Genomic DNA, 115,343 nt, shown 5'->3' on the forward strand with positions numbered 1-115,343 from the left:
CGGTTATATTCAAATTACTTTTGTTTTGTTGACATAATATATTAACTTTTTTTACGTCTAATTCTTCTTCATCAATAACACTTACATTTATAGACTTACTAATTAAGTTAGAAAATTTATCTTTATAATATGCTGTTAATTTATACTCACCCTTATCTTTAAATGTATAGTGTAAATTTGTCTCGCTGCTATATTCATATCTATATATGTTAATATCTGATTTGCTTATATATAAGGCATGTTGAACATCCTGTTTAGATTTATCATCATAATCTAAAAATATTTCACAGACTTCATTAATTCTATAATTTCGTTTAGATACTTTTAAAATACATTCTTCTTGCTTTAATCTAAAAAATGCCATATTTCCATCTGTATAATTTATCCATCGCTTAAGAACTTTATCTAAAACATCATAAAGTTCACTTTCTTTGACTATGTCAAAGCATAATAATGCACTTAATTCTTTACAATGAGTTAAATGATATTCATAATTATACTTAGCTGGATTTCCTAAGATGGTATGGTTAGTTAGATCATACATACTTAAAAATCCGATATCATACATTCCTATACAATGTTTCAAGGTATCAAGTCCATCTAATAGTAAGTTTTTCACTTTTAAATTCTCTGTTGCTTTATATAGGTCATATAAACCTATTAATGCAAATATATATCCATTTAATATATGTGTACTTGGAGTGGTTGGATATTCTTCATAAAAAACATATTTATCAAATATTTTATCTCGTATACCTCCATATTTTACATCTATATTAAAAATCTTACTTCCTAATAAAGCAGATTCTATATATCTTTTCTCATTTGTTAAATAATAGGCTCTTACCATAGATGATATTATAAATCCTTGAGCTAGTGCTGAGTACCATGGAGATGTTAATTCTTTAGTTTCCTTTACACCATACTGGTAATTAAACTCTACTGGCCATCCACCATTTGTGTCTTGTTTTTTTATAAAGTATTCTACATATTTTAGAAATATATTTTTATGTTCTTCATCTTTATATACATAATACTTACTTATACATTCTAGAGTATATATAGCTTGAGTTATTGGATAGTGTTGATAGTTATTCCTTATATTGACTATAAGTATTCCATTTTCATCTAATTTTACATTGTTTCCTTTTAATAAATTGTATTTATGCAAATCTAAATAGGTTTTGTCATGACTATATTTTTTCATCAAATTTATGGTTCCATATTTTAATTTTCTAATATCAATTGACTTATCAATCTCATTCATATCTACATATGCACCTCTTGTATAGTTTAGTTCTATCTATGATTATCTTTTAATTAATTGTATTTCTTTTTTTATAGTAGCCTCTATCCCACACTTTAATTTTATATACTCTGATGCAACTTTTGACATTTTTAAAAATTCATCAGGATTATAGTACAAATATTCAATAGCATTAGCTATACCTATATAGTCTTCTTCTTTTACTAATAAACCACATTCATTATCTACTAAATATTCACTAATAGCACACACATCATTAGATATACAAACAAGTCCACTGCTCATAGCTTCACACATAGATACTCCATGTGTATCTAGTCTTGTTGGACATAAAAATATTCCATGTTGTCTGTGAAGATTTGCTATTTCACTTTGTGATATGAACTTTTCATATAAATTTACGTTTTTAAAATGTTTTATATCATTTGTTATTTCTTTAAATAGTAATCCTCTGCCATATATATTAAATTCTAATTCATAAAAAAATGATTTTTTAGATAGCTCTAGAATTGCCTTAACAGATAAGTCATTAGCATAGTTATTTGCTGTAAAAGGTCTTATAGATAATATTTTTAATCTTTCATCCTTTGATTTTGGTGTGTATTTAAATAGATTTTCATCAATTACGTTTGGTATAATATCACAATTTTCTATCTTGCAGTTAGCATCCACTTCACAACATTCAGTTTTTAGCCAATTAGATACTGCAATAAATTTATATCTCTTATCTTTATATATGCTTCTTAGAAAAAACATTTTTATTTTATCCATTATATCCCATACATCTTTATTTGTATTAATTTGTTCTTCTGTATAATTAAATATTCTACGATTCCATCTAGATACTTCAAAGCCATGTAGCCATACAATCCTAGGTATATCATAGCAAATTTTATCAAGTACTTTTATCATATCTTCATTTACAAAATGAATTAATATTTTTTTATATTTTTTAAATTTTAAAATAGTTTCTAGTCCTTTATAGTCTCCTTTTAAAACTTTTATACTTTCAAATTCATAATTTGAAAGTAATGTTCCCTTTTTGTCTAATGAGTATACATCCACATTTAGGCCAAATTCCTTATAAAGTTTGATTCTTCTATGAACAAATGCATTCCTGTATAAATCGTGTTCACTCGGATACATATTAGTCAACAATAAATAATTGTTATTTGATAAATGATTTAAAATATTATTTTCATAAATTTTATTATCCATAGACTCTATAACCAAGTTATTAATATAAATACTTCCTGTACCTGAAATTCTAATTGCTAATTTATAGCTTTCTACATCTTTTTCTGTGTATATTTTAAGTTCATCACCTATATTCATACTGTTATTGGAGAGTAGCTTTTCTTTAGAATAGGTGTTTATAAATAGCTTTACCTCTATTCCTTCATCTTTATATCCATCAAATTTTATAATATACATAGTATTTTTTTCTATATCAAATAAATCATTAGTACTGTATTTTGAAAAAAACCTTATAGCTTTATAATGAATATATTCACTTATATTATCACTTGTATTTTCAATCTTTATTCCATTTTCTGTATCAGTTATTTTAATACATGAATTGTTTGTAATCCACTTATTAGCTTCTAATTTTATATGCACAGTATCACCCACTAAATTTCAACGTTCTCTATATCCAAGCTTTGTAAATTAAAATAATCTTCTATAAAGTTATATCTATCAATTGAAAAATATCGACAACCATACTTAAATAAATCAATTTTATTTTTTTGTACATATTCAATAAAATCTACTATCCTAAATCTATTTAATATACTGCTTTTGAATATACATTTATCTAAATCTAAACTATTTACATATTCAAATTCACATTTACTATTTTCAACTGATATACTTCTTAAAATAACTTTTTTAGCTCTTAAATATGACTTCTTTCCTATAAATTCAGCTTCACAATATTTACTAGCATTAATTAAATCTTCTATATAGTATTTTCCATAAAAATTTTTAAGATTTATATATGATATATAATCGGTATCTATTACACTCTGTATATCCATATTCTCTTTCCATAAAACCGATTTAAACTTATTATTAAAATCTATTTTACTATCTAATATTAGTTTCTCCTTTAATATCAACACTAATTTCTTATTAACATAAGTTTGTTTATTGTATATATCTAATATATTTTTCACATCTAACTCACTATTTACAACTGCTATTAAAGTAATACTTTTATCAGTAACTCCTAAATTGATATTTGCTTTATCTAACATATACTCTAATCTAGATTGATACGTATGTTTGCTCATACAAAGTCTAATACCTTTTATAACTTTTCTTTTATAGTATATTTCATCATTTTTAAGTTTTTCTAGCTCATTTTTTAACACATTGAAATCATCACTACAAAGCACTAAATCTCCAAAAATTTTTTCAATACCTTTAGAGTATGAACTTACTACGGGTGTTCCACTAGCTATACTCTCAAACACTCGTCTAGAAAACATTGTATTTGAATCTTTAACACTATTTACATTTAATGTTATTTTGTATCCTTTGTTAGCTATATATAGTTCATAAGGCTTTAAATTACCTTTTATATATTCCTGGTACTTATCCGGGAATTTATATGGAGTACTTTTAAGACCTAGGTGCCTATCATATATGTCAAGGCCTATAGTTTCAATACTAGCATCTAGTATATTATCTGTATCTATTTTTCTTTCTTTAAATTTTTTACCGTAATAAGTTCCTGCAAAACAAGCTTTTTTTATTCTTTCTTCTTGAAATTTAATAGGGTTATGAATAGTTGGTTGACATGCAAAAGGCATCGTATAAACTCTATCATGTCTTAATGTTTGTTTATATCTATCTATTGTTCCTTCATCAGTTGTAAATATATAATCAAATAACTTACATGCATTTATAAAAGAATTAAAATGAACTGGATCTTCTTTATTCCAAAACATTGAAGGTATGTTATTTTCTCTACACCATGAAGTTATTTCCTCAAGAATTGATAATCCATATTTATCAGCCGCTATTTTTCGATGCCATAATCTATCTTTGCCTTCCCATGCAGATTCGACTATTAATATATGTGGTTTATTTGTAATTAATTCTTCTTTCCAGTTGTATGGAGTAAGTGGTATAGTTTTTACCATCTCTTTAAAACAGTTCATTGTAAAGTCATCAAATATACAAGCTACTTTTAGGTCTTTCATACATCTTACATTTGTTATATTTTTATAATTTTTTGGTTTATTAATTTCAGCCTTATATATTTTTATGTCAGATATACTAAATTCGCCTTCGCCTGTAACTCTTATAGCAAGTCTAATACTCTTTGCTTCTTTATTTGGATAAAGATATAGTTTTTCATTAATTTTCACGCTTTCTGTATTTAGCTTAATTTTATCTGAGTAACTTATTATAAATAATTCAACAGTGCAATTCTTTACTTCTCCTGTAAATTCAATTAAATATATATTATCTTTGTTTATATTTATATTATTTTGTCCTATATTAGAAAACCCTAGATTTTCTAATAGGTATATATATTCACTTTTTTTATTTTCTAAGTTGGATGTTAATTTATTGTTTACATGCTTTGAAATTTTACTATTTCCTACAAAAAACATAATATTTTCTTGAGTTAAATCAATACTTTTATACAAAGTAGTTTTGAAATACATATATTCTCAACTCCTACTATTTTAATAGTTTTAAACTTTTGTTTACTATTTTATAGTATGGATTGCTTTTATGTTTTGTGATATTTATTCGATTTAAATTTACAATTTTTACTATTTTTAGAAACTGTCTAGTTCTTCATATAAACAAATTTTCTTTTCTTGAATAAGTATATTTATATATATTGTAATAAAAATAATTAAAAATAAAATAATCATATATTACCTCCTTATTTATGTTATATATGATTATAAAAGAGTAACCTAAAAATAAACTTAAATAAAAACTTGCTTATCTTTAGCTATTATATAAGTAGAGTTGATTAATCGTAAAAAAAAAGTTATTGAATATAATTCAATAACTTTTTTTAACTCAAATAACTTATTAGCCTAATAAATAATTATTCTATTTATTATTTTCTAATTCTTTTACTTTATCTCTAATATACACTCCTACTTCTTCTCTAGGTATCCCCAATGCAATTGAAAACTCATCATTAATTAATGCTTCAGCTACTTTCATAAATTTATCATCTATTTGACCAAGTTTCTTACCTTTATTAGTTATACTAGCTTGCTTTTCGTAAATACCAGCTATTCCAGCTAATAATTCTTCGCAGTCATGTGTTTTTAAAATATCCTTATAATGTGCGTGTAATAGTCTTGAATTTTTTTCTTTACATTCCTGTTCTTTCATTTCAGGAATTCGTTTTATAGCATTTTGAGCTTCTTCATATGAAATAATAGGTCTCATAAATACACTAGTATCTACAGGCACAAATATCTTACTATTCTCATAGATAGGTTTTAGTGTATAATAAGTTCTATTTTTATCACTTCCAGGAATATTACTTAACCCTATATCCTCTACTTCACATACTCCATTGCTTCCGTAGATAATAAAATCTCCAATTTTATACATAACATTCATCTCCTGATTTTTTATTTAAATAAATACTAACTATTTTTACATATTGTAATTTATATATATGCTATTGCAATATATAAAAAAAGACCCTTTTAAAGGATCTTTTTCCGACTCAAATTATATAAATTATAATATAGTTATATTTTCTGCTTGAGGACCTCTAGCACCTTTAACTATATTAAAGCTTACTTTTTGACCTTCTTCTAATGTCTTAAATCCATCAGTTTGTATAGCTGAGAAATGAGCAAATACATCTTCTCCACCATCTACTGTTATAAAACCGAAACCTTTTTCACTGTTAAACCATTTTACTATTCCATTAGTCATTTGACTTTCTCCTATAAACCATATCAAGACATGCTTGATTTACTTTTGTATTCCTACAATATTTATTATAGCACATATAAAGTATAATAGCTATTATTATATTTTAAACTTCATTAGTTTACTTTATATATACAGTATTTAGTTATATTAATCTATCTTTTTCTTAGATGATTTAATTCTTTTAGCAAATCATTATATTCTTCTTCATATTTTTTCTTTTTAGATTCATTATTTTCAGTACATATAATAGATATTATATGAGTTAACTTATTTTCTAAAATTAAAAGTTTTTCTTTGTTTATTTGTTCTTGTTTACTTGGCTTTACTATATTTTTTGATTCTTCGTAAGAATATAGGTTTCCATTGAATTCATTTAGTTTTTTATTTTTAATTTCAATTATATAATCACAAACATTATTAGTAAAACTTCTATCATGAGATACAATTATCATTGTTTTTTCTGTATTTAACAGAGATTTTTCTAAAGCTTCCATTGATAATATATCCAAGTAATTTGTTGGTTCATCTAATACCAACAAGTTATTATCCTCTAAAATTATTTTGCATAATGCTACTTTTACTCGTTCTCCACCACTTAATACTTTTACCTTCTTATACACGTCATTACCTTTAAATCCAAATAAATTCAAATTTATTCTTATGAAAGTTTCATCAAAAGATGATACTTCTTTTATATTATCTAATATACTTTTTTCATTATTTAATGTATCTTGATTTTGAGAAAAGTATCCTACTTTTACTTTTTGATTTATTTTAATACATTCATTATTATTTTTTAAAATTTCTTTTAATAAAGTGCTTTTTCCACATCCATTTTCTCCAACTAAAGCAACTTTTTTATTTCTTTTTATTTTAAATGACACATTATCTAGTAATAAATTATCTTCTATTTTAAGTGTTAAGTATTTTGCTTCTATCAAGTTTTTACTTACTATTTCCATACCTTCTTTTATATATATTTTTATTTGATTTATATCCTTTGGTTTTTCTTTTACTTCTAGTTTATCTATTCTACTTTGTATTGCTTTTATATTACCATCTAACTTTTTCTTAGCTCCTTGCCCACCCATTTTATGAAGTCTTGCTTCAGAATTTCCCATTCTTTTTGGACATCTTTTTATGCTATCTTTGTGTTGTATTTTTTGAATCTTAGTTTTTTCTAATCTTTGTTTTTCAGTTTTATATTGTTCATATTCAAACTGTTGTCTTTTTCTTTCTTCACCTTTTAAACTTAAATATGTTGTGTAATTTCCTTTATATATTTTTATTCTTCCTGCGTCTAGCTCTACTATAATATTACATAGAGAGTCTAAAAGTTTTCTATCATGAGATACTAGAAGTAATGCTCCATCATGCTCTTTTAGCATTTTTTCTAAAATTTTTATACTTTCTTGATCTAAATTTGATGTTGGTTCATCTGCTATTATTAGTTTCCTTTTTTCTTTTAATGCATTTGCAATTTTTAATTTTACTTTCTCTCCTCCCGATAGATACTCTTCATATACGTCACATACATTCAATAAACTCTTTATTTTACTATCCCCACATATATCCTTACTTTCTTCCATTTGGCTTATATATGAATAGCTATTTGTTAATTCTATATTTCCTTCATCTATCTCTATTTCTCCTGTTAAAACTTTTATTAAAGTAGTTTTTCCTGCTCCATTAACTCCTACTAATCCTATTTTATCTTGCTCTTGTATTTCAAATTTATCTATATCTAGTACTAATCTATCTATATAATATTTTTTCACTTTATTCATGGTTGCTAACAACAAAAAAATCCCTCCTTTTAATACTTAAAAATAAGGAGAGATATATTATAGGTACACAAAATAAAAGTAATGTATAATTTACTCTCCTTAATCTAAGCACTATAAATAATCCTATAAATATAGGTTTTAAAAATTTATAATACTGTAAATTTAAAAAGTAAATTATATGTTCATTTGCTTTTATTCCGTTCCCTTTCTTTTAGATTTTTTCACTGTAAGTTTAGCACAGCCATTATTTATTATCAACTAAAATTTAATTTTTATAAGCCTTACTTAATATTTATATGATTTCTTTGCTTATATGTTTATATAATAGTTCGTAAACTAAGTCTGCATCTCTATTTTCTAGAGCTTCATATATTTTTTTATGTTCATTTAAATTTTCAATTAAAAAATCAGACTTTATATATTTATCTATGTACATAAATCTTTGTGCTTCTATTTCATCTATAATTGAATTTAATAATGTATAAAGAATTTTATTTTTAGATAATTTAACTATATTCATATGAAATTTAACACCTTTATCTAGTGTATATTCATCTTTGTCTACACAATATTTTTCTATAGCTTTAATTTCTTCATCTGTTGCATTTTTCACTGCTAATCTAGCCAATTCAGGCTCTATTACAAGTCTAGTTTCCATTAATTCTTTTATTTCATTGTTTGCTTTTAATGTATTAAAAAACTCCATTTTCTTTATATTTGTATTTGCATCTACAGTTAAAAATGTTCCTCTTCCTGCTTTTGCTTCTAATATTCCAGATAGTTCTAAGGATTTTAATGCTTCTCTAAGTATATTTCTACTTACATTGAAGCTTTCTGCAAGCTCTATCTCTCCAGGTATTTTATCCCCTGCTTTCCATTTTCCATCTTTTATTAAATTTATAATTTCAGATGTTATATTCTCAAATAATTTATTCTTACTTATAGGCTTTATCATTTTATTCCCCCCAATTTAACTTATGCCTTATAATAATTATAGCTTATGATTTATGATTTTTTGTAAATATTATTAAAATTAAAGCACATGTATAAATGTACTACATTTTACATGTGCTTTATATAGTTTATATATTAACTTTATAAGGTTTTACTCCATTATTTACATATTCTAGTAATTCTTCTTTAGTTAACTTATCTATCCCTAAGCTTTCAACGCTTCTTCCTTCTATAAATTCTCCGTCTAACATTAATTTGCACAGGTTTATTATTGCGTCCATTCTATCCGTCTTAACGCCTACTTTCTTGCCAAGTGACGCTATTGGTTGAAGTGAATTAGGTATATCTTCTAATAAGTATCTAGTTCTAAGTGATTTTTGCCCTTTAACTCCTTTGTATGCTTCTACTGAGTTTATTATTTCATATAAATTATTTCCTTTTCCATCATACATTTGTATGTATAGTTCTTTTAAAGTAGGTAGTTCTAACTCTAGCTCTTTTGCTATTGCTAATCTTTCTTCATCCATTTTATCTATATATTCAGCTATTGAAGGAGTTACTCCATCTAAGTAGTATAAGAAACTTTCTGGTCCTTCTATTTTTGATGTATTTAATATTGTTGGTCCTGGATGAACCATAGCATTTATATTTTCTAAACTACTTTGTAACACATTTTTAGCTGGTTTAAATTCTTTAAATGCTGTATTTAATATTTCTAGCACTTTATCATTTTCAGTAGCTGGTAATGCTGCTACAGTTACCATATTTTTAACTCCATAAATTTCGGCAAATCCTGGTTTAGTTGTTCTACATGCATATAATAATGTACACGTTTCTGCTATAGTTATATTTTTAGTACAACCTTCTTCTTCTAAAACCTTTTTAAATTCTAGTGCTGCAAAACTCGCACTTGGATGAAGTACTACCACTTGATTATCTTCTAAGTATGGTGCACATTTTCTAGCTATACTTTCATGATATAAAGAAGGAAGCACTATGACTACTATATCTCGACCTTTAATTACTTCCTCTATATTAGTACTAGCTAATTCAACTGCACCAAATCCATTAACTGCACCACTTACCTCTACTCCACCTAACTCATTTATAGCATCTACCGTTTTTTGCATTACATCAAATAATTTTACAGATTTTCCTAAAACTCCAAGATGTCCTGCCATTGATTGCCCACCATTTCCTCCACCTACTATTGCCCATTTATAACTCATATTAAATTATCCCCCTTATAATTTTTATATGTTTAAATGTAGTACATTTGATTTATTATTAATATCTACACATTGATATAAATTCTGCTTTACTAATTCCTTCTAATCCTAAGTTTTTAATCGTTCTTCCCTCTGGAATTTCATCTATTATATGTTTGGCTAATGTAACTATTGAGTCTATACATGGTGTTTTTATCCCAGCTATTTGAGCTAGAGTTTGAAATGCAACTAATGAACATGGTATATCTTCTAATAAATATCTTGTTTTTAGTGTCTTTTGCCCTTTAATTCCTTTGTATCCTTCACAATTGGTTAAAACTTCATAAGCTTTATCCCCTTTTGTTTTGTACATTTGTTTATATTCATCTACTAAAGAATTTATATTTACGTTATAAGCTTTACCTATTAACATTCTTTCTTTATCAAGTTCATCAATTATCTTAGCTTGACTTGGAGTAATATCTAGGTAATATTCAAAATCTATTCCAGATTCTATTCTTCCTGTATTTAATAAAGTTGGAGCTGGATGAACTACAGCATTTAAATTATCTAAGCTGACTCTTATAATATCTTCACCAAAGTCAAATTGCGGTAAAATATTTTTAAATACTTTTTTAGCTTCTTCATTTTTACTAGATGGATATGTTGATGCACTAAATTTACTTTTTTGGCCTGATATAACTACTTTTCCAACTTCACTTGCTCTACAAGCAAATAATAGTGTAGCTGTACAAGCTAACGTTATATCTGCACTACATCCACAGTCATCCAACTCTTTTTTAAACTCTAACACTCCTAAACTAGCATTAGGATTTAAAACGACATATTGACCATCTCTTAAGTAGGGAGCCATATTTTTAGCTATGTCCTTGTGGTATATTGAAGGTAGCACAATAAGTATTATCTCAGAGTTTTCCATTACTTTCTCTATATTCGTACTAGCTAATTGAATTTTCCCAAATCCAGTAACATCACAGTTACCTTCTATAATTACTCCACCCTTTTCATTTAGTATATCTACAGTACTTTGTACTACATCAAATATTTTCACATCAAATCCATGTAGTGATAAGTATCCAGCAAAAGCTTGCCCTCCATTTCCTGCTCCAATTATTGAAATTAATTTTGACATTAAAGTACCCCCTCATTTTTAAATTAATTCCTCATTTTCTTGATTTTCTTTCTTAGTTAACTTACTCACTAATATCAATGCTATTAGTGATAACACTATTCCTATAGCTGCATAATTTATTTGTGTTTTTAGTATTAATCCTATTGCACAACCTAATGCTCCTGCTATCATACTTGCAACTATTCCTGATTTTGTTATAAAATTAGAATTTCTAAAAGCATATCCAATATATATAGGACATAAAAGTGTTGCTGCTGAGAATGCATAAGTTGATACTAGCCATCCTAGTGTATCTGTAAATACTAGACACATTAAAACTGCTACAACCATTGTAATAAAAGATAGTCCTCTTGATAGTTTAAGTGTTTTCTCAGAACCCATATTAGGTTTTATTATAGGAACTATATCTCTTGTTATGTTAACAACAACTGACTGAACTCCACTGCTTACTGTAGACATCATAGTTGCAAATATTAATGCTGCAAATAATGCTAATAAAGGTACTGGCAATTGTGTCATAAACCATCCTGTTGCTGAATTTCCTTCTATTGATGGATTTATTGAATTTATACTAATTCCCATATAAACTGCCCATATATAACTTATAAATGTAAGTACTGCTGAAATACTCAAGCTTTTATTTACTTTCTTTTCATCATCAATGGCACATACTCTTTGAAAATATAATTGATTTGTTACTCCACCTGGCAATACAGCAAATATCCATAAGAATACTGTAACTTTTCCAACATTATCTATTGATCCTGAAAAACTTGTCATACTTGGATCTACATTGTTCATTATTTGTGAAAATCCACCTCCAAGTTTTGTTACAAATATTACACATACAATACTCATAAGTACCATAAAACATGAGAATATAAAGTCTGTCCATGCAACTGTTTTAAGACCTGATGGCATTACAAATAGTAAACTCATTATGCAAAAACCTATACATAGCAAGTTGTAATCTATACCTGTAATTCCTGTGTATATACTACCAAATGCAGTTATTTGTGATGTAACCCAACCAAAAGGAACTACTATTGTCATAAGTGCTGCTACAACTGTTACTATTTTGCTATTATTAGAAAAGTGTCTTAGTATTTCTGGAACTGTTGTGAAATTATTTTTTCTAAGCCATTTAGCTGGATACATTATAATAAGAAAAGGCAATGATGCTAATAATCCATAAATAAGTACTGCAATCCCATTTCCATATGCATTCCCTAGATGTCCAACTAAAACACCGCCACCCATTGCACTTGCAAATTGAGTACCTATTACAACATATAAAGGTAAACTACGACTGGCAACAGCCCAATCTTCTTCTGAAGTCTTATTTCTATTGCTTATTATATAAGTCGGTATTAAAGTAGCTGCTATAACTACGATGTTTGCAATCATAATTGCTAATGTAGTGTTCATAAGCTCCCCCCTAGAATTTTAATTAATTGAAAATATATGTATCACCTTCTTTTTATATTTTTTAATTGTAGTACATTTAAACCTGTTGTTGATTTATTTTATTACCTCAATATTTCATTTATTAATTATTTTTTTTATAATATTGTATTCACATCGCATATTTCATTGTTTATATTCATTTTTATTAAAAATAAGATAGTTAAATACTTTTTAAAATAAAAAAAGCGTAGATTTTATCTACGCTTAAATTTCTTATTTATTATTTCTTATATGTGCAGCTACTTTAACATCTTCTTTTTTAATGTGTGTAATTATCCAATTTGCAACTTTAGTATTTATTTCTCCTACTAATGCTATACTTGGACCAGTAGCTAGTAATTTTTTTTGTATATCATCTACTGTAGCTATAAAGTGTTGATGATATTTTTTATGATTTGCATAATCCGGGTATTTAGATTTCATTTGTAGTATTTCTTCATGTGCAAAGTGAGTTTTTGTATATGAAGATAAAAACTTTACTGTCTTTTCTATTTCTGCTCTTCCTTTTCCTTTACTACAAGCCTCTAGTAAATCATTTATTGCTTTTATAAGTTCTTTATGTTCACTATCAATTTGAGTATTCCCCGTTAATAAATCATTTGTCCAATTATATGCCATATTTGACCTCCTTGATGTATTTTAATTGTTTTGTTAAAAATTTACAAAATTTTGTATATTCTATATATACGACTAACCATTATTTAACTAAAGTTAAAAATTAAAATCCTCGCCATATTTTATGACGAGGATTTATAGTCTAACTTTTACTTAACTCTACTTAACATAGTTACTGATTCAGCTCTTGTTATTTGACCTTTAGCTCTTATAGTGTTATCATCATATCCTTTTATATAACCTGCCTCTATAGCTCCTTCTATAGACTCTTTAGCCCAATTATCTACATCATGTCCATCTGTAAAGTTTCCTAATTTATCTATATCAGAGTCTTTGTTATTACCTATATTAGTTAATATCATAGCTACTTCTTGTCTAGTTATATTATCATTTGGGGCAAAGGTATCTGCTGATCTTCCTTTTATATACCCAGCTTTTACTCCTATACATATATCATCGTAGAACCAATCTTTTTCATTTACATCATTAAAGTTTTCCGTTCCCTTATCATTAAATCCATACACTTTATTTACAACTTTAACAAATTCCGCTCTTGTTATAGGGTTTTCTGGTCTAAAAGTATTATCTTCATATCCAATTACATGTCCTTTTTGTACAAAATCTTTTATTTCTTTTTCTGCCCAATGACCGTTTATATCTGTAAGCTCATTGTTTCCTTGATCTGGATTATCTATATCTCCATCAAAGTTTTGATCTAAATTTATTGAATTTGGATTTTTATCTATTCCAACATTGTTTAATCCATTTGTCCCGTTATTATTTGTATCTTTATTAGAAAAAGCTGTAACATAGTTTTCAAATGCTTCTAAATCACCCATAACTACTTCATAGCTCGTTTGTTTGAAAGTATCAAATCCATCCCCACCTTGAGCTAAGAAAATATTCGCTACTGTATTTAATTTCATATCATCAGTTACAGGAGTTTTATTTTCATCATTTAGAGTTATACTATCTACTTTTACATTCCACTTACCATCTACTTTTTCAGGATGCCATTTATATGTAAAACCGTCTATTTGCAACATTATAGGTCTTTCATATTTTCCTGCTTGCATAGCTTCTACCCAGTCATGTATATTTTGTTTTTCTAATATTTCTTTTAATTGTGCTCCTGTTAAAGTTAATGTTGTTAAATCATTTCCAAAAGGTTGTATAGTATATATATCTTTGTAAGTTACATCTCCTTGATCAAGGTCAGCCCTTACTCCGCCTGTGTTCATTAATGATATTTGTACATCTTTTCCTTTTTCTTTTACTGCCCAAAGTTGAGCTTTAGCTATCATTCTTCCAAGCTCTGATTCTCCATTATTATTTAAGTTTCTATTTATTTCTTCTTCTGCATATCCAACTTTTCGTTCTAGTAAAGGTTTTACATCTTCTTCATATTTTCCAACCATACTCGCTACTTTAGGATCAGCTGTTATTGTTTCAGGACTTACAGTTAATATATCTCTCTTATATCCTACTACATCTCCAGTTTCTTTACTTATAGTCAAATCAGTATCTGTTAAGCTAGTACCTTTTGAATTTGCTTGTGTTACTAATATATCGTCTTTACCTTCTCTTTTAACCACTGCATTTGCATATTGGTGACTATGTGCACCTATTATAACATCTACTTCCCCGTTGACTTTATTAGCTATGTCATAGGCATCATTATTTCCTGCTAAGTCTAGTAACTCTCCATTATCAGATTTAGCTGCAACATGTGATAAAACTACTATAGTCTTAACTCCTTTATTTACTAATTCATCAGTATATTTATCTATAGTTTGAGCTTCATCTAAAAACTCAACATTTTTTATTCCATCAGGTATAACCGCTTGTTTAGCTTCAGTAGTTACAATTCCTATTACTCCTACTTCAACTCCATCAAATTCTTTTATTTGGTATGGAGGTAGTATAGGCTCCCCTTTTTTGATTTCTTTATTTCCAAATTTCATATCTTCCTTAGCGACAACGTTCGCCGTAACCCAATCAAAACTTGAACCTTTCCATTGTAATCCTGACGAATGAGTTCCCCCTTGAACTAGTCTAGCTAATTCATCTGTTCCTTCATCATATTCATGGTTTCCCGTTGTAGCTATATCAACTCCCATTTCTTCCATTATTTCCAGAGTAGGTTGATCTTGTTTTAAAGCTGTTACTGCTGGACTTCCTCCTATCGCATCTCCTGCTGATAGTGTTAAAGTATTTGTATTTTCACTTCTTAATTTTTTGATATATGCAGATAAATTTGCTATTCCTCCACCATATTTGGAACTATCGAATTGTCCATGTAAATCATTAAAACTTAATAATTGAACCTCTACATTTTCATTATTTTCTAATGCACTAGCCTTAATTATTGGCAGATTTGATACTACTAACCCTATCGTTAATGTTATTATTGCTAAATGCTTGCCCCTTTTTTTATAACCCATTATCAATTTCCTCCCGATAAATATATTAATTTTAATTGGTATGTAATTAGATAGATGTATTTTTTACTATTTTTTACCATTTAACCCATCTTATTTAATTTTATTATCTTTTCCTCTTGTTTTCAAGCAATTTCGACTATTAATTAATTTTTCCTATTTTTTGAATAAAGAAACTTAATATGGTAGTTATTAATATTACAAGTACACCATAAGCCATAGCTAATCCTATCTGATATTCAAAAACTCCATTAACCATAGCAATTGAGACTGGTTTATTATTTATATTGTATAAATAAGCTGAACTTGTATATTCTCCTACACTTTTTACAAATCCAAGTAATACACCTGCTATTATACCTGGTTTTATAATTGGTATAGTTACACTTTTTAAGGTATGCCAAAAACTAGCTCCCAAACTCTTAGAGGCTTCTTCATAAGTAGGGTTTAAATTATACATTGATAAATTCGTACTTCTAAATATAAATGGTAATACCCCTATAAAATATGCAATTGGCAATATCATATATTTTCCAACTAGCGATTGATTAAAAGAAAAAATATTAGGCTGATTAAATGCATTTATCAAATTTACAGCTATAGCACTTGCTGGTATCGCAAGAGGTAACATAGCTAGTATTTCTATTATTAATTTTAATCTACTTTTAGTTTTTACAATTATATACGAACAAATTATTGAAACCAAAACTCCAATAATTGCAGCTATTATAGACATATTTATACTGTTTAAAAACGGTTTAAAAGTTCTAGATTTTGTAAAAATACTTATATAGTTATCTATTGAAAACTCTTTTGGGAAAATTTCTATTAACCAACTTCCAGGTGTCACAAAAGATAGTATAAATATAGTTATAACTGGTAATAAAATAAAAATAATTATTATAAAACTGATTATTGTAAACATATTTTTTAATAATTTATTTTGAATTTCAACTTCTTTTATAGGTGTTCCTTTTACAACTTCTTGTATTGAAGATTTCTTTTCATAATATCTACATATTAATAAAAATGTTATTGCTATAAAAGTTAAGATTACCACTTGTACAGAAGCTATATCCATTCTATTATTCGATTTTGCAAATAACATTTGAGTTGTAATAACTTTATATCTATCTCCAATTAAACTAGGCGCTGAAAATGAACCTATTGACGTTATAAATGTAATTAAACTTGAAGCTATTAATGCTGGCTTTATAAACGGGATTATTATAGTTTTAAATATATAAAACTTACTAGCACCTAAATTTTTAGCAGCTTCTATGGAAGAATAATCTATATGTTTTATTGCAACAGATATATTCATAAAGAAATACACATATTGAGTATATGCATGTACAAACAATATTCCCCAAAACCCTGTAAATCTAAAAGGAATTTCACTTAAGTTAAAAACACTTTCTATAGATTTTGTTATAATCCCACTTTCTCCATATAGTTGAATAAAAGCTAAAACTATTATTATCCCAGGCACCATAATTGGTGTTAGTAATAATTTACTAATAATATTTTTAAGTGGAAATTTAAAGTAAGTTACTATAAATGCCAGAAATGTACCTACTATGCCACAAGCAATTACAGATGCTACACCTAATAAAATTGTATTTTTTAAAGCTACAACATTTGCTTGTATAGAGAAAAATTCTTTGTAAGAATTTAGAGTGAATCCATTATCTGATTTAATGCTTAAAATTAAAGTTCTAAAAGCTGGGAAAAGAATGTATCCAATTAATATCCAAAGTACACCCAATAAAATTAGAATTTTAAATATGTTAGTTTTATTATCTTTTAGTTTTTTAATCATACTTCTACTCCTGTAAAATTTTTATTGCATCTTTTGGTACTTCAATAAATACTTCTTCATTTATGTTAAATTCTTCGGTATTAAAAGAGTTCATTTTGCTAATTTTTAAACTTACATTATCTACTTTTACAACATATTCGTTAATATTTCCATTAAATTGTATGTTTTGGATAACACCTTTTAATTCATTTTGTAATCCTTGTTTTGCTTTTGATATATTTATATGTTCTGGTCTTATTAATAAAAATTTACCCTTAACTTCTTTATTTGTAATTAATTTTATATTTTTGCTAATGTAAACTGTTGAACATTCTAATTCTTCTATGTATTTTTCTATACTAAAAATATTGCTAACACCTATGAAGTTAGCAATAAATCTATTTTTAGGATTAGAGTAAACTTCTTTAGGTGTTCCTATCTGCATACATTTTCCTTTATTAAATATTGCAATTCTTTGCGACATAGTTAATGCTTCATTTTGATCATGAGTTACAAATATAGTTGTTATTCTTAGTTTTCTCTGCAGTTCTTTAATTTCATTTCTCATTTCATCTCTTAATTTAGCATCTAAATTACATAATGGTTCATCTAATAAAAGAACCTTAGGTTCTATTACTAACGCCCTTGCTAAAGCTACTCTTTGTTGTTCTCCACCAGATAATTCAGTTATTTTTCTTTTTTCATAACCCTCTAACCTTACTAATTTTAATGTATCTAAAACTTTATTTTGAATATCTTTTTTACTTAACTTTTTTATTTTAAGACCGTATGCAATATTTTCATATACATTCATGTGTGGAAATAGAGCATAATTTTGAAATACTAGTCCTACTTCTCTTTTTTCGGATTGAATTTTTGTTATTTCTGTATCTCCTATAAAAATACTACCTACTTCAGGCTTCTCAAATCCTGCTATTATTCTAAGTAAAGTTGTTTTACCACATCCTGAAGGTCCTAAAAACGTAAAAAATTCTCCTTCTTTTATATCAAAACTTACATCATTTATCGCAACTGTATCTTCAAATACTTTTTTTATATTATTTATACTAAGTCCTTTCAACTTTTTAATTCTCCTTTATATTTTCATACTACAAAAAGAGGCATTTGTATGCCTCCTTTAATTATTTTATATCTTTATTTGAGTCTTTTATTTCAGAATCCCATTTTTGCATCCATTCACCTTGTTTTTCAGCAATTACAGACCAATCAACATCCATAACTTTATATTTTGCATCTTGCATCCATTTAGGAGACTTTTTAATAGCTGCTTCTAACGTTGGCATACGATCAAATTCATTAGCTATTTTAGCTTGTGTATCAACACTTCCTATATAGTCCATAAATGCATCGGCTGCTTTTGGATTTTTACAGTTTTTAATTTTAGCTACCCCATCAGTTATTACAGGGTTTCCACTTGTCGCATTCACTATTTCAAGTGGTAGTCCATTATTTTTATTGTCTATTATTGAACTTAATACTGCAAAACTAACAGATGCTTCTTTTCTTCCAATAGCTTGGAATTGCAAAGATCCACTTTCATAATATTTCTTTGTATTATTATCTAGCTTTTTCATATATTCCCAACCTTCAGCCATTTTTCCTTCTTTGTCATATTGATATAGTAAACTTGAATATGTTGCTTTTGCTGAAGATGATCCTGCATTTCTAAATACTAGTTGATCTTTAAATTTTGCATCTGCTAAATCGCTCCAATCTTTAGGTGCTTGATCTTTACTTAGCATTTCACTATTGTAAAACATCATTACTGGTGTTTGTATAGTTCCATACCATAAATCATCTTTACTTTTGAATAGTGGGTCTAAATCTTTTGCCCATGATGGTTGTGTTTTTTCAAATACATCTTTGCTAGCAAGTTCTAAATATGTAGCTGAAGACCCTCCATACATTATATCAGCTTGTGGATCATTTTTCTCTGCTTCAATTTTTTCTGCTAGTTGCCCTTTTAAATTTATAAATTCAACTTTAACACCTGTTTCTTTCTCAAAATCAGTTGCTACTGATTCTAGTAAGTCTTCTGGATGAGTTGAGTATATAACTAATTTTTCCTCTAAGTTTGAATTTTGCGAATTTTCTTTCGTGTCTGCTTTTGAGCTACACCCTGTTAATGCTAATACTAAGCTTGCTCCAATTATGAAGCTCATTATTCTTCTTTTCTTCATTTTTTCCCCCTGTTTCGCTTTAATAGAATTGTTTTTGATTTGTTAATTATTACATTTACCCCAACTAGATATTATCATGTGTTTATTTTAAATTCCAAAAGTTATTTTCTATAGTAGCAATTACAACTATAGATAAAATCTATAATTATAATTGTTAATATAGAAAATTTTTTTATTTAATATTAGATATTTTTTACCAATAAAATGTTAGTTATAAAGCTTTTTTTAATAGTTAATTTCATTTTAAATACATATATTATAAATAAATATTTACAATTAAATTCAAAAAAAATAAGACTCTATGAGTCCTATTCTTTCGAAAATTTTTCTTCATGTTGTAATAACCATTGTTTTCTATCTAATCCCCCACCATATCCAGTAAGCTTTTTATTAGCTCCTATAACTCTATGGCATGGTACAACTATATTTATAATATTTCTACCATTTGTATTTCCTACAGCTCTTACTGCTTTTTCATTACCTACTCTTGTTGCAATATACTTATATGATACGGTATCTCCATAAGGTATCTCAGTTAAAGCATTCCATACTTTCTCTTGAAACTCTGTTCCCTTTAGCTTAAATCTTATATCAAACTCTTTTCTATCTCCATTAAAATATTCTTCTAATTGCTTAATTGTTTCTTTTAAAATCTCAGGCTTATATGTATTTTCTTTTTTTTCATCTACATATAATATTGAAATTAGTACTTCTTCTGTTGTGCTTATTTCCAATATTCCAATAGGCGAATCATAGTAATAATAATATTTTTGTTCCATAACTACGCTCCTTTAATATAATTGAATTGTTTATATTTATTATACTAGTTATTTAGTTTTTATTATATTTCAATTTATATTATTAGTAAATTAGCTTAAGTATTAAAAAAACAGGCTCTAAATACCTGCTTTTTTATCTATTTTAAACTTCATTTGCTAATCTGTCTTGTTTTTTAACTTGGTCATAATGCTCAATATATACATATATTTGTAATATTAATTCTTGATCCTTTGGAATAATATCCCCTGGTTTTATCGATTGACTTGCAACCTTACCTCTTAAATCATATTTAGATGTTGGTACTGCTTGACCTAGTGAATAATTTATATTATGTTTTTGTGCAAATTCATATACTTCAACTTGGTCTTTACCTTCAAAATTAGGAGCTTTTTTACCACTTGTTTTTTCTGCTGTTGTTCCTGATTTTTTCTCTTCTTTTTTATCTTTCTTCTCTTCTTTTTTAGTTTCACTTTTTTTGTCTTTTGGTTCTTTTTTCTCAGTCTTTTTCTTTTCTTCAGTTTTTGCTACTACTTTTTCTGTTTTATCTTTTTTAGCATCGTCATTATTTAACTTTTTCATCAATAGTCCACCTGTTAAAGCTAAACTTATAACGCATACTACAATACTTATAATTGCTACTTTCTTCATGTGTTACGCCTTTCTTCATTTGATTTTTTCATATTTATAAGTCTAAATCTCTTTAGACTTCAGTTTAAAATAGTTATTTAATATGTAATACCTATTTATTGTTATCGTTAATGTGTTCGTAAACTTTAATTTTATTTTGTATTTGTATAAATATTGTAACTTATTTCACTTTTTATTCATATCTACTAGGTAATTGTTTTTTTAATTTTAAATTATATTATTTTAATTATAAAGCTCTATTAATATCTTTTATTTAATAATTGCTATACTTGGATTTATTCTTTGTATATCAACATTTAATAAATAATAAAAGTAGAGATTATCTAAGTATAGATAATCTCTACTTTTATTATTTATATACCTCTTATATTTAAAATACATCTCTTTCCAGGTGTTGTATAACACTTATTACATGATACACATTTTGGATTTTTTATCTCTCCATTATCCCATTTGTTTATTAAATCCGGCTCTGCTGTTAAAGGTCTCGCTAAACTAAAGTACTCTATATTTGTATTATTTAATATATCTTCCATAACTTCAAAGTGTCTATTTCCTCCAATTAGTATAATTGGTATATTAACTATATCAGCTAGTTTACTTGCATAATCTTTAAAATAAGATTCTCTTTCTTTAGATATAACAACCTTTGTTCTAGCAGGCCCTAAATTATTATTTACAACTTCTTTTATAGACTCATTTCCTCCAGTTACTTCTATTGCATCGATTCCTAAGTGTGCTAGTTTTTTTGCTACATACAAACTATCTTCTTGAGTTAAACCACCTTCCTGTATATAATCAGCAGAATTTAACTTTATAAGTATTGGAAATTCAGTACCTACTTCTGCTCTCATAGCTTGATATATCTCAAAAATAATTCTTCCTCTATTTTCTATACTTCCCCCATACTCATCTTCTCTTTTATTGTAATATGGTGATAAAAATTGACTAACTAAATATCCATGCCCTGCATGTATCTCAACTCCATCAAATCCAGCTTCTTTAACTCTACGAGCAGCATTTTTATAGGAGTTGACTAAATATTTTATTTCATCTTTGCTTATTTCATTTGCCCATGTATTTGTAATTTCATTTTTTATGGTTGATGGTCCCCATATAGTTCTTTCTCCAACGTTAAAATCAGTCATAAATCCACCATAAACTATTTGCATTATTATATTACTTCCAAGTTTATGAATTTTATCTGTAAACTCTTTATATTCAGGTATAAAAGAATCATCATATATACCCATCATTCCAGGATTTGGCTGTTCATCTTTAGTTATAAATGCATACCCTGTTATTATAGTTCCTACTCCTCCCTTTGCTAGTTCTTCATATATATTAGACAATTCTGGTGTCATATGTCCTTTTTCATCTGCTAAAGCTTCCCATAAAGCACCTCTTATAAATCTATTTTTCATATTAACATTCAATAGTTTAGTTTTATCAAATAAAGATTTCATACATGCCTCCTAATTATTTTTTGATTGGTAGCTTTAGTATAATTCCTTATAATTTCTTTTTGTAGTATGCACTTTTAAGTAAGTGTCTATTATAGATTTGCTTTTGTATACTTACCTAAAAGTTAGTATTATATTAATAAGCAAAATAGATTACAATAAATAAGATTATGATAAATGTAATGAGGTGATTTTTTTGATCATAAAAGATAATAAGAAATATGTATGCAAGTTAGATTGGGCATTTGATGTTATAAGAGGAAAATGGAAAGCTGTTATACTTTGTCATTTACTTGAAGGTACAAAAAGATTTTTAGAATTACAAAGAATAACTCCGGGAGTTAGCCATAAAGTTTTAAATGAAAAGTTAAAACAGTTAGAGGATGCTGGTTTAATACATAAAAAGGTTTACGATGAATTACCACCTAGAGTAGAATACTCACTTACAGAAAAAGGGCGAGAGTATGCAATAGTTTTAAAACAGATAGAAGCGCTTGGTGAAAAATACTTTTAAATAAAATTCAAAAGGTATCTCAAATTTTTAGTAGTTTTACAAAACTATATATTTGAGACACCTTTTTTAATTTATTTACTTAGTAGTAATAATTCATTTATTTCATCTTTTATAATTTTAGGTAAATCTTGATTTAAATTTCTTTGTAATAAATTTCTATGATTCAATCCATATTTTTTAAAGAACTCTTTTAATAAAGGAATTCTATTTTTAGGATCTTTCATAACACTATATGCTACAAACCAATCTTCTGGAGTTGTTAAATTTATCTTAACTCCATCTAAAATCATATTATCAACAATAGAATCCTCATCTAATAAAAATTCATACATATTTTCATTGCCTAGATTTATCTTAAATCCACACAAAAACTCTACCATCGTATCCTCTACAATATAGCCAAAAAATTCGTCAGTTTCAAATGGTTCTTTTGATGGCAATTCTACATATTCACCAACAGTGTCCATAAATGCTTTTATTTTATCTACATAATCTGGATCTGCTAAAATATCAATATCATTTGGTTTATCTACTAAATCATAATGATTTAGCATAACAGAACCGCCTACTCCCCATTTACAGTTTAAATCGTTTAAACCTTTAGCTATTATTTTTAATTCTTTCGTTTTCATGTCTTCCTCCAGAATTTTTTTGGTTAATTCTATATATCAATTTTAGTAACATTATTTTCGATATGATTTAAAAATTTACTAAAGTCCTCACCTGATATATTAAAAGTTTCTGTATTTATTGCAGGGTGAAAATTAAGGTTTTGCCCATCTAATAGTTCACTATCTATTAACATTTCTACCTTGCTATCTAAATCATTTATTATACTAAAAGGATTTACACTTCCAGGCGTAACCTTTAATACTTCATATAAGTTCTCTGCTGAATCAAATGAAAGCCTAGTACTACCAATTTGTGATCTTACTTTTTTTAAATCTACTGCTTTATCATGCTTTGCTACTAATAAGTAATTTACACTTTTATTAGAGTTTTTTAAAAATAAGTTCTTACAGTGGTACCCTGGCATATCTTTTGTAACTTCATAAAACTCATCTGCTGTAAATACTTCTTCATGTTCTAATACCTTATATTTTATGCTTAGTTCATCAAGTTTTAAGTATATTTCTTTTTTCATAGTTGCACCCCTATTGCGTTTATATAAATCTATTATGACATATATTTTAATTTATATAAAGCTATAAAATATCTAATGATTTTTTTACTTATTGATATTAATACGATCCCATTTTAATACATAATTTTCATTATGTAAACTTTTAATCTATATTATAAATCCGATTTTTTTAGTTAAATTCTTAACTAAATTTCTTTAAAATTGTATAAATTTATTATTTTGTTATTTCTTGCTATAAAAAATTTTTTTTATATTTTTTAAAAAAGGAATATTCATACTATTTAGAGAATCAATTGATATAGTATAAATATAGGGGGTAATGTAAATGGATTTTTTAATGAACATTGTATCAGCAGTAAACAATATACTATGGGACAAAAACATCTTGCTTGTTTTACTTGTAGGTACAGGAATTTGGTACACGTTTCAATTAGGATTCATTCAAATTAAAGGTTTTGGAGAAGGCTTTAGAAGAACGTTTGGGGGATTATTCCAAAAGAAGGAGGCTGCTACCAACGAAGGTATGTCACAATTTCAGTCATTAGCTACTGCGATTGCTGCACAAGTTGGTACTGGTAACTTAGCAGGTGCTGCTACAGCTATTGCTGTTGGTGGTCCTGGAGCAATATTTTGGATGTGGGTTAGTGCATTTTTCGGTATGGCAACAATTTATGCTGAAGCTGTAATGGCTCAAAAGTATAAGAAAATTGGCGAAGATAAAACTGTAACAGGTGGTCCTGTTTATTATATTGAAGCCGCTTTTAAAGGTAAGTTTGGTAAAATTTTAGCAAGTTCATTCGCAGTATTTATAATATTAGCTTTAGGATTTATGGGAAATGCTGTTCAGTCAAATTCAATTGCAGCCGCTTTTGATACAGCCTTTGGTATAAATCCACTTATAATAGGTATACTACTAGCTGTATTAGCTTTTGCAGTATTTTCAGGTGGTATAAGTAGAATTGCTAAAGTTACAGAAACAATAGTTCCAATAATGGCATTATTTTACATAATAGGTTCTTTAATAGTTATACTAGTTAATTTCAGAAATATCCCATTAGCATTCCAAGAAATATTTGTAGGAGCATTTGCCCCTCAATCAATAGCTGGTGGTGTTGTTGGTGCTACTATTCAACAAGCTATGACTAAAGGTGTTGCTCGTGGATTATTCTCTAACGAAGCAGGTATGGGTTCTACTCCACATGCTCATGCAGTTGCAAAAGTTAATCATCCTTCAGAACAAGGATTTGTTGCAATGATGGGAGTATTTATAGATACTTTTGTTATATTAAATTTAACTGCTTTAGTTATTATAACAACTCGTTCAGTAACTCCAGACGGTTCATTAATCGGTACGGCTCTTACTCAAGCAGGTTTCTCATCAGTATTCGGTAAATTTGGAGATATCTTTATAGCAATTTGTATGTTCTTCTTCGCATTCTCTACTATAATAGGTTGGTACTTCTTTGGTGAAGCCAATATAAAATATCTATTTGGAGCAAAAGCCGTTAAAGTGTATGGAGTACTTGTATGTCTTTGTGTTTTATTAGGTACTTTAGGTGAAGTTTCTCTTGTATGGACTATGTCTGATATGTTTAATGGACTTATGGTTGTACCAAACTTAATTGGTCTATTAGCCCTTACAACTGTAGTTAAAGCGGTTCATAAAGAATATATCGATATAAATGGTGGAATTAGTTCTAAGAAAAAGAAAAAAAGTAATATATAAATAAATATAAATTACAAATAAAAAAAGCACATTAAGTTATAAATATTTTTTCTAACTTAATGTGCTTTTTTATTTAAATCCAGTTTTATTATTTTTCTTTTTTAAACCAAATAATACCTATAAACGTCTTAATTATTTGGACTAATGTCATTATGCATAATATAGCACTTACATAGTAAAATGCTCTCATTTCTTCTGCTGAATATATTAGTGTAAATCCTGTAAATGAAAGTACACATATAACCATAACAATCGTCATAACAGTTACTAACTTATTTAAATTAGACTTTCTCTTTAGATATAGTATGAGTACTCCTATCATTAATACTATAAGAGATATTATAACTGTATATTTTATAGTTTCTATAGGATATGTATTTTCCCAAATATAGTTTTTATGAACTACATGTCTTAACATTCCCATTTTATTTTGTGTAAAATAGTTTACCATGTATGCTCCAATTAACATACAAACTTGTAAAATCGTAATTAGTATATAAAAAATCTTTTTTGCTATTTTCATTTATATCAACCTTAACTTATTTTTTTGCTGCCTTATCTGTTGGTAGTTTGTCTACTGTAGTATATTGAACATTTCCACCATTAGGATCTCCTACTTGTACTGGAAGTTTTTCATCCATTTGCCACTCATTCCAACCACCATCATAAACAGACATGTTGTTCCATCCTGCATCATATGCTATTAACCAAGGTACAGATGCTCTCCATCCTGTTCCACAGTAGAATGAAAGTTCATTATCTTTACTAATATCAGAACCTGTCCATAATTTTTGCATTTCATCTGCAGTTATAACAGTTCCATCTTCATGTAGATAGTCTTGCATATTGTAAGGGTCACTTCCTGCATGTCCCCAAACTGCACCTTTAGGTTCTCCTGCTCTATCTATATAAGTGTATCCACTTGTTTTTCCATCAAATTCTTCCTTACTTCTTATACTTACTAAACGGAAGTTAGGATCATTTTTTAATTTCTCTTGAACTGTATCTATAGACATTATGTAATCTGGGTTAGCTGGTACTTTTGTTCCAAAGTCTTTTGCTGGTGTTGCTTCTTCTATTGTAGTTTCTACTGGATAACCTGCTTTTTCCCATGCTTCATATCCACCATCTAAAACTTTTACATTGTCAACCCCTGCCCAAAGATAAGCTTGTGCTACTCTACTTACAGCTGAAATGTCTGATCCATATAAAATTACAGTTTTATCTTTTGTTATTCCTAAGTCTAACATATTTTTTTCAACTACTTTAGGATCTGATATATTCCAAATAGGTTCAGATTCAACACTTGAAGTATCTACATGTATTGCCCCTGGGATATGACCTTTTGTATAAGTTGGACTATCTTTGTATGTACCCCATGATACTTCTAGTATCTCGTAATTTTTAGACTCTGGTTGATTTCCGTCAATTACACTTTGTACCCACTCAGGTGTTACAAATACTTTTTTTGTATCTACTTGCTCTGCTTTTACATCTGTTTTTTCTTTTGTTGCTTCTTGAGAATCGTTTGAAGAATTGTTACATCCTACTGCTAATATTGCTACCATTGAAGCTAAAACTAATGTGCTGATTAACCTTTTTTTCATGCTTAATCCTCCGTTATTTTTCTTTTTGTTTACAAAAATTTTATCTTGTTAATTTTAACACAATTCTCACAATTCCCCAATATTTATAGAAATTTTCTATACTTAAGCTTTGTAGTATTTATATTTTCTATACATCAAATATTAATCCAATATCTCTGAGTTATACGTTTATCTTTAATTATTTCATTTTCTAGATTGCCGCCATTATTTATAATTGTTTTTGAAGATGCAATATTGTCTTTATCACAAGTAATTAATACTTTTTCAATTTCTAAGGTTTTGCACTCTTTTAGAGCTAGTTTTAGCATTTCTGTTGCATATCCTTGTTTTCTTTTAGATTTTCTAACACTGTATCCTATATGGCCACCAAAGTTTAATAGATAGTCGTTTAATCTATGTCTTATATCTATCATACCAATTAACTCATTATTATCTATTGCAAGATATGTAGTTGCAGGAACTAATCCTTCTCTTACAGTTTCTTCACTTTTATTGTCTAGTAAAGCATCATACCATTCTTTAAAAGTTTGTGCATCTCTTAGTCCCGCAGTTCCGTCCATACTATCATTATTTTCTATAAACTCTTTTTTATAATCCATAACAATGTCTTCATGTTCTAATCTTGGAAAAACTAATTTCAATTTACCCATTAATCTACACCCACTTTATATAATTCTTAATAATAATTCTAAATATATACGATAATTTTATTATAGTACTTTTTTATAATAATTGTCACAACTTTATATTTTTATTAATTCGATGTCTTTGGGATTTACTCGCGTAATATATTATATATATTTATACATATATTTTTTTATATTTTTTTATTTTATATTTATAGGCAATTCCATAGACATCATAGACATCAACCCATTCAATACGTTGATATAACTTATCTAAGCCGATGTCCTTGGTGATGTCCTTGGGAAGTTTCCATAGACATCACGGACATCACATTTTGTCATTTTTTGTTTATTTTTACTTTCTCAACTTTATTAGTTAGATTTATTACTTTTATGAACTCATTATTTTTATAGTTTTCAAAGACATTTCATACCATTTCATGGACATTTTTACCCATTCCAAGGACATTGAATAGCATTCCAAGGACATCAAAATCATTATTTCAGACTAATTTTTTAACCAAAAATAAGAAAAAAATATTTATTTTAGCATAAATACTTTTTTAAAAACTACTAATTATTTATTTTTTCTTATGCTTTTTAACAACATAGTCAGCAAGTATTTTCTTATAATATATAGTTATTTATATTATCAAAAACCTCAATTCAAAAACAATCCATTCTTCTTTAATTTCTACTTTTATATTTCCTCCCATAGATTCTACCAAAAGTTTACTAACCGTAAGTCCAAGTCCTGAACTTTTATTACTTCGTGAATCATCTTTCATATAAAATCTATTAAATAAATATTTTTCTTCATATTTATCTAAATCATGTATATCGTTTGAAAATGTAATAATTACTACTTCTTCTATTTTCTCTAAATTCACCTTAAAGCTACTTTTACTATATTTAATAGCATTTTGAATCAAGTTTACAAAAACTCTTTCTATTGCATTTTTGTCTAAGTTAGAATATATAGGATTGTTATCAAGTTTTATTTCAACATCAATATTAGCTTTTTCAAAATCATTGTAAAAAATAAGTAATTGCTCTCTTAGCTCTTTATTAATATCTATAGGTTCTAAGTTAATACTATACTCTTTATTTTCTAACCTAGACAAATCATAAAATATTTGAATTAAATTTTGTAATCCCTTAGCTCTTTTTTCTATTATTGAAATGTACTCTCGTTTTTCATTTTCTGTTATTGTTTTATCTTTTATAAGTTCTAGATATCCACGAATAGAAGTTAGTGGTGTTCTTAGATCATGTGATATATTTTCAATTTCTTTTCTAATTTCAGATTCTCTATTTACGTATTTAATTTTTTCAAACTGTGACAGTTCTAAGTTCTTATTTATCTCTATTAATAATTTTTCAAAGTTTTTGTCAGGATTGAGTAATTTAAGTTTTCTATTACATTCTAAGTCTTTATCTATCTCTATTAAATTGTTTGTTACTTCTTTAATATTTTTTGATATTAGAAAAAAGCGTACAGAAAAATAAATACTTGGTATCAAAAGTATAATTAAAATTAAATTTATCATCTGTACACCTCCTTTGTATTTATCTTATTTCTCTTTTTTTAAATAGTATTAACCCTATACTATAAAAGATTGTCACTCCAACTATTCCTATTATAAAACATTTAATAAAACCTTCTTGAGTGCTCCAACTCATAATAAGTCTATCGTTTATCTCATCATATTTGGAGTAATCAACAATATTTAAAGGCATCCAGCTAGCCATTGTCTTTAGTATATCAATTTTTTTACCTGCTAGTGCCATTAATCTAGGTATTACTATCATTATTATTACCCAATATAGATTTGCATTTCCCTCGCTTTTACATATAAAATATAGACTGTGTATTAATACCATACTAACTAAAAATAATGGAATACATGCTGTTATAGCACGAAGTAACTCATTAAAGTATATTATTCCACTATCTTCAAGCATTAAGTATCCACTTATAACATATGCACTACTTATTAATACCAAGTTTATCATACATATAATTAATTCCATCAAAAACTTACCAAAGTATATTTGACTTCTTGAAATTCCATAAGCTATAGAATTTTTCAAAGTATTATTTTTAAACTCTTGGCCACAAATTATAGATACTAACGGTAAACACATTATCATAATTGCTCCCATCCATGTGTAAAAACTTGAAAATGAATATTCAGTATTTGCCCATTGAAAATCAGAGTGAGCATTGCCAAACATACCTAATGCCACATTCAAGAAAATTGCAAATGCCATACAACTAAATAAAAATATATAATTTCCTCTAGTGTGTATATTACGATAAATTTCACTTTTTATATAATTAAGCATTTTGACACTCTCCCATCAAAGACATATAGTATTCTTCAAGTTTTACAACTTTTTCATCTAGTTTAAGTAATCCTATATTATTTGAAATTGCAAGTTCACTTATTTCTATAGCTTCTCTTTTGCTATCAAATATTTGTATTATTTCTCCTGGTAATACTTTATAATCTGTATATCCTAGTTGTTGTTCTAACAATGCAGCGAATTTATTAGCATTAGTTACTTTGATTTCTAAAAAGCTTCTACAATTTTCATTAAGTTGTTTTGCACTTATCTCTTTAACTAATTTACCTTTGCTTAAAAATCCATAACAAGTTGCAATATTTGCTAGTTCAACTAATATATGACTTGATATTATTATAGTTATATTTTTTTCTTTATTAAGTTTTAATAATAAATTTCTAATTTCAATAATTCCAGATGGATCTAACCCGTTAATAGGTTCATCTAAAATTAAAATTTCTGGTTCAGTCATTATTGCAAGTGCTAGTCCTAATCGTTGTTTCATCCCAAGAGATAATTGACTAAACTTTCTCTTTTTCACATCTAATAGATTAACAATCTTTAAAGCTTTAGAAACTTTATCTTTACCTGGAATTCCTCTTTGAATTCTATAATACTCCATATTTTTCTCTACTGTAAGGTTTGGATAAAATGATGGACTCTCAATTATAGCTCCTATATTTTTTCTTTCTCTACTTAAATCTTTAGGTGATGATTTTGAAAATAATTCAAAGTTTCCACTACTAGCTTCAGATTGACCTGTTAATATTCTAAGTAAAGTTGTTTTCCCAGCTCCATTATTTCCAACTAACCCATATATATCACCTTTATTTACAGTAATATTTACATCTAATAAAGCATCACTATTACCATACTTTTTAGATAAATTATAAGTCTTTACTACTTCCTTCATATATTTCGCCCCTCTTATATTTTAAATATTTATAAGTAATTAACTTTTCTTACAGTAATAATGATATAAAAATATTTTTAATAAATAATCAAGAAAGTTTAAAGAAAGTTTAAAGATTTTTATTAATTGTTATTTAGTTTAAATCCAATTCCCCAAACTGTTTTTATGTACTCTTCATCTTCTACTACTTCTTTTATTTTTTTTCGTATATTACTTATATGAACATTTACAGAATTATCTTCTCCATAATAACCATTTTTCCAAACCAACTCATATAAAGACTCTCTTGAGTATACTTTATCTGGATTTTTAATTAATATTTTCAATATGTCAAATTCATGTCCTGTTAAATGTATAATTTCATTGTTAACTGTTACTTGTCTTGATTCTTCTTCTAACATAAGTTGTTTAAATTTATAATTATTGCTTTCTTTATTTTTAATTCCATAGCTTCTGTATCTTCTTAATTGAGAATTTACTCTAGCTACAATTTCATCTAATTCAAAAGGTTTTGTAATATAATCATCTGCACCTATATTTAGTAACTTTACTTTATCTTCCAATGCAGTTTTTGCACTTATGACAATTATAGGAATCTCTTTTTCCATTCTAATTTTATTAATCAATTCTTCACCATTTATTCCCGGCAACATTAAATCTAGAAGTATTATATCAAATTCAGATATAGATAGCTGTAATAATGCTTCACTACCTGAAAATGCTTGAGTTATTTGATATTCATGTTTTTTTAATGTTTTTGCTATTAGGTTATTTATATCTGCTTCATCTTCAACTACCAAAATACGATTTTCCACAATGATCTCTCCTCTATCTTGTATCAATATACATTCTTTATTATATAATAAATCTATTTTTTTACAAATTTTGGTACTTAGTAGTCCTAAATCTATATTCATAACATTTGATATTATATTGTTTTAAAATTTATTTATAAACTTTAATATAATTCAATATTGGGTATGTATATTAAAGCGAGGTGATAGAATTGTTTGATATAAAAGGATTTACTAAAACTCCAATAGAAAAATTAACTAAACTTAAAGTTGGAGATAAAATAGAACTTTTAACTTACAAAAAAGATAGAAAGGTAATTATAATAAAGAAAGATTTAAATATATATGATGTTATTGAGGATGGCTTTAACTATAATAAATTTGAAGATATTAGTTTAAATCAATTAGAAAAATTATTAAAAAAGCTACAGCGTATCGAGTTTCCTAGAAGCAATAAATATTTTTTAAAAATAATACCGTCTATAAGTATTGAACAACTAAATATGTGAGGTAATGATATGAACTATAATATAACTATAGATAATAATAAATATATAGAAAGGTTTTTCAACAAGTTCAAAATGTATGAAAATGATATAAAAAGTAATATTTACAATACTTTGCCAGAACTTATAGATTTTAAACCATATAAAATCAAGCCTGCCTATCATTTAAAAAGACATGGGTTAACTATTTTTGAATATAAAATTGTAGTTAATAAAAACAACTTTAGAGCAGGATATACTATTAATGATAATGATATTACTTTATTTTATATTACTAATACTATTATAAAAAGAGAATTTGTTAAAGAGTTAGAAAATACTAGTTTAATAGATTAGTTATTTATTCTATTTTTTAATAAATGGCTATGCTTTAATACTATGTTGATTAATGATATTAAAATAGCGAGATTTTTATCTCGCTATTTTTTAAGTATCTTCTCCTATATGCCCTTTATATTTTATAAGGATTTCATATTATTCTAAATCAACTCTAAAGCTGGATAATGGCTTAACATCTACAAGATTTTCAGTTACTAAAACATCTATATATTTTGGTATTTCACCTATATTTATTAGTTCATTTATTTGAGTATATACTTTATTATCTCCATCTGCTCCTGTAGACATTTCTAATTCTCGACCCTGATCATCCTTAACTATTATAAAATTATTATGAGGATTTCCTAAAGCTGGTTGAAAAGGAAGTTCTATTTTAACCTCGATGTAAGTGTTAGATATATCTACACTTTTCAGTGTATATTCTCCATCTTTTTTGTTAACTTCCACATGTTTAGTTATATCATCTATAGCATTAATATTAAAATCAAAAGACCATTCTCCTTTAATATCCCCTAGAAAATTAGGATGTTTATATTTAGATATATCAAAGCTAATGTTAAAGTTAGCATCATCTATATCATTACTAGGATCTAGTTCTAGTAAAAAACTATATTTAGCAGTATATTCATCAATAAATTCAATAACCCCTGGTCCATATCCATAAGAGATTGGCTCAACTCCATTTATATATAATTTTAAATTGTTTAGATACATATTTTTTTCACCATCTCCATAAGGCGAATCATCTATAGCTTTTATATATTCACTTTCCTTTAAAGGTTTATCTGTTTTTAATACCATATCTAAATATATTTTCTTTTTATCATACATTGCATTATCTATAGTAATCTCTAATCCATTGCTTTTACTTGATACATTGATAGGAGTAGTTTCAAGTTTCTGATTTTTATTTTCTTTATTATATTCAATATTAGAATCCTCATTAACAGATTCCTTTATTTTATCTAGCATAGTTGTAATTCCTGATATGTTTTTTATAAAATTAATCGCTACTGAAGGATTAAGTACTCCAAATCCTATAACTATAATAACTATAGATGCAACTGTTGATATTAATATATTAGTCTTTTTTCTTTTTTTATTCGTTCTTTGTGATGAGTTTAATCTTTCTTTCATTTTTATTTTTAAAATTTCATTATTATCAGTTTCTATTTTTTTATATTTATCTGTGTCTACTTTTACTTTATTGAAAATTTTAAACTTATCTATCATAATTTCACTCTCCTATTTTAAATATACTATTTCTAATTTTCTTTCTACCTCTCGATAATCTGCTATGTAAATTTGATACATTAGTTTTATGATCAACTGCAATTTCTTCTAATCTATCACCTTCTAAATAGTATCTAAAATTGAGTTTAATTGATTTAAAATAAAATTAAATCTATCAATTAAAGTGTTTTTGTATAATATTTTTTATTTATATATGATAATATTTATATATACTAGATATTTATGAAAATTTTAGTTTTTATTTAGGAGCATATTATGAATACACTTAAACATGAATCAGTAAATATCCACGATGATATAGGTGTAAAACTCTATCTCTCTGTTGACAATGGAAGTTTTACAGCTAAACACTGGCATTATAGTCTTGAAGTTATACTTGTACTTAACGGAAGCTTCGATCTTTTTATAGATGATGAAAAATTAAGCTTAAAGGAACATAATTTAATAATACTAAATCCCAAAAAAATTCATTCAGCCATTTGTTCTTCTGGTAATGAATCTATTGTTCTTCAAATTCCTTATAAATTTTTAGAAGACAATATACCTAATATAAATAATTTATATATTGATTATAAAGAATTACTCTATGATATTGATAATAGCGATGTATACAAATTAAAAGATATTTTAATTAAATTATACAAAGTATATAATGAAAAAAATCAACTTCATATATTAAACTCAAAAGCTTTATTATATGAATTTATCTATATTTTATATGAAAACTATTCCGTTTCTACAAATTCAGTTTCTTGTACGAATACGGATAAGTACTTTGATAGATTAAAAAGTATAACTGATTATGTAAAAGAAAATTATAAAGATCAAATTTCTTTGTCGACGACAAGTGAAGTTGTAAACTTAACCCCTCAATACTTATCTAGGTTTTTTAAAAAACACATGGGAATAACATTTACATCTTATGTAAATAATATCAGACTTGAAAAAATGTATAATGATCTTATAAATACAGATAATAATATACTGGATATTATTCATGATAATGGCTTTTACAATTATAAACAATTTATGAAATTATTTAAGAAAATATATAATTGTACTCCAAGCCAAAAGCGTCAACAAATAAATGAAACTAAAAAAAGGTGATGAATTATTCATCACCTTTTATATATTATCTACTTCTTAACTCATTTACTATTTCTCTACATTTACTTTCAGTTAGTGGGTACATCTTTATAAGTATTAACATACCTATTGTAAGTATAACCGGTATAATACCATTTACAGCTCTAATACCAGCTAAAGCTTGTGGAGTTTGAGTAGCATTTGCAACATATCCTGTCATAGTTAATACTAACCCTGGGACTAGACCCCCTAAAGCCATTCCAAATTTAAAGAAAAATCCTATTATAGAGTAAGTTATACCCTCTCTTCTCTTTCCTGTTTTTAATTGTCCATACTCAATAGTGTCAGGCACTAAGCTCCACATTATTCCAGTACTAGAATAAGCTATACCATGAATTATTCTAAGTATCATAAGTAAAGTTATCTGTTCTTTTCCTAAGAACATCATACCTATTGGAAGGGCTAAAGTAACTACTGTAAACCAAAATATTATATCTCTCTTATCAAATTTCTTTAATAAAAGCGGAGTTACTGCATATCCAACTAATACAGCACCTTTTCCTAATACCATATATGTTGGTATTAAGTCTTCTCTACCTAATACGTATTGGAAGAAGTATATACCAACAGCATCCATTATAGACATAATACCAAACATTAATATAAATATTAATGATAATATAACTAATGGATTATTGTTTTTAAGTAAAACTATGATATCTTTAAATCTAGCTTTTTCGCCATCTTCATTTACTACACTATATCTTTCTTTAGTTGTAAAGAAACAAAATACTAATAACAACCCACCTGCTATACCATATATTATCATTGTTTGTTGGTACCCCTTAGCCAGATTTCCTCCACCTAAGATCATACTTAATTTGGGCACTCCATAAGTTACTATAAGAGTTCCTACTGATGCAAAGAACATTCTTACTACAGAAAGATTTGCACGTTCTGTAGAGTCTTGTGTCATAGCTGAAGTTAATGCACCATAAGGTACATTTACTAATGTATATACCATTCCCAGTCCTATATAAGTACAAAATGCATATGCAAATTTTCCAGTAGGAGATAAATCAGGTACTGTAAAACATAAAATAGCTAATAATGCAAACGGCACTGATCCGTATAAAAGATATGGTCTAAATTTTCCATACTTCGATTTTGTTCTATCTACAACAACACCCATTATAGGATCATTTATACCATCCCATATTCTCGCTACTAAAAAAATCACAGATACTGCCATTGGAGTTAGTCCATATACATCTGTATAAAAATACATTAAAAACGCTCCAACTGTACTAAATATTAAGTTACATGCTAAATCCCCTGTAGCATAACCAACCTTCTCTAACCCTGAAAGCTTGTCACTTGCTATAACAGAGCCATCTATAGTTTGATCCATATTATTTTTCATATAATTCTTCCCCTTATATTTTTAGCTATTATAAATTAACTCAATCTAAATGCTTAAGTTTTGATATACTATATTACTGTAAATACAACTTCACTATCTTTAGATTGTGCAATTGTCCCTAATTCTAAATTGTATTTACAATTAGCATTATCAGATGTTGCTTTAATATTTCTAAGAACTATTTTATAGTCTCCATTTATTCCTTGTGTTTTAACAGTTATTTTATCTCCACTCTTTAATGCAGACACCTGTCCTACTTGTTCTCCAAGAGAATTATACAGCATAGTTTCTACTTTATTATTCTCAGTTAATTCAAATATGTTAAGTTCTATATTCTTTAAATAATCATAATCTGGCTTTCTGTCATTGAATCCTATAGGAATTATAGTGTTATCTTTAACCATTAAAGGTAGCGACATATAATCATAATTTTCCTTATACCATTTTCCACCTTCAAGTACTTTATTGTTTAATAAATTTGTCCATCTTCCTTCTGGTAAATAATAACTCACATCTCCAGTCTTGCTAAATATAGGTGCTACTAATAAACTTTCACCTAGCATGTACTGACGATCTAGGTTTGTACATGTTTCATCATCATAATATTCAAGCACCATAGGTCTCATCATAGGTACCCCTGTATTTTTTGCTTCAACAGCATACTTAAATAAATAAGGCATAAGCTTCATTTTTAATTTAGTAAATTTACGGGTTACTTCAACAGCTTCCTCATCATATACCCAAGGAACTTTATACTCAACATTTCCATGGTATCTACTATGAGATGATAACAGCCCAAACTGAGTCCATCTTTTGTAGATATCAGCTGTACATCCCTCTTCAAATCCACCTATGTCATGGCTCCAATATCCAAACCCACAAAGACTTAACGATAATCCGCCTCTTAATGATTCTGCCATAGAAGGATAATTAGATAAACAATCTCCTCCCCAATGTACTGGGAATTGTTGTCCTCCAACTGTTGCTGATCTAGCAAATACACAAGCTTGTTCATTTCCTAGCTTTTCTACTAAAAGCTCAAATACTACCTTATTATATAAATGAGTATAATAGTTATGCATTTTCTTAGGATCCGATCCATCATAGTACTTTATACCATATTTTAGTGCATCTATTCCGTAAAATTCATCTTGAACGGGTATTCTTTCTCCGAAGTCCGTTTTGAAACTATCAACTCCCATATCAATTAATCTTTCAAGATGTGATTTATACCATTTACAAGCCTCTGGATTAGTAAAATCAACTAAAGCCATACTTGCTTGCCATCTATCCCATTGCCATATTTTATTATTTCCTGTTTTGACAAAGTATCCTTTTTCAGCACCTTCTTTATATAAAGGTGACTTTTGACCTATATATGGATTTATCCAAACACAAACCTTTATCCCTTTATCATGAATTCGTTTTAACATTCCCTCTGGATCTGGGAATACTCTATTATCCCATTCAAAGTTACACCATTCAAATTCTTTCATCCAAAAACAATCAAAGTGGAAAGTTTCTAGTGGTATATCCCTCTCTAACATTCCATCTATAAAGCTCATTACTGTTTCTTCATCATAATTTGTGCAGAATGAAGTTGTTAGCCAAAGACCAAATGACCATGCTGGTGGAAGCGACGGCTTTCCAGTTAAATTTGTATAATTATTTATAACTTCTTTTATGTTATTTCCACCTATTATGTAATATTCAAGTGATTCACCTTCTACACTAAATTGAACTTTACTAACTGCCTCTGACCCAATTTCAAAAGATACATTTTCAGAATGATTAACAAAAACTCCATATCCTTTATTCGTTAAATAAAAAGGTATATTTTTATATGATTGTTCACTTGCAGTTCCTCCATCTTGATTCCAAGCCTCTACTACTTGACCATTTTTAACAAAAGGAGTAAAACGTTCTCCTAACCCATATACTAATTCTCCAACACCTAATGCTAATTGCTCTCTCATATAAACTTCTTGTTTATCTGTAGTAATATACGCTGTTCCTTTTCTACTTGTTTCAGTTAGTAATCTATCATTGCTATAAAATTTGATTCCCCAGTTTTCACCTTTTCCTATTTCTGCTTTTAAACTACCTGATATAAATTCATAGTTATCAATATTTTCATTTATTTTAACTTCTGGAGTTTTTTCATTTAATTTAAAATAAGACTTATCACTCCCGCCTGCATGATGAGTAATCTTCACTTTAATTATATTTTCCATAGGAGAAGATATCTCTGTTGTTAACATCCCTCCATCTAAAGTATTACCTCTTGTATTTACTTTTACAAAAGGACAATATGCTGTTAATTTAACTTCTTCTATATCCATATCATAAAGTTGTGCAGGATATAAAACCTTGTAATTTTCTTTGTTTAACCACATTCCATTGCTAAATTTCAATTTAATATGCCTCCCCATTAATATAGTTTTACTTGAATTAAATACAGTTTATAATATTTTTTAGTTATATGTTAGGTATTTTCTATACTACTTTATAGGTCTTTTTTATCTTTTTGTTTTGAATGTCATAAATACTATTTTATAAATTTATTATGTTATATTTAACTTCTAAAAAAATGGATTTTCAGTTTTGTAACGTACAGATTTAGGCTGATTATAATCTATTTCTTCTACAGGAACACCCAAGTATTTAAATACTTCATATAAAATTTTTCCAAAATGACCAAATGCAACCGCTCCATGATGTGGGTAATTCTTTTCAATTAATACATGTCTGTAAAAACGTCTCATTTCTGATATTGCAAATACCCCTATTGATCCAAATGATCTAGTTGATACTGGTAAAACCTCGCCTTGAGCTATATATGCACATAGTTTAGCATCTGATGTACTTTGTAAACGGAAGAAAGTTATATCTCCTGGAACTATATCGCCTTCTAATGTTCCTTGAGTCACTTCCTCTGGTAATGCACGTGCCATTATTTTTTGATATTTCATCTCACAAAATGCTAATTTGTCTACTGCAGTATTTCCACAGTGGAATCCCATAAATGTGTCTGTTTGTGTATATGAGTAATTTTCTTTAATTTCTTCTTCAAACATATCTTTAGGTACTGTATTATTTATATCAAGTAAAGTAACAGTATCATTGCTTACTATAGTTCCTATAAATTCACTTAAAGCTCCATATATATCAACTTCACAAGAAACAGGAACACCCTTAGCTGTTAGACGACTGTTTACATAGCACGGTACAAATCCAAATTGAGTTTGAAACGCTGGCCAACACTTGCCTGCTATTGCAGTAAACTTACGAGAACCCTTGTTTGCTTCTATCCAATCTAATAATGTTAGTTCATATTGAGCTAATTTAGCTAATATTTCTGGTTTTTTATTTCCTTTTCCAAGTTCTTCTTCCATTTCTTTTATTACGTTTGGTATACGTTCATCATTTTCATGTTTTTTAAATGCTTCAAATAAATCTAACTCTGAGTTTTCTTGTATTTCTACTCCTAAATTATAAAGTTGCTTTATTGGAGCATTACATGCTAAGAAATCTTGTGGACGAGGTCCAAATGATATTATTTTTAAGTTGTTCAATCCATAAATTGATTTTGCTATTGGCTCAAATTCATGTATCATATCTGCACATTCTCTTGCATTTCCAATTGGGTACTCTGGTATGTATGCTTTTATATTGCGTAGTTTTAAATTGTAGCTTGCATTAAGCATTCCACAATATGCATCTCCTCTATCATCTAAAAGTTTATCTCCACTTTCTTCAGCTGCTGCTATAAACATAACTGGTCCGTTAAATTCTTTAGCTAATAATGTTTCTGATGTTTCTGGTCCGAAGTTGCCTAAATATATAACTAAAGCATCACACTCAGCTTCTTTAACTTCACTTAAAGCTTTTCTCATATGTAGTTCATTTTCTACACAAGTTGGACATTCATATATTTCTCCGTATTTTTCAGTGTACTCTTTTACAACTTCTTTACGACGATTTTCTGAAAGTGACATTGGAAAACAGTCACGACTTACAGCTACAATTCCTATTTTTATTGACGGTATATTGTTCATTTTCAATCTTCCCCTTTATTTTGTATTTTTTATATCGTTATATTGACTCCTATAATTCCATTTACCGCATTTTTTATATTTGCATCTTCGTGAGCTATTAACCACTTATTTTTAGCCACTAATAAAGTGTTTTCTCCCTCTCTAGGTATCGAAAAGTTAATATCTGTATTTGTTCCTTTTGGCAAAACTACTACACATTTAAAACCGTTTCCATCTACTCCACATGGTGCGTAATGAAGAGTCGTTGAATACAACTCTATAGCTGTTCCTTCTGGAATTAAAAATGCTTCTATTTTTGAACTATCATAAGTTAATTCATCAGTTATGTCAGGCTTCCAACCTAATAATAGTATTAAGTCCGTAGCAGCTACATTAACCTCGCTATTTTTATGATACTCGACAGCATTTAGTTTATTGTTATATCCATTGCAATAACCTATTTGTATATCCATACCTCCATATACTTCATTAGCTAATACTTTCATTTCATATGTATTTTCTAGAGCTTTTATAGATGGTTCATATATAATATTTTGTGGACACTCCAACTTTTTCATAATCTCTAAAATATTGTTGTAACTATGGTTTTTTAGTACTCTACCGTATTTCCTAAATTTATCTTCATTTACATTTAAAACTCTCATATTGCACTCCCTTTTACATTAATTCTGTATATAAGTTTTTAATTGTTGGGTATATTTTTTCAAATTTTCTGTATGCAATTTCATATTTTTCTACAATTGTTGGATCTGGTTCTATTGTTTCTATAACTTTAACAATTTTATTAGATGCTTCTTCTACGCTGTCAAATTCTTTACATCCAACCGCGGCTAATATCGCTGCTCCTAATGCAGGACCTTCTTCGCTTTCAATTTTTTCTACTTTTATATTTAGTACATTAGCAATTATTTTCACCCAAATTGGGCTTTTTGCTCCTCCACCACAAACTTTAGTACTTTCTATTTTTATTCCAAGAGATTTAGCAACTTCAAAACTATCTCTTAATGCAAATGCAACCCCTTCAAGAACAGCTTGAGACATATCTTCTCTCTTTGTATCCATCCTCATTCCTATGAAACAACCTCGTGCGCTTGGATCATTATGCGGCGATCTCTCTCCCATTAAATACGGTAAGAAAAATACGTTATTATTTCCAAGTTTTTTTATATTAATTAGCTCTTTATTATAATCATTAGTTTTGAGTATTTCCTCTATCCACCACTTGTTACATGATGCTGCACTAAGCATGCATCCCATTAGGTGATAGTTTCCATCACTATGTGCAAATGAATGTAATGCATTATTTTCATCTACACTAAATTTTTCACTTGCAATAAATACTGTTCCTGAAGTACCAAGTGATATATTACATTTACCTTCACCTACAGTTGAAGTTCCTATTGCTGCCGCTGCATTATCTCCTGCCCCAGCAATTACTTTAACATGTTCTCCTAAATCAAGTTCTTTTGCTATTTCTTTTGTAATACTTCCTACAACTTCATAACTTTCAAAAACTTTTGCCAGTTGATTTTCATTTATTCCACAAATGTCTATCATTTCTTTGGACCAACATCTATTTTCCACATCGTATAAAAGCATACCTGATGCATCAGAAACATCAGTACAAAACATATTAGATAGCTTGTAAGTAAGGTAGTCTTTTGGTAGCATTATTTTTTTTATCTTCTTAAAATTTTCTGGTTCATTTTCTTTCATCCATAATATTTTTGGTGCAGTAAAACCTGTAAATGCAATATTTGCAGTATATTGTGATAGCCTATCTTTACCTATTACATTATTTAAGAAATTAGTTTCTTTAGTTGTTCTACTATCATTCCAAAGTATAGCCGGACGAATAACTTCATCTTTTTCATCTAATACTACAAGCCCATGCATCTGTCCACTAAAAGCAATACCTGCAATTTGATTTTTATCGAAATATTTTATTAGTTCTTTTATCCCTAATATAGTCTGCTCATACCAATCTTTTGGATTTTGTTCTACCCAACCATTTTGGGGAAAATGCAATGGATATTCTTTTGATATTATATTTTTTATTTTTCCTTCTTCATCCATTAATAAAAGTTTTACTGCTGAAGTTCCTAGATCTATACCAATGTATAACATTTCTACCCCCTGTTTTTATCATTTTAAGATATTGTGCACGAGCACATTTTTTATTTTATTATTTTTTCTATTTAATTTCAACTACTTTATAATATTTTTTTATTATTAATATTTATATTTAAATTTAACACGTGTTCGTGCACGTTGACTTTTCTTATAAAATATGATATTTTTTTTATATATTTTAATCAAGGGAGATAAGTATTTATGGCAACTATAAAAGAAATTGCTGAGATTGCTGGTGTATCTCGTGGAACTGTTGATCGTGTACTAAATAACCGAGGTTCAGTTAATGTTAATACTGCAAATAAAGTTAGAGAAATTGCTAATGCACTTGGATATAAGCCTAATAAAGCCGCACTTATTCTAAGTTCTCAAAAGAAAAATTTAAAAATTGGAGTTATTTTATTTGGTAATACAAATCCATTTTTTGATGATGTAATATCTGGTATAAAAAGAAAACAAGAGGAATTGGAAGGATATAATTGTACTATTACAATAAAGCGTATAACAATCGGAGTTCAAGAACAGATTAATGCTATTGATGAACTTGTAAAGGAAGGCATAAATGGTATTGCTCTTACTCCTTATAACGATGAAAAAATTTTTTCTAAAATTAATGACTTATTTAATATTGGGATTCCTGTTGTTACATTAAATACAGATATAAACAAATCTAAACGTATAGCATATGTAGGAAGTAATTACTATCTTTCTGGTAAAACAGCTGCTGGTTTGATGAACTTAATGACTAAAGATAATGTATATGTTGGTATTATTAGCGGTCTTGAAAATGTACTTTGCCATAGCCAACGTATTGCGGGTTTTAAAGATTGTATACATAATGATTACCCTCATATAAAAATAGTGGATACAATTTATAATGATGATGATGATATTATAAGTTATGAACTTACTTCAAAACTTCTAAAAAAACATCCTCATATAAATGCCTTATTCTTTGTTGCTGGAGGAGTTTATGGCGGATGTCGTGCTGCAATTACATTGAATAAAGATTCTGATATTACAAGTATTGCATTTGACGATGTTCCAACAACAAAAGATATGCTAAAAAAGGGAATAGTTAAATCTATAATCTGCCAACAACCAAGCATTCAAGGTGAAAAACCCATTGATATTTTATTTAATTATCTAACTACTGGAGATTTACCAAAAGAAGAATATAATTATGTTTCAGTTGATATACGCATTAAAGAAAATATGTAGTTTTATATAAAATAAAGAAGCTCCATAGCATTAAATCTATGGAGCTTCTTTATTCATATGTATTACCCACATATTACTTTTTTACATTTACTCATTTTATACCAGTTACACTTACCACATATATCATCCATCATGTTCGGTGTAATATTACTTTTTATATAATTTACTATATCATTATAGTTGTACTCTTTTTCTTCTAAATTAAAATACTTTATAACTTTTTCATCTATATTTTTAACTTTTTCATTAGTTTCGCATAAGTTTACTCCTATCATACTAGGACAAGCCTTACAAATATCATCCGTTGAAAATACTAGCTCAATTACACAATCTTTATTAGTTCTTAACTCATAAGTTACCTTATCCATGTTCTGTATAAACTCTTCATTGTAGCCTTTTCCACTATAACCTTGTGTACACATTAAGTGGTGTGGTCTTAGTTTCATTAATTTAGTACTCCTTCTACAGATTTATTTTCTTTAAGTTTTACACCTATTGCTGTTGCTAGTACTGCTTTTACTAATCCTGTTATTATAAAAGGTGCTACACAAGCCATAAATGATTCCATCATTGACATTTTTGTTATAAATGCAAACTGTAAAGTACCTGCAGCATAGTTTACTATACTTCCTAATACCATTGCAAGTAATATTAATCCTTTATTATTAGTTCTTTCACATATAAGTCCTATTACATAAGCCATTATAGGGAATGATAGTATAAATCCACCTGTTGGTCCAAATATTACTTGTATTCCTCCTGAAAAACTAGCAAATACAGGTATACCTATAGCTCCAAGTAACATATATATACACTGAGTTATAAATCCTTTTTTAGATCCTAATATTATTCCAGTTAACGAAACTGCTAAAGTTTGCATTGTAAGTGGTACTCCCCCTGGAAAAGGTATTGAAATTTGAGCTAGTACGGCTGTTATCGCTGCAAATAATGAACAAATAATTAAATCTCTTGTTTTCATCTCTTATCCTCCATTTTGGTTAACCTTGTTTTTTTGTAGGTTTACCTATATGTTAATCTAGTTTACGTATGTATGTCAAGCAGATTTGATAATTTATTGTTCAATTATAAAAAGTCGCTTTGCTTGAACCTCTGCGTATGCAAACTACTTTATATCGCCAACGACTTCGCCCTTTGCTCAAAATGTATTTTTTTACTTTAACTAAGACATTGGCATTACTGTAATGCATAAGTTATCCACAAATATTCATTAAGTATAGTTACTTAAACGTAAAAAAGGCTACCTTTCGGTAACCTTACTTTAAAAACTTATATTGTCATTATATTTGCAATTGATATAATTACTATTAAATGTATTGGGTAGAACCCATAAAACATACACTTTACAAACTTATTAGATATTCCTAACTTTCCGTTATACATAAGTATTGGTATTATAGCAAATACCATCATCCATTGGTAATCCCATAAAAATACAGCATCTATAAATTCTGGTCCTATCATCGTTGCTAACCCATATATACTAAATATAATATATGCTATTGTCATAGCTACTTTCTTTTCTCTTAAGAAGTAAAATATTAATACCATTCCTACACCATATATAGATGCTTCTGTAAATAGTCCTATTATCCCAAATACTATAGCCAACCCAATTTTTATATTTCTGCTTTGAGAACCTTTTGGATTTAGTTTAGCTTGTTCAATCATACTAAGCATAGCTACTGCAAATCCAAGTGATAAGAATATATTATTGTGTATATTAAAAATCAAATCTACAGCAATCATTAATATTGCCATAGAAAATAATCTTTGCATATACTTATTTTTACTTCTTGTATGATAGAACCCTTCTACTATTAAATAGAAAAATATAGGTGCTGCTAATTTTCCTAAATATCCAAACCATATTGGTACTTGATTATCAAATGCTACATTCATGTATGTGTATATATGATCCATTGACATAAATATAATAGCCATAATTTTTAATGTAAAATTACTAAATAATTTCATCTATTTCTTCCTGTAATGATTTCTGATACTATCTTATTACTTTTTTCAATTTAGTACCATTGATTTACATTACACTAGGCTTACAGATTCGTAACAAATTTTTACATTTATTCCAGGCTATTTTTATTTTCAAATTCGTTAACTTTCTCCTTTGCTTCTTCTAGTTCATAACTAGCTGCTTCTTTATATAAAATTAGTGCCTTTTCATAATTCACTTCTACTCCATATCCTTTTTCATACATTTGAGCAATATTATAAATAGCAACTGATTTATCTTCCAAGTTCGTACTTTCATTTAAAGCTTCTTTATAAAGTTCCATAGCTTTTTTATAATCTACTTCTACACCTCTTCCATTCGTATACATTTCCCCTAAATTACTTTTAGCTATTGCTTCACCTTGCTGTGCTGCTCTTAAATACCATTTTACTGATTCCTGGTAATCTATCTCTACTCCTATCCCCTTTTCATACATATATCCTAAATTATTTTGAGCATCTGCATATCCTAAGTTTGCAGCCTTTAAATACCAATCTTTTGCTTCTTTATAGTCTACTTCTACTCCTAGTCCTTGGTCATATATATATCCTATTTGGCACATAGCTGCAATACTTCCTAGTTCAGCTCCTTTAGTTTGATATTTCATTGCTTTTTTATAATCTATATCTACTCCCTTTCCAAGTCTATACATAAGTCCTAAGTTATAACAAGCATCTGCATTGTCTAGTTTTACTGCTTCTGTATACCATTTTATTGATTTTTCATAGTCTATAGCTACTCCTAGTCCTTCTTCATATATATAGCCTAGATAAAAACAAGCATATTCTATTTTACTTTTTCCAAACCATCTAATTGCTTTTTTATAATTTTTTTCTACTCCAATTCCTTTGTAATAGATATAACCTAATCTGTATTGAGCCATTTCATCATCCTGATTTGCCGACTTTTCATACCATTGTCTAGCTTTTTTTAAGTCTATCATCTCGAAGTACTTTCCGTCTGCTATTATATCTGTTTCAAAAAACATTTCTATTCCGGCTACACCTAGTTCATAAAATAACCCAAGTATATACTGAGCATGTTCATTACCTTGAAAAGCTGACATTTTACATAAGTATATAAATTTTGAAAAATCTTGTTCCCTATCTTCTTCTAAAATACATTCTACTGCTTCTTTTAATTTTTTATATGAATCTACTCTATTAAATTCATATATCTCATCTTCTGAATAGCTCATATCTACATTTCCCCTTTTGATATTCTCTTATTTTTATTATAATTTTTTAGTTTTTATTAGTCTATATTTTGACATTTATTCGCATTTTTCAATCAATTCCACTTTAAATTTATTTAAAATATCTTTTAAGGTGTTTGTTTCTTATGTTATTATTTAAATAATATATTTATTTAAGGGAGGCTTTTATGAATTGGGAATTGAAAAAGTTTAATGATTTAAGTATAGATGAATTGTATGAAATTTTTAAAATAAGGTCTGAGGTTTTTGTAGTAGAACAAAGTTGTCCATATCAAGATCTTGATTCTAAGGATAAGAAATCTTGGCACTTATTTGCTAGAGATAATGATAAAATTATTGCTTATTTGAGAATACTACCAAAGGGTATATCTTATAGTGAAGCTTCTTTAGGTAGAGTGTTAGTAAAAAAGAATTTTAGAGGTCGTGGCATTTCTAAAGAAATGATGAACAAAGCTATTAATTTTGTTGTAAATGAAATGAATGAAGATAAAATTAGAATTTATGCACAAGCTTACTTAGTTGATTTTTATAAGAGTTTAGGTTTTGAAGAAAAGTCTGATATTTATTTAGAAGATGATATTCCTCATTTAAATATGCTTTATTGTAAGTAAAATGTTTTATAATATATATAAGTTAATTAGTTAGGGGGGATTCTAATGGATGGTAAGTTTTTATACGTAATGGCCCATTTTGATGTTTCAACAGAAAATAAATTTAAAGAACTTCAATCTTTGTTAATATCAAATGGATTTATTGGAAAACAAGTTAGTGATTTTCCTCATCATATTACTTTAGGATCTTTTGAAATTGATAAAGAGGATGATTTAGTTAATAAGCTAAAACATATATGTAAAGTTACAAAAAAGATTCCAGTATCTTTTAATAATATTGGTTTGTTTGGTATGAAAGTTCTTTTTATATCTCCTTCTGTATCTTATGAGCTTCTTGATTTGCATAAAGAGTTTGATAGTGATTCTGCAAATTCTTTTAATTGGGTACCTCATGTTACTATGTTAATCGATGATCAAGATAATATTCAAAAAGCACTACCAATTGTATCTGAAAATTTTTCTACTTTTAATGGTTATATAGAAAGTATTAGTATATATGAATTTTATCCTTCTCGATTTGTTCTTGAAGAAAAGCTATTATAATATATTATTGCATATATACTAATTAATGCATTTTATAATAAATAAAAATAAAAGGGTTTGATTTTATTTAATCACTCCCTTTTATTTTATTTGCTACGTTTAGTCAAGTATTATACTATTTATACTTCTTTTATCATAGCTGGTGATAATATATCATTAAGTGCTTCTGTCATAGTTGGATGAGCATATATTCTATCTCTTAAATAAGTATATTTTAATCCCATATCTATAGCTAGTTGTATTAAATGTATTATTTCACTAGATTCCTCACATATCATACTTGCTCCTAAAATTTTCTCACTTTCTTTATCTATAATTATTTTTATAAATCCGTCAGTTTTACCTATTTGTTTAGCTCTTGGAATAGCTTCTGTTAGCATTTTAGCTACTAAAATATTATATCCTTTTTCTTTAGCTTGGTTTATATTTAATCCTACTCTAGAAAATGCAGGGTCAAGGAATAAAGCATTTGGAATATTTTTTCTATCTGTTGTCTTTCTTGTCTTATCTTTAAATAATTGATTTGTTATTATTCTATAATCATCTAATGATATATATGTAAATTGTGGACCTCCATTTACATCTCCTATTGCCCATATATTTTTAGTTGTAGTTTCTAGTATTTCATTTACTTTTATAAATCCTCTACTATCTAATTCTACATTTGCATTATCTAATTTCAACGTTTCTATGTTTGCTTTTCTTCCTGTAGCAACTAAAATTATATCACCATCTAATTCTAATTGATTACTTTCTCCATTTTTAGTGTATATTAATTTCGCTAGTTGGTTCTCTTCTTTTATTTCAGTAACTGATATGTCATTTAAAAATCTTACATTTCTTTTTTGAAGTATATTTACTATTTCTTCTACATCATCCTTATCTTCTTTTGGAAGTATATTTTTATGAGTATTAATAATAGTTACCTCACTTCCAAATGAACTATATATTCCTGCAAATTCTAGTCCTATATATCCCGCTCCAATTATAGTTAATTTTTTAGGTAGTTTTTTTAGCTTCATTAAGGTTTCATTTGTATAAACTATATTAAAGTTGTTTATTCCTTTTATATTTGGTATGTTAGGTTTAGACCCTGTGTTTATAAATATTTTTTTACCATGTAATTTAACTATTTTATCATCTATAGTTTTTACTGCTATAGTATCTTCATTTATAAAAGACCCTTCTCCCGTAAATATAGTTATGTTGTTATTATTATTTAATTTATTATAGTTTGCATTTCTTAGTTTAGTTATTAATTCTTCTTTTTTCTCTATTGATTGTTTATATTTATTTTCTTTTTCACTGAATTCATTTAAGTTTGCTTCTCTTATAACCTTTGATTGACTTTCTAATGATTTACTTGGAATACAAGCTTGATTTATACATGTTCCTCCATACATTTCTGAAGATTTTTCAATTAAAGCTACTTTTTCTCCTTTATTAGCTAAATCTATTGCTAATGTTTTTCCACCCTTTCCAAATCCTATTACTATAGTATCAAATTTGTTTATCATTTTTTAACACCTTCCTATTCGCTTTTGTTATATCTATAGTATATAGTCGTTAGAAAGTAATTTAAATTAGTCACTTTTAAGTAACCTTTAATATTTTTTAATAACTTATATTTAATTATCACAATAAAGATTTTTGTTACTCCAACATATCATTGTCTCCATAATAGGAAGTAAGTTTAATCCATCATTACTTAAATAGTATGTTGATTCCACTGTGTTGTTATTTATCTTTTTATCATTTTTAACTATATTGTTTTCAATTAATAAATCTAGTTGTTGTATAAGCATCTTTTTTGTACAACCTTCTACAGCCCTTTGTAATTCTCCAAATCTCAACTTTTTATCTTGTAATTCCCATATTATTATAGCAACCCATTTTTTCCCTAATATATTTGATAAAGCTTCTACAGGACAATCATATATAATTTCATCTATATTATACATATTATTCTCTCCTACTTATATTATTTTTCAAGTTGTTTAATTATAATACCATATATTAAATGTAAGTAAATTAATTTCCCGAATTATATATAAAATTGATTGTAATAATTTAAATCAATTTATTTAATTTTGTAGTATGCTTTTTATTTAATTATTTTATTTATGTTTTTTATCTTTTTCTATATAACTTTCCCTATGTAAATAAAAAGGAAACAACCTCTTTTACAAGAACTAATTAAACTGTAAATTTAAATTTTAATGTTTTTAGGGGGGAAAGTATTTTATGTTATTAAGGAAAAAAGCTTCAATATTACTAGGTTCACTACTTATATCAAGTATATCTCTTGTTGGTTGTACTTCTACAAATGAAGATACTAAAACTTCACAAGATATAGATCCTTTCAAAGTTCTAGAAAATGAAAATGCTAGAAAGGCAATCTCTTTAGCAATCGACAAAGAGCAACTAACTAGTGTTATTCTTAATAATGGTTCAAAACCTGTTAATAGATTTGTTCCAGATGGATTAGCTTTTAATGAAAAAGGTGATGATTATAGAAATGTAGCCGGTGAAATTGGTTATGAACCTAATGATGATGAAGCTAAAAAAGCTTGGACTCAAGCTAAAGAAGAGCTTAATTTTGATACTGTAGAGTTTGAATTTTTAACTGACGATACTGAGCAAAGCAAAAAAATAGCTGAGTTCATACAATCTGAATTACAAGAATCCTTAGAGGGTGCTACTATAAAACTTCAACAATTACCTACTAAATTAAAAACTGAAAAAGGTTCAAACGGAGATTTCCACTTATCAATAGCTGGATGGGGTGCTGACTATCCAGATCCACTTACCTTCTTAGAAATATACTGTCCTGATGTAGGTAGATATGCTATAAATGTAGGTTATAAAGATCAAGAATACAAAGATTTAATAACAAAAGCAAAACAATCAACTACTATTGATGAAAGTTGGGAAAGTTATATGAAGGCTGAAAAAATACTACTAGATAGCGCTTTTATAACTCCTTTGTATCAAAAATCTAATGCATTTTTAGAAAAAGAATACTTAAAAGATGTAGCTAACTATTCATTTGGTCCACAAACCTCTTATAAGTGGGCTAAATTGGATAATGGTAAAAATGAAGTAAATACTACTTCTGTATCAGATATTTCTTCTATGGATACTGCAAAAGCTTCTGATTCAACATCATTTGAAGCTATAAACAATGTTATGGAAGGCTTAGTAAGAGTTGATATTAATAATGAATTGACTCCTGGCATGGCCGAAAGTTGGGAAAAATCTGAAGATGCAAAAACTTGGACCTTTAAAATAAGAAAAGATGCTAAGTGGTCTAATGGAGATTCCGTAACTGCTAAAGACTTTGAATTTGCTTTCATAAGAAATTTAACTCCAGAAACTGCTTGTGAATATGCCTATGTAATGTATGATATTGAGGGTGCTGAAGATTTCAACCTAGGTAAAGTTACAGATGCAAGTACAGTTGGTGTAAAAGCAATAGATGATTCAACTTTAGAAATAAAGCTAAATAGGCCAGTAAACTACTTTGACCAACTTATGGCATTTCCTGTGTTCTTCCCTGTAAATCAAAAAGCTGTCGAGGAATTTGGTGCTGATTATGGAACTGCTCAAGATAAATTAGTTAGTAATGGCCCATTTGTAATGGAAAGTTGGAAAATGGAAGATCAATATACTTTAAAAAAGAACCCAAATTATTGGGATAGTGCTACTGTTAATTTAGATAAGGTTAATTTTAAAGTTGTAAAAGATGTTAATGCTGCAGTAAACTTATATGAAGCTGGTGAAATAGATAAAGTTTCTATATCTTCTGAACATGTTGATAAATACAAAGATAGCAAAGAATTCAAAACTTTAAAGTCTGCTAGTTGTAATTTCCTTATGGTTAATGGAGGAAATCCACCTAAAAAATAATAAAAAGGAGATTAAGCTATATAGCTTAATCTCCTATATTAAATTTATCTAATTTTAGTCGTTTGCATCTAGCCATTTAGTTAAAACATCTATGTATAATTCATTTTCCTCAACAAATGGCATATGTCTTGAATATTCAAATAGTTCCCATTTGCTATTAGGTATTCTATCATACATTGTTTTTGCTATATATGGAGAGCATAAATCTATCGCTCCACTTGTTATTAAACAAGGCTCTTTTATTTCATGTAATCTATCTGTAAATTCATACCCTGCAAGAGTTCCTGTAGGAGAAAATTCATTTTGTCCCCATCCTACAACGTAAGCTTCTGCCCCTGACTTTTTAGGTCTTCTTAAACATTCTGGAGAATCTTGTGTTACCTTACCAGCACAGTACATTTCCATAAATTTGTCTAATGCATCATTATATTCTTTACTAGAGTAATCTCCAGTTTTTACTGCATCAAGTAAAGCCTTTTGATCAGCTTCATCCATGTATGATATTCTTCTTTTTTGCTCTTTTTCCCAAAGTTTTGCAGATGAAAGAGTTGATGAAAGTATGTATGATTTTATTCCCTCTGGTTTATACTCAAGAGCATACCATATAGCTTGCATTCCTCCCCAAGATTGACCTAATAAATGAATTTCTTCAAGTCCTAAGTGTTTTCTTAGTTCCATAAGTTCTTCTATCCAAGTTTGTGCATTAAATAGTTCTGGATGACCTTCTACAAATGAGTTACCACATCCTATTTGATCATACATTATTACTTGTCTACCAGTTTCAGCTACTTTGTCTAATACTTCAAAGTAGTTATGTGTAGAACCTGGTCCTCCGTGAAGTAATACTAATGGTTTCTTTCCTTGAGTTGCTTCCCCTACTATACGATAATAAGTTTTAAAACCTTTAAAAGGCATATATCCTTCAGTAATTTTCATAATTTTTCCCCTCCAATTTGTCATCAGAAATATTTATTATTCCTTATTAAGACTTTGTATTTAATCTGTTATACATAGTATAACACAAAAAGGGGAAATCTCCACAGAAAACGTTTAATCCTTCAATTTCTATATATATTTTATAGAATATTTTATCTGTAACTTTTTATGTTCTAATCATAAATATAAAGTTTAATCTATCTATACGAATACTTTAGATTAATTTTAAATTTTATAATATTTTTGCAAAAACATATATTGACCTTGAAGTTACTTCACCCTTTATAATCAAAAACACAAATTGATTCTGGAGGTAATAAATATGCAAGAAAATATATTAAAACAAGGTAGGATATCAAAATTATTTATAAAATTCTCAGTCCCAGCTATTATAGCTATGGTTATTGCAGGCATGCAAACCGTTATAGATGGTTTATTTTTAGGAAATCTAATTGGACCAAATGCTATGGCTAGCGTTAGTTTAGGTGGTCCTTATATACAATTTGTTATAGGATTTTCAATGTTAATAAGTGTAGGTTCTTTAAGCTTTATGGGTAGGAGTTTAGGTGAAGGCAATAAAAAATTAACTCAAGATATTTTTAAAACTTCGCTTATACTTTTAGGTATTGGTGCTATATTTTTCTCATTAATAGGAGTTTTATTTAGTAAAAATATAGGCTTAGTTTTAGGTGCTAACGATATATTGATTAATGATGTTTCAAATTATATTAAAGTAATATCTATGTGTATAGTTCCAATGTGTTTAGCTTTTTTAATTGGATTTGCTGATAGACTTGTAGAAAAGCCTGATTTGTACTTTAAAGGTATGATTGCAAGTTTAGTTGTAAATATCACTCTAAACTATATATTAATAAAAAAGCTACAACTAGGTATAACTGGTGCTGCTCTTGCTACAGGGCTTTCATATTCATCAGTATTTCTTGTGGTTGTATCACCAATGTTAAAAAGAGAAAATATTATAAATTTATTTGTTGGAAAATTTAATAAAAGTACTATAGTTCCAGTTGTATATAACGGTTCATCTGAGGCTATGTCTGCATTAGCTACTGTTGTATCAGCGTATTTATTTAATAATGCATTTATTGAAATTGCTGGTGAATCAGGCGTCGCAGCTTTTACAAGCATTAACTATATAGCTCAATTTGGAATGTTAACAGTATTTGGAATTGCTGATGGTATAACATCTATTATAAGTTATAACTACGGTGCAAAAGAATTTGATAGAGTTAAGTCTATAGTAAAATTATCATCAGTTGTATCTTTTATAGTATGTATTGCTACATTTATAGTGTTGTTCTTCTTTAGTGATAGTTTAATTAAGCTTTTTGTTGGCTCAGATAAATTCATACTTGATTTAGCTATAAATGGAGCTAAAATATATGCTTTAGCCTTTATTTCCAATGGATTTAGCATAATATATTCATCTTATTTTACAGCTATTGGATATGCTAAAGAATCTATAATAATAGCCTTAAGTAGAGGTTTAGTATTTATAGTTATAGGAATTACAGTGCTTCCTAAATTAATAGGTATAAATGGAATATGGTTTACAGTTCCTTTTGCCGAGCTAATCACCTTCGTGATATCTTTGTATCTGATGAATAAATATAAATTACCATCTACTAATGTTTCGTCACTAGAATGCACTAATACTAAATACTAAACTTTGTAAAATAATGGAATAAATTTATAATTTTGCTATAATAATAGTTAAATTTATAAATAGGGAGAATTTTTTTAATAAGAATGTTAATCTTAAGCGTAAAAAAGCCATTAAAATATATTTTAATGGCTTTTACTTTATTAATCTAGATATTAGATTATTTTTTAATATAAACTCTATAAATTTCTATAAAATGATCTGTATGATGTTCTTTCTGAAACTATTTTCGGTAATGTATTTGTTTTTCTGTATTCATCAGTTAATGTATCATACGATTTTTTCATTTGGTTGTAAGCATTTTGCATTGTATCGTATGATAACAACATACTTTGATACCAAAACTTAGTCGTTTCATAATATCTCTTAGCATTTATATAATCCTGATATCTACTGTGTAAACTATAAACATCTGTCTTTTTCCCTAGCATGCTTGCTATTCTTATTGTTAAATTTCCTTCTTTGTAATCATAAGTCGTTTTGAAATTTTTATAGTGTTCCTGATATAATTCTTCTATTCTACTGATAACTGCATTTCTTTCATCAATATTATAGCTGCTATTATATCTATATACAAGTTGATTTAAGTCATCCATTTTCTTAATATCAGCATATGGATCTTCTGTTACTGATGTTGGTTTCTCTGGCGCCGGTTCTGTAGGTGTTGGTTCTACTGGCTTCGGTTTCTCTGGCGCTGGTTCTGTAGGTGTTGGTTCTACTGGTTCCGGTTTCTCTGGCGCTGGTTTTATAGGTGTTGGTTCTACTGGTTTTGGTTTCTCTGGCGCTGGTTCTATAGGTGTTGGTTCTACTGGTTCCGGTTTCTCTGGCGCTGATTCTATAGGTGTTGGTTCTACAGATTCAGGTTTCTCTGGCATCGTCTCAGTAGGTGTTGGTTCTACTGGTTCCGGTTTCTCTGGCATTGATTCTATAGGTGTTGGTTCTACTGGTTCCGGTTTCTCTGGCATTGATTCTATAGGTGTTGGTTCTGTAGATACCGGCTCTACTAATGAAATAGGCATTATTACACTATATGGATCATTTAATAATGGGTTATTCCAGCTTTGATTATATGACAACAGATTTAATTTTAAATTTGAGCCATCAAGCTCTATGCTATCTACCCTTATAGAATTCATTGGTGCAGATTTTCCATGTTCATCCTTAAGTATTTTAAGTGATTTAAGATCTTTCAATTCTACTTCACCAATAGGATTATTTAAATTAGACAAATAAAATGCTTCTGCTTTTTTATTTTCTACATTCATCTTTATTACTACTGTCTTGTCACCTATTTTTACTATTGGCTTTTCAATTCTGTCTTTTACTGTTTCTAATGTATTATTGTTTGGATTGTAAACTTTTAAATCCACTGTTTTATCTATATTCCATCTTTCTGAAAAATTATAGTGGTTATTAAAAAAGTAAAACTTATCATTCTCAAAAGTTGGTTTTTTTACACCATATATACCGAATGGATTTTCATCTCTATCTGTATTATGTAAATTTTTGAATTTTTCATCTGGTGCCTGATGTCCTGACTGAGCATCTAAATAATCAGATGATTTTAAAAAATAATTATATGTCAATTCATCCTCTTTAAGACCAACTGGATCATTATGTGTTACGTCAATATTGTACCATTTACCATCAACTTCTACTATGTTCCACGTATGATTCATATCCATACTTGTAACTCTATATGATTTAATATCTAGTCTTTTCATAATCATCGCAAATGCTTTTGCATACGACTCACAAACTCCAGTTTTATCTAATAGTACTCCATATGGCGTATATGCATGTGGATTACTTTCAATATTAGTAACAGCTGCATTATTATATTGTGCTGTAGTAGCTAGGTAATTATTAACCCAAAATATTTTTTCAGCTGTTGTCAGATTTTTAGGTATCATTGCAACTACTCTATCTACTTCTTCAACTACCTGATTGTGTTCTTCAATTGTCTCCTCCCAATGCATATTAGTCATAAAAATTTTCATACTTCCATCTCTTTGATATCTTCCTCTAAAGCTACAAGTTCCTCTAAATGCATAAAAATCCGCATCTGCGTATTCAAGATACTTAATTACATTTTTAACAAATGGTTCTTTGTTCTGCCATGTTGCACCGCAAGCATCAAACAAATCCGTTACCTCTACCTCATCAGGCCTGTCTTTTATCCTTGCAGCTAAATCGTTTGCAAGAGATAAATTAGTCTGGCTAACTGATTCTCCAGCTATATTTACAACTTTTGGTTCATTAAGATTGATTTCTTCTGCAGCATATACAACGTTTGCGGGAATTACTTTCCAAAAAAACGGTGTCATTACAAATGCGCCTAATAACAAAATACCTAACGCTTTATTTCTTTTCATAAATGTCTCCTCCCATAATGTTTTGTCCACAATTTAACTTATTCGGAAATTTCTGTAAATTCTTTATAGTAATTTATTATTTTTTAGGAATTTTTTGGATAAATTAATATAATTGAAATGTTCATAGAATAATTGATATTATACTTATGCATTATTAAATCCTTCGTTTAGCAAAATTTCACTGCTTTATTTTTACTTTACTTAAAATACCTAGATATAGTGATATAATTGGATATATATTAAATATTTAGTATTTCAATAGGGGTGATAGTATGAAGCTTTCAATAGGGGAAGTTAGTAAAATTTTTAATATAAGTAAAGAAACATTGAGATATTATGATAAAATAGGGATTTTAAAACCTGAAGTTAACGATGAAAATGGTTATAGATATTATCAGTTTAAGCATTTAGAGCAATTGAGCTTGATTCTTGGAATAAAACTTTTAGGAATTTCCTTGTCTGATATAAAGAAAACTATAGGAAGTGAAGACTTAAATGAATATAGGAATTTAGTATTAAAACAAGAAGAAATACTTAAAGTAAAAAAACAAGAATTACAACGTTTAGAATATCACTTAGAGAAAAGTAAGAAAATATTAGATGTGGTAGCTAATTTTGAAAATGAGTATAACTTTGAAAATCTAAAACCAATTCATAAAGAAGGTAATCTTTATAAATTAGATATTAAGAGTTTTTCCGATTCAAATATTTCTTCAGTTGATATTTTATCTTTAGAAAAAGATCTGTCTTGCTTAAATGAAGAGATGAACTATACTTATATTTATCTCTATAATGTTATTGATAATGCTAAGGTTCAAGAAATTGAAGATATTATTTTCATAAAAGAAAATCCTCAAAATAATAATATATTAGAAAAGTATCTAAATAAAGATATTATAAAATCTATAAAAAAAGATATCAATGGTAATTATATTTCAGTTAATTTTTACGGAAGTGTTGATCAAATAAATGAATACATATTATCTCTTAATAAGTATTTTGGATGTTCTTACAATAATTTTGCTTATGTAACATATGAATTTTATTTACCTAAAAAAACAGACGATGTCATGTACTTTGTTAATATAAATTTAAATATTGATTAATTCATATTTAACAATTTATCAATATATTTTAAAAATGTAATTTACTCAAGTATGATAACAAAAAAGCACACATTACCCTAAAAAGATAATATGTGCTTTTTGCTACTTAATTATGATGATATGCTATCTGCAATTTTTCTAAATAATTCAACTGTTTTTAATTCATGATCAGTATCCATGAACCCAGGGTGAGCACTTGTTTTTATTATAATAACACCTTTTTTGGGGTTAATATATATCCACTGACTATATATGCCAATAGCCATAAATTCTCCTTCATTACCTTCTGGTACCCACCACTTATACCCATATCCAAGGGCACTATAAGAGTCATTATTTGCACCAGGTCTTAAGTGAGGTTCACTTATATCAACTGAATCTTTAATCCAATTATATGGAATTATTTGTTCATTATTATGCTTTCCATTATTTAAATATAGTCTTGCAAAGCGTGCATAATCTCTTAGAGATATACTTAATCCACCCATAGCAAGTTCTTTATTATTACTTAATGTCCAATAAGCATCATTTTCAACGCCTATACGTTTCCATATTTTTTCTTCTAAGTACTGACTTAAACTTCTCCCAGTAGCATTAGTAATTACTTCTCCTATTATCTCTGTGTTGATGCTTGAGTATTTTCTATATTTGCCTGGCTCATTTTTCATTTTTAGCTTTGCGATATATTTAATAGCTGGCCTTCCAAGTAACATTGAAATTGACATCTTGCTCATATCACTATCTTCATCAAAATCAATCCCAGAAGACATTTGTAAGCAATCTTTTATAGATATTTTCTCTAAATCACTACCTTTTAACTGTGGTACATATTTACCTATAGGGTCATTTACACTACTTATGTCTCCTTCCCCAATAGCTATTCCAAGTAATGCAGATACAAATGATTTACAAACGGAATTAGATGATAGTAAGGTGTTTTCATTAGCTCCTAAAAAGTAATTTTCATATTTGATTTTATCATTTTCAACAACTATTAATCCTGTGGTATCAGTTTCTTGCAAAAACTTATTAACTTCAAAATTTTCCCCCTTAAATTTGAACATATCTGGTAAAGGATTTAAGTCTTTTTTTAATGTAGATATATTATTTCCTTTATTAATTTTTCTAGAAGGTTGAATTTGATACATGGTTTGAAAACTCTCTGCAAGATTTTCTTGTTTAAATGCACTTAAAGATTTATACAAAAGTTTAGCTTTTTTAATCATAATTATGTTCCTTTCACACTTTAAAATAAATTTAATTAGGCCTAACTTAATTAATATTCTAAAGTATGAAGTAACTTCAAGGTCAATTATAAACTTTAAAATTACCATACTAACAACTCTTATTTATGAGTATCTACCATATAGTTAATTTTATTGTACATATATATTTTGATTTTTCTTAATGCATTTTTTAATCAAAATAGGTAAAAATACTTATAAAATGAATTAATACTATATTGAATAAAATATAAATTGGGAGGTATATTTTATGAGTCTAGAAACACCTATAAATTATAATTGTAATATTGAATGTCCGAATTGTGCACATACATATTTATATAACTTTAAAATTGATGATCTTGATAAATTCAACGCTAATAAAAACTCAGAAGGATTAGAAACAAAGTATAAATTTATATCTTATTTAATTTGTAAAAATCCTGTGTGTAATTATGATATTGAGCTCAAAGGTTATGTTTTAGAGTACCCTGAAAATTTATTAGATTCAATAGAAATAACAAATTTAAAGTAAATTTGTTATTAATCTATTATGATTAAGTTACATATAAAAACCAGCCATATATTTTGTATAAAATTTTATATGACTGGTTTTTACAATTAGTTAAATACAATTCTCCCATCGCTAATAGTTATAATATTATCAGCACTTTTAGCTATTTCGTCATTATGAGTTATCATAACTAATGTTTGTTTATATTCATTAACGCAAAACTTTAATATATCCATTACTTCTTTAGTAGTTTTACTATCTAAATTTCCTGTAGGTTCATCTGCAAATATAATTGACGGTTTATTTGCAAGTGCACGAGCTATAGCTACCCTTTGTTGTTGTCCCCCTGATAATTCATTAGGAAATTTATTGATTTGAGATTCTAACCCCAATTTAATTATTAAATCTTTTATGTACACCTTATCTTCTTTTTTACCGCTAAGTGAAACCGGAAGTACTATATTATCATAAATATTTATAACCGGTATTAAATTATAACTTTGAAATATAAATCCAAACTCTTCTCTTCTTATTTTAGAAAGTTTATCATCATTTAAAGTATATAAATCTAAATCATCCATAAATACTTTTCCAGAAGTCGGTTTATCAAGTCCAGCCATGCACTGAAGTAATGTACTTTTTCCAGAACCACTTTGTCCAATTATAGATGTAAACTTATGTGGTTTTATTTCTAAACTTATTCCATCAATGGCCCTAACTTCACTATCACCCTTGCCATATATCTTTCTTAATCCCGTAACTCTTAAAGTTTTCATAATTTATCCCCCTAATACAATATTTATTTTGTATATTAATATTTAAATAGATTTTTACTTAACTAGCCTTTATCTTTTATACCTTCAATAATATTCATGTTTTTAAAATCTCGGTTACTTGTAACTACTGCTACTAAACATACTGTAATAGATAAAATTAAAAATATTATTGATTCTTTAAAAGGGAATGTAAATGACATAAAGTTGTCTACTCCATAGTTTTTATAAGCATCATTGTTCCAATTTGCATATTTAATTAGCTTCATTGTAGCTGGTATTAAAGCAATTAAAAAGCTTAATATTGCATAAGATAACGCTTCATAAATAACCATCTTTTTCATATTTCTTATACTTAACCCTATTGATCTAAGTGTAGAAATTTCTTTTTTTCTTATAAGCAAGTTAGTTCTTATTGTACAAAAAATATTAATTCCCGCTATTATTAAAACTAAACTTATAGTTGCTATTTGTGATTTAATAAACTCTTTCCTTCCATCACTTTGCACCTTATCAAAGGCTAATTTACTTTTAATCTTAGATAAATGAATACCACTTGAAACTTCTTCTACTTTATCACTTACAGCTTTATCATTAGAATCTTCTAAGTTTATACCTAGTTTAGTGTATTTTTGCTTTCCAGTAATACCTATAGCATGATTGTTAGATGTTACAATTTCAAAGTTACGACCTAGATCCCCATCTCCCATAGCCATCCAGTTAGGTTTTAAAGTTGCCGCTACTCTTACTTGACTTTCTTTGTATGTATTTTCACCATTTTCTGTAGTTGGTACTTTTATATTTAAAATGTCTCCTACTTTTAAATCTGCAAATACTTTCTTGTCACTCTTGTCATAAAAATAATTGTATACAGCTACATTTGGATAACCATTAGTTACTTTTCCTATATCATTGAGGCTTCCATCTTCTAAAAACTCTTTCATATTTTCATTTATATAATCATTTCCATAGAATTTCAAATCTATTTCATGTTTCATTTGTTCTTTATCTTTTATTCCACTTAGCATTTTAAAACCTTTATCTACTTTATAATTTTTAAAGTCAAATAGTACTTTATCTGCTTGTATTGTATTTATACTTTTTACACCATCTATATTTTTTAGTTTATTTATATCACTATCACTATAGTTTGCAACCTCTGTATCTGTATTTGGTCCAAACTCTATTGATACGTCATATCTTTCTTGCATATCCTTAATTTTTTCACTTATTTCATTCTCCATACTTGTAAAGGTAGTTAAAAATACATATCCTCCTAGAGCAATTGAAAGCATTGAAATAAAAGCTCGCCCTTTATTTCTTCCAATATTTCTAAGCCCCATGAATCCATAGAATCCAAATATTTTATTAAAAAGCTTACTTATTTTATAGCTTCCAATATGTTCTTTAAACTTCTCACTACTCTTTGTAGCTTCTATTCCTGATATTTTACCAACCTTTATTATAGGTATAATACAAGAAACTAAAATAGAAATTACTCCTGTTATTATAGCTTTTATAATATTTGCCTTACTTACATATAACTTTGGATTAATCATTGCTTCTTCATATATATAAGGTTTAAATATATTAATTCCTATATATGAAAATATCGTTCCTAATATTAATCCAACTATTATACCTAAAATCATTATAATTAAAGCTTGATATAATACCATAGCTCTAACACCTTTTTTACTAGAACCTATTAGTCTAAGTAATCCAGTTTCTTTTATAGTTTCATTTAAAGTAATATTAAATATATTAAATACAAATATTGCTGATGTAATTATAATTAAAGCTTCTTTTTTATAGTTACTGGGGTCATCTTTCTCTATTTTTGTATCCATTAATTGTCTAACAAGTGGCATGTTTGGTGTATAAGTATCCTCACTAAAATTGTTTTTGCCTACTATGCTATATGCTTGTTTATCAATATTTTGCCATCCACTCTTCAAGCTAAGTAAACTATCATAGGTAATATTATCTTGTAGTATTAAGTTATTTGGTTCACTATTGCCATAAGTAAGAGCTTCAAATGGAAAGTATATATCAAAGAAATCATAAAATCCTTTTGGTTTTTTTATAATACCCACAAGTTTAAATTCTTTATTTTCAGTATGTACTTGGCTATTTCCTTTTGAATCTGTGTACTTCTTTTTTACTGTAAATTTTAATGTGGAATTTAGTTTATCAGAAATATTCATATCTTCTAAAGCTTCTTTTTCCATTACTATTTCATTGTTATTATTTAGAAGTCTACCTTCAACTAGCTTTCCTGATTTTTTAGTTATGTAGTTTTTATCTGCTGATTTTAGCGGAAATGAGTTTCCTTTTTCATCTACTAAATTTCCTAAATTTTGAACTGTAGTAATATTTGATACATCCTTTTCATTTTTAAGTTTTTTAGTATCTTCAGCATTCAAATTACTAAACTGTGCATGATAACCCCCATAGATTTTATGTATTGCCTTTACTGTGTTTTTATTTTGAGATTCTTTTATAACGCTAGTCCCAAATATTAGAACCACACCAAGTGCAACCCCTAATATTAATAGTATCGTTCTTAGTTTGTTTCTCTTTAAATATGCCAATGCCATTTTTAAATATATCCCCATAAAATTTCCTCCCTTTATAATTTATTTCTCCAAGTAAATTGGTGGGTATTTTAAATTTTCAAGTTCTTTATAGCCTTTCAATTCCTTATTATCATTGGAGTCATATATCTGCAATAAAACGTGATTTACACGTTGTGCATAGTAGTCATCACTATAAAAATATTGATATTCATATTCAGGTTCGTCTTTATAATACACCTTATAAAGTATTCCATAGTAAGTTGCTCTTTTTGCTTTCTCTTTTGTAATTTTACTTATATCATCTTTTGAAACCCCTTGTTCTACCATATATTTATCAATATATTTTTCAGCTTCTTTCCAAGGTTTAAAGTAGTTATCGTATACAAAAAATCCTGTAAGTGCTGAACATACTATAATTAATATCAATAAAATAGATCTATATTTTTTCATGTAAACCTCCTTATTTTAATGTACATTTTGTTAACTTATTTAACTTTAACTATTTTATAAATTTTCTATTTCACTAAGTCTTTGGAATATCAAAATCATAGTCACAACTTAATTGTAAAGTTTTAATGTATTTTCCAGACTTATTAACTTGAACAACTTGAATAGGTATAGTATTTTTATAAGGAAGTTCTACAAGCCCTTCTTCTTCATTAAATGTTTTTTTAACTACATCAAAAAACTCTTTTTCTGTTAATTTAGTGTTTGTTAATGACTTATATATATTGTATATAGCTTTAGCATACTTATCCTTTTGAGATAATTCCATATTCTCAGGATATTCCTTAGCACACAAAATACTTAGTATAGCCTTATCCTTTTTATAATCTTCAGACATAGAATAATTTAGACTTTGAATAGATTGTGTAGGTGGCTTTTCAAATCCTCCAAGAGATAGTACAAAACTACCATCCGTAGGTGACTCAACGATACTAAGACCACTGTCTGTTATAGATTTTGAAAACTTTTTAGACATATCTTTTTTAACATTATTAATACCTTCTTTAGAGTGCATTTTTTTTGAGTAATCTTCAAAGAGTTCAATAGATTCATTTTCTTTATTTACTTTAATTGAATCTTTAATTGGGTTTTTTGATGAATTTTCAAAGGGAATACATCCTACCATTAAACCTACACTTATACTTGAAACTACTATAATAGCTAATATCGATTTCTTTACCTTCATACATTTTCTTCCTCCATTTATATTTCTACTTTTCACATATTTATTAATGCTTTCCTCTATTACTTTAGCTACTTTAATAAATATGAGAAAACTCATAAATTCTTATAATACAAAAATAAGGACATTACCTTTTGTTATTAAAAGATAACATCCTTATTTTTCATCATCAATATGTATGCCCCAACTAGTAGGTTAATCGACCCAACTGTCAGTATTTTGATTAAGTGGTATGTATATATTTAGTACAAACTTATTTTTATCATCTTCAAATAATAATTCTCCATTATATTTTTCTAAAGATGATTTAATACTTTTAATTCCTATTCCATGTGTAAATTTGTCTTTTTTGTCAGTTAAAAATCTATTTTTTCTAATTTCAATATCATTGACCTTGCTATTTTCACACTTGATTATAAAAAATGATTTTGCTATAGTTCCTTTAATTCTAATATATTTATTAATATATTCATCATTTATCTTGTCACAAGCTTCAATTGCATTATCTAAAATATTAGTAAATATACTACATAAATCTATAGGTTTCATAAAATCAATCTTTGAAAAGTTTATATCACAAGTAAATTTAATTCCTTTTTTTGTACATAGTTCACTTTTTTCATTTATTATAATGTCTAATATCATATTGCCTGTATTATGAATAGATTTAAATTCCTTAATCTCATCTTTTAAATTATTTACGTATTCATTAACTTCTTTACTGTTATTTTTAAGGTTATCTATACAATAAATATGATTATTTATATCATGATAAAGTTGCCTAACCTTCATATGAGATTCTTGAATACTTATATAGTGAGAGTATTGCATGTCTAGTTTATTTTGCATTAGTTCTTCCTGAGCTTTTAATTTATTTTCCTTTATTACTCGTCTAAATAACAATATTATTACAATACAACTAGCTACTACCAACTTTGGGATTACAAGTTGATCAAAATAATGCCATTCATCTTGTAATATAGGTATTGAATTTCTCCATTCAATTAAAATCTTGCTTAGAATAATATTATTACTAATAACATAGTTTCCCATTGTATATCTTCCAATTATATTAACAATATTAATCATTAAAGCAAGGCTCAAATATATATAATTTCTTTTTTCATTATTAAATATATGTAAACGCTTGTTAATATATAAAACTAAAGCATAGATAATTAGTATTATTATATAAGTATATATATCAATTTTTACAATTTCAAATTTAGATATTAACTTATGTACTAACAAAGCTTCCTCTGATGACGGGGAAACTCCTGTAATTATAATAAATAAAATTCTATTTAAAACCTCATAAAGCAAATCATAATAAACTCTAAATAGAAAAAAAACAATTCCATATTTAATATAGCCTATTTTATAGAAATATTTATAATACAGTCCAAAAACAATAAATATAATTATGTCAATTAAATAAGTTGTATTAGCACAATAACCTCTTGATGTAGAAAATAAACTGCTTATTTTAACTATAATATAAGTTGATAAAAGCAAAGTGTAAAATACAACTTTATCATTTTCCTGTCCTTCTTTTTTATAAGTTAATATACCTTTTAATACAGTAAATGGTATAAGTATTGATAAAATTAGTACTACCTCGTGCATAACATTTAACATATTGTATCACCAAGAAATTTTAAAAATCTCTCCTTAACCTCTTTATACCTATATCTGCTAACGGGTACTTCTTCTCCACTTTCTAGTATTGCAGTATTTAATTTTATATTTTCTATATAACTTAAATTTATTATAAAACTTTTATGACATCTTACAAATCCATCCGAATTTAAATCTTTTTCTATTTTTTCTAGACTATATTTAGCTTCAAAAGTCTTATTTATAGTATGTATTGTCATATCCTTTTTCTGAACCTCTATATACTTTATTTCATTTGAATAAATTTTGTATGTATTAGACTTGTTCTTAATTAAAATACAATGATTTTTATTTTTTTCAATTTCTTTGATACAAGTTAACATATGCTTTTTTAGCTCTTCTAATTCTATAGGTTTTAATAAATACCTGTAAGCCCTTACTTCATATCCTTCTTGTATATAATCTATTAAAGAAGTTATAAATATTATTTCCATTTCACTATCTACTTCACGTATTTTTCTTGCAGTATCCATTCCATTTAATTTTCCCATTTGTATATCTAAAAGTAATATATCTATATCCTTTAAGTTACCCTCAAGTAATTCTTCCCCACAATTATATTTTTGTATTTCATATTCTAAGTTCATATTTTTTAATATCTCATTTAAATAATTTTCTATTAAAACCTGTATTTCTCTTTCATCTTCACAAATCCCTATCCTAATCATATATCCCCCTGTATTTATAAAGTCTTTTAGTTGAATAATTTAATTATAATAAATTAATACAAGCTCATCAATTTATAAATTCAAAATCAAAATGCATACTGTGCTTGAATTTAAATTATTGAGTATTATTAAGAAATTAAAAATACCATGAAAATTTAATAATCATGGTATTTTTAATTTCTTATTTATTTGGTTTTACAAATTCTATTTATAGATTTTACAGCTATTAATTCTACATGAGATGAAATATACGTTGGCTTAAAAAGTATTTCTTTACTTAATTCAGTACTTAAATATTTTTTATTATCGTCACAAAATACAGTAGCTACAACAGAGTTTGTACCTAGTTTTTCTTGTATAACTATAGCGCCTATTAAATTCGCCCCTGATGAAGGTCCTACTCCCATTCCTAATTCAGATGCCAATCTTTGTGCCATTATATAAGCATCTGAATCATCTACTATTACAGCATTATTTAATTCATTTAAATTAACTATTTTTGGCGTAAAAGATGTTGATATACCTGGAATAGACATTGGTTCTACCGGCATTCTTTCTTTGTTATCATAGCTTGCATAAATATTTCCATTTTCTCTAAATGGTTTAGATGTACTTGGTTGTACTGGAAATAATCCTAAAAAAGGATTCTTCGTTCTTAAATATCTTCCTGTTCCCATTATAGTTCCACCAGTTCCAACTCCTGCCACAAATGCATTCAAAAGCTTACCTTTACTTATTAATTGTTGCCATATTTCAGGACCTGTAGTTTTAAAATGTGCTTGAGGGTTATATGGATTACTAAATTGATCAGGATAATATACATTTGGCTTTTTAGATTCCTCTTTAGCTAATCTTATGCATTCATCAAAACCTTCATCAACTAAGTTAAGTTCTGCTCCAAAACTCTTTATAAGTTCTTTTCTTTCCATACTTTCAGATGATGGCATGTAAATAGAAACTTTATGATTTAAATATGCTCCCATAGCAGATAAAGCTATTGCTGTATTTCCACTACTAGCTTCAACTATTGTATCATATGGCTTTAGTTGTTTTGTTTTATAAGCATTTCTAAGTATATTTATTTGCATTCTATCTTTTATACTGCCTGTCATATTAAAACTTTCTACTTTAGCATAAACAGATCTTTCTTTTCCCTTGTATTTGTATATAATCTCTACCATAAGTGTATTTCCTACTAAATAAATTAAATTATTAGGAATATTTTTGTATTTATTCATTGTTAGCTCCTCGCCTAAATAATTTTTTTTACTATATACCTATGTAATTAGTTTATTAAATGTTATTTATATATTTCATTTAAATAATAAAAAGGATATCAACTAATTAGTCAATATCCTTAGCTTTTAAATATATTATTCTTTTTCAGATGTTATTTTTGCCTTAAAATTCATACGATTTGCTAGTGCAGGTGGCAGATACCCAACTAATACAGAAGCTGCATTTTGGATATAGTCTAAAACTGTTGAGCCTAATGATGCTAACACAACTATAATTGCACCTAAAACTTGAAGTCCTGTCATAGTTTCTTTGAAAATTATTATTCCAACTATAGCTCCAACAACTACTTCTAGAGCAGAAAGTATACTACATGTAGTAGTATCTATGTATAGCGTTGACTTAACAAAGCATACGTTAGCTACCATTGTACATAATATACCTACTCCAAATAAATCAAACATTAATTTCATATTTCCTGAAGCTATCTTGTTTGCCATAAAAGAAAAATCTGTTACAAAAGATAAAGCAATTGCTGCACCTAAAAATCCATATACAAGCATTGTGTCTCTTTCATATTTCTTTGCAAAGTATCTAGGAATCATAATTTGTAGTGCAACTCCAAATCCATTTGCAAGTCCTGCTAAAATACCTATAATATCCATACTAGTTCCACTTGATCCTGTTAAGTTTGCAACTAATATTGCTCCAAAGATACAAATTCCAATTGTAACAACTGTTTGTAAACTTAATTTTTCTTTAAATACTATAACACCTAAAAGTGCAACCCATATAGGGCTCATAAACATTAATACAGTAGCAACTGCCACAGGAATTCTTTCTACTGAAATTCCATAAAAAGTAAAACTTGCTGCATAAGCAACAATCCCATAAATAAAACAAATAATAAGTCCTTTAAAATCAATTTTTAAAATAGATGGTTCTTTTATTGCTTTTATCAATAAAAAAACAACCCCTGCTAATAAACAACGTACGAATGAAACTTCATATGAAGAGAAGTTTTCTGCTGAAAGTCCTCTTACAAATATCCCCATAATTCCCCACATCACCGCTCCTATTATAGCAAGTAACATACCTTTTCTTTGTGCGTTCATTTAACTATCCCCATTCTATGTAATTATAATTCCAAATCATTATAACTTAATTTTTCATAATTTAAAAGCTTTTATTTTTATGTTACAAAATTTTTTTCAATCTAATGAAAAACACTGTATTTTTCAATTTATTCATAAATATTTATTGATCATGGTTTATTTAAAAGTAAAAAGATATCGACTTTTAATCGATATCCTTCTCTTTTAATAGATTACTGATTACTATATAAATTTATATATAAGACAATCATTAAATCTAAATATTTTTTTAACTATTTTATTTCAATTGATTCTCTTTGTATTTCATTTAGATTTTCATCAAATCCATAGCTTAATAAGTAGTATTTCTTCTCATTTTTTTCGTTAACCCAACTTATACAATACATTGGTATGGTTTCGGGTTCATGAATTCTTATTAATAATGCACTATTTTTATCTAGTGAAATATTGTCTAAGTTATTATAATTTAAGTCGTAGTATTTTTCTAAGTACTTATCTATATCAAAGTTTTCATTGTAAAATTCTTCTCCTAATGTATGAACTCTGATATCTTTTATATGTGTATTTGTTTGTATTAGTAAAAGTACATTGTCTTTGTTTTTAGCGTAGACATATATTGTTTTGTCTTTAACTTTTGATTTTAAATCCTCTATATCTTCATCAGTTTTATAATAAACTTTGTCTATATAAACGATACTTTCTATAGTTTTATCAATATTATCTTTATTGCTATCTTTATCTATGTTTTCTTCGACCTTTTGATTTTTATTTATGTCATTATTTTTATCATTTTCATCTATATACACATTAGTTTGAGTACATCCAGTTAAAAATATAACCATTAAAGAGCTAATAATAACTTTTTTCATAGTCTCCACCTTTTAAACTATATTAGCTATTGTTTATATAGCTTATTATAAGGTTATGATAGTTATATATATATTTGATACTATATGTGTATAACTGTAATCTTTTTGTTTTAAAGTTAAATCTCTACCCCTACCTCGTGAAACACGACCCCCTTATTTATTGTCTAATATAGCTTCTTTAAGCACTTCTCCTATTGATTCATTTATTACTAAAGTATTATTTTTATTGATATTTATATCATCTCTATTTATTACAACAATATTTTTACCTTTGAAATAATTAATAAATCCAGCAGCAGGATAAACAACTAATGAAGTTCCACCGATTATTAATAAATCAGCACTGCTTATAGCTGCTACAGACTTATTAATAACATCATCATTTAAAGCTTCTTCATATAAAACTACATCTGGCTTTACAATAGATCCACATGCTTCACAATGTGGTATAATCCCAGGTAAATTTAACATCCCATCTAAATCATAAAACTTACCACAGTTTTCACAGTAGTTTCTATGAACAGAACCATGTAATTCAAAAACATTTTTACTGCCTGCCATTTGATGAAGTCCATCTATATTTTGAGTAATTATAGCTTTTAGTTTTCCTCTTTTTTCAAGCTCTACAAGTGCCTTGTGTGCATTGTTAGGTTTTGCATCTTTGTATATAAGCTTGTCTTTATAAAAGCTAAAGAATTCCTCTGGGTGCATTACATAAAATGAGTGTGAAACTAATTGTTCGGGAGTAAATCTTTTGTTTAGTTTTTCATTGAATAATCCATTAGAACTTCTAAAGTCTGGTATTCCTGATTCTGTTGAAGTTCCCGCTCCTGGTTCCAAAAATATATACAAATGTACTCATATTAAGAAAATTTAATATATATTAATTAGATAATTCGCACTTATTCTATCTTCGGATAGTTTTAAGCCTTGGATGTACCAGTTAAGTGCATATAATTAACACTTTATCCTACAACCGTATCTTTAATTATGTGTTGCCAAAATGAAATCTTAAAACTTATTTAACCCTCGTATTTTACGATAAAATACATGCTTCATATTTATGATTTACATATATTTGTGATTAAATAATATCTATTAATTTAAACTAACTCTATTTTCTAAAATACTTTTAACTTTTGTAAAGTTTGTATATAAACTAATTTCTTTATCATATTTTCTATTTAATATATTCTTACTTGCATTAATATCAGAATGTAAATTGCCACATTTACTACATTTAAATATATCTTCTTTTCTATCTCCAAAACTCCCACATATGCTACATATCTTACTTGTATAAGCAGGATTTACATAAGTGTAGATTATATTGTTATAATCACATTTATACTCAATTCTCTCTCTTATATATCCTTTTATCCATCTTGATAATTTACATTTTACATTTTTAGGATATGTTTTATTCCAATTAACAAAATCTAAATTTTCCATAACTATTTCCTTTGGTTTCTCAGTTTTTATTAATTCATTCAATGAGTAATTTATATATGATTTAACAGTTTCATCATATTTAAGTTTGTTTTTAATATATTTAATTTTACCTAAATTATTTTCAAGTATTTTATGGGCTTTATTTATATTTCCTGAATCTAAATATTTATTATATAAAGCAAAGAATCTGTTTCTAGTTAAATTAACCTTATTCAGTCTTTCAGTTTCTTTATTTAAATAAGTATTTAGATTTTCTCCATAAATTTTTCCACTTGATACTGCAAATAAGTATTTATAACCTTTATCAATTCCAATTGTATTTATATAATCTTTATGCTTTTTAGTTTTTATTTTCAAAGGACAATGAACTTCTAATTTATTACCTACTATTTTAACTTTTAGAGTATTATTTCTTTTATTATTATCGGTTAATTTAATAGGTACCCTTTTTCCTTTTTTAGCACAAGTTATATTTATACATCCATCTTTGTAAGAATATAATCCTGTATCTATTGAAAATGTAGTATTTTTATTACAATAAGGAATTTTACACTTATACTTTCTTGTGTATCTTCTTATAAGATTATTTAAGTATTTATAATTTAAATCCTTATTTTTAAATACTTTTGGAATTTCTATTTCTTTTTTAATTAAAATACAACGATAAAGTTCATTACTTTTTAAAATATAGTTTATATAGTATTTATCACAATCTCTCAAATTATCATTTTCCTTAACTTGAGCTTTAATTCTTAATTTTATATTGCTCCAACTAGATTTAATATTAGTCATAGCCTCGCTTAGTGCTAATTTCCAGTACCTAGCTGGTAACTTCCATTGTTCATAGAATTTTGATTTAACATATTCATCTCTAATTTTTCGGTCTTTTCCTAATAGTGTAATACTGTTTATCCCACTATATCGTGAAAACATATAATTTTTAACACTATTATATTTACTACCTATATACAGTAGTTCTTTTAAATTGTCTTCATCTAATTCATATGAATATTGTTTAATATTCTTTATGACAGTATCCACTATTACCACCTACCTTATGTTAAAATTATCGACCATATGTTCTTTGTAGTAATAGTTTGTGTAATATAAAATTAATTATTAGTATTTTAAAAATTTCATTTTGCCAACATTTTGGCTTACAATACGGTTGTTTTATTATCTAATTATTTGTATATATTTTTAGAGTGTTCAATTAGGTTCGTTAATCCTAACCAGTTCTCCTATGAACTTCTTATGCTTTCACATAAGCACAGACTATATCACCATCCAATATCTTGGATGCTCCCCATTTCCACTAACTTTAGTGTACGAGATTTCTCTCTAGTCGTTGAACGTTCCTCTATTTGAGGCTTCGCTGCTGATTATCCATTATATAAGCACTTAGGATTTAACCTTATGCCATCTAACTAATTTTTTCTACTTTCGTCACCATCAAGCTTAGGCTTGTTTCATCCTTACTTTGTGGTTTAGTTAGCTTTAGGAACTTCCAGCAATTAAAGGAGTTTTGGGTAGATTTTTCTACCACTCTACACTCTTTATGAATGTAGGGAGCTATTTCAATTAACAAAAACATATTCATGTATGTTAAATCACATTTATGTATGTTTTTGACAACTATTTAGTTGCTCCAAAGAAAACAATGTTGTTGCTTTCATTAATTATTTCAACTAATTTTTTTATTTTAGAATCCATTTTATCATCTCCAAAATTATTATTTATATATTTATTATCTCACAAAATAAAAAGTTTGGACATTTTAGCCCAAACTTTTTATTTCTAATGCTATATTTACGTTTTAAATCTTCATCTATAAATATAATATATTTCCTATAAGTTTAAAATAATTGCTATTTGATTATGATAAATCACTATTACTTATATAAAATTCTTTCATATCATCTAATCTTAAACAACCTAGTTTTTTTGATTCATATGATCCACAATCAATGCCTATTTTATCATTATAATTCTTTTTATCCTCAGTTATATAGCTATACCAAATTCTATGTTCACTACATAAGCTTTCAGTAAAAGTGTGTCCAAAGATAACCGTTACATCTTTTCTACATGGATTTTTAGTAAATTCATCTCTTATCCATATAATATCTCTTCTAGTTTGATTTTTTATTAAATCTTCTAAACTTAAATTATTAAAAGTTTTTATTCCTGCATGTACTAATATAAATTTTTTCCCTTTAACCTCAATCAACTTATAAAGTGGTGCTTCTTTTAAAAATTTTTCTATTTTTAATTTCATACTTTCTTCTAATGCATTGTATTGGTCTAAAGTTATTTTTCCACCATTACACTCTCTTAGCCAGTTATTAAAAAACTTTTCATTACCATTATATATACTACACATCATATCTTCATGATTTCCAATTATAAACTCTATATTTGGATGGCTCATAGCAAATATTAGAGTATCTATTGAGTGTTCACCTCTATCTATCAAGTCTCCTAGTACATATAGTGTGTCCTCTGGTTTTAAATCAATTTTTTTAATCATAGCTTTAAATAATTCTAATTCCCCATGTATATCACTTATCACATATATCAAACCTATCTCCTACCAATAAATTCTATTAGTAGGAGATTAATTATTTTTTGCTATTATTTCATGTATTCATCTACAAGTTGATAACATCTTTCTTTTGTTTTTTCAGCTAAAGCACTGTTATATGCCAATGGTGCTGCTGTCCCACCTTCAAACTCTTTCTTTTCATCTTCAGCTGCTTTATCTCTTTCAGTTATCCATTGACGTTGTTTAGTTTTTAATTCATTCATTTCATTTTCTGGAAGATATTTTTTTATTTCTCCATATATTTCATTTAGAATATTATCCCAGCTATGATACTCTTCACCTGCTGCTTCTATCATCTCCCCATTAGATCCATTTGCGTACACATTTGCATATCTACTTTCTAAATCTAATTCAAGATTATTTAGTTTTTGTATGTACAATTCTCTTTTTGCTGATAACACATTTTGATTGTCATCTTTTTCATCCTCTTCTTCAACGTCTTTATCTGTTTTATTTTCTTCTTCTTTAGATTCATTGTTTTTTAATTTTATCAATTCTTCTTTTAACTTCTTAGCTTGTGAAGTTACAATGTCTGATTCACTAGGTATTTTTTCTATATCCTCACACAGTGAAATAGCTTTACCGTATTCTTTTTCTTCTTTAAATTTTTTAGCTTCAACTATTTTTTTTGTTTGTTCTTGTAAGGCTTTTATTTCTTTATCATCTTTTTTCTCTTCTAGTGCTAAGTTAAATAACCCCTCTGCTTTTTCATATTCTTGACTAGCTATTGCTAATTTAGCTTCTTCTACACTTTTTTCAAATGTTGAGTTTGAACACCCTACTAACAAAAGTATACTTATAGCTAATGGTAGTATTTTTCTCATTTTATCCCTCTCCCTTTTTATAAATCTGACAATAATATCTTAACATATTTACAATATTTCACATATATTTACAGTGTTTTTTACTTATATATCTATTTGGATATTTATCCCAAGTAAAAAGCTAGCCTAATAGGCTAGCAAGTATAATACTTATTTTTTAATATTCATATCTTATATCATAATTTCACAAAACATTTATAAATTAAGTTGCATCTTATTTACAACTTTTTTATGTACATATTCACTAGTGCTAGCTGACATTACTCCACCATAATCTAATAAAAACTCTACAGTATCTCCTACCTCATAATCAAAATCAGTTATATCTAGTATCATATGATCTGAACTCGCACCTAATATATTTATTTCTTCTTTAAGTGGAAAAATACTTGAAATATCTATATCTTGTTTTCCTATTCCAACTATAGCTCTTTTTCTTATTCCTTTATCTTCATAAACAGGAACATTACCAAAAGCATCCATTCCTACTTCTCCTATTGGTATAGATGGCTTTTCCTTTATCTCAACTATTTCACCTACAAGCTTAAATACATCTTGGTGAGTTTTTTCTATTTTTTCTCCATAAGCAGTTTCTCGACCTAAAACGATAGCTTCTCCAGGTCTTAAATTGCTTATTTTTTCTGGCATTTCATTTTTTTGTAATAAATGAATTGAACTAGAGTTTCCACCAGACACAAAATCTAAGTGGATATTATACTTACTTTCTATAAACTTTGCCAAATCTTCTAACTTACTTAAGTTTTCCTTTGTTGGAATTATGGCACCATAACAAGTAAGATTGGTTGCTATTCCTCTAAGTTTTATATTTTCTAACTTAATTATTTCATCAATTGCATTTAAAAGTTCGCTTTCTTCAAAGTACCCTTCTCTTAAATCACCTAAATCAACCATAACTACTACATCATGAGTTTTATTTTGTAGCTTAGCTTCTTCATTAAGTTTATATATAGTTTTTAGCTCTGAGTTAAAACTTATATCACTATATTTTACAACATCTTCTACCTCACTTATCATAGGTATTCGAATTAATATTTTAGGTATTTCTATATTTCTTAATTTCTTTAAGTTTTGAATTCTAGAATCAGCTATATAATCTATAACCCCTTCGTTAACTATCTCCTCTACAACTTCTTCCATTGCACAGTACACCTTAGTAACCATGGCAACAGTCATGTTGTTCTTTTTACATATATCACTAACTATCCTAGCATTATGTACAAGTTTTTCTATATCTACCTCTAATCTTGGATACACCCTATGTCCCCCTTATCCTGTTTAATAATCTTTATATAATATAAAAAGAACTATAATAACCCCAATTATCATAGTTCTTTTACTAAATTATATCATTAAATTACATATACTTTAACAGTTGTATATTTTTTATAATTTTTGATTATTGTTATCCATAGTTATATTTAATAACTTACTTTATATTAATTATATTATTAGGTTTTATAGTTTTTATTTTAAATATAAAGTAATAAAATTTAATACAAATTAAAGCTATTAAAAATATTCTTACATGTAAGTTGTCTACTAGTATAATTGGAATAGATATCATTATACTTACTAATGATAGTATTGTTATTTTTCGTTTCATTGTCATAGCTTTTTCATTTATAAAGCTTTCAACGTGATTTTTGTAAATTTTAGTTGATTTAAACCTCTTATTAAACTTTTCAGAGCCTCTAATAAAACAAAATGATGCTAATAATAAAAACGGTGTAGTCGGAATAACAGGTAACGCTACTCCTATTGACCCTATTCCAAAGGACAATAATCCTATTACTAAATATAAATATTTTTTTATTTTATTCACTTTTACAATCCCCTTATTTTAACCTATAAAAATATTATTACAAATGATATTCATTATTAATATTTTTTCTTAATATTTGTTTTTTATTCAGCATTAATATTAAATAAATTTAAATAAGGAGTCGTAAATAACAACTCCTTAATATTATATATATATTCATTTTTATAATTTATTAGAACACTTTGGGCAGTATGAAAAATCTTCATTAGTAGTATATCCACATACACTACAAACTTTAACACTGTTTTCATTGCATCCAAAATCTAGCTTTTCAATATCAATACTTACATCTTGTCCTTTTTCAATCTTTTTACCAGTCTCATCATCTATTTTAGCTAATTTATTACAACAGCTAGTCTTTACATAGTATTCCTTGTTCCATTTCAAAAGAGGTATAAAAAAGAACATGAAATACCAATAAGTCATGTATACTTCAATATTAGAATACTTTCCACAACATTTACATATATTAAGTTCTTTATAGTCTAGCTTTTTTTGATTTTGACTTACTCCCATTATAAAAAACATAGTATCACTCCTATTCCTTTTATATAATATCATCAATTATATATATCTACTACATTTCTTTTAATTTCACTAGCATAAAAACTCCGTATTGAGTTAATATTTTCAATACGGAGTTTTTAATTTATATTTAGTTTATTCTGATGTAGTGCATTTACTTATTAATTTAGTAAAGTATTTTGCCATCATTTATTGTTATTATATTATCTGCTTTCTTTGCAATATCGTCATTATGTGTAATCATAACAAGTGTATGTCCTAAGTCCTTTACTGCTAAGTTCAGTATTTCCATTACTTCATCTGTAGTCTTTGAGTCTAAGTTTCCAGTCGGTTCATCTGCAAATATGATTGATGGTTTGTTTGCAAGTGCCCTAGCTATTGCAACCCTTTGTTGTTGTCCTCCTGATAGTTCATTTGGAAATTTATTAACTTGGCTTGAAATACCAAGCTTTTCAATTAAAGCGTTTATGTATTCTTTATCTTCTTTTTTTCCATCTACAACTACTGGAAGAACTATATTTTCATATACATTTATAACTGGAATTAGATTGTAGCTTTGAAATATAAATCCAAACTCCTCTCTTCTTATTTTTGATAATTGTTCATCGTTCATAGTGTAAATATCTATGTCATCAAGATAAACATTTCCCGAAGTTGGCTTATCAAGTCCTGCCATACAGTGAAGTAACGTACTTTTACCCGAACCACTTGGTCCTATTATAGCTGTAAATTTATTTGGTTGTATCTCTAAATTTATTTTATCAATTGCTATAACTTCATTTTCACCCTTGCCATATATCTTCGTTAAGTTTGATATCTTTACCGTCTTCATATTTTCATCTCCCAAATTAATTTTTAGTTCCATCTACAATATTTAATTTTTCTAGTTTGTCTTTAGAAAAATATACTGAAATTAAACACATAACAACTGAAACTATTAAAAACATAATCATATATTTAAAAGGAATATCATGTTCTACAGTTTTAGTGAAACCACCCGCTAAGCTTATATTGTTAAGGTTTGAAATATGCCTATTATAAAAAATAACAGCAACTATAGAGCTTAATATAGAACTAATAACTCCATACAACATACTTTCAATCATTATAACTTTTTTTAATTTTTTACTACTCATTCCAATTGCTCTTAATATAGATAACTCTTTTACTCTAGCTATAATGTTACTTCTTACAATAAAAATAATATTTACACAAAGTATTATAAACATCAAGCAAGTATAAATTGCATTTAATCGTTCTTCTGGATTATTTACCTTATAATATTTACTATCTTCATTTTTTCCACCAATAGCTGTAAATGAATGATTTTTAACTATATCTTTAATTTCTTTTTCTGCTGACTTCAACTCACCTTCTTCAGTCATAACAAACAATCTATTGTACTCCTTTTGATTTGTTAATTCTTTGTAATCATCTTCTTTAAATATAACTTGCCCACCAGTAAAAGTTGAATCACCATCTTGACTTGATATATAAGTATCTTTCATTATTCCTTCCACCTGAACTTTAAAAGTTTCATACTTTTCAACACCATTTTTATAAACAGGTAGCTTTATTTCCAATAAATCTCCAACTTTTACTTTATTCATTACCCTAGCAAATGAATGTTTAGCTTTCGTGTAAAAATTATTGACTAATATAACTTTTTTGTACTTACCATCTTCAGAGTTCATTATATTTGTACCTTCAGCTATAAATGAATCTATATTTTTTAATAAACTATTGCTATAGCCTTTTGCAATAAGCGGATATTCTTTATTATAGCTAAGTTCTTTTCGTCCTAATTCATTTAAATAATCATCAGTTGCTTTATCCTTTTCAATAAATAGATATCCTCCATTGTTATAAAAATTAGGTTCAACTTTTTTTACATTATCTTCATTTTTTATTTTATTAATTATGTCACCGTCTATTTTGTAAAATAAACTTTCATTGTTTGCAATATCTCCACTTAAGGTTATATCTATATTTCCAAATGATCTTGCATTAACTCCACCTAATATAACTGGATTAGATTTAAGTAAATTCATAGCAGCATAGTTGAATATAAACATTGCTCCAACCATACTCATTGCAATTATAGTCAGTATTGTTCTAGGTTTATTTCTCCATATGTTTCTATTTGCAAATTTAATCATCACATTTTGATTATTTATATTAGATTTTTTGTATTTATTCTTTGCTTTTCTTTTATACTTATCACTATTACGGATAGAGTCTATTATAGACATCTTCATAGCTCTTTTTACTGCTATGAAATTTGAAATAGATACAGCTATTATTGAAACTGCAAAAGAAAGAATTATACTTAATGGTTCTATTACTAATCTCGAACTTATTCCATACACTATAAATCCTCCAAAGTATGAAAAAATAGACCCTATAACCATTCCTATAATTGTTCCTAAAAGTATATAAATACAACTTGATATTCTAAACATCTTCTTAATTTTTTTATTAGATATACCAATTGCTCTCATTATACCTATTTGATTTATCATATCTGATAATATAATATTGAAAATATTGTAAGTTGTAACAATAGATACAACAACTAAAATAATTGTATTAATAATACTACGATTATTGGTTTTATTACCTTGTTTCATTCCCTCTGCTTGTAATACTTCAATATTTTCGCATATGTGATACCAATCCGTATCTAATTCTTTAATCATCTTCTGAACGAAATTAGATATGTTTTGTTCCGATTTAAGATATATATTTCCTTTATATGTAGTTTCTATTTTTATTGGTAATTTAGTTTCTACATATGTAAATGCTTGAGCTTTAAATCCATTTATAGATTCATAGTATTTATCTGGTTTTTCTACTATCCCAACAATTTTAAATGTCTTGTTTTTACTATCTATTTGAGAAATCCCATTTTTATCTAAATCTTTATTTAAAATCATAAAATTTATGTTTTTATTTAAAGTTTCATCAAGACCCATTTGTTCAAGTGCCTTTTTTTCAATTACTATCTCTCCATCTTTTTGTGGTTCTCTACCCTTAATCAACTTATAATTAAGTGAATCTATATAATCTTTATTAAATGAATTTAAATCAAGTTTAACCCCATTGTCTTTGTTAACTATCTCACAAAAATATTTAACATTATTGGATTTTTTCACTTCTGGATGTTTATTTATAGTTTCTACTGAATTTTTATCAAGCCTATCAAAATATACATCATAGTCTCCGTATAAATCTTTAGCTTCTTGTATCTGTGACTCATATCCAGAGTCTCTTATTGCATTCATTGAAAATATCAACATTACTGCAAGTACTACACTTGCTAAAAGTGCTGTTGTTTTTCCTTTTTGTTTTTTCATGTACGCAATAGCTAATTTAGAACTAATTCTCATATTGTACTCCCTTCCTAAATATAAAAAATTCGCTTCACTTGAGCCACTACGTGTGCGAACCACTTCATGTCGCCAACGACTTCGTCCGTTGCTCAAAATATCTTTTTTACTTTCACCAAAATTTTGGTATTACTATACTTTATAAATTATCCTCAAGTATTCGTTAAGCATAGCTCATTAAACGTAAAAAATGTTACCTTCTTGGAATAAAAGGTAACATTCTTAATATTTGAGTTCAATATAAGTCCGACAACTGGTATTTTTTTGCCGACAACTAGCATGAATTCTTATTCAATTGGTATGTAAATGCTTGCTATAAATTTATAATTATCATCCTTAATTTTTAATTCTCCATCATATTTTTTTATAGATGAGTTTATACTTTCAATACCTATGCCATGAAAAAATCCATCTTTTTTAGTAGTAAAAATCTTATTGTTTTTTAATATTATTTTATTAACTTTACTATTTTCACATCTAATAACATAGTAACCTTTTATAAAGGTACTTTTTATAGTTATATATCTTTCAAGCTCATTATTATTTATTTTATTACAAGCTTCTATTGCATTATCAATTAAGTTTGAAAAAATACTACTTATATCTATCATTTTTATAAAGTCACATTTACTAAAATCTATAGCTACTTTAAAATCTATATTATTATCTATACAAACTTTGCTTTTTTCATATAAAATTATATCTAATAACATGTTTCCTGTATTATAGATATTTTTAGTATTTTTGACTTCATCCTCTATACTATTTATATATGTATTTACATCTTCATTATTATCTTTAAGCATTTTTATATTTTTCATATGGTTATTCATATCATGATAAACCTTTTTCATTTTTTCTTGAGATTCTTTTGCCATTAAATAATATTTATGTTGCATATCTAATTTTTCATTTACAAATTGCATTTTAACTTTTTCTTTTTCAGATTTTATAGAGTTTATAAATATAGATATTAATATTATGTTTATTATAAGTAACATATAAGGAAATGTATGTTTCATAAAAAGAGAAAACATCATTAGGTCCTGAAGGTTACTGTATTTAATATTATTTTTTATTACTATCATCCACAAATCACTTATTTTTTCAGATGCTATGTTAAAAAATAAAACTGTAATTAAATTAACTACGATTGTTAAAATTATATATATATAATATTTACTTGTCTTGTACATACTTTTTATTTTGTCAAAAAAGTAAATTAATACAAAAACAACTATAAAGTTTAATATAGTTGTTAACTCAAGTATGTTTTCAAGTATATAGTTGCGTATATTTTCATCTATAAATAAAATTTGTAATATCCAATATATACTACCCGATATTAATATATATATAAATGTATATATAATTGAGTTAATAATAGATTTTTTTATATCCATTTGATAAGTAATTTTACAAATTAATAATACTATTAAAATTGTAGCTATTAAAATAGGTCCTATTACGATTCCAAATGGCATCTTGATTATAAATAATGCTATTAATAGGATTAAGCTTAATATGAATTGTGTCTTATTTTTAAATTTATAATTATATCCTCGCTTATTCATTGTCATAAAAAAGAAAAATACAAATACAGCCATATTTATCGTAGGCAATATATTATAGTTACCTAACATAATTTATCCTCTATCAATTCAAAAAATTTATCTTTGACATCTTTAAACCTGTATCTACTTATAGGCACTTCTTCACTGTTTTCAAGTATTGCAACATATTGTTTTATACTTTTTATATGCTCTAAATTTACTAAATAGCTTTTATGGCATCTAAAAAATCTGCTACAATTTATTTCTTTTTCAATATTATTCATAGTACCTTTTATGTTATACGTATTATTTATAGTATGTATAGTTATATCTTCTTTTTGTACTTCTATGTAAGTTATTTTATTTATCTCTATTTTAATTCTACTTCCTTGTTCTTTTACAATAATATATTTATTTTTTACATCTACTTCTTTTATGCAGTGATTAATATGTTCTTTTAAGTCCTCATATTTTGCTGGCTTTATTAAATATCTATAAGCTCTTACCTCATATCCTTCTAGTACATACTCTATTAGAGATGTAATAAATATAATTTCTACTTTATTATCTATTTCTCTAATTTTTCTAGCAGTATCCATTCCATTAATTTCATTTAACTGTATATCTAATAATAGTATATCTGTATCCTTAGAGTAATTTTTAAGTAATTCTTCTCCCGAACTAAATATATTTAAAGTATATTTAATAGATGATTCTTTAAATATTTTATCAATATAACCTTTTAATAATTCTTGTTGGTCTTTTTCATCTTCACAAATTGCTATGTTAATCACAAATGTCCCCCTTATGTCCTTTTTATTTAATTGCAAGTGTCTACTAATCTTTATATGTATATTATACTATTTATTTCGCTTACATTTATATCCACTTTTTTATTTGATTATTTTGAAAGAATATAAAATAAAAAGTATGGTTCTTTCTTGGAAAGAATCCATACTTTATTTTTCAGCCCTATTTATTTTTTTGCTTATAAATTACTTTATATAAAGTCCTTCTAATTTCATATCTTCATTATAGGTAATTGTAAACTGTGCTTTCCCATTTTCAAATTCAGCAACTTCTACTACTATTGCTAATCCATCCTTGCCTATTACCCCTTCTTTTTCAATTGACTTAAAGCTTCCTACTTTCTCTTTTATTGGTTGCCATACTTCTTTTAGTTGTTCTGCACTTATCTTTCCTTTAATATTATCACTCATCTGATCTATAACTTTATCATACTCTTCATTACAAATCATACTAACAATTCCTTGAGCATCTTTTTTTAATTCATCTTCATTATAAGCATCGCTTAATTTTGAACTACTACACCCTACTAATATAACCCCTACTAAAAGTACCATTAATAATATTTTTATTTTCTTCATAATAATTCCCCCTTTTATTTTTATAATTTATTTAACTATTTATATTAATATCTTCTTGTTTTTTATATAGCTTTTTTGAATATATAGTAAATGCACCTAAAGCTATTGCCCATATAAAGAAGTATATTTCTAACCCTATAGCACCTATATTAAATACTGCTGGAAGTATTACAATTGGTGCATTAATTAATGTGTGTATTAATATCGCTATGAATAGATATATAATTTTTCTATTTCTTACACCATATAAAACAATCATAGAAAGTCCTATCTGTATACTTATAGCAAATATTCTCTCTACTCCTGCTAAAAATGTTGTCCCTGATGTTAAACTCATACATATGTTATACAAAGATTCAAGATTAGCATTATTAGTTTGATTTGATAAAACCTCTAGTTTACCACTGTTTATCAAAACACATCCAATCAAAAGATTTATATTTGTCATTCCTGTTATTAACATGGCTTCTATCCCTCCATGTCCTATACCATAAGATATACCATCTTCCCACTGATGATTCTTTTTCAACATAAATTTAAATGCTATATACCTTCCTACTTCTTCAAATATACCTGCAGTTAATCCTAAAAATATTCCGTATAAATAAGGATTTGTCATTAACTTCAAAAACCACATCATATTAGGAAGTATATATGTTAGTATTGGTATTCTTATTAAAATTTGAGTTATAAAAAATATTAACATTCCTATCAGAAAACTTTTTACTCTTTTCCTGTCTTTTTTTACAAGGTATATTAACGTTATAATTGGAATTAAAAAGCATACAGCTATATTAAAAACTAATCCCACAATTACCGATGTTGGTATCATACCTATCCCCCTTTTATATTGGTATTACAATATTTACTTTAAACTCATTTTCTGTGTAATCTACAACCATTGTTCCATCATGTTTTTCTAATGATTTCTTTACATTTTCTATTCCAAGACCATTATGATTTTCTTTTGTTGATTTAAATTTACCATTTTTATAAATAGGCTTATTTATTATTGGATTTATTATATTTATTACTATCAATTCATTAAACTTATCTATATCTAGTTTTATATACTTTTCTTCATTACTTTCTGATACAGCTTCTATTGAATTGTCTAATAAGTTAGCAAATATTGTTACCATATCTATATCCCTTATAAAACTTAAATCTACATCACCTATTCTACAATCTATATCTATATTGTATTTTTTCATTTCATTGAATTTATCATTTAGTATTATATTTAGAACTCTATTACTTGTGTAATATTTTTGATTAAGTTTATTTAACATTTTATGTATATCATTTGTATATTCCTTAGCTTCCTTTGTGTTGTTAGCTTTATATAGCTCTTCTATTGTGTTTAAATGATTTCTTATATCATGAGCAAGTTTCCTTGATTCCATATACTTTTCTTCAAGGCTATCATAATATTTATACTGTAGATTTGATTTTTGCTGATATAAGTTAATTTCATTTTGCAACTCGTTATTTTTAGATATATTATCAAATATATAAGTTACATATACGTTTATAGCAAATATTAAGGTTACGTTTACTATAAATAACATCAAGTCTTCATTTGAAGAATACATCTGCATATAGTTAAACAAAGTAAATATATAAACCATGCTGAACAAAGGTATAATCATAAAACTAATAATTTGTTTTAGTTTTAATATGTTAATTGACCTCTTGTTTATAAATAATATTGCTAAGTTTACATATACAAATTCTGATAATCTTATTAAAACAACCATTAGTATTTGATAATAAAATAAGTCTTTAATATATAAGTTAAACTGTGAAATACCTATTCCTATTATTAAACTTGATAGTCCATCACATAGAAATAAGCATACTGAAAATAAAAGATAGTATAATTTATATACTCTCGTGTTGTTGTATAAAAAATGGCCAGATACTAATAGTCCTATACTTATAACTGTAAAGTTTAATAGTCCATTTCCTGCCCAAGAAACAATATTTGTTATTATTGAAAATACCATGTATATTGATATATAATATCTTTTCTTTAAATATATATTTCTACCTATCTTGCTCATAAAATAAAAACATATATATGTTAAAAAGAAGTTACCTACAGTAGGTAATATAAAAAATGCAAATAAATTCATAAAGTTTTCTATAACAATCTACCCCTTTCTTCCTTTTTCTATTTTCTTGCTTAAGTATACATTTAAGCTATGTCTAAATTGGGTAGATTTTTTTTGAGATAAGGGTATTATACTACCATCCATCATGTAAATATCGTATCCTTTTATAGATTTAACATTGTATAAATTAACAGAAAAACTTTTGTGTGGTATTATAAAGTCGTATACTTCCATGCTTTTTCCTATTTCTGATATTTTTTGTTTTATAATATAAGTATCTTGCTTAGCTTTCATTATTACTTTTCTTTGTTTATATTCAAAGTAGTAAATATCTTTTAATTCTAATCTAACTACACCATCTGTTGTATTAAACTCTAATGTTTCACTTATTTCTTCTTTCATATAAGAAATAGCTTCATCTAATTGCTGATATATATTTTTTTCGTTAACTGGCTTTAGTAGATATCCAAATGCGTGTACACTAAAGGCTGATGATGTATAGTCAGTATAATTAGTTACATATATTATTTTAACTTTTTTATCTTTTTCTCTTATCAGTCTAGCTGTTTCTATTCCATTAATTCCAGTCATATCAATATCTAAAAATATGATATCAAAGTTTGAGTCACTCTCTACCAAATCTTCTCCCTTTAAAAATACCTCTACTGATATACTCTGCTTTTTATAGTTTTCTAGTATTTCTTTAGTCTTGTTTAAAATATTAATTTCATCGTCACATATAGCTATATTTAACATATCAATTTCCCTTTTTTTGTAATTTATTTAATTTTATTATAATGCCTTATGCATTAAAGTATCAATTAATATGCATAAGATACAGTAAATTTTACCTATACTACAGTTTTAATAACTTTATATAATTTAAAATCTATTATAAAGTTAGTTGTATAAAAAAGTCGCTTCGCTCCTGTCGCCAACGACTTCGTCCGTTGCTCAAAAATATCCTTTTTTACTTTCAGCAAATTGTTACTATAACTATACTCCATAAATTATCAACAGATATTCGTTAAGCATAAATTCCTTAAGCGTAAAAAAAGTACTACCAGATTAAATATTATCTGGTAATACTTTTTAAATATAACTAAGCCTCACTCTTTTGGGCTATTTTATCTGTTGTTCTTTGGTCTATTTCTTTCTTTAACTCTTTTAAATAAGAAGAGAATTCCACCTTATCAGCACCATAAGTAAACTGTAAGTCATATTCTAAAGGAATCCAAGTGCTAATATCCGCCTCATTATGCTGTATTACTGCTTCTAAATTGTCCAATGCTTTATAAAGCTTGGCTTCATCAGTCTTACGTTCATTCATTTCCTTTAAAAGTTCTGTGAACTCCTCACGGTAAGGCTCAGGAAAAGTTGCAATCCAATTAAAAAATACCTCGTCTTCTTTTTTACTATCTTCTTCTTTCTTCTCAAAAGTAGGAATATCTCCTGTAAACGCTTCCCCCAAATCATGAATTAAACACATACGAATTACCTTATCCATATCAACCTCTGGAAATTCATCACGCATTAACAATGCCATTAATGCAATACGCCAGCTATGTTCTGCTACACTTTCATGTCTTCCACTCGATGTCCACGAGTGCCTAGTGTTGCATTTTAGTTTTTCTGCTACAGTTAATATATCTAGAAATGTTGCTGTATTCATAATAAGTTTTCCCCCTAGAATTTTTATTTATAATAATTTTAATTATACTATATTTTAATAACTTTATATAATTAAATAAAATTTTTTAATTGCAAGTATCTACTATATTTCTTACCTGAGTTTGTGTTATGTCGTATTCTCTAGCTAAAGATTTGTAATCTCCATTAAATTTTTCTCGTATAATTCTATTTCTAATAGGTCTAGTAAGCGAAGACTCTTTAGGTATATATAAAGAACTTCCGCCTAACAACTCTACTAGCTTTTTAAAAGAATCAATCCCTATATATTGTGCAATGTCTTTATGCGAATTAGGTATATCCTCTATTGTTAACTCTTCTATCATAAAATGCACCCCCCTTAAATTTACAATAAATATTTTCATAAGCTTTATATCTATATTATACTATTTATTTCACTTACTAACTATGCTCTTAAATTATTCATAAATACATTTGCATTACTATACTACATAAATATTCGTTAAGTATAGTTTCCTTTAAGCATAAAAAATAACCTTGAGCTTTTCAAGGTTATTTTAACTTCTTATATCATATAAATTTTATGTTTATAGTTTATTATCTTAAAGAATAATCATTCTTTGTGTATCCTATACTTTTGAATGCTCGCATAACTTTAACACCCACTAAAGATATAATTACTGATAGAACTATATCACCACCAACACACATTATAAATCCATATAATACAGACATATATACTGTGTATTGATTTCCTAAATAAAACTTATTTATTACATATAAATATGGTACACCTATTAAATATATAATAAATAGTCCTACCATAGATGCTATTAATAAATTCTTAACGCTTACTTTTTGTTGATTTTCAACTATCTTACCTATAACATATGCTGCAATTATAAACCCTATTAAATATCCAAATGTTGGTTTAAATATATATGCTGGCCCTCCACCTTGCGTAAATACTGGAATTCCTATTAATCCTATAACTACATATAATAATTGTGATAACATTCCTAACTTAGATCCTAGTAATATTCCAGCAAATGCACAGAACATATATTGTAATGTAAATGGTACATAAGGTATAGGTATTTGTATAAATGCACCTATTGCTGTTAGTGCTGCAAATAATGCAACTAATGTTAAATTTTTAGTTCTACTCATCTTTTCCACTCCTATTGTAATCACTTAATACTTCATTTATACACTCTTTGCACACTCTAACCATTTTTATCATATCTTCTTCATTTATAACGTATGGAGGATTAAAGTATATTATATTTCCTAAAGGTCTTAGTAATACTCCTTTTTTAAGAGCCTTTTGATATATCTTGTATCCGATTCTTAAGTTTGAATCAAATGACTTTTTAGTTTCTTTATCTTGTACTAATTCTATTGCATTTATAAGTCCTATTGAACGTATTTCTCCTACATTATCATGATTTTTTAATTCTTCTATTATAAGATTATTAAAGTGTTTAGCTTTTTCTTCATTTACTAAAAGTGTGTTTTCATCCTCAAATATATCTAAAACTTCATTTGCTATTCTACATCCAATTGGGTTTCCTGAATATGTATGACTATGCATAAATGCCTTGTATGTACTGTAATCATCATAAAATGCGTTATATATTTTATCACTCGTAAGAACTAATGCCATTGGAACATATCCAGCTGTAAGCCCTTTTGACAAACACATAAAATCAGGTGAAATATCAGCATGTTCACAGGCAAACATCTTTCCTGTTCTACCAAATCCAACAGCTATTTCATCAGCTATTAAATGTACATCGTATTTATCACATATATCTCTTAGCTTTTTTAAATATATAGGCGAATAAATTTTCATACCTGCTGCACCCTGAACCATAGGCTCTATTATTACAGACGCAACTTCTTCGTGATTAGCTTCTATGTACTCTTTCATATTTATAAAACACTCTGCATTACAACTTTCTCTTTTTTTATTAAATTTACATCTATAACAATCTGGACCTTCAACTCGTTTTGTATCTATCATAATAGGTTTATACACTTTACTATATAAATCTAAATCTCCTACAGATAAAGCTCCAATAGTTTCACCATGGTATGCATCAGTTATTGCAACAAATTTAGTTTTTTTAGTATTTCCTACTTGTGCATGATATTGAAAGCTCATTTTAAGTGCACACTCTACAGATGCTGATCCATTATCTGTAAAAAATACTTTAGTAAGTCTATCTGGTGTTATATTTACTATTCTCTCACAAAGTTTTATTGCAGTTTCATGTGTAAAGTTAGCAAATATAACATGTTCTAGAGTATTTACTTGATCTGATATAGCCTTATTTATTCTTTTATTAGCATGTCCAAATAAATTACACCACCATGAGCTTATCGCATCTATATACTCATTTCCTTCTATATCATATAACTTTATTCCATCACCTTTTTTTATTACGATCGGTTCAAAAGTTTCATAATCTTTCATTTGAGAACACGGATGCCATATATATTTTAAATCTTTTTCAACTAAATTCATTTTAATCCCCCATTTTTAATTTATTTATAAATTTAATATACTTAAGTCTATATCTATGTTATCTTCGTGTGTTTTACTTCTTTTCACAAGTGATACAATATCTACATTTGTTAATTTTTTTATTACTTTTACGTTATCTATATGAGCTTCATTGTTTTTATCATATTCATTTACAATAATCCCTCTTATATTTATGTTTTTAGACTTTAAGTAATTAACTGTAAGAACTGTGTGATTTATAGTTCCAACTGATGCTCTTGTAACAAGTAATACATCAAATCCAGTCATTTTAATTATATCTTCAAGTAATATAATTTCTTTTTCATTTATTTTAATAGGGCATACTATCCCACCACTACCTTCAACTACTATGTATTCATATCTATTTTTTAATTTATTAAAGTCACTTTCTATTTTTTTCAAATCAATATCTTTATTTTCTATTATTGATGCTAAGTGTGGTGAGACTGGTGTTTTAAAAGAATAAGAAACAATATTTGAATACTCTTCCTTAAGTCCTGATACATCACAAACATATTTAGCATCATATGGTATTAGTATTCCATCTTCTTCACCTGCTCCACTAAGTACAGCCTTATAGTATGTAGCATTAATTTTATTTTCTATTAGTTTTTTCATTAGCATAGCACTTATATAAGTTTTCCCTACATCTGTATCCGTACCTATAACGAATATCCCCTTACCCATAACCTTTATCCTCCTTTATAATTTAAATCCTAAATTTGTTATCATTTTTATATCACTTTTTATATCATTTCCACAGGTTGTAAGTAAATCACCTGTTATAGTCGCGTTTGCTCCTGATTTAAAAGCTAGTTGCCCATAATCTGTAAGTAGGTTTCTACCACCAGCTAACCTTATATAACTCTTTGGGTTTATAAATCTAAAAATAGCTAATGTTTTTAAAAATTCATCTTCACTTATAATTTCTTTTACATCTATACTAGTCCCATTTATTTTGTTTAAAACATTTAAAGGAATTGATTTTATATTTAAATTCCTTAATTCAAAAGCCATATCAATTCTATCTTCATAGCTTTCTCCCATACCTATAATCCCTCCACTGCAAACTTCTAACCCTGCATTTTGAGCAGCTTTTATAGTTTCTATTTTTTCATCGTAAGTATGAGTTGTACATATATTTTTAAAAAAGTTTCTAGATGTTTCTAAGTTGTTATGATATCTTTCAACTCCTGATAGCTTTAATTTTTTTAATTCATCTTCATTTAGTAATCCATGAGATGCACAAATGCTTATTCCTACCTTATTTTTTATAGACTTATAAGTTTTTGAAACATTATCTAAGTCTTTTTCATCTAATTTTTTACCTGATGTAACAATTGAATATCTTTTAACACCTTTTTTAAAATGATATGTAGCATCCTTTAAGAATTGATCTTCTTCCAATAAAGAATATATATTTATATCTGTATCATGATGTGATGATTGAGCACAAAATTTACAATCTTCGCTACACCTACCACTTTTACCGTTTATTATTGAACATAAATCAAACTCGCTACCTAAAAAATTTTTTCTTATTTCATTGGCATATTTAGTTAAGTCTTTAGTTTCATAGTTTAATAATTCTTTAGCTTCTTCTTTATTTATCTCATATCCATTTTTTATGAGTTCATAAATTCTCTCTATCATAAAGCCCCCTATAATCAGTTTTTTAGTTTATTTCATAACTTGAGTCTAAACTTAATTTGCATATAGTTTTTTAAATCTTCATCACAAATTTGTCTAAAGTTAAAAGCTAATTTTTCAACCATCTAACAGTTATTTGTTAAGTTAATTGTAATCTTAGTATTTTATTTAGTCAACCCATTTTATTTAAACGGTTAACATTTTATTTTTCTATAAGTAAAAAACTCTGCTTATATACCCCTACCTCGTAAAACACGACCCCCGTTAAAATATCTCCTTCAAATTTTTTCTTCAAATACTTTCTTTGTGGGGTTGATCCTACCTACCCTATACTTATCTTAACAATACAAAAGGAGGTGAAATACATGGCTGTTAATGAAACTAAATATCCATCAGCTTTAAAAATAAAGTTAGATTGTGGGCTTGATAATAATGGTAAAACTATCACAAAATCTAGAACTTATTCTAACTTAAAAGCAGCTGCATCTACTCAAGACACTTTAGATGTGGCAAGAGCTCTTATCTCTTTACAAGAACATGCTGAACTGGAGATAAATAAGCAAGATAATACTATATTGAATTAGTTGTTTTAAAATTTTAGAAAGGAGGTATTTTTATGGAGACTAAGAGAAGATTGGTTATGTCTTTTAAAAGTGATTTAGATAAAACTGTTTCTATATCTGTTGATGATCCTAGAGAGAATTTAACTGAAGCAGAGATAAAAGTAGTTATGGATATGATAGTTGAAAAAAATATATTTGCTCCTAATGGAGCTGATATAGTTCAAACTGTTGAAGCTAAGATAGTTGTAACTGATACTACTGAGTATGATTTAGTTGTGGCTTAGTATAGTGGGGGCTTCGGGTTAGCTTGAAATTATATGATTCTTCCTTCACTGTAAAGCCGGTGAAGCGTGGCTTTAACGTTACGTCTTAATCATATAATTTCTTCGCTACCCCTTCGCCACTTTACTATAGCCACTTTTTTTGGGTTTAAGGGTGAGGAAAGGAGGTATTTTTATGAATTCTGAAATTCAAACACTAATTGCCAATGTTGGTTTTCCTATTGCTATTAGTATGTATTTGCTAATTAGGATAGAAGCTAAGCTTCAAGGGTTAAGTGATAGTATTAATGAGTTGAGTAAAAATATTAATATCATGAGTGTTAAATAGTAAAAAATATACTCCCTTCATAGTGGCAGTTTTTATTATTTTAACTGTCTACTATAAATGGAGTATATTTTTTATTTCTTTAAATTAATATTATTTCTATTCACTTTTATCGCACCATTTAGCACATATATTTGCTTTTTTGCTACAAATAACTTTCTCTGATCCACAAGAAGGACATTTGTATTTGTCTTGATCATATCTTATTTCGTACTCATCTTTACAATCAAAACACTTAAATTTACAAAATTTCGCTCTGTAATTTCCACCGTCAATACGTATAGCATTACCTTGAGTCAAAGCAATTGCAACTTTTTGTCTTGCTGCATCAATTATATTTTGAAAAGTTTGTCTAGATACATTCATTTTTTTAGCACATTCTTCTTGGCTAAGAGATTCTATGTCCTTAAGCCTCATGGCTTCTAGTTCTTCTAATTTTAAATTTACTTCTTTTAATTTGCATTTTTGCTTTCCTACTGGTGCAAAGTAGGTATCTTCCGGGAAAAAATCTACTGTTCTAACTTTTGTTGGTCTTGCCACTTAAACTCCTCCTTACAGCTTGTACATAGTCCTGTAAACATTATATTTATATCATAAATATCTAAATCACTTATCGCTTCTAACTTTTGTTTTAGTTCTAAACAATCAAGATTAATGTCTTTATTATTTATATCAATTATACTATTACATCTAAAACATTTAAAGTGTATATGAAATGGATTTTTACTAAATATCTTAATCTCATAATAACTTGTACCACCAATGTTTATCTCTTTCACTATGTCTAGCTCGGTAAATAAGTTCAAGGTTCTGTAAACTGTTGTAATTCCAACATTTTGTTTTTTAACTTTTTCATAGATTTCTTTTGCATTTATATGTTCTTTATTCTCTAATAAAGCTTCTAATATTATTTTCTTTTGTATAGTAAATTTATATCCCTTGGTTTTGAATAGTTTTTTTATATATTCAATAGTTTCATTCATTTATCTACCCGTTACAGTGTCCTTCATGTACATGTTCTGTACAAACACTGCCTGTTGATTTTATTTCTCCATTAATATACTTTTGAACTACTTCATCACTTGATCCTGATGCTCCTACAACTACATTTATATTATTTTGTTCAAATAATTGTTGTGCTGTAGCTCCCATTCCTCCAGAGATTATAACATCTACATTATGTTCTTTTAAAAATACTGGTAAGTATCCTGGTCTATGTCCTGGATTTTGTATAAATTCTTTATTTAAAATGTTTTTATTCTCTAATTCATATATACCAAAACCTTCACAGTGTCCAAAATGTGAACTTACAATATTGTTCTCACAAGCAACTGCTATTTTCATATATTACACCTCAACTTTTATGTTTTTCTGTGATTTTTCAATTATGCTCTTTATAATCGGTTTTAAAATTTCTTCTACATTTTTATCATTTTGATTTTCTTGTCCTAAGTTGCTTATACTACTTAGCATAGGAAGTTCTCCTAATAAATTTAAGTTCATTTCATTTAAAAACTTATTTGTACTGTCTCCATTAAATAATTTTATTTTTTTACCACAGTCTTCACAAGTTATGTAGCTCATATTTTCAATAACACCTAATATATCTATGTTCATTTGTCTTGCCATGTTAACAGCCTTTGATACTATCATAGATACCATATCTTGTGGAACAGATACCATTATAATTTCATTTAAAGGTATTGATTGCATAACTGTTAATGCTACATCTCCTGTTCCTGGTGGCATATCTATAAGTAAGTAATCTAAGTCGCCCCATATTACATCTGTCCAAAATTGTTTTACTACACCAGATATCATAGGACCTCTCCATATTACTGGATCATTTTCATTATCTGTTAATAAGTTTAAAGACATAACTTTAATTCCATCTTTATTTGTAATAGGCAATAATCCTTGATCTATTGCAACTGCTCTTTGTTTGTTAACACCTAATAATCTAGGAATACTTGGACCAGTTATATCTGCATCTAATATTCCTACACTGTATCCTTTTTTGCTTAATTCTTTTGCTATTAAAGTAGATATAGATGATTTACCTACTCCCCCTTTTCCACTCATAACCCCAATTACATTTTTAACGTTGTTTAATGGATTGTTTTCAACTGTACAGCTTTCTTTATCTTTTGTGCAAGTTGAACCTGATGGACATGTGTTACAATTCCCCATAAAATCATCTCCTAATTTTTAGTTATTAGCATATGCTAATATTATGTTAGCACCATTTATAGTTATTGTCAAATGCCATAAACTTTTTTTTACATTTAATTTTTAAAATATATAATCATTTTAACCAGAACACTAAAAATACCTGTAGATTTAGTCTATAACTAAGTTCTACAGGTATTTTTATTTTATATGTTATCCCATGAGTATATTTTTCATATAAATTTAAATTACTATAATCATTTATTTCTTATAGCTTTTATTAGATTTACATCTAATCCCGTTTTTTGTGCTATTTCTTCGTCCGTTCCTTCTAATAAAGGTATTAGTTTTTTAGCCATTTCTAAAGATGAATACAATTCATCTTTTTGCTTTCTATTTTCTCTATACTCATTATTTTGTGCTTCAGATATAGTGTGTCTTATACAATTAATTACCTTGTCAAACTCACTTTTATACATTTTATAAAATTCATATATAACTTGAAAATCTGGATGTTCATAACCATGAGCTACATAATTTCTACTTTTTCTAAGCTCTAATAAAAAATCGATTGATACATCTTGTAATTGACCAACAGATTTATGTTTTTCTATTATATCCTCATAACTCATTTTATCTTTTCTATGATATAGACCTTTAGAAGTATGTGCAAGGTATTTTACTAACTGCTCTTGAAATGCTCTTATGTATCCTCTAAACCCTTCTTCCATATATATCTTAGCTTCTACATTATCAATACTTTTATATATGTTATTAAAGTTTTCTAGCTTTAATGCACAATCTTCCATAACAATAAGCATATCTTTTAATCTATTAATATTGTACATACCTATTTCTCTCCTCCATATAAAGATAATATAGCTCTCTATCTACTAAAGTTTCATCATAAAATTTATCAAACCAATTTGAAAAATTATCTCCATATTCAAAGATTATCTCTCCAAATTCAAATATATTGCATAATAAATAAGGGCTAGAATCTTTATTCACTACTACCAAATCGACTGGTAGTCCTAATACGTCTTCTAAAAACCTTTCAAATTTACCTCGTGTTACTAAATCTATATGAGAGTTTGTAAACCAAGCTATATCTATATCACTTTCTTCTGTGAAGTGTTTTGTTCCATAACTTCCAAAGATATATATAGCATCTGTTTCTTGACAGTTTAATACGCTAATTATAATTTTTTTAATACTTTCATCTATTTTTCTCACTTTATACCACTTCCTTTTTGGTATAGTTATTAGTTTAATTATATCATATTTATTTGTTTTTTATTATATAGTAAGTTAGCTTAAAATATATCTCCCATTATTTCTTTTAAGTCAGATATTATTTTTTCATCTTCTCCAACATATTGAACTATAATTCTTCCTTTTTTATAAAAATGAGGAGTTCTATGCCATTCTAGTTGTAATGGAAGTCCACCAAAAATAATTTCGCTAGCATCTTTATTTATTGTGCTTGCTATTTTTTCCACTTCTTTATTATTTTCGTAAGGATATATAACTATCTGAGTATCATAAAAAATAAACTGAGTTCCATCTACTATTATATTATCATCCAATTTCATTTCATAATTACCTTGTGAATCTAGTACACCCCATTCAGTGTATTTTATCTCATATTTATATCCTTTTTCTTTCATTTTCTTTTCAAACTCTTCTAATCCAAACTCATTTCCTAATCTGCTGCAACCTATCGCTCCAATTAAACTAATTATTACTAATAATCCCCAAATTAATACTTTCCTTATTTTTCTCAATAGTATCCCCCATTTTAAATACTACCAACTTAATTATGAAAAAACTTGAAGTTATTAATCTATTAAATTATTTGTTTTTTAATTCATTATTATTTATATCAAAATATCTACAATCAAAGCTTACTCCATCTTTGTATTCACTCTCAGGTATCATATCCTTTAGTAAAATTATAGAAGGTTTGCCAGTTTCCATAGATTTATTAAAAACACGCCCATTTATTGATATCTCTACGTTTGAAACAATATCTCCATTTGATATTATAATATATGCCTTATCACTATGCTCTAATCCATTATTAAGATTGTACATGACTATAAAATGATTAACGCCTAATCCATTTGGTGTAATACCTTGTGCCTTATTATCAGTCATTATATAGTCACCTTTTTTATTTTTTTCATATACAGCATATCCTTGCCCTGTATCAGATAAAAATCCCACTATTTTTGAATTATCTATATAAACAGTATCTATAATATTTAAATTATCCTTTCCTATACTGTTCATAAAATCACTTTCATGTAAGTATTGTAATATTTCATCCTCAGTATTTCCAATAACATCATTACTTTTAAAACACCCTGTTAAAAATATTATTGATAATACCATACCAAGAATTATTATAATTTGTTTCATAATTCCCCCCTTAAATATTAGTATCTATTTTTAATAACTAATATTGTATATTCTAATTTATAATCCATAACCTATAACAATTGCTCACTTATCTATATTATAGCACCGATTTAAAATACACACTGACTACTATCCATAAACTCTAAAGTTAAGTTTACTCCCCTTCATAACCACCAAATAGTCCTTGCTCATCTCAATCAACCTACTACCAATAGCCTCGTCAATCTCTAACAGCTTCTCAATATCTTTTTCACAACTAACAATCACAGGTAAATTATTAAAATATCTAAAATTAACTATCTCAAACATAATATTTACATCACTTTTACTTACACTCCCCTTAAACAAATCATCCATCAAAAGCACCTTAGCATTTTTATACCTACTCATAACTCTCTCATAAACTTCACTATCCATAATATTTTGCTTAATATAAGTTATAACATCCCTATACCCCATATACAAAACTCCCACCCCATCATCCATAAGCTTATTACAAATAGCAAGGGACAAATGGGTCTTGCCTGACCCAACTTGCCCTAAAAACATAATAGAATTTCTCCTACTACTTCTAATACTACTAAACCTACTATAATACTCACTCGAAATCCTATAAGCTTCAATAGTCTGAACATCATACCTATAATTAAAACTATCAAAAGTCTTCTTCCTAAACTCCTCGCTTATCCCACTTTGCTTTAAAATATTCTCAGCATGTCTAAGCTCCCTACACTCACAAGGAACAGCAACATCCCCAACAACTATAAAAGTCAAATCACGACACTTCTCACATCTATAACTTGGTGTTTTCTTCAAGGTACTTTCTAAACTCTCTAAGCTCTTCTTCTGTTGGCTTTCTATACAAATCTTGCTCCTCTTTATCAGTATCTCTCTTAAATCTTCCACAGCCCTCTCCCCCTTGATTTCTTTGACCTAACTTATAAGCATTAAGATCCTCTAAACTTTTAATATTATTACTTCTCCATTTCTTAACAATCCCATTAACATACCCCCTATTGCAACTCCCATTGTTAGTTGCAATCTCTAAAGCCTTCTTAAACAACATAACATCAATACTTTCACTAACTTCAATCAACCACTCAGCACAAATGCCATTAATAAGACCTATATTTTCCTCATAAAGATTAGCATAATCACCTATATTACTTTTCACATACCTACCTACAGCAATTTGTTCTTCTTCTTTTTCTTTATATTTATCTTCTTCTTGTTCTTTTTCTTCTTCTTTTTCTTGTTGTGATAATCCTATCGATACGCCATACGTTACGTCATTTACACTTTTATCTAAATACTTATTAAAAATATCTCTTATAGCTACATTCTCTATATTCCTACCAACATAACCTATAAGCGACTTATCCTTAACCTCATTTAACTCCTTTTCAATACAATCAATCATAGGCTTACCACCTCGATTCAAATTGTACTTTCCCCACATATTAATAGCCAACTCTCTAGTGTCCTTGTTATACCTAATCAACTTATGATGATTCTCGAACCTATCCATCAAAGAATTAACACTCTCCATAGAATACCCAAGCTCAAAAGCCATCTGCTTTTTTGTAATCTTATAAACTCCAATCTGAGTAGTAGCTGGATTTGTTAGAATATAAAGAAAAAACAACTTATCCTCAGGAGTAAGCTCCTCTAAAACCTTACAATCCCTCCAAAACCCCACATGAATCTTTCTAAAAATAGCCATCTAAAATCCCCCTACACTTTCATCTAATGAAACTGATTTTTGAAGCTCAATACTCAAAGGAGCATACTTTAAAAGTTTCTTTATAACAGTTTTCTTAGCCATAGCATCAAACTCACTCTCCCATAAACTATTCCCAAAACTTCTACAATACTTCTTAGCATGCCTTAAAATTTCATCACAAGTCATAAACACAAAACTAGAACCCATATTATCTATATTGTAAACAGCATAATAACCAATAACCTCACCTCTATCTTTACCTAAAAAAGGCTTATGACTAAGCTTTTGCTCAAGTCCGTAATCAATACAAAACTCATCCTTTTCTCTAACCTCATGAGCATACAAACTCTTAACCTTCCCACTTCTATAAAAAAGTTCAATAAGACCTTTATAACCTATAATAAACTCAACTTTCGAAGCCCCATCAACACTAACAGGAACTAAATAAGCTTGTCCTAAAATATTATTAGGCTCAAGACCCAACCTTTTGCACTCTACCATAGCAGCTATAAAAGTCGTACTCTCACAATTTTGCAAAGAAGCATCCCTATTATAAACACCAAGAGCAGACCTTTGAAAATCCTCCACACAAACATTACTTGGAAGCATATCCTTAATATCATTTTTCATCTTTATCATCAACTGCTTCATAGCATAGCTTTTACTTACCGTTAAATTTTCCATACTATCTTCTTTCTTTTTTAACTCATCTTTTAATTTACTCATATAACCTTCTCCCCTTTATTGAAATTTCTATATAAATATTCTTAAATTCTAAACACTCGTGAAGTAGTTGTTTTCATATATTTTTCTGCTAACTCTGGGTGTTCTTTTTTCAATTTTTTAGTATCTAAACTACTCCTATTTTGAGTTTTCCAAGTAACCTTTCTATCCCCAATAAAAGCAATCTCATACTCCTTCATCTGACTTTGAATATATTGTTCTATAGTCTTTTTCTCCTTATCAACCTCTTTCAAAAGCTCAACAATCTCATCATATCTACTCATCAAAGAAGCTTCTTCAAACAAAACCACTTCCTCATTTTTGCTACGTTTATAAAACTTCTGAAGAACCTTAGAATAATCATCACTACCATCTGGCATAGGTAACTCCCCACCTAAAACACACTTATCCCAAAACATCTGCTCAAGCTCCATAACTTGACTTATAACTTCCTCGTCCCTATCAATTCTATGAATAACCAACTCCTCATTACCTATAAGAGCTGCCACATAACAATGACTAGCACCAGTTATAGCCATATAATGAACCATCTGAATCTGATAATGAATCGGAACTTCCTTTTGCCAAGCTTTCTTAGCATAACTATTAGTAACCTTGCACTCTAAAAAAGCTCTCTCTCCTACAACAGCTCTATCAATATTAGCAAGTGCAAAAGGATAATTATCATTTTTAAGAATCCCATTTATATGCCTAACCTTCTTACCAGTTTTCAAACTAAACTCACGAGCAACAAACTCCTCAAGCTTATTACCTAACTCCATCCTATAACTAACATCATCACTAAACTCTCCTAAACTTGGACTTACACCATTTATATAGTCAACCTTATCCATATACACACTTATTGAACTTTTGTATGGACTAAGTCCAAGTACACTACTAGCATCACTTCCACCTATTCCGTCTCGTCTTTTATTAAGCCACTCTTCTTTGCTCATATCCTTTGTTTCATAAGCTACGACTGCATCTAAATATCTTCTCATAATGCTCCCCTTTATCTAAAATTTAAAATCTTCTTTTATAACCTTCATAAAATACAACTGCCCCTTGCCTGTTATAAGTGGTGTAACAATTAACTTATCTCCATTCTCAGTTTGGACAACCCTCTCTACAACCCTAAAAATCCCCATATCTACATACCTTTGCTTTGGATTATTCTTCTCCTTGCCTTTCTTAATCAAATATCCATTTTCCCTAAACCAACGATACAACCTATTTCTACCTATATTCATATCATTATTATTAAGAAGCTTGGCAAAAGCTCCTACACTAATAGCTCCATCAACACTACTTATAGCTTTTGAAAACTCAACATAAGGCTTATTAGCTATTATATTTGTTTCTAAAACATCTACTTTTCTCTCAGCTTCAAACCTCTTAGACTTCTCATCCACCAATCTTTTTACTAATTTTCCCAGGAAATTTGGATTATTCAAAGCTTCATCAATTGCATTATCACTCATATATACTCCATGCTTTCTTATAGTAGGTAAAACTTCCTCAAAAACCCACCTTTCAAATCGCTTTGCATTTTTTAGCTTAGATTTAATAATCAACCTATACAAATTCCCCTCATCTATAAACTTCTTATTAACAAACTGTATAACAGGCTCTCCATTTCTATAAGTTCCAGTTTTAACCCCCACCTCGTGAAATACGACCCCCTCTTTTTTACAATGCCTACTTATTGCATCATGTGGATTTGAATAACCTAAAAATCTCCATTTTTAACACCCTCTCTACTCGTTTTTACCTATTTGGTAACCTTTATTTAAAAAAATATAATCTATACTTAAATTCAAAACCTCTGATATTTTTATAGCTTCTTTTATATTAAAGTAAGACTGCTCATTTTCTTTTTTTATATAAGTAGATGCAGGCATATTTATCAGCTTTGCTAAATCACACTGAGTTAACCCCCTACTAACCCTAATCCCTTTTAGGTTATTTTTATACATAATATAAATCCTCCCCTTTATTTCTTCCTTTTTGGTAACTTATTACAACTTAATTGTATAACCATTTAGGTTACAAGTCAATAACTATTACTATATTTTTTATTATTTTCGGTTACCTTCGTTTACTTTTAGGTAACATATCTTATAATAATAATTGAAAGAGGTGAACGAATGGAAACTTTAGCTACTAGATTAAAAGAGTTAAGAAAAGAAAAAGGATATACCTTAGAACAAATGGCAAATGATTTAAATACCACTAAGGTAACACTTTCTAGATATGAAAACGGCACAAGAGAACCTAAAAGTGAAACTTTAAATGTATTATCGGATTACTTTAATGTTTCAATAGATTATTTATTTGGAAAAACTGATGAAAGATCTCCTCATACTAAAGCTCCTGTTATAGATGTAAAGAAAGCTATTGATGAAATAAAAAACGAGCTTGAAAATAGTGATTCTTTAATGTTTGATGGAGAATGTTTAAGTGATGAGGCAATTTCAAGTTTGCTTTCGGCTATGGAAGTTGGGTTATCTATGGCAAAGAAAAAGCAAGAAGAGATGAAAAATAAGTAAAAAGGGACTGTGGTTTTTATGGGGATTTTAAAAAGAATAAAAGATGATATTAATTATCTAGTTGATAAGTACAATACAAGAGATCCGTTTGAACTAGCTGATGCTTTGGGGATTTTTGTAGTTAAGAGTCCTTTAAAAGGTGGTTTAAATGGATGTTATCATGAGAAGTGTGGGTTTCAATTTATTTATATAAATAGTGATTTAAATGAACAGCAGCAAACAATGGTAGCAGCTCATGAACTTGGTCATGCTAGGCTTCATAGGGGAGAAAATATATTGTTTTTGAGTAATCATTCACATGTATCTAGGGGGAAGTTTGAAAGACAAGCTAATATGTATTCTGCTCAACTTTTGATTTGTGATAATTTTTTTGAGAGGTATAAGGATATGGAGGGATGTACGTTAGAGGATATATGCCAGTACGAATGTGTATCTCCTGAGCTTGTTGATTTTAAGCTTCAGTGTTTAAATAAGTAACATTTATATATTAAATAGGATGTAGATATTATTTAATATAAACCAATCTACATCCTTTAAGTCATATCCTATATATTTTTATAATACTATTTATTGAAAGATAATTATATATGCTAATTTAATTTTATATCTACAACTCTAATCTATATATTGATATAAAATACTTGTAACTTTATCCTTAGTTATTCTGTTGTTTAGTACAATTTTTCCAAAATATATTTCATCTTTACCACTTCTTTCAAAACTAGATTTTATCCAATTATTTTTATTTTTAAAATCTAAATAGTAGAACTTATTTTCTAATCTATCTATGAGTAAAAAAGAATATGGTTCTTTTTGATTATTTAAATAGTAAAACAAATCACTATCAATCTTAAAAACATTACCTTTTTCTATCATTGTTACTATATTTATTAATTTAGAATTGCCAACTTTGTATATATTTATATAGTCATCATATTCCTGAACTTTATATGGTATATTTTTATTTTTTAAAATTTTATCTATTTTCATTCAATTCTCCTAATATGTTTTTGTATTTTGAATTTATATTATATCATTAATATATGTATTTTTCAATTTAAGTATCATCACTTTCATTAAGCTATTTATCATTATTAATACATGATTCATAATTAATATGTTTTTATAAAATATCTTTATGTAAATTTTTTAAATTATATTAAGAGATCTATTTACTTTTTGAACTATTAATTTTCTACTTTATAAGATCTATTTTTCTCTATTATTTTATAAATAATCACAAACTTTATTACTTTTATTAAAATAAACCATTTAAAGTAATAGTTATTTATTTTCTAAAAACATTAATACAAATTAAAATTAATATTTTTATTTTAAATAAATTTTAATTTTAACCCTAAATTTTTTATAAAATATATTTTATATAACACAATATTATTGTATTCTAATTTTTATATTCAATTTACAATATTAGAACTGCCTAACTATTAAATTTTTCGTCAATAAGTAGTTATATTCCATTTAATAAATCAATCTATTCTGTTTTTAAACTCTGAATAATGATATTTTTTATGAAATTTACTTAATAGCATAATTACCTATATTTTAAATTATCTAAATAATAAAATAAATACCAGTCAATTTTAAATATATTATTTTTTATTTATATAAATTCTAATTATATAACTTATAATTTGTATATTTTTTTATCTTAATAATAATTTAACTTAGTATGCAACATTGATTTAAAATTTTCAACTTTTAATTGCTTCCTTAACTTATTTTTAGCTCTATTTATAGAAGCATCTATACTTTTCTTGTTCTTCCCAAATTTGGTTGCTATCTCACTGTATGAAAATCCTTGATAATACATTGTCAGTGAGTTTTTCTCTAGTTCACTTAAACACTCTATAATAGCATTTTTTAATAAAATTTTTTCTTCCTTATATATAATGATCTCTTCACATGAATTACTATATGGTAGTATATTCTTTAAATTAATATTGCTATCTTGTCCTATATTTTCTTCTAAAGATACTGACCCTATATGAATTTTATGTTTATTTCTATTTGAATTTGTTACTGCTGTAATAAGTTGACGTTTTATACACATTCTACAGAACAGTTTAAACTCACTATTTTTATCTATGTCATAATCTCTTATTGCTTTAAATAATCCTATTATTCCTTCTTGCACAAGGTCCTCTCTCTCTGCACCCTTGATAAAGTAATGTTGCGATTTAAAGTATATATATTCTTTATATCTATCAAACAATATTTCAAAAGATAATGGATCTCCTTCTTTTGATAATATTACTAATTCTTCATCACTATATTGGTAATAATCATACGCTAAGTTAACCATATGTCTCCCCCCCTAACTATTTTGCATATAAATATTTTTCTACATCATCTATTAAAATCCTTTTTTTATATATTATTTAATATATATTAAATAATATATATTAAAGTATTGGTTTTATAAATTAAATTAAATTTATTCATATATACTAGGTATATTTTTATTTTTTAATAAAAAAAGCCACATTTTCAGTGGCTTTATAGTTATATTATTCTTCTTTTATAGGTTATACCCTCTATTAAAATCTTCTATATATTCATTATCTATACTAGCTCTTATTATATCTACATTTTGAGTAGCTCCTATAGCGAAATTGTGTGAATTAATTAAAAAGGTAATAAATTCATTACAATTTAATCTTGCATCGTAATTGCCTACACCTTCACTAAGCACACTTCTCATACAATACGGAGCATTTCTAACATTTCCTAACCATATTCTATATTCTATTCCCCATTTATTTGGATAATTTTCTACAGAAATATTCATACCTCTTGCAGTATAATTCGCTAGATAGCCTATAGTCTCATACAGACTATTCTCATCTTGAAAGCTAATAATATTTTTTTCTCCAAATTCAATCATTTTCCCATCTCCCTACCTGTAATTATTTTATATAACTTAACAAATGTAACTTAAATTCATCTATAGATTTTATTTCTTCATCTCCATTATTGAATTTAACATAATATTCAGTAGCTCCATTTTTCATTTTCACCTCCTCATATTTGTATGTTTTTTCATTATCAGGTTTTATAATTACATACTCTTCATTAGGTAATTGATAATGTAATATTATCCATATGTCTTTATCTAAATGTCTCTTAGAATAAGCTAATTTATCAGGCCTTATCCAATAGTCTTGTCCTAATTTTCTCTCTGTTCCTGAAACTTCTACATACATAAATATATCTTTAGTTAACTTATTTATAATACCTAAGTCTGGTGATCCAGACTCATCTGGATGTTTTTCAATTATTACTTCTGAATCTGCTCCAAATCCAATCGTTTTTATGTCAATACTATTAGTATCATCTAATCCTTTTATATATTCCCTAACTTTCTCCAGTCTAACTTTTTCTTTTTTCCAAGATATTTCTCCGTAACTTTGCTTGAAAAAGAAATTTTCCTTTGTTTTCAATTCTTCACATGTTATTTCTGTTCCTACTCCAATTTTCATTCCATCAAAAGTTCTCTTTCTTATACTAGTACAATATTTATTGTCTATATATACCCATACTCTATCTCTATTTTTACCTTTTTTGTATTCAACTTTTGTTATCTTGCTCAAACTATCTCCACCTTTCTAAAGTTGATCATATAATATTTTACCATATTTTTACATATGCTGCTATTTTACTTCTTAAATAATATTTTTTATTTTTTCATAAATATAATATGGCTAGATCTTGCAAGTTGCAAAATCTAGCCATGTATGATTAATCTAAAATTGTAGCTATATCTTTTTTATCAAACCCGTAAAGTTTATAAACTTCATTATCTAAATCAGTCTTTAGTTTGTTTATTTCTTTATCATATGTTTTATCTTTTTTATTGCTCATAATAGCTGTATAGCTTTCTATAGCTTTTACTATCTCAACAACCCTACTTTGTTCTTCCCTAGGTACAGCTGGTATTCTTATTTTTCCAACATAATACTTATCAAAATGCATTGTTCTTATAGCCGAACAATATATAAACTTATATGTATACCAGCTAACAAACTTTGAATTAAGTATTCCCATAACATATCTATAATCAAATTCGGTATGTGTTAATATCGTATTTTGGCATGTATCTAAGGTTAATGCTTGTCCCCCTTCATCAAATGTAGAAGTTAGTAATATATGAGGACTTGGGTTTTGAACATGTGCAACAATATCTTGTGATATTATCTTAGGCTGGCTCATAAACTCTAATTTTTTACTATTTTTATCTAGATCTTCCTTTGTTACATATCCATATATACCGTCTATTCCGAATCTAAATATATTTTTCCCCCCTAATACAGGAACTTGGCCACTTTCACTTACTAACTTCTGAATTCCTACACCTCTTTTAGTCATAGATATTTCATTCATATATACTAAATTTTTATTGTTTAGCTTACTTAATATATCTATCTCTTTCTTATCTACATCACATATACATGATTTTAAATCGTCTACAATATCTACTTTAATAACATTATTTTTTGTAAATTCATCATTTAAAAATTTCTTTGCTCTATAATTGTCCTTTTTCAGATTAGAATTATATACAAATACTACTTGCTCTAGCTTAACCCCTTCAAATGCCTTTTCTACATCTATAATACAATCAATATTATTTAACATGGACCTGATTAAAGTAAACCAAGCTTCTGAGTATAATAATGACTTTGGAACTATATATGAAACTATACCTTTACTTCTCACCCATTGATTTTTTGCATAATCTATGAATACAGCCGCAGTATTCATATTCGATGTATCTACTAATTTTTTCTTTATTACTGCTTTATCTTCTTTTGATAACTTTGCTCCATATGGTGGATTGCCTATTACTATATCAAAACCGCCTTTATTTTTAAATATTTTAGAAAATTCTAACTTCCATAAAAAATAAGGTTTTCGTTTTTCTTTTATCAATTTTTTTAACTCTTTTAATTTTTCTGGTCTTCCATCTCTAGTTAATTTATATTCAATCAAGTCCCATTCCTTAGACTCAATTAATTTCTTTGTTGCAAGTTTTTCTTTTGTATCTTTAATGTCAAATAACTTGCTTTGTAAAGTTTGAATTTCCTCTAATATTTCTTTTTCTTGTTCCATTCCATATTCTATCTCACCATTTTCTATAGTCATAGTAATTTGACTAGATACTACTGATTTAATTTTTTTATTCTTAGGTACATTTTTTAATAACTCTTCATCAAATAATTTTATTCCTTCAAATTCATCAACTAATGAATTTCCTACCATTATGTTATAGTCTAAATTAGGAAGTGTATTTACTGTTTTAACATCAGCATCAACAACTAATGATAGCCATAACCTTAATTTTGTTATATCTACCGCACTAGAATCTATATCAACTGCAAATATAGATTTTTTCATTGCATGTTTTTTTAGTTTATATAAGCTTCTTTCTTCTCGTTTATCATCTCTATCCCATTCATTTAGGTTTTTGGTCATATATTCAGTTATTACACATCTTGATTTTACTATTTCATTTAACATACCTAGAGGAAACGCGCCTGACCCTACTGAAGGATCTGCTATAGATACATTTTCTAATGCTTTATCTATAATATCTAAATTTTCAACTATAACTTTAGGCATTTTATAATCTTCTTTGTTTTCATTCTTTATATCAGCATCTTTTAATATATCTCCATATTTTATGAAAATTTCTAATGATGCCATATCTATACTTGTTTCATTATATAAATAGTTAACTAAACAATCTTGACACATATTGTGAACTATTTCTCTTGGTGTATAAAAAGCTCCTTTAGATTTTCTTTCCTCTACATCTAATAAGCTTTCAAATATTTTACCTAGCATCTCAGGGTCTACAGCAACTTCTTTCTCTAAGGGTTCATCTTCATTTATAGTAAAATTATACATATCAAAGAAATCTAATATTCCTGAGTTATCTTTATTTGAGAAAAATTCATTAGGTATTAGTAAATCTATATCTTCCCAATTATATTCATGTATAGGCTCAAACAATCCACCATTTAAAAAAGGTATCTTGCAATTAAATTCCTTAAAATATTCATTGCTACCTCTTCTCTTGTTAAGAGCATTATAAAATAACGGTTGTAAATAATCATTAAAGAAATTTTTATTACTCTTTTTTGAAACCTCAAATATATCTCTTATAAAAGTCTTACTTCCTTGCCCCCATTCCTCATCATATTTACTGTTTTTAAATACACTAGCTAATATATCAGCTTCATTATCTGAAAGATTTTTTATTATTTCCCTATCCATAATCATAAAGCTTTCACTTGATTTATATGTTTTAGTTATTATCTCTCTTGTTTCTTCATTCTGTCTTTTATATAGCTCTCTTAACTCTAATCTTTCTATTTTTTTAGGTACTATTTTTACTCCAAGCCAACCTTTTTTTTGTAGAAAATATAAAAATGCCATTTGACCCATTAACTTTTTAGAAAACTCATCTAAAAATATATCTAATTCTATTTTTAATCTCTCTGATTCTTCTCTTAATATATCATTATCTCTTAATACCTTTTTTAATCCTATATATTTGTCTCTATATGTTTTGAAAAATTCAGTTGTAACAATTTCAACACTAAATACATTTTCAATTTCTTCAACAGTTGGTTTTTTAGAATCATTAAATAATAAATTTTTTAACTGCTCCTGAACTGTATGATTTTTTAGTTTAGGTTCAATTAAATACGAATATCTTTTTGCTGGAGTTATAGTTTCTGTTAATCCATTTATATCAAATGTATAATCTAATTTTACAAATGAAATTCTCCATATGTCGCTAACATCTGAGTATAAAGCTACTATAGCTGCATCTGCACCTATATCTTTCAAGTGCTTAGCTATAAAGTTTCTTTGTAATGTTCTCGTATTTTCTGGTAAACATTTTAATTTTATAATAGAAACTACTATATCTTTTTTATTTTCATCTTTGTATCTTCCTATATCTTTAACATATTCTATATGATTTTTATATACACTACTACCTTCTAATTTAGGATTTTCACTTAACCTATCTTCTATGTCTAAATTTAATAAATTTATTATAAATTGATTAAACTTAATCTCATTAAATTCTTTTGTAAGAACGTCACTTAACATAGTCTGTTTATTGTCCATAATTTATCTCCTTTACAACAAATCTAGAGATAACACAACTTCTGCATTATACTCTTTTGAGTTTTCTTCTGTATTTGAATTTTTAATATATGAATCTGGAACTAGGTCCCATATAGTATTTAATATTTCAATTGGATCAACTAATCCTTTTATAGTCTTTACAATTTCTTTACCTATTTTCATAGGAATAGATCCATCTTCAAATAAATACATTAACTTATGTATTTTATCAGTCTCATATTCTGTAAACTTAGAATATGAATTTAAAGCTTTTAGAGTTTTCATCATAGTTTTATCATGACTTTTACCTTCTTTTCTAACAGGTGATATATCCATACTTTCTTCTTGCAAAACTCTTATCAATTCTTTTTTATTTGCTTCTAGCTTTCTATAGTACTTATTACTAATATTATGATGTTTCTCTTCTTTATCTGATTCCATAAGGTTCATAGCATCTACGAATGTAATTTCCCTAGACATACTATCATCTGATATAAAAAACCTCTTCATATATCCCTTCCTAAAGAAAGTAATTGTCCCATTATTATCTAAGTACTTAGCACTTCTTATTTTTCTAGGATAATTCTTTATCTTAATGAATAACGATTCATTTAAATCTCTTAACTCTCTTATCATTTGTAGATATTTAAGAGTTGAATCTTCTTCAAAATCTTCCTCTTCTAAACTTTCTTTGCTATTTAACTTATCGTACAAAGTTTTTCCAAATATACCATAAGTATCAACCTCTTCGTTTTCACTAAGATATTTAAAATCTTCTCCTAATGTGTCATGGAATGCTTGTATTTTAGATGTTATATTCTCTTCTAATAAAATGTGTTCTCCAACTTGTGCACTTGGGAAGAAGTTAAATACATATATATTATCATGCTTTGTCCCTACACGATTTATTCTACCCACTCTTTGCATTATTCTAGTTGGATTCCAAGGTAAATCATAGTTTACAATTATATTTGCCCTATGTAAACTTATCCCCTCTGCCAATACATCAGTAGTTACTAGTATTCTAAAGTCATTTTTTTGTTCTTTCTTAGGTACATCTGGGTTAAAGTTGTTTTGTATTGTAGCTCTCATTCTATTACTAGAATCTCCAGTAAATAGCATTGTTTCTTTTTTAAAGTGTTTATCTATATTATCTTTTAAATACTCTGCTGTTTCTTTTGATTCTGTAAATATAAGTATTTTTGACTTTTTAAGAATCTTATTATTTTTTAAATCATCTATGAATTTATCCAACTTAGGATCACTATTTACAGGTTCCCACATACGCTTTATCATTTTTAAATTTGATAAATCAAATCTTAAATCTTCTATGAATAAAGTTTTAAACTCTTCTGATTTAAATTTAAATGCATCGTCTCTATCAACTATTATATCTAATTTTTCTTCCTCTCCATTATTCATTAAATCATAAACGTTATATTTTTTACTTATATAAACAATCCCAGACTCATACATATCTATAAAATTTTCATAAGATTCAATGAATCTATCTAAAGTTTTATTAAATGCATAAAAACTACTCTCTAATCTTTTTAATAATATCCCCTTCATGAATCCACCCATATTTTGTTGTCCTACTAGTAAAGACTTATATTTAGGTGATACTTGTTTTAAGTATGTTAATGCTTTATATCTAGAGTAAGAAAGTATTTTTATTATATCTAATGTTTTATTAAACGCTACTTCAACTTGATTGTCAAACTGGTAAACTATCTTCTCTGGAGTATTTAATGTAGGGAATGTTAGTCCTTGAGCTTCTAAATCTTTTTGATAATATTTCATTATTTCTTTTCTAGTTCTTCTTACCATTATATGATTAAGTACTTTTTCTCTTATTTCTGTTGATACTTCTTTAGAAACCTCTATATATTCTTTTGTTCCTTTATCATATTTTTTTAATTTCTTTTCTAACTTTTTAAAGAATCCTTCTAAATCCTTTTGATTAGGTATTATATTTGAATTCTTTCTATTTTGGAATAAATATATCTGATTAGCTATATCACTAATATAGTTGTTTTGTGGTGTAGCCGATATTAATACTACTTTTTTTCCATTACATATTTGATGTAACTTTGAATATGTATCATTGTCTTCATTTCTAAATCTATGTGCCTCATCTATAAATACATAATCATAAGAATCTCCATCCATAGCTAATATTGAATCTAGTTTACCTAATGACTCAACTTTTGCTGGAACATCAAACTCCCATAATACTTTTTCCCAATTATCTTTAAGCACTGGAGGACATATTATAAGTTTTCTACCTTTTAATTTCTTAGCTAGCATTGTTCCTATATATGTTTTTCCAAGACCTACTACGTCTGATATGAATACCCCGTTATACGTTGCTAATATCTTTTCTGCTCTAGTAACAGCATGTAGTTGATATTGCAGTTTCATAAATCCTGGTGGTAACCCAAGAGCTTTAGCATCTACTTTATCTTCATTTATTTCTTCTTTAAAATATTCATATAAACATTTTAAAAATAATTCATATGGAGTTATGTCTTCTCTTATCCAACTATGTTCTGCTTGTTCTATATATTCGTCTGTAACATCTACAGATTGCTTCCATAATTCTTCAAACTTATCAAGTGCAAACATAACATCTCTAGAATCTTTTAACTCAACATTAAACTCTAACTGATTTATAAGTCCTGATTGAGAAAAGTTACTTGATCCTGTTATTACCTTTCCAAAATCCTCTGATTTTTCTTGGTCTTTTCTCATTATATAAACTTTTGCATGTATTGGATAATGTGGATATACTCTTATTTCTAACTTTCCTATTTTTACAAACTCTATGAATTTTTTTATACCTTCTTCTACATCCTTACTATCTTCTGATGATTCTATTTCGGAGCTGACTTCTTTAGAATATTGTTCTTTAGCTTCTTTGTTAGATGTAAAGTCCATTTGCATTTTATCTTGTGCTGTCTGTATTAATTCTACTGATTTTTTATCTAGGTTAAGACCTACTAATATCCTAGTCTTTTCTACCTTATCCATAGATTCATACATTTTGTAAAATCCACTACTTCTAAAGTAACCCACTAGTACATCAAAGAATTGTACATTATTATTTAAAATCTTGCTAAATCTATCATAAAGTGTATTATTTTCTTCATTTGTGAAAAAAGTTAAATCATTGTATCTATTACTCATTTTATTATCCCTTCAATACTATTTTTTATTTAATCACTTGATTATTTACATTTCTAATCTATTAATAGTTAACAATCATAAAATTTTAATTTTTTAGTTTTTTATAAAAAAACTCAATTTTCCAAATAAAACATAATCTCATATATATCATATACATACTAAAAGTCAATTAATAAATAATTTTGATTAAGTTATCTAATAATTAACTTTTGTTATATCGTATTTATATTTATCTATTTAGTGTATACAACTAACTCAATCTACAACTACATAATTTTTTATCTTAATTATATTATACAATTGAAGTTTTTACAAATATTGCATAGATTTATGCAAATTACCTCAGAATAAAAATAAATTACTATAAATTTGGTAAGCGAAGGATAAAGATGTAAGTTTTAGCGACATTTAAAGCATCTTTTCAGCTTTTGGAGCAAAACTTACATCTTTATCCGGAGCGCCCCCACGAATTAAAGCACCCTATCAATGTCTAATTTTCAATTTATATGTAGCATTATACCTATAACTTGAATACTATAAAATATATGAAGTTATATCTTCTTATAAAATTTATATATAGGTGATTTTAATGTCATATTATAACAACCCAGATTCAATAGAAGTATCTATGGAATATCCATTATATCAATCAGAACAAGGCAATTACTTTATTGGTCAAACACCAACACTAAGTGGTCAAACTGAACACGCACTAGCGATACTAAAAAACCCACCAAACTCAAATCGTAATATATATTTAAACTCAATAACTATAACAAATATTTCATCGCTAAACCTATCAGCTGAATTTTATCTAAGATCAAACATTAGTAATGGAATAATAAGCGACTTAGTTACTTGTGTTAACACAGCTATTTGCCCCGAACCAATCCCTAAAGGTAAAATCAAATATTTAAACGCACCTACTACACCTCCAAATAATGGAGTTTCTATCTTCAGTAGAATAGTACCTCCATACTCTACATTAGTCGTTGATGGTGGACAAATCATACTTGCTCCTGGACAATCTATTAGTGTTTACATTGGTGGATTTTTACCAGCTTCCTTTGATGGTGTAAGATTTGCTTTTGGATGGTGGGAAGAAAGAATTCAAACTTGTAATCACTGCTATAACTAATACAATAAAATTTAAACCACCCCTAACTGATAACTCTCATCAAGGGTGGTTTTCTTATATTTATAAAATAATTATTATATCTAAAATGTTGGAGTAATAGGAATATCTTTATTTTTCAAATATGTACTAAGATTTCCTGAACTATCAATATAAGCAAGCAAAACATCTGATGAATTTCTAATACCTTTTTTATATAACTCATTTTCCAACCAATTTTTATCTTTTCCTAATATACTCAAATGATCATCAACTACTTTACCATCAATAATGATATTTACACATAACCCCTCATAATCTGTTTTAATATTCATATCCTTTGGGGTCAACGGTTTATTTTCAGCTTTAAGCTGAACACTTAAAGTTCCACTGGTTTCTAAAATAGCAAACTCTATATCCCCTATATTGAACACATCTTTTAACCTACACTGTTCTAGCAAATCATTAATATTCATCCTAGTCTTTTTTAATCCATCTTCATTAATTTCACCATTTTGAATTAAAATTGTAGGTACTCCATCAAATACTTTCCTTCCTAAATAACTCTTTGAACTAATAATAGAAAGAAGTATAGGAAAAATAGCATAAATAATCATGCCAGTTATTCCTTGAACATATGTAATAGAGTCATTTATAGCCAATTCTGAAGCTATTGACCCAATTGAAATACCTACAACATAGTCAAATAATGTTAGTTGTGATATTTGCTTTTTTCCCATAATTCTTGTTAGTAAAAACAAAATACTTACTGAAATTATAGATTTAAATGATACTAAATATATTTCATCTATCATATTTCAACAACTCCTTATCTAAACTTTATTTTGTCTTTATCAACCAATACTCATACATTAGATTCTATACTTGAATATCAAAAAAGTACTAG

General features: G+C 27.1%; 111 protein-coding genes (1 of these 111 cut by a window edge). 18 read left to right on the forward strand and 93 right to left on the reverse strand.

From position 1 onward, the window contains the following. From ACEXNK_RS01865 to ACEXNK_RS01950, 18 genes are all read right to left on the reverse strand, one after another. Positions 1-1,267, reverse strand: partial view of a DUF6270 domain-containing protein gene (locus ACEXNK_RS01865; RefSeq protein ID WP_373601535.1) — the 5' portion only. The gene continues 944 nt to the left of window position 1, outside the view; only the first 1,267 of its 2,211 coding nucleotides appear in the window; its start codon is at positions 1,265-1,267; its stop codon lies beyond the left edge, outside the window. Positions 1,268-1,309: 42 nt separating this feature from the next. Then, complete coding sequence (locus ACEXNK_RS01870; RefSeq protein ID WP_373601485.1) at positions 1,310-2,887, reverse strand: glycosyltransferase family 4 protein; 1,578 nt, start codon at positions 2,885-2,887, stop codon at positions 1,310-1,312. An 11-nt stretch (positions 2,888-2,898) separates the two neighbouring features. After that, the gene (locus tag ACEXNK_RS01875) at positions 2,899-4,947 is read right to left on the reverse strand and encodes a CgeB family protein (protein ID WP_373601536.1); all 2,049 of its coding nucleotides are present in this window, start codon (positions 4,945-4,947) and stop codon (positions 2,899-2,901) included. Between the two features lie 403 nt (positions 4,948-5,350). Further along, positions 5,351-5,866, reverse strand: coding sequence for a CarD family transcriptional regulator (locus ACEXNK_RS01880; RefSeq protein WP_373601089.1), 516 nt, complete (start codon positions 5,864-5,866; stop codon positions 5,351-5,353). 132 nt (positions 5,867-5,998) lie between these two features. Beyond that, on the reverse strand, positions 5,999-6,199 hold the full coding sequence (locus tag ACEXNK_RS01885) for a cold-shock protein (RefSeq protein ID WP_373601088.1): 201 nt from the start codon (positions 6,197-6,199) through the stop codon (positions 5,999-6,001). A gap of 152 nt (positions 6,200-6,351) precedes the next feature. After that, positions 6,352-8,001: an ABC-F type ribosomal protection protein CplR gene (gene cplR, locus ACEXNK_RS01890; protein WP_373601087.1), complete on the reverse strand. Its 1,650-nt coding sequence runs from the start codon at positions 7,999-8,001 to the stop codon at positions 6,352-6,354. Between the two features lie 277 nt (positions 8,002-8,278). Then, positions 8,279-8,941, reverse strand: coding sequence for a FadR/GntR family transcriptional regulator (locus tag ACEXNK_RS01895; protein ID WP_373601086.1), 663 nt, complete (start codon positions 8,939-8,941; stop codon positions 8,279-8,281). Positions 8,942-9,068: 127 nt separating this feature from the next. After that, positions 9,069-10,169, reverse strand: a complete 1,101-nt coding sequence (locus ACEXNK_RS01900) for an NAD/NADP octopine/nopaline dehydrogenase family protein (protein WP_373601085.1) — start codon at positions 10,167-10,169, stop codon at positions 9,069-9,071. Positions 10,170-10,227: 58 nt separating this feature from the next. After that, positions 10,228-11,301 (reverse strand): NAD/NADP octopine/nopaline dehydrogenase family protein, encoded by a 1,074-nt coding sequence (locus tag ACEXNK_RS01905; RefSeq protein WP_373601084.1) that lies wholly within the window; start codon positions 11,299-11,301, stop codon positions 10,228-10,230. Between the two features lie 18 nt (positions 11,302-11,319). Further along, entirely contained in the window at positions 11,320-12,729 is a 1,410-nt protein-coding gene (locus tag ACEXNK_RS01910) for a sodium:solute symporter family protein (protein WP_373601083.1), read from the reverse strand. A gap of 252 nt (positions 12,730-12,981) precedes the next feature. Beyond that, positions 12,982-13,386 carry a bacteriohemerythrin gene (locus ACEXNK_RS01915; protein WP_373601082.1) on the reverse strand — a complete coding sequence of 135 codons (405 nt, stop codon included), beginning with the start codon at positions 13,384-13,386 and terminating at the stop codon, positions 12,982-12,984. 146 nt (positions 13,387-13,532) lie between these two features. Next, positions 13,533-15,827 carry an S-layer homology domain-containing protein gene (locus tag ACEXNK_RS01920; protein ID WP_373601081.1) on the reverse strand — a complete coding sequence of 765 codons (2,295 nt, stop codon included), beginning with the start codon at positions 15,825-15,827 and terminating at the stop codon, positions 13,533-13,535. A 139-nt stretch (positions 15,828-15,966) separates the two neighbouring features. After that, positions 15,967-17,646, reverse strand: a complete 1,680-nt coding sequence (locus ACEXNK_RS01925) for an ABC transporter permease (RefSeq protein WP_373601080.1) — start codon at positions 17,644-17,646, stop codon at positions 15,967-15,969. A gap of 4 nt (positions 17,647-17,650) precedes the next feature. Next, positions 17,651-18,706 carry an ABC transporter ATP-binding protein gene (locus ACEXNK_RS01930; protein WP_373601079.1) on the reverse strand — a complete coding sequence of 352 codons (1,056 nt, stop codon included), beginning with the start codon at positions 18,704-18,706 and terminating at the stop codon, positions 17,651-17,653. Between the two features lie 61 nt (positions 18,707-18,767). After that, a complete protein-coding gene (locus ACEXNK_RS01935; RefSeq protein ID WP_373601078.1) occupies positions 18,768-19,826 on the reverse strand; it encodes an extracellular solute-binding protein in 1,059 nt (352 codons plus the stop codon). A 308-nt stretch (positions 19,827-20,134) separates the two neighbouring features. Continuing rightward, positions 20,135-20,605 carry a methylated-DNA--[protein]-cysteine S-methyltransferase gene (locus ACEXNK_RS01940; RefSeq protein WP_373601077.1) on the reverse strand — a complete coding sequence of 157 codons (471 nt, stop codon included), beginning with the start codon at positions 20,603-20,605 and terminating at the stop codon, positions 20,135-20,137. 142 nt (positions 20,606-20,747) lie between these two features. Beyond that, positions 20,748-21,254 carry a PASTA domain-containing protein gene (locus ACEXNK_RS01945; RefSeq protein ID WP_373601076.1) on the reverse strand — a complete coding sequence of 169 codons (507 nt, stop codon included), beginning with the start codon at positions 21,252-21,254 and terminating at the stop codon, positions 20,748-20,750. Between the two features lie 353 nt (positions 21,255-21,607). Then, positions 21,608-22,720, reverse strand: coding sequence for an NADH:flavin oxidoreductase (locus tag ACEXNK_RS01950; protein WP_373601075.1), 1,113 nt, complete (start codon positions 22,718-22,720; stop codon positions 21,608-21,610). A 193-nt stretch (positions 22,721-22,913) separates the two neighbouring features. Between ACEXNK_RS01950 and ACEXNK_RS01955 the strand changes: the two genes are divergently transcribed. Beyond that, a complete protein-coding gene (locus tag ACEXNK_RS01955) occupies positions 22,914-23,231 on the forward strand; it encodes a winged helix-turn-helix transcriptional regulator (RefSeq protein WP_373601074.1) in 318 nt (105 codons plus the stop codon). Positions 23,232-23,302: 71 nt separating this feature from the next. On the opposite strand, the gene ACEXNK_RS01960 is transcribed toward ACEXNK_RS01955, so the two are convergent. Both ACEXNK_RS01960 and ACEXNK_RS01965 read right to left on the reverse strand, forming a co-directional pair. Beyond that, entirely contained in the window at positions 23,303-23,863 is a 561-nt protein-coding gene (locus tag ACEXNK_RS01960) for a hypothetical protein (protein ID WP_373601073.1), read from the reverse strand. Between the two features lie 29 nt (positions 23,864-23,892). Further along, positions 23,893-24,375 carry a prolyl-tRNA synthetase associated domain-containing protein gene (locus ACEXNK_RS01965; RefSeq protein ID WP_373601072.1) on the reverse strand — a complete coding sequence of 161 codons (483 nt, stop codon included), beginning with the start codon at positions 24,373-24,375 and terminating at the stop codon, positions 23,893-23,895. Between the two features lie 325 nt (positions 24,376-24,700). Here ACEXNK_RS01965 and ACEXNK_RS01970 point away from each other — a divergent pair, with 325 nt between their 5' ends. Next, a complete protein-coding gene (locus tag ACEXNK_RS01970) occupies positions 24,701-26,101 on the forward strand; it encodes an alanine/glycine:cation symporter family protein (RefSeq protein WP_373601071.1) in 1,401 nt (466 codons plus the stop codon). Positions 26,102-26,189: 88 nt separating this feature from the next. Here ACEXNK_RS01970 and ACEXNK_RS01975 read toward each other — a convergent pair whose 3' ends face one another. The 7 genes from ACEXNK_RS01975 to ACEXNK_RS02005 form a co-directional block, all read right to left on the reverse strand. Next, positions 26,190-26,624, reverse strand: a complete 435-nt coding sequence (locus tag ACEXNK_RS01975) for a hypothetical protein (RefSeq protein ID WP_373601070.1) — start codon at positions 26,622-26,624, stop codon at positions 26,190-26,192. Between the two features lie 16 nt (positions 26,625-26,640). After that, a complete protein-coding gene (locus tag ACEXNK_RS01980) occupies positions 26,641-27,708 on the reverse strand; it encodes a sulfurtransferase (RefSeq protein ID WP_373601069.1) in 1,068 nt (355 codons plus the stop codon). A gap of 134 nt (positions 27,709-27,842) precedes the next feature. After that, the gene (locus ACEXNK_RS01985; RefSeq protein WP_373601068.1) at positions 27,843-28,358 is read right to left on the reverse strand and encodes a GNAT family N-acetyltransferase; all 516 of its coding nucleotides are present in this window, start codon (positions 28,356-28,358) and stop codon (positions 27,843-27,845) included. Between the two features lie 620 nt (positions 28,359-28,978). Continuing rightward, positions 28,979-29,884 (reverse strand): sensor histidine kinase, encoded by a 906-nt coding sequence (locus ACEXNK_RS01990; protein WP_373601067.1) that lies wholly within the window; start codon positions 29,882-29,884, stop codon positions 28,979-28,981. Between the two features lie 19 nt (positions 29,885-29,903). After that, positions 29,904-30,683 carry an ABC transporter permease gene (locus ACEXNK_RS01995; protein ID WP_373601066.1) on the reverse strand — a complete coding sequence of 260 codons (780 nt, stop codon included), beginning with the start codon at positions 30,681-30,683 and terminating at the stop codon, positions 29,904-29,906. Next, positions 30,676-31,596, reverse strand: a complete 921-nt coding sequence (locus tag ACEXNK_RS02000; RefSeq protein WP_373601065.1) for an ATP-binding cassette domain-containing protein — start codon at positions 31,594-31,596, stop codon at positions 30,676-30,678. The genes ACEXNK_RS01995 and ACEXNK_RS02000 overlap by 8 nt, the downstream gene beginning before the upstream one ends. Before the next feature lie 122 nt (positions 31,597-31,718). After that, entirely contained in the window at positions 31,719-32,411 is a 693-nt protein-coding gene (locus ACEXNK_RS02005) for a response regulator transcription factor (RefSeq protein ID WP_373601064.1), read from the reverse strand. A 191-nt stretch (positions 32,412-32,602) separates the two neighbouring features. Here ACEXNK_RS02005 and ACEXNK_RS02010 point away from each other — a divergent pair, with 191 nt between their 5' ends. Further along, positions 32,603-32,899 carry a hypothetical protein gene (locus ACEXNK_RS02010; protein WP_373601537.1) on the forward strand — a complete coding sequence of 99 codons (297 nt, stop codon included), beginning with the start codon at positions 32,603-32,605 and terminating at the stop codon, positions 32,897-32,899. Between the two features lie 9 nt (positions 32,900-32,908). After that, entirely contained in the window at positions 32,909-33,232 is a 324-nt protein-coding gene (locus ACEXNK_RS02015; protein WP_373600430.1) for a hypothetical protein, read from the forward strand. 138 nt (positions 33,233-33,370) lie between these two features. Here the strand turns inward: ACEXNK_RS02015 and ACEXNK_RS02020 are convergent, their stop codons facing one another. Next, positions 33,371-34,468 (reverse strand): DUF4179 domain-containing protein, encoded by a 1,098-nt coding sequence (locus ACEXNK_RS02020; RefSeq protein ID WP_373600431.1) that lies wholly within the window; start codon positions 34,466-34,468, stop codon positions 33,371-33,373. A gap of 276 nt (positions 34,469-34,744) precedes the next feature. Here ACEXNK_RS02020 and ACEXNK_RS02025 point away from each other — a divergent pair, with 276 nt between their 5' ends. Beyond that, entirely contained in the window at positions 34,745-35,596 is an 852-nt protein-coding gene (locus tag ACEXNK_RS02025) for an AraC family transcriptional regulator (protein ID WP_373600432.1), read from the forward strand. Between the two features lie 25 nt (positions 35,597-35,621). Here ACEXNK_RS02025 and ACEXNK_RS02030 read toward each other — a convergent pair whose 3' ends face one another. From ACEXNK_RS02030 to xylB, 5 genes are all read right to left on the reverse strand, one after another. Next, positions 35,622-36,998, reverse strand: coding sequence for a glycoside-pentoside-hexuronide (GPH):cation symporter (locus ACEXNK_RS02030; protein ID WP_373600433.1), 1,377 nt, complete (start codon positions 36,996-36,998; stop codon positions 35,622-35,624). Between the two features lie 68 nt (positions 36,999-37,066). Continuing rightward, positions 37,067-39,412, reverse strand: coding sequence for an alpha-xylosidase (gene yicI, locus ACEXNK_RS02035; protein ID WP_373600434.1), 2,346 nt, complete (start codon positions 39,410-39,412; stop codon positions 37,067-37,069). A gap of 168 nt (positions 39,413-39,580) precedes the next feature. Next, entirely contained in the window at positions 39,581-41,056 is a 1,476-nt protein-coding gene (locus ACEXNK_RS02040; RefSeq protein WP_373600435.1) for an L-fucose/L-arabinose isomerase family protein, read from the reverse strand. A gap of 29 nt (positions 41,057-41,085) precedes the next feature. Then, positions 41,086-41,700 (reverse strand): DUF4867 family protein, encoded by a 615-nt coding sequence (locus tag ACEXNK_RS02045; RefSeq protein ID WP_373600436.1) that lies wholly within the window; start codon positions 41,698-41,700, stop codon positions 41,086-41,088. 13 nt (positions 41,701-41,713) lie between these two features. After that, the gene (gene xylB / locus ACEXNK_RS02050; protein ID WP_373600437.1) at positions 41,714-43,183 is read right to left on the reverse strand and encodes a xylulokinase; all 1,470 of its coding nucleotides are present in this window, start codon (positions 43,181-43,183) and stop codon (positions 41,714-41,716) included. 207 nt (positions 43,184-43,390) lie between these two features. On the opposite strand from xylB, the gene ACEXNK_RS02055 reads away from it, so the two are divergent. Then, entirely contained in the window at positions 43,391-44,410 is a 1,020-nt protein-coding gene (locus tag ACEXNK_RS02055) for a LacI family DNA-binding transcriptional regulator (protein WP_373600438.1), read from the forward strand. A 62-nt stretch (positions 44,411-44,472) separates the two neighbouring features. On the opposite strand, the gene ACEXNK_RS02060 is transcribed toward ACEXNK_RS02055, so the two are convergent. The 4 genes from ACEXNK_RS02060 to ACEXNK_RS02075 form a co-directional block, all read right to left on the reverse strand. Beyond that, positions 44,473-44,856, reverse strand: coding sequence for a DUF1284 domain-containing protein (locus ACEXNK_RS02060; protein WP_373600439.1), 384 nt, complete (start codon positions 44,854-44,856; stop codon positions 44,473-44,475). Then, complete coding sequence (locus ACEXNK_RS02065; protein WP_373600440.1) at positions 44,856-45,389, reverse strand: biotin transporter BioY; 534 nt, start codon at positions 45,387-45,389, stop codon at positions 44,856-44,858. Before ACEXNK_RS02065 ends, ACEXNK_RS02060 begins: the two co-directional genes overlap by 1 nt. 308 nt (positions 45,390-45,697) lie before the next feature. Further along, positions 45,698-46,405: a TraX family protein gene (locus tag ACEXNK_RS02070; RefSeq protein ID WP_373600441.1), complete on the reverse strand. Its 708-nt coding sequence runs from the start codon at positions 46,403-46,405 to the stop codon at positions 45,698-45,700. Positions 46,406-46,512: 107 nt separating this feature from the next. Continuing rightward, entirely contained in the window at positions 46,513-47,640 is a 1,128-nt protein-coding gene (locus tag ACEXNK_RS02075) for an SEL1-like repeat protein (protein ID WP_373600442.1), read from the reverse strand. 185 nt (positions 47,641-47,825) lie between these two features. Here ACEXNK_RS02075 and ACEXNK_RS02080 point away from each other — a divergent pair, with 185 nt between their 5' ends. Then, on the forward strand, positions 47,826-48,269 hold the full coding sequence (locus ACEXNK_RS02080; protein ID WP_373600443.1) for a GNAT family N-acetyltransferase: 444 nt from the start codon (positions 47,826-47,828) through the stop codon (positions 48,267-48,269). Between the two features lie 45 nt (positions 48,270-48,314). Next, positions 48,315-48,812, forward strand: coding sequence for a 2'-5' RNA ligase family protein (locus ACEXNK_RS02085; RefSeq protein WP_373600444.1), 498 nt, complete (start codon positions 48,315-48,317; stop codon positions 48,810-48,812). A gap of 119 nt (positions 48,813-48,931) precedes the next feature. On the opposite strand, the gene ACEXNK_RS02090 is transcribed toward ACEXNK_RS02085, so the two are convergent. Further along, positions 48,932-50,329: an FAD-dependent oxidoreductase gene (locus tag ACEXNK_RS02090; protein ID WP_373600445.1), complete on the reverse strand. Its 1,398-nt coding sequence runs from the start codon at positions 50,327-50,329 to the stop codon at positions 48,932-48,934. 111 nt (positions 50,330-50,440) lie between these two features. Next, entirely contained in the window at positions 50,441-50,773 is a 333-nt protein-coding gene (locus ACEXNK_RS02095; RefSeq protein ID WP_373600446.1) for a winged helix-turn-helix transcriptional regulator, read from the reverse strand. A 283-nt stretch (positions 50,774-51,056) separates the two neighbouring features. On the opposite strand from ACEXNK_RS02095, the gene ACEXNK_RS02100 reads away from it, so the two are divergent. Then, on the forward strand, positions 51,057-52,721 hold the full coding sequence (locus ACEXNK_RS02100; protein ID WP_373600447.1) for an ABC transporter substrate-binding protein: 1,665 nt from the start codon (positions 51,057-51,059) through the stop codon (positions 52,719-52,721). Positions 52,722-52,775: 54 nt separating this feature from the next. Here the strand turns inward: ACEXNK_RS02100 and pepI are convergent, their stop codons facing one another. Next, the gene (gene pepI, locus ACEXNK_RS02105; RefSeq protein WP_373600448.1) at positions 52,776-53,657 is read right to left on the reverse strand and encodes a proline iminopeptidase; all 882 of its coding nucleotides are present in this window, start codon (positions 53,655-53,657) and stop codon (positions 52,776-52,778) included. 322 nt (positions 53,658-53,979) lie between these two features. On the opposite strand from pepI, the gene ACEXNK_RS02110 reads away from it, so the two are divergent. Further along, entirely contained in the window at positions 53,980-55,341 is a 1,362-nt protein-coding gene (locus tag ACEXNK_RS02110; protein ID WP_373600449.1) for an MATE family efflux transporter, read from the forward strand. A 176-nt stretch (positions 55,342-55,517) separates the two neighbouring features. Here the strand turns inward: ACEXNK_RS02110 and ACEXNK_RS02115 are convergent, their stop codons facing one another. After that, the gene (locus ACEXNK_RS02115; protein ID WP_373600450.1) at positions 55,518-57,713 is read right to left on the reverse strand and encodes a transglutaminase domain-containing protein; all 2,196 of its coding nucleotides are present in this window, start codon (positions 57,711-57,713) and stop codon (positions 55,518-55,520) included. Between the two features lie 272 nt (positions 57,714-57,985). On the opposite strand from ACEXNK_RS02115, the gene ACEXNK_RS02120 reads away from it, so the two are divergent. Next, the gene (locus ACEXNK_RS02120) at positions 57,986-58,819 is read left to right on the forward strand and encodes a MerR family DNA-binding transcriptional regulator (RefSeq protein ID WP_373600451.1); all 834 of its coding nucleotides are present in this window, start codon (positions 57,986-57,988) and stop codon (positions 58,817-58,819) included. 110 nt (positions 58,820-58,929) lie between these two features. Here the strand turns inward: ACEXNK_RS02120 and ACEXNK_RS02125 are convergent, their stop codons facing one another. After that, the gene (locus ACEXNK_RS02125) at positions 58,930-60,045 is read right to left on the reverse strand and encodes a serine hydrolase domain-containing protein (protein ID WP_373600452.1); all 1,116 of its coding nucleotides are present in this window, start codon (positions 60,043-60,045) and stop codon (positions 58,930-58,932) included. 268 nt (positions 60,046-60,313) lie between these two features. Here ACEXNK_RS02125 and ACEXNK_RS02130 point away from each other — a divergent pair, with 268 nt between their 5' ends. Beyond that, positions 60,314-60,577, forward strand: coding sequence for a hypothetical protein (locus ACEXNK_RS02130; RefSeq protein ID WP_373600453.1), 264 nt, complete (start codon positions 60,314-60,316; stop codon positions 60,575-60,577). An 86-nt stretch (positions 60,578-60,663) separates the two neighbouring features. Here the strand turns inward: ACEXNK_RS02130 and ACEXNK_RS02135 are convergent, their stop codons facing one another. The 30 genes from ACEXNK_RS02135 to bioB all read right to left on the reverse strand — a co-directional run bounded on the left by ACEXNK_RS02135 (position 60,664) and on the right by bioB (position 92,212). Next, positions 60,664-61,332 (reverse strand): ABC transporter ATP-binding protein, encoded by a 669-nt coding sequence (locus tag ACEXNK_RS02135; RefSeq protein WP_373600454.1) that lies wholly within the window; start codon positions 61,330-61,332, stop codon positions 60,664-60,666. Between the two features lie 62 nt (positions 61,333-61,394). Next, positions 61,395-63,947 carry an FtsX-like permease family protein gene (locus ACEXNK_RS02140; RefSeq protein WP_373600455.1) on the reverse strand — a complete coding sequence of 851 codons (2,553 nt, stop codon included), beginning with the start codon at positions 63,945-63,947 and terminating at the stop codon, positions 61,395-61,397. Between the two features lie 21 nt (positions 63,948-63,968). Then, positions 63,969-64,358, reverse strand: a complete 390-nt coding sequence (locus ACEXNK_RS02145) for a DUF3139 domain-containing protein (RefSeq protein ID WP_373600456.1) — start codon at positions 64,356-64,358, stop codon at positions 63,969-63,971. 73 nt (positions 64,359-64,431) lie between these two features. After that, positions 64,432-65,100 (reverse strand): hypothetical protein, encoded by a 669-nt coding sequence (locus tag ACEXNK_RS02150; protein WP_373600457.1) that lies wholly within the window; start codon positions 65,098-65,100, stop codon positions 64,432-64,434. A gap of 192 nt (positions 65,101-65,292) precedes the next feature. After that, the gene (locus ACEXNK_RS02155) at positions 65,293-66,735 is read right to left on the reverse strand and encodes a GHKL domain-containing protein (RefSeq protein ID WP_373600458.1); all 1,443 of its coding nucleotides are present in this window, start codon (positions 66,733-66,735) and stop codon (positions 65,293-65,295) included. Further along, complete coding sequence (locus tag ACEXNK_RS02160) at positions 66,729-67,442, reverse strand: LytR/AlgR family response regulator transcription factor (protein ID WP_373600459.1); 714 nt, start codon at positions 67,440-67,442, stop codon at positions 66,729-66,731. The genes ACEXNK_RS02155 and ACEXNK_RS02160 overlap by 7 nt, the downstream gene beginning before the upstream one ends. A 185-nt stretch (positions 67,443-67,627) precedes the next feature. Further along, positions 67,628-68,680, reverse strand: a complete 1,053-nt coding sequence (locus ACEXNK_RS02165; RefSeq protein ID WP_373600460.1) for a PLP-dependent cysteine synthase family protein — start codon at positions 68,678-68,680, stop codon at positions 67,628-67,630. Positions 68,681-68,815: 135 nt separating this feature from the next. Next, complete coding sequence (locus tag ACEXNK_RS02170; RefSeq protein ID WP_373600461.1) at positions 68,816-69,793, reverse strand: DMT family transporter; 978 nt, start codon at positions 69,791-69,793, stop codon at positions 68,816-68,818. Between the two features lie 272 nt (positions 69,794-70,065). Then, on the reverse strand, positions 70,066-70,662 hold the full coding sequence (locus ACEXNK_RS02175) for a hypothetical protein (protein ID WP_373600462.1): 597 nt from the start codon (positions 70,660-70,662) through the stop codon (positions 70,066-70,068). Positions 70,663-70,815: 153 nt separating this feature from the next. Next, positions 70,816-71,514 (reverse strand): NAD-dependent protein deacylase, encoded by a 699-nt coding sequence (locus ACEXNK_RS02180; protein WP_373601538.1) that lies wholly within the window; start codon positions 71,512-71,514, stop codon positions 70,816-70,818. 246 nt (positions 71,515-71,760) lie between these two features. Beyond that, on the reverse strand, positions 71,761-73,155 hold the full coding sequence (locus ACEXNK_RS02185; protein WP_373600464.1) for a zinc ribbon domain-containing protein: 1,395 nt from the start codon (positions 73,153-73,155) through the stop codon (positions 71,761-71,763). Positions 73,156-73,990: 835 nt separating this feature from the next. After that, positions 73,991-74,686, reverse strand: a complete 696-nt coding sequence (locus tag ACEXNK_RS02190; protein WP_373600502.1) for a metallophosphoesterase — start codon at positions 74,684-74,686, stop codon at positions 73,991-73,993. Between the two features lie 62 nt (positions 74,687-74,748). Next, on the reverse strand, positions 74,749-75,543 hold the full coding sequence (locus ACEXNK_RS02195; protein ID WP_373600465.1) for a lysozyme inhibitor LprI family protein: 795 nt from the start codon (positions 75,541-75,543) through the stop codon (positions 74,749-74,751). A gap of 195 nt (positions 75,544-75,738) precedes the next feature. Continuing rightward, positions 75,739-76,818 carry an ornithine racemase Orr gene (gene orr / locus ACEXNK_RS02200; RefSeq protein ID WP_373600466.1) on the reverse strand — a complete coding sequence of 360 codons (1,080 nt, stop codon included), beginning with the start codon at positions 76,816-76,818 and terminating at the stop codon, positions 75,739-75,741. 172 nt (positions 76,819-76,990) lie between these two features. Continuing rightward, a complete protein-coding gene (locus tag ACEXNK_RS02205; protein ID WP_373600467.1) occupies positions 76,991-77,386 on the reverse strand; it encodes a YbaN family protein in 396 nt (131 codons plus the stop codon). A 162-nt stretch (positions 77,387-77,548) separates the two neighbouring features. Next, complete coding sequence (locus ACEXNK_RS02210; RefSeq protein WP_373600468.1) at positions 77,549-77,914, reverse strand: zinc ribbon domain-containing protein; 366 nt, start codon at positions 77,912-77,914, stop codon at positions 77,549-77,551. A 163-nt stretch (positions 77,915-78,077) separates the two neighbouring features. Next, positions 78,078-78,743: an ABC transporter ATP-binding protein gene (locus ACEXNK_RS02215; protein ID WP_373600469.1), complete on the reverse strand. Its 666-nt coding sequence runs from the start codon at positions 78,741-78,743 to the stop codon at positions 78,078-78,080. Positions 78,744-78,759: 16 nt separating this feature from the next. Continuing rightward, positions 78,760-81,300 (reverse strand): ABC transporter permease, encoded by a 2,541-nt coding sequence (locus ACEXNK_RS02220; RefSeq protein ID WP_373600470.1) that lies wholly within the window; start codon positions 81,298-81,300, stop codon positions 78,760-78,762. Between the two features lie 287 nt (positions 81,301-81,587). Next, positions 81,588-82,943 (reverse strand): ATP-binding protein, encoded by a 1,356-nt coding sequence (locus ACEXNK_RS02225; protein WP_373600471.1) that lies wholly within the window; start codon positions 82,941-82,943, stop codon positions 81,588-81,590. Further along, positions 82,937-83,647 carry a LytR/AlgR family response regulator transcription factor gene (locus tag ACEXNK_RS02230; protein WP_373600472.1) on the reverse strand — a complete coding sequence of 237 codons (711 nt, stop codon included), beginning with the start codon at positions 83,645-83,647 and terminating at the stop codon, positions 82,937-82,939. Before ACEXNK_RS02230 ends, ACEXNK_RS02225 begins: the two co-directional genes overlap by 7 nt. Before the next feature lie 201 nt (positions 83,648-83,848). Further along, a complete protein-coding gene (locus tag ACEXNK_RS02235; protein WP_373600473.1) occupies positions 83,849-84,241 on the reverse strand; it encodes a DUF3887 domain-containing protein in 393 nt (130 codons plus the stop codon). A 31-nt stretch (positions 84,242-84,272) separates the two neighbouring features. Further along, positions 84,273-85,073 carry a YhfC family intramembrane metalloprotease gene (locus ACEXNK_RS02240; protein ID WP_373600474.1) on the reverse strand — a complete coding sequence of 267 codons (801 nt, stop codon included), beginning with the start codon at positions 85,071-85,073 and terminating at the stop codon, positions 84,273-84,275. Positions 85,074-85,086: 13 nt separating this feature from the next. Continuing rightward, a complete protein-coding gene (locus ACEXNK_RS02245; RefSeq protein ID WP_373600475.1) occupies positions 85,087-86,379 on the reverse strand; it encodes a sensor histidine kinase in 1,293 nt (430 codons plus the stop codon). A gap of 18 nt (positions 86,380-86,397) precedes the next feature. Beyond that, entirely contained in the window at positions 86,398-87,114 is a 717-nt protein-coding gene (locus ACEXNK_RS02250; protein ID WP_373600476.1) for a LytR/AlgR family response regulator transcription factor, read from the reverse strand. 346 nt (positions 87,115-87,460) lie between these two features. Next, positions 87,461-88,030 carry an HD domain-containing protein gene (locus ACEXNK_RS02255; RefSeq protein WP_373600477.1) on the reverse strand — a complete coding sequence of 190 codons (570 nt, stop codon included), beginning with the start codon at positions 88,028-88,030 and terminating at the stop codon, positions 87,461-87,463. A gap of 85 nt (positions 88,031-88,115) precedes the next feature. Beyond that, the gene (locus ACEXNK_RS02260) at positions 88,116-88,373 is read right to left on the reverse strand and encodes a Mor transcription activator family protein (RefSeq protein ID WP_373600478.1); all 258 of its coding nucleotides are present in this window, start codon (positions 88,371-88,373) and stop codon (positions 88,116-88,118) included. A 232-nt stretch (positions 88,374-88,605) separates the two neighbouring features. Then, positions 88,606-89,178 (reverse strand): biotin transporter BioY, encoded by a 573-nt coding sequence (locus tag ACEXNK_RS02265; RefSeq protein WP_373600479.1) that lies wholly within the window; start codon positions 89,176-89,178, stop codon positions 88,606-88,608. After that, a complete protein-coding gene (bioA, locus tag ACEXNK_RS02270) occupies positions 89,171-90,538 on the reverse strand; it encodes an adenosylmethionine--8-amino-7-oxononanoate transaminase (protein ID WP_373600480.1) in 1,368 nt (455 codons plus the stop codon). The genes ACEXNK_RS02265 and bioA overlap by 8 nt, the downstream gene beginning before the upstream one ends. Positions 90,539-90,562: 24 nt before the next feature. Then, on the reverse strand, positions 90,563-91,246 hold the full coding sequence (gene bioD / locus ACEXNK_RS02275; RefSeq protein WP_373600481.1) for a dethiobiotin synthase: 684 nt from the start codon (positions 91,244-91,246) through the stop codon (positions 90,563-90,565). Between the two features lie 15 nt (positions 91,247-91,261). Further along, positions 91,262-92,212, reverse strand: coding sequence for a biotin synthase BioB (gene bioB / locus ACEXNK_RS02280; RefSeq protein ID WP_373600482.1), 951 nt, complete (start codon positions 92,210-92,212; stop codon positions 91,262-91,264). Between the two features lie 362 nt (positions 92,213-92,574). Between bioB and ACEXNK_RS02285 the strand changes: the two genes are divergently transcribed. The 3 genes from ACEXNK_RS02285 (at position 92,575) to ACEXNK_RS02295 (ending at position 93,381) form a co-directional block, all read left to right on the forward strand. Next, the gene (locus ACEXNK_RS02285) at positions 92,575-92,793 is read left to right on the forward strand and encodes a DUF1659 domain-containing protein (protein ID WP_373600483.1); all 219 of its coding nucleotides are present in this window, start codon (positions 92,575-92,577) and stop codon (positions 92,791-92,793) included. 32 nt (positions 92,794-92,825) lie between these two features. After that, on the forward strand, positions 92,826-93,056 hold the full coding sequence (locus tag ACEXNK_RS02290) for a DUF2922 domain-containing protein (protein WP_373600484.1): 231 nt from the start codon (positions 92,826-92,828) through the stop codon (positions 93,054-93,056). A gap of 172 nt (positions 93,057-93,228) precedes the next feature. After that, positions 93,229-93,381, forward strand: a complete 153-nt coding sequence (locus ACEXNK_RS02295) for a YvrJ family protein (protein WP_373600485.1) — start codon at positions 93,229-93,231, stop codon at positions 93,379-93,381. A gap of 96 nt (positions 93,382-93,477) precedes the next feature. On the opposite strand, the gene ACEXNK_RS02300 is transcribed toward ACEXNK_RS02295, so the two are convergent. From ACEXNK_RS02300 to ACEXNK_RS02365, 14 genes are all read right to left on the reverse strand, one after another. Next, complete coding sequence (locus ACEXNK_RS02300) at positions 93,478-93,918, reverse strand: DUF134 domain-containing protein (RefSeq protein WP_373600486.1); 441 nt, start codon at positions 93,916-93,918, stop codon at positions 93,478-93,480. Continuing rightward, the gene (locus ACEXNK_RS02305; protein ID WP_373600487.1) at positions 93,888-94,361 is read right to left on the reverse strand and encodes a Fur family transcriptional regulator; all 474 of its coding nucleotides are present in this window, start codon (positions 94,359-94,361) and stop codon (positions 93,888-93,890) included. The genes ACEXNK_RS02300 and ACEXNK_RS02305 overlap by 31 nt, the downstream gene beginning before the upstream one ends. A gap of 4 nt (positions 94,362-94,365) precedes the next feature. Then, the gene (locus ACEXNK_RS02310) at positions 94,366-94,722 is read right to left on the reverse strand and encodes a NifB/NifX family molybdenum-iron cluster-binding protein (RefSeq protein WP_373600488.1); all 357 of its coding nucleotides are present in this window, start codon (positions 94,720-94,722) and stop codon (positions 94,366-94,368) included. Between the two features lie 3 nt (positions 94,723-94,725). Beyond that, complete coding sequence (locus ACEXNK_RS02315; protein WP_373600489.1) at positions 94,726-95,568, reverse strand: Mrp/NBP35 family ATP-binding protein; 843 nt, start codon at positions 95,566-95,568, stop codon at positions 94,726-94,728. Positions 95,569-95,804: 236 nt separating this feature from the next. Continuing rightward, entirely contained in the window at positions 95,805-96,395 is a 591-nt protein-coding gene (locus ACEXNK_RS02320; RefSeq protein ID WP_373600490.1) for a hypothetical protein, read from the reverse strand. Beyond that, positions 96,382-96,783: a nucleotidyltransferase family protein gene (locus ACEXNK_RS02325; RefSeq protein ID WP_373600491.1), complete on the reverse strand. Its 402-nt coding sequence runs from the start codon at positions 96,781-96,783 to the stop codon at positions 96,382-96,384. Before ACEXNK_RS02325 ends, ACEXNK_RS02320 begins: the two co-directional genes overlap by 14 nt. A gap of 80 nt (positions 96,784-96,863) precedes the next feature. Beyond that, the gene (locus ACEXNK_RS02330; protein ID WP_373600492.1) at positions 96,864-97,334 is read right to left on the reverse strand and encodes a hypothetical protein; all 471 of its coding nucleotides are present in this window, start codon (positions 97,332-97,334) and stop codon (positions 96,864-96,866) included. A 67-nt stretch (positions 97,335-97,401) separates the two neighbouring features. After that, the gene (locus ACEXNK_RS02335) at positions 97,402-97,971 is read right to left on the reverse strand and encodes a hypothetical protein (RefSeq protein ID WP_373600493.1); all 570 of its coding nucleotides are present in this window, start codon (positions 97,969-97,971) and stop codon (positions 97,402-97,404) included. Between the two features lie 129 nt (positions 97,972-98,100). After that, positions 98,101-98,877 (reverse strand): ATP-binding protein, encoded by a 777-nt coding sequence (locus ACEXNK_RS02340; RefSeq protein ID WP_373601539.1) that lies wholly within the window; start codon positions 98,875-98,877, stop codon positions 98,101-98,103. Continuing rightward, the gene (locus tag ACEXNK_RS02345; protein WP_373600495.1) at positions 98,765-99,694 is read right to left on the reverse strand and encodes a DnaD domain protein; all 930 of its coding nucleotides are present in this window, start codon (positions 99,692-99,694) and stop codon (positions 98,765-98,767) included. Before ACEXNK_RS02345 ends, ACEXNK_RS02340 begins: the two co-directional genes overlap by 113 nt. Continuing rightward, positions 99,695-100,420 carry a recombinase RecT gene (locus ACEXNK_RS02350; protein WP_373600496.1) on the reverse strand — a complete coding sequence of 242 codons (726 nt, stop codon included), beginning with the start codon at positions 100,418-100,420 and terminating at the stop codon, positions 99,695-99,697. 41 nt (positions 100,421-100,461) lie between these two features. Beyond that, positions 100,462-101,421 (reverse strand): YqaJ viral recombinase family nuclease, encoded by a 960-nt coding sequence (locus tag ACEXNK_RS02355; protein WP_373600497.1) that lies wholly within the window; start codon positions 101,419-101,421, stop codon positions 100,462-100,464. Positions 101,422-101,436: 15 nt separating this feature from the next. Further along, positions 101,437-102,126, reverse strand: a complete 690-nt coding sequence (locus ACEXNK_RS02360; RefSeq protein WP_373600503.1) for a phage antirepressor KilAC domain-containing protein — start codon at positions 102,124-102,126, stop codon at positions 101,437-101,439. Positions 102,127-102,177: 51 nt separating this feature from the next. Then, positions 102,178-102,396 (reverse strand): helix-turn-helix transcriptional regulator, encoded by a 219-nt coding sequence (locus ACEXNK_RS02365; RefSeq protein ID WP_373600498.1) that lies wholly within the window; start codon positions 102,394-102,396, stop codon positions 102,178-102,180. A gap of 171 nt (positions 102,397-102,567) precedes the next feature. Here ACEXNK_RS02365 and ACEXNK_RS02370 point away from each other — a divergent pair, with 171 nt between their 5' ends. Together ACEXNK_RS02370 and ACEXNK_RS02375 are read left to right on the forward strand one after the other, a co-directional pair. After that, complete coding sequence (locus tag ACEXNK_RS02370; protein ID WP_373600499.1) at positions 102,568-102,969, forward strand: helix-turn-helix domain-containing protein; 402 nt, start codon at positions 102,568-102,570, stop codon at positions 102,967-102,969. Between the two features lie 18 nt (positions 102,970-102,987). Continuing rightward, positions 102,988-103,446, forward strand: coding sequence for an ImmA/IrrE family metallo-endopeptidase (locus tag ACEXNK_RS02375; RefSeq protein WP_373600500.1), 459 nt, complete (start codon positions 102,988-102,990; stop codon positions 103,444-103,446). Positions 103,447-103,584: 138 nt separating this feature from the next. Here the strand turns inward: ACEXNK_RS02375 and ACEXNK_RS02380 are convergent, their stop codons facing one another. From ACEXNK_RS02380 to ACEXNK_RS02405, 6 genes are all read right to left on the reverse strand, one after another. Further along, positions 103,585-103,959 carry a hypothetical protein gene (locus tag ACEXNK_RS02380; RefSeq protein WP_373600501.1) on the reverse strand — a complete coding sequence of 125 codons (375 nt, stop codon included), beginning with the start codon at positions 103,957-103,959 and terminating at the stop codon, positions 103,585-103,587. A 682-nt stretch (positions 103,960-104,641) separates the two neighbouring features. Then, on the reverse strand, positions 104,642-105,295 hold the full coding sequence (locus ACEXNK_RS02385; RefSeq protein WP_373599825.1) for a sigma-70 family RNA polymerase sigma factor: 654 nt from the start codon (positions 105,293-105,295) through the stop codon (positions 104,642-104,644). A gap of 216 nt (positions 105,296-105,511) precedes the next feature. Then, the gene (locus ACEXNK_RS02390) at positions 105,512-105,877 is read right to left on the reverse strand and encodes a hypothetical protein (RefSeq protein WP_373599824.1); all 366 of its coding nucleotides are present in this window, start codon (positions 105,875-105,877) and stop codon (positions 105,512-105,514) included. 22 nt (positions 105,878-105,899) lie between these two features. Next, entirely contained in the window at positions 105,900-106,583 is a 684-nt protein-coding gene (locus ACEXNK_RS02395) for a hypothetical protein (protein WP_373599823.1), read from the reverse strand. Positions 106,584-106,731: 148 nt separating this feature from the next. Continuing rightward, a complete protein-coding gene (locus ACEXNK_RS02400) occupies positions 106,732-110,133 on the reverse strand; it encodes an Eco57I restriction-modification methylase domain-containing protein (RefSeq protein ID WP_373599822.1) in 3,402 nt (1,133 codons plus the stop codon). 12 nt (positions 110,134-110,145) lie between these two features. Then, positions 110,146-113,322 carry a helicase-related protein gene (locus tag ACEXNK_RS02405; protein ID WP_373599821.1) on the reverse strand — a complete coding sequence of 1,059 codons (3,177 nt, stop codon included), beginning with the start codon at positions 113,320-113,322 and terminating at the stop codon, positions 110,146-110,148. Positions 113,323-113,911: 589 nt separating this feature from the next. Here ACEXNK_RS02405 and ACEXNK_RS02410 point away from each other — a divergent pair. Next, a complete protein-coding gene (locus tag ACEXNK_RS02410; RefSeq protein ID WP_373599820.1) occupies positions 113,912-114,460 on the forward strand; it encodes a DUF6143 family protein in 549 nt (182 codons plus the stop codon). 80 nt (positions 114,461-114,540) lie between these two features. Here ACEXNK_RS02410 and ACEXNK_RS02415 read toward each other — a convergent pair whose 3' ends face one another. Further along, entirely contained in the window at positions 114,541-115,251 is a 711-nt protein-coding gene (locus tag ACEXNK_RS02415; protein ID WP_373599819.1) for a DUF421 domain-containing protein, read from the reverse strand. Positions 115,252-115,343 lie beyond the last annotated feature (92 nt).

Source organism: Paraclostridium bifermentans (genome assembly GCF_964259345.1).
In the GTDB taxonomy this organism is placed as follows: Bacteria; Bacillota; Clostridia; order Peptostreptococcales; family Peptostreptococcaceae; genus Paraclostridium; species Paraclostridium bifermentans_B.

Bases quoted from the DNA above. Each gene is read 5' to 3' on its own strand.
- ACEXNK_RS01875 (WP_373601536.1), bottom strand. From the start codon at position 4,947: ATGTATTTCAAAACTACTTTGTATAAAAGTATTGATTTAACTCAAGAA.
- ACEXNK_RS01880 (WP_373601089.1), bottom strand. From the start codon at position 5,866: ATGTATAAAATTGGAGATTTTATTATCTACGGAAGCAATGGAGTATGT.
- ACEXNK_RS01885 (WP_373601088.1), bottom strand. From the start codon at position 6,199: ATGACTAATGGAATAGTAAAATGGTTTAACAGTGAAAAAGGTTTCGGT.
- ACEXNK_RS01895 (WP_373601086.1), bottom strand. From the start codon at position 8,941: ATGATAAAGCCTATAAGTAAGAATAAATTATTTGAGAATATAACATCT.
- ACEXNK_RS01900 (WP_373601085.1), bottom strand. From the start codon at position 10,169: ATGAGTTATAAATGGGCAATAGTAGGTGGAGGAAATGGTGGGCAATCA.
- ACEXNK_RS01905 (WP_373601084.1), bottom strand. From the start codon at position 11,301: ATGTCAAAATTAATTTCAATAATTGGAGCAGGAAATGGAGGGCAAGCT.
- ACEXNK_RS01910 (WP_373601083.1), bottom strand. From the start codon at position 12,729: ATGAACACTACATTAGCAATTATGATTGCAAACATCGTAGTTATAGCA.
- ACEXNK_RS01915 (WP_373601082.1), bottom strand. From the start codon at position 13,386: ATGGCATATAATTGGACAAATGATTTATTAACGGGGAATACTCAAATT.
- ACEXNK_RS01920 (WP_373601081.1), bottom strand. From the start codon at position 15,827: ATGGGTTATAAAAAAAGGGGCAAGCATTTAGCAATAATAACATTAACG.
- ACEXNK_RS01925 (WP_373601080.1), bottom strand. From the start codon at position 17,646: ATGATTAAAAAACTAAAAGATAATAAAACTAACATATTTAAAATTCTA.
- ACEXNK_RS01935 (WP_373601078.1), bottom strand. From the start codon at position 19,826: ATGAAGAAAAGAAGAATAATGAGCTTCATAATTGGAGCAAGCTTAGTA.
- ACEXNK_RS01940 (WP_373601077.1), bottom strand. From the start codon at position 20,605: ATGGAACAAAAATATTATTATTACTATGATTCGCCTATTGGAATATTG.
- ACEXNK_RS01945 (WP_373601076.1), bottom strand. From the start codon at position 21,254: ATGAAGAAAGTAGCAATTATAAGTATTGTAGTATGCGTTATAAGTTTA.
- ACEXNK_RS01950 (WP_373601075.1), bottom strand. From the start codon at position 22,720: ATGAAATCTTTATTTGATAAAACTAAACTATTGAATGTTAATATGAAA.
- ACEXNK_RS01960 (WP_373601073.1), bottom strand. From the start codon at position 23,863: ATGAAAACGAAAGAATTAAAAATAATAGCTAAAGGTTTAAACGATTTA.
- ACEXNK_RS01965 (WP_373601072.1), bottom strand. From the start codon at position 24,375: ATGAAAAAAGAAATATACTTAAAACTTGATGAACTAAGCATAAAATAT.
- ACEXNK_RS01970 (WP_373601071.1), top strand. From the start codon at position 24,701: ATGGATTTTTTAATGAACATTGTATCAGCAGTAAACAATATACTATGG.
- ACEXNK_RS01975 (WP_373601070.1), bottom strand. From the start codon at position 26,624: ATGAAAATAGCAAAAAAGATTTTTTATATACTAATTACGATTTTACAA.
- ACEXNK_RS01980 (WP_373601069.1), bottom strand. From the start codon at position 27,708: ATGAAAAAAAGGTTAATCAGCACATTAGTTTTAGCTTCAATGGTAGCA.
- ACEXNK_RS01985 (WP_373601068.1), bottom strand. From the start codon at position 28,358: ATGGGTAAATTGAAATTAGTTTTTCCAAGATTAGAACATGAAGACATT.
- ACEXNK_RS01990 (WP_373601067.1), bottom strand. From the start codon at position 29,884: ATGATAAATTTAATTTTAATTATACTTTTGATACCAAGTATTTATTTT.
- ACEXNK_RS01995 (WP_373601066.1), bottom strand. From the start codon at position 30,683: ATGCTTAATTATATAAAAAGTGAAATTTATCGTAATATACACACTAGA.
- ACEXNK_RS02000 (WP_373601065.1), bottom strand. From the start codon at position 31,596: ATGAAGGAAGTAGTAAAGACTTATAATTTATCTAAAAAGTATGGTAAT.
- ACEXNK_RS02015 (WP_373600430.1), top strand. From the start codon at position 32,909: ATGAACTATAATATAACTATAGATAATAATAAATATATAGAAAGGTTT.
- ACEXNK_RS02020 (WP_373600431.1), bottom strand. From the start codon at position 34,468: ATGATAGATAAGTTTAAAATTTTCAATAAAGTAAAAGTAGACACAGAT.
- ACEXNK_RS02025 (WP_373600432.1), top strand. From the start codon at position 34,745: ATGAATACACTTAAACATGAATCAGTAAATATCCACGATGATATAGGT.
- ACEXNK_RS02030 (WP_373600433.1), bottom strand. From the start codon at position 36,998: ATGAAAAATAATATGGATCAAACTATAGATGGCTCTGTTATAGCAAGT.
- ACEXNK_RS02040 (WP_373600435.1), bottom strand. From the start codon at position 41,056: ATGAACAATATACCGTCAATAAAAATAGGAATTGTAGCTGTAAGTCGT.
- ACEXNK_RS02045 (WP_373600436.1), bottom strand. From the start codon at position 41,700: ATGAGAGTTTTAAATGTAAATGAAGATAAATTTAGGAAATACGGTAGA.
- xylB (WP_373600437.1), bottom strand. From the start codon at position 43,183: ATGTTATACATTGGTATAGATCTAGGAACTTCAGCAGTAAAACTTTTA.
- ACEXNK_RS02055 (WP_373600438.1), top strand. From the start codon at position 43,391: ATGGCAACTATAAAAGAAATTGCTGAGATTGCTGGTGTATCTCGTGGA.
- ACEXNK_RS02060 (WP_373600439.1), bottom strand. From the start codon at position 44,856: ATGAAACTAAGACCACACCACTTAATGTGTACACAAGGTTATAGTGGA.
- ACEXNK_RS02065 (WP_373600440.1), bottom strand. From the start codon at position 45,389: ATGAAAACAAGAGATTTAATTATTTGTTCATTATTTGCAGCGATAACA.
- ACEXNK_RS02070 (WP_373600441.1), bottom strand. From the start codon at position 46,405: ATGAAATTATTTAGTAATTTTACATTAAAAATTATGGCTATTATATTT.
- ACEXNK_RS02075 (WP_373600442.1), bottom strand. From the start codon at position 47,640: ATGAGCTATTCAGAAGATGAGATATATGAATTTAATAGAGTAGATTCA.
- ACEXNK_RS02080 (WP_373600443.1), top strand. From the start codon at position 47,826: ATGAATTGGGAATTGAAAAAGTTTAATGATTTAAGTATAGATGAATTG.
- ACEXNK_RS02085 (WP_373600444.1), top strand. From the start codon at position 48,315: ATGGATGGTAAGTTTTTATACGTAATGGCCCATTTTGATGTTTCAACA.
- ACEXNK_RS02090 (WP_373600445.1), bottom strand. From the start codon at position 50,329: ATGATAAACAAATTTGATACTATAGTAATAGGATTTGGAAAGGGTGGA.
- ACEXNK_RS02095 (WP_373600446.1), bottom strand. From the start codon at position 50,773: ATGTATAATATAGATGAAATTATATATGATTGTCCTGTAGAAGCTTTA.
- ACEXNK_RS02100 (WP_373600447.1), top strand. From the start codon at position 51,057: ATGTTATTAAGGAAAAAAGCTTCAATATTACTAGGTTCACTACTTATA.
- pepI (WP_373600448.1), bottom strand. From the start codon at position 53,657: ATGAAAATTACTGAAGGATATATGCCTTTTAAAGGTTTTAAAACTTAT.
- ACEXNK_RS02110 (WP_373600449.1), top strand. From the start codon at position 53,980: ATGCAAGAAAATATATTAAAACAAGGTAGGATATCAAAATTATTTATA.
- ACEXNK_RS02115 (WP_373600450.1), bottom strand. From the start codon at position 57,713: ATGAAAAGAAATAAAGCGTTAGGTATTTTGTTATTAGGCGCATTTGTA.
- ACEXNK_RS02120 (WP_373600451.1), top strand. From the start codon at position 57,986: ATGAAGCTTTCAATAGGGGAAGTTAGTAAAATTTTTAATATAAGTAAA.
- ACEXNK_RS02125 (WP_373600452.1), bottom strand. From the start codon at position 60,045: ATGATTAAAAAAGCTAAACTTTTGTATAAATCTTTAAGTGCATTTAAA.
- ACEXNK_RS02130 (WP_373600453.1), top strand. From the start codon at position 60,314: ATGAGTCTAGAAACACCTATAAATTATAATTGTAATATTGAATGTCCG.
- ACEXNK_RS02135 (WP_373600454.1), bottom strand. From the start codon at position 61,332: ATGAAAACTTTAAGAGTTACGGGATTAAGAAAGATATATGGCAAGGGT.
- ACEXNK_RS02140 (WP_373600455.1), bottom strand. From the start codon at position 63,947: ATGGGGATATATTTAAAAATGGCATTGGCATATTTAAAGAGAAACAAA.
- ACEXNK_RS02145 (WP_373600456.1), bottom strand. From the start codon at position 64,358: ATGAAAAAATATAGATCTATTTTATTGATATTAATTATAGTATGTTCA.
- ACEXNK_RS02150 (WP_373600457.1), bottom strand. From the start codon at position 65,100: ATGAAGGTAAAGAAATCGATATTAGCTATTATAGTAGTTTCAAGTATA.
- ACEXNK_RS02155 (WP_373600458.1), bottom strand. From the start codon at position 66,735: ATGTTAAATGTTATGCACGAGGTAGTACTAATTTTATCAATACTTATA.
- ACEXNK_RS02160 (WP_373600459.1), bottom strand. From the start codon at position 67,442: ATGATTAGGATAGGGATTTGTGAAGATGAAAGAGAAATACAGGTTTTA.
- ACEXNK_RS02165 (WP_373600460.1), bottom strand. From the start codon at position 68,680: ATGAATAAATACAAAAATATTCCTAATAATTTAATTTATTTAGTAGGA.
- ACEXNK_RS02170 (WP_373600461.1), bottom strand. From the start codon at position 69,793: ATGAACGCACAAAGAAAAGGTATGTTACTTGCTATAATAGGAGCGGTG.
- ACEXNK_RS02175 (WP_373600462.1), bottom strand. From the start codon at position 70,662: ATGAAAAAAGTTATTATTAGCTCTTTAATGGTTATATTTTTAACTGGA.
- ACEXNK_RS02195 (WP_373600465.1), bottom strand. From the start codon at position 75,543: ATGAGAAAAATACTACCATTAGCTATAAGTATACTTTTGTTAGTAGGG.
- ACEXNK_RS02210 (WP_373600468.1), bottom strand. From the start codon at position 77,914: ATGTTTTTTATAATGGGAGTAAGTCAAAATCAAAAAAAGCTAGACTAT.
- ACEXNK_RS02215 (WP_373600469.1), bottom strand. From the start codon at position 78,743: ATGAAGACGGTAAAGATATCAAACTTAACGAAGATATATGGCAAGGGT.
- ACEXNK_RS02220 (WP_373600470.1), bottom strand. From the start codon at position 81,300: ATGAGAATTAGTTCTAAATTAGCTATTGCGTACATGAAAAAACAAAAA.
- ACEXNK_RS02225 (WP_373600471.1), bottom strand. From the start codon at position 82,943: ATGTTAGGTAACTATAATATATTGCCTACGATAAATATGGCTGTATTT.
- ACEXNK_RS02235 (WP_373600473.1), bottom strand. From the start codon at position 84,241: ATGAAGAAAATAAAAATATTATTAATGGTACTTTTAGTAGGGGTTATA.
- ACEXNK_RS02240 (WP_373600474.1), bottom strand. From the start codon at position 85,073: ATGATACCAACATCGGTAATTGTGGGATTAGTTTTTAATATAGCTGTA.
- ACEXNK_RS02245 (WP_373600475.1), bottom strand. From the start codon at position 86,379: ATGAATTTATTTGCATTTTTTATATTACCTACTGTAGGTAACTTCTTT.
- ACEXNK_RS02250 (WP_373600476.1), bottom strand. From the start codon at position 87,114: ATGTTAAATATAGCTATATGTGACGATGAAATTAATATTTTAAACAAG.
- ACEXNK_RS02255 (WP_373600477.1), bottom strand. From the start codon at position 88,030: ATGAATACAGCAACATTTCTAGATATATTAACTGTAGCAGAAAAACTA.
- ACEXNK_RS02260 (WP_373600478.1), bottom strand. From the start codon at position 88,373: ATGATAGAAGAGTTAACAATAGAGGATATACCTAATTCGCATAAAGAC.
- ACEXNK_RS02265 (WP_373600479.1), bottom strand. From the start codon at position 89,178: ATGAGTAGAACTAAAAATTTAACATTAGTTGCATTATTTGCAGCACTA.
- bioA (WP_373600480.1), bottom strand. From the start codon at position 90,538: ATGAATTTAGTTGAAAAAGATTTAAAATATATATGGCATCCGTGTTCT.
- bioD (WP_373600481.1), bottom strand. From the start codon at position 91,246: ATGGGTAAGGGGATATTCGTTATAGGTACGGATACAGATGTAGGGAAA.
- bioB (WP_373600482.1), bottom strand. From the start codon at position 92,212: ATGATAGAGAGAATTTATGAACTCATAAAAAATGGATATGAGATAAAT.
- ACEXNK_RS02285 (WP_373600483.1), top strand. From the start codon at position 92,575: ATGGCTGTTAATGAAACTAAATATCCATCAGCTTTAAAAATAAAGTTA.
- ACEXNK_RS02290 (WP_373600484.1), top strand. From the start codon at position 92,826: ATGGAGACTAAGAGAAGATTGGTTATGTCTTTTAAAAGTGATTTAGAT.
- ACEXNK_RS02295 (WP_373600485.1), top strand. From the start codon at position 93,229: ATGAATTCTGAAATTCAAACACTAATTGCCAATGTTGGTTTTCCTATT.
- ACEXNK_RS02305 (WP_373600487.1), bottom strand. From the start codon at position 94,361: ATGAATGAAACTATTGAATATATAAAAAAACTATTCAAAACCAAGGGA.
- ACEXNK_RS02310 (WP_373600488.1), bottom strand. From the start codon at position 94,722: ATGAAAATAGCAGTTGCTTGTGAGAACAATATTGTAAGTTCACATTTT.
- ACEXNK_RS02315 (WP_373600489.1), bottom strand. From the start codon at position 95,568: ATGGGGAATTGTAACACATGTCCATCAGGTTCAACTTGCACAAAAGAT.
- ACEXNK_RS02320 (WP_373600490.1), bottom strand. From the start codon at position 96,395: ATGTACAATATTAATAGATTAAAAGATATGCTTATTGTTATGGAAGAT.
- ACEXNK_RS02335 (WP_373600493.1), bottom strand. From the start codon at position 97,971: ATGAAACAAATTATAATAATTCTTGGTATGGTATTATCAATAATATTT.
- ACEXNK_RS02345 (WP_373600495.1), bottom strand. From the start codon at position 99,694: ATGGCTATTTTTAGAAAGATTCATGTGGGGTTTTGGAGGGATTGTAAG.
- ACEXNK_RS02350 (WP_373600496.1), bottom strand. From the start codon at position 100,420: ATGAGTAAATTAAAAGATGAGTTAAAAAAGAAAGAAGATAGTATGGAA.
- ACEXNK_RS02355 (WP_373600497.1), bottom strand. From the start codon at position 101,421: ATGAGAAGATATTTAGATGCAGTCGTAGCTTATGAAACAAAGGATATG.
- ACEXNK_RS02365 (WP_373600498.1), bottom strand. From the start codon at position 102,396: ATGTATAAAAATAACCTAAAAGGGATTAGGGTTAGTAGGGGGTTAACT.
- ACEXNK_RS02370 (WP_373600499.1), top strand. From the start codon at position 102,568: ATGGAAACTTTAGCTACTAGATTAAAAGAGTTAAGAAAAGAAAAAGGA.
- ACEXNK_RS02375 (WP_373600500.1), top strand. From the start codon at position 102,988: ATGGGGATTTTAAAAAGAATAAAAGATGATATTAATTATCTAGTTGAT.
- ACEXNK_RS02380 (WP_373600501.1), bottom strand. From the start codon at position 103,959: ATGAAAATAGATAAAATTTTAAAAAATAAAAATATACCATATAAAGTT.
- ACEXNK_RS02385 (WP_373599825.1), bottom strand. From the start codon at position 105,295: ATGGTTAACTTAGCGTATGATTATTACCAATATAGTGATGAAGAATTA.
- ACEXNK_RS02390 (WP_373599824.1), bottom strand. From the start codon at position 105,877: ATGATTGAATTTGGAGAAAAAAATATTATTAGCTTTCAAGATGAGAAT.
- ACEXNK_RS02400 (WP_373599822.1), bottom strand. From the start codon at position 110,133: ATGGACAATAAACAGACTATGTTAAGTGACGTTCTTACAAAAGAATTT.
- ACEXNK_RS02405 (WP_373599821.1), bottom strand. From the start codon at position 113,322: ATGAGTAATAGATACAATGATTTAACTTTTTTCACAAATGAAGAAAAT.
- ACEXNK_RS02410 (WP_373599820.1), top strand. From the start codon at position 113,912: ATGTCATATTATAACAACCCAGATTCAATAGAAGTATCTATGGAATAT.
- ACEXNK_RS02415 (WP_373599819.1), bottom strand. From the start codon at position 115,251: ATGATAGATGAAATATATTTAGTATCATTTAAATCTATAATTTCAGTA.